This is a genomic window from Vibrio sp. ZF 223, from assembly GCF_003050585.1.
Classification (GTDB): Bacteria; Pseudomonadota; Gammaproteobacteria; order Enterobacterales; family Vibrionaceae; genus Vibrio; species Vibrio crassostreae.
In genome coordinates this window covers 1-115,343 of record NZ_PIGB01000011.1, presented here as the reverse complement: position 1 = coordinate 115,343, position 115,343 = coordinate 1, and the positions used below count along the sequence as shown (strand labels likewise).

97 protein-coding genes, 2 tRNA genes, 2 rRNA genes, 1 other RNA gene and 1 pseudogene (1 of these 103 running past the window's edge) are annotated in these 115,343 nt (G+C 43.9%); 27 read left to right on the top strand and 76 right to left on the bottom strand.

Features of this window, described 5'->3' with window-relative positions; all coding sequences use genetic code 11:
* The 3 genes from dnaK to grpE form a co-directional block, all read right to left on the bottom strand.
* A protein-coding gene (dnaK, locus tag CWO13_RS19005) for a molecular chaperone DnaK (protein ID WP_019823919.1) crosses the window boundary here: on the bottom strand, positions 1-1,599 show its 5' portion. 315 nt of this gene lie to the left of the window's left edge; only the first 1,599 of its 1,914 coding nucleotides appear in the window; its start codon is at positions 1,597-1,599; its stop codon lies beyond the left edge, outside the window.
* A 473-nt stretch (positions 1,600-2,072) separates the two neighbouring features.
* Complete coding sequence (locus CWO13_RS19000; RefSeq protein ID WP_019823920.1) at positions 2,073-3,347, bottom strand: dicarboxylate/amino acid:cation symporter; 1,275 nt, start codon at positions 3,345-3,347, stop codon at positions 2,073-2,075.
* Positions 3,348-3,735: 388 nt separating this feature from the next.
* The gene (gene grpE / locus CWO13_RS18995; protein WP_019823922.1) at positions 3,736-4,317 is read right to left on the bottom strand and encodes a nucleotide exchange factor GrpE; all 582 of its coding nucleotides are present in this window, start codon (positions 4,315-4,317) and stop codon (positions 3,736-3,738) included.
* A 143-nt stretch (positions 4,318-4,460) separates the two neighbouring features.
* Here grpE and nadK point away from each other — a divergent pair, with 143 nt between their 5' ends.
* From nadK to bamE, 3 genes are all read left to right on the top strand, one after another.
* Positions 4,461-5,345: an NAD(+) kinase gene (gene nadK, locus CWO13_RS18990; RefSeq protein ID WP_017066747.1), complete on the top strand. Its 885-nt coding sequence runs from the start codon at positions 4,461-4,463 to the stop codon at positions 5,343-5,345.
* Positions 5,346-5,623: 278 nt separating this feature from the next.
* The gene (gene recN, locus CWO13_RS18985; RefSeq protein ID WP_107899052.1) at positions 5,624-7,288 is read left to right on the top strand and encodes a DNA repair protein RecN; all 1,665 of its coding nucleotides are present in this window, start codon (positions 5,624-5,626) and stop codon (positions 7,286-7,288) included.
* Between the two features lie 167 nt (positions 7,289-7,455).
* A complete protein-coding gene (gene bamE / locus CWO13_RS18980) occupies positions 7,456-7,815 on the top strand; it encodes an outer membrane protein assembly factor BamE (protein WP_009848326.1) in 360 nt (119 codons plus the stop codon).
* A 181-nt stretch (positions 7,816-7,996) separates the two neighbouring features.
* Here bamE and CWO13_RS18975 read toward each other — a convergent pair whose 3' ends face one another.
* Both CWO13_RS18975 and CWO13_RS18970 read right to left on the bottom strand, forming a co-directional pair.
* Positions 7,997-8,308: an RnfH family protein gene (locus CWO13_RS18975; RefSeq protein ID WP_009848325.1), complete on the bottom strand. Its 312-nt coding sequence runs from the start codon at positions 8,306-8,308 to the stop codon at positions 7,997-7,999.
* 3 nt (positions 8,309-8,311) lie between these two features.
* Positions 8,312-8,740, bottom strand: coding sequence for an SRPBCC family protein (locus tag CWO13_RS18970; RefSeq protein WP_017106599.1), 429 nt, complete (start codon positions 8,738-8,740; stop codon positions 8,312-8,314).
* 119 nt (positions 8,741-8,859) lie between these two features.
* Between CWO13_RS18970 and smpB the strand changes: the two genes are divergently transcribed.
* The 6 genes from smpB (at position 8,860) to CWO13_RS18940 (ending at position 16,551) form a co-directional block, all read left to right on the top strand.
* Complete coding sequence (gene smpB / locus CWO13_RS18965) at positions 8,860-9,345, top strand: SsrA-binding protein SmpB (RefSeq protein ID WP_004735156.1); 486 nt, start codon at positions 8,860-8,862, stop codon at positions 9,343-9,345.
* Positions 9,346-9,411: 66 nt separating this feature from the next.
* Positions 9,412-9,778, top strand: a transfer-messenger RNA (tmRNA) gene (ssrA, locus tag CWO13_RS18960).
* A gap of 184 nt (positions 9,779-9,962) precedes the next feature.
* The gene (locus CWO13_RS18955) at positions 9,963-11,183 is read left to right on the top strand and encodes an integrase domain-containing protein (RefSeq protein WP_108083393.1); all 1,221 of its coding nucleotides are present in this window, start codon (positions 9,963-9,965) and stop codon (positions 11,181-11,183) included.
* 408 nt (positions 11,184-11,591) lie between these two features.
* Positions 11,592-13,502: an ATP-dependent nuclease gene (locus CWO13_RS18950; protein WP_108083392.1), complete on the top strand. Its 1,911-nt coding sequence runs from the start codon at positions 11,592-11,594 to the stop codon at positions 13,500-13,502.
* Positions 13,499-14,986, top strand: a complete 1,488-nt coding sequence (locus CWO13_RS18945) for a UvrD-helicase domain-containing protein (protein WP_108083391.1) — start codon at positions 13,499-13,501, stop codon at positions 14,984-14,986. The genes CWO13_RS18950 and CWO13_RS18945 overlap by 4 nt, the downstream gene beginning before the upstream one ends.
* A gap of 392 nt (positions 14,987-15,378) precedes the next feature.
* On the top strand, positions 15,379-16,551 hold the full coding sequence (locus tag CWO13_RS18940; protein ID WP_146164386.1) for a hypothetical protein: 1,173 nt from the start codon (positions 15,379-15,381) through the stop codon (positions 16,549-16,551).
* Positions 16,552-16,753: 202 nt separating this feature from the next.
* On the opposite strand, the gene CWO13_RS18935 is transcribed toward CWO13_RS18940, so the two are convergent.
* From CWO13_RS18935 to CWO13_RS18905, 7 genes are all read right to left on the bottom strand, one after another.
* Positions 16,754-17,374 (bottom strand): NADAR family protein, encoded by a 621-nt coding sequence (locus CWO13_RS18935; RefSeq protein ID WP_108083389.1) that lies wholly within the window; start codon positions 17,372-17,374, stop codon positions 16,754-16,756.
* A gap of 2 nt (positions 17,375-17,376) precedes the next feature.
* Positions 17,377-18,387, bottom strand: coding sequence for a phosphoribosyltransferase-like protein (locus tag CWO13_RS18930; protein ID WP_108083388.1), 1,011 nt, complete (start codon positions 18,385-18,387; stop codon positions 17,377-17,379).
* A 216-nt stretch (positions 18,388-18,603) separates the two neighbouring features.
* Complete coding sequence (gene mobF, locus CWO13_RS18925) at positions 18,604-21,171, bottom strand: MobF family relaxase (protein WP_108083387.1); 2,568 nt, start codon at positions 21,169-21,171, stop codon at positions 18,604-18,606.
* Positions 21,149-22,918, bottom strand: coding sequence for a type IV secretion system DNA-binding domain-containing protein (locus CWO13_RS18920; protein ID WP_108083386.1), 1,770 nt, complete (start codon positions 22,916-22,918; stop codon positions 21,149-21,151). Before CWO13_RS18920 ends, mobF begins: the two co-directional genes overlap by 23 nt.
* On the bottom strand, positions 22,918-23,187 hold the full coding sequence (locus CWO13_RS18915) for a hypothetical protein (protein ID WP_146164385.1): 270 nt from the start codon (positions 23,185-23,187) through the stop codon (positions 22,918-22,920). Before CWO13_RS18915 ends, CWO13_RS18920 begins: the two co-directional genes overlap by 1 nt.
* Positions 23,188-23,317: 130 nt before the next feature.
* Complete coding sequence (locus tag CWO13_RS18910) at positions 23,318-23,695, bottom strand: hypothetical protein (RefSeq protein WP_181359929.1); 378 nt, start codon at positions 23,693-23,695, stop codon at positions 23,318-23,320.
* Positions 23,649-23,855 carry a helix-turn-helix transcriptional regulator gene (locus CWO13_RS18905; RefSeq protein ID WP_108083383.1) on the bottom strand — a complete coding sequence of 69 codons (207 nt, stop codon included), beginning with the start codon at positions 23,853-23,855 and terminating at the stop codon, positions 23,649-23,651. The genes CWO13_RS18910 and CWO13_RS18905 overlap by 47 nt, the downstream gene beginning before the upstream one ends.
* An 87-nt stretch (positions 23,856-23,942) precedes the next feature.
* On the opposite strand from CWO13_RS18905, the gene CWO13_RS18900 reads away from it, so the two are divergent.
* A complete protein-coding gene (locus CWO13_RS18900) occupies positions 23,943-24,977 on the top strand; it encodes a hypothetical protein (protein ID WP_108083382.1) in 1,035 nt (344 codons plus the stop codon).
* A gap of 340 nt (positions 24,978-25,317) precedes the next feature.
* Here CWO13_RS18900 and CWO13_RS18895 read toward each other — a convergent pair whose 3' ends face one another.
* The 4 genes from CWO13_RS18895 to CWO13_RS18880 all read right to left on the bottom strand — a co-directional run bounded on the left by CWO13_RS18895 (position 25,318) and on the right by CWO13_RS18880 (position 30,885).
* Positions 25,318-27,198 carry an ATP-dependent zinc protease family protein gene (locus tag CWO13_RS18895; protein ID WP_108083381.1) on the bottom strand — a complete coding sequence of 627 codons (1,881 nt, stop codon included), beginning with the start codon at positions 27,196-27,198 and terminating at the stop codon, positions 25,318-25,320.
* 305 nt (positions 27,199-27,503) lie between these two features.
* Positions 27,504-28,313 (bottom strand): M15 family metallopeptidase, encoded by an 810-nt coding sequence (locus tag CWO13_RS18890; RefSeq protein WP_055318878.1) that lies wholly within the window; start codon positions 28,311-28,313, stop codon positions 27,504-27,506.
* 81 nt (positions 28,314-28,394) lie between these two features.
* Positions 28,395-29,123: a DUF429 domain-containing protein gene (locus tag CWO13_RS18885; protein ID WP_108083380.1), complete on the bottom strand. Its 729-nt coding sequence runs from the start codon at positions 29,121-29,123 to the stop codon at positions 28,395-28,397.
* 49 nt (positions 29,124-29,172) lie between these two features.
* A complete protein-coding gene (locus CWO13_RS18880; RefSeq protein WP_108083379.1) occupies positions 29,173-30,885 on the bottom strand; it encodes a class I SAM-dependent methyltransferase in 1,713 nt (570 codons plus the stop codon).
* 270 nt (positions 30,886-31,155) lie between these two features.
* Here CWO13_RS18880 and CWO13_RS18875 point away from each other — a divergent pair, with 270 nt between their 5' ends.
* The 4 genes from CWO13_RS18875 (at position 31,156) to CWO13_RS18860 (ending at position 36,579) form a co-directional block, all read left to right on the top strand.
* Positions 31,156-32,094, top strand: coding sequence for a hypothetical protein (locus CWO13_RS18875; protein ID WP_048658812.1), 939 nt, complete (start codon positions 31,156-31,158; stop codon positions 32,092-32,094).
* A gap of 196 nt (positions 32,095-32,290) precedes the next feature.
* Complete coding sequence (locus CWO13_RS18870) at positions 32,291-33,058, top strand: 1-acylglycerol-3-phosphate O-acyltransferase (RefSeq protein ID WP_048663718.1); 768 nt, start codon at positions 32,291-32,293, stop codon at positions 33,056-33,058.
* 147 nt (positions 33,059-33,205) lie between these two features.
* Positions 33,206-34,576: an MBL fold metallo-hydrolase gene (locus CWO13_RS18865; protein WP_102530420.1), complete on the top strand. Its 1,371-nt coding sequence runs from the start codon at positions 33,206-33,208 to the stop codon at positions 34,574-34,576.
* A gap of 455 nt (positions 34,577-35,031) precedes the next feature.
* A complete protein-coding gene (locus CWO13_RS18860; protein WP_048658817.1) occupies positions 35,032-36,579 on the top strand; it encodes an alanine/glycine:cation symporter family protein in 1,548 nt (515 codons plus the stop codon).
* Positions 36,580-36,740: 161 nt separating this feature from the next.
* Here CWO13_RS18860 and CWO13_RS18855 read toward each other — a convergent pair whose 3' ends face one another.
* The 5 genes and pseudogenes from CWO13_RS18855 to guaB form a co-directional block, all read right to left on the bottom strand.
* Entirely contained in the window at positions 36,741-37,334 is a 594-nt protein-coding gene (locus CWO13_RS18855; RefSeq protein WP_017056721.1) for an acetate uptake transporter, read from the bottom strand.
* Between the two features lie 479 nt (positions 37,335-37,813).
* A pseudogene (locus CWO13_RS18850) lies at positions 37,814-39,364 on the bottom strand (Na+/H+ antiporter NhaC family protein).
* A 222-nt stretch (positions 39,365-39,586) separates the two neighbouring features.
* A complete protein-coding gene (locus tag CWO13_RS18845) occupies positions 39,587-41,299 on the bottom strand; it encodes a chitinase (RefSeq protein WP_102431890.1) in 1,713 nt (570 codons plus the stop codon).
* A gap of 324 nt (positions 41,300-41,623) precedes the next feature.
* Positions 41,624-43,177: a glutamine-hydrolyzing GMP synthase gene (gene guaA, locus CWO13_RS18840; protein ID WP_019820323.1), complete on the bottom strand. Its 1,554-nt coding sequence runs from the start codon at positions 43,175-43,177 to the stop codon at positions 41,624-41,626.
* 377 nt (positions 43,178-43,554) lie between these two features.
* On the bottom strand, positions 43,555-45,018 hold the full coding sequence (gene guaB, locus CWO13_RS18835; protein WP_108083378.1) for an IMP dehydrogenase: 1,464 nt from the start codon (positions 45,016-45,018) through the stop codon (positions 43,555-43,557).
* Between the two features lie 269 nt (positions 45,019-45,287).
* On the opposite strand from guaB, the gene xseA reads away from it, so the two are divergent.
* The gene (xseA, locus tag CWO13_RS18830; RefSeq protein WP_102431889.1) at positions 45,288-46,634 is read left to right on the top strand and encodes an exodeoxyribonuclease VII large subunit; all 1,347 of its coding nucleotides are present in this window, start codon (positions 45,288-45,290) and stop codon (positions 46,632-46,634) included.
* Between the two features lie 92 nt (positions 46,635-46,726).
* On the opposite strand, the gene ureG is transcribed toward xseA, so the two are convergent.
* The 34 genes from ureG to trmJ form a co-directional block, all read right to left on the bottom strand.
* Positions 46,727-47,365, bottom strand: a complete 639-nt coding sequence (gene ureG / locus CWO13_RS18825) for an urease accessory protein UreG (protein ID WP_017062498.1) — start codon at positions 47,363-47,365, stop codon at positions 46,727-46,729.
* Positions 47,366-47,411: 46 nt separating this feature from the next.
* Positions 47,412-48,092, bottom strand: coding sequence for an urease accessory protein UreF (locus tag CWO13_RS18820; protein ID WP_108083377.1), 681 nt, complete (start codon positions 48,090-48,092; stop codon positions 47,412-47,414).
* 42 nt (positions 48,093-48,134) lie between these two features.
* The gene (locus CWO13_RS18815; RefSeq protein ID WP_048663724.1) at positions 48,135-48,731 is read right to left on the bottom strand and encodes a HupE/UreJ family protein; all 597 of its coding nucleotides are present in this window, start codon (positions 48,729-48,731) and stop codon (positions 48,135-48,137) included.
* Positions 48,732-48,804: 73 nt separating this feature from the next.
* A complete protein-coding gene (gene ureE, locus CWO13_RS18810) occupies positions 48,805-49,257 on the bottom strand; it encodes an urease accessory protein UreE (protein WP_048669212.1) in 453 nt (150 codons plus the stop codon).
* 116 nt (positions 49,258-49,373) lie between these two features.
* Positions 49,374-51,077, bottom strand: coding sequence for an urease subunit alpha (ureC, locus tag CWO13_RS18805; RefSeq protein WP_102431885.1), 1,704 nt, complete (start codon positions 51,075-51,077; stop codon positions 49,374-49,376).
* Positions 51,078-51,117: 40 nt separating this feature from the next.
* Positions 51,118-51,453: an urease subunit beta gene (locus CWO13_RS18800; protein WP_108083376.1), complete on the bottom strand. Its 336-nt coding sequence runs from the start codon at positions 51,451-51,453 to the stop codon at positions 51,118-51,120.
* Positions 51,454-51,464: 11 nt separating this feature from the next.
* On the bottom strand, positions 51,465-51,767 hold the full coding sequence (ureA, locus tag CWO13_RS18795) for an urease subunit gamma (RefSeq protein WP_004735119.1): 303 nt from the start codon (positions 51,765-51,767) through the stop codon (positions 51,465-51,467).
* A gap of 132 nt (positions 51,768-51,899) precedes the next feature.
* Entirely contained in the window at positions 51,900-52,847 is a 948-nt protein-coding gene (locus tag CWO13_RS18790) for an urease accessory protein UreD (protein ID WP_108083375.1), read from the bottom strand.
* The gene (gene urtE / locus CWO13_RS18785; protein WP_108083374.1) at positions 52,844-53,539 is read right to left on the bottom strand and encodes an urea ABC transporter ATP-binding subunit UrtE; all 696 of its coding nucleotides are present in this window, start codon (positions 53,537-53,539) and stop codon (positions 52,844-52,846) included. Before urtE ends, CWO13_RS18790 begins: the two co-directional genes overlap by 4 nt.
* Position 53,540: 1 nt before the next feature.
* Positions 53,541-54,383, bottom strand: a complete 843-nt coding sequence (gene urtD, locus CWO13_RS18780; protein ID WP_107899058.1) for an urea ABC transporter ATP-binding protein UrtD — start codon at positions 54,381-54,383, stop codon at positions 53,541-53,543.
* The gene (gene urtC / locus CWO13_RS18775; protein ID WP_107899059.1) at positions 54,380-55,552 is read right to left on the bottom strand and encodes an urea ABC transporter permease subunit UrtC; all 1,173 of its coding nucleotides are present in this window, start codon (positions 55,550-55,552) and stop codon (positions 54,380-54,382) included. Before urtC ends, urtD begins: the two co-directional genes overlap by 4 nt.
* Before the next feature lie 10 nt (positions 55,553-55,562).
* On the bottom strand, positions 55,563-57,191 hold the full coding sequence (urtB, locus tag CWO13_RS18770) for an urea ABC transporter permease subunit UrtB (RefSeq protein WP_108083373.1): 1,629 nt from the start codon (positions 57,189-57,191) through the stop codon (positions 55,563-55,565).
* Between the two features lie 127 nt (positions 57,192-57,318).
* Positions 57,319-58,605, bottom strand: a complete 1,287-nt coding sequence (gene urtA, locus CWO13_RS18765; RefSeq protein ID WP_108083372.1) for an urea ABC transporter substrate-binding protein — start codon at positions 58,603-58,605, stop codon at positions 57,319-57,321.
* Positions 58,606-58,899: 294 nt separating this feature from the next.
* The gene (locus tag CWO13_RS18760) at positions 58,900-59,127 is read right to left on the bottom strand and encodes a zinc ribbon domain-containing protein (RefSeq protein WP_102431877.1); all 228 of its coding nucleotides are present in this window, start codon (positions 59,125-59,127) and stop codon (positions 58,900-58,902) included.
* Between the two features lie 36 nt (positions 59,128-59,163).
* On the bottom strand, positions 59,164-60,165 hold the full coding sequence (locus tag CWO13_RS18755) for a sensor domain-containing diguanylate cyclase (protein ID WP_102431876.1): 1,002 nt from the start codon (positions 60,163-60,165) through the stop codon (positions 59,164-59,166).
* A gap of 289 nt (positions 60,166-60,454) precedes the next feature.
* Positions 60,455-61,357 carry a metal-dependent hydrolase gene (locus CWO13_RS18750; protein ID WP_108083371.1) on the bottom strand — a complete coding sequence of 301 codons (903 nt, stop codon included), beginning with the start codon at positions 61,355-61,357 and terminating at the stop codon, positions 60,455-60,457.
* A gap of 131 nt (positions 61,358-61,488) precedes the next feature.
* On the bottom strand, positions 61,489-62,970 hold the full coding sequence (gene der, locus CWO13_RS18745; protein ID WP_017629857.1) for a ribosome biogenesis GTPase Der: 1,482 nt from the start codon (positions 62,968-62,970) through the stop codon (positions 61,489-61,491).
* A gap of 158 nt (positions 62,971-63,128) precedes the next feature.
* On the bottom strand, positions 63,129-64,289 hold the full coding sequence (gene bamB, locus CWO13_RS18740) for an outer membrane protein assembly factor BamB (RefSeq protein ID WP_108083370.1): 1,161 nt from the start codon (positions 64,287-64,289) through the stop codon (positions 63,129-63,131).
* Between the two features lie 10 nt (positions 64,290-64,299).
* Positions 64,300-64,914, bottom strand: coding sequence for a YfgM family protein (locus CWO13_RS18735; protein WP_048658834.1), 615 nt, complete (start codon positions 64,912-64,914; stop codon positions 64,300-64,302).
* A gap of 79 nt (positions 64,915-64,993) precedes the next feature.
* Positions 64,994-66,262 (bottom strand): histidine--tRNA ligase, encoded by a 1,269-nt coding sequence (gene hisS / locus CWO13_RS18730; RefSeq protein ID WP_017062514.1) that lies wholly within the window; start codon positions 66,260-66,262, stop codon positions 64,994-64,996.
* Positions 66,263-66,332: 70 nt separating this feature from the next.
* Positions 66,333-67,454, bottom strand: a complete 1,122-nt coding sequence (ispG, locus tag CWO13_RS18725) for a flavodoxin-dependent (E)-4-hydroxy-3-methylbut-2-enyl-diphosphate synthase (RefSeq protein ID WP_009848294.1) — start codon at positions 67,452-67,454, stop codon at positions 66,333-66,335.
* A gap of 7 nt (positions 67,455-67,461) precedes the next feature.
* Positions 67,462-68,415: a cytoskeleton protein RodZ gene (gene rodZ / locus CWO13_RS18720; protein ID WP_108083369.1), complete on the bottom strand. Its 954-nt coding sequence runs from the start codon at positions 68,413-68,415 to the stop codon at positions 67,462-67,464.
* A gap of 440 nt (positions 68,416-68,855) precedes the next feature.
* Positions 68,856-69,998 (bottom strand): bifunctional tRNA (adenosine(37)-C2)-methyltransferase TrmG/ribosomal RNA large subunit methyltransferase RlmN, encoded by a 1,143-nt coding sequence (locus tag CWO13_RS18715; RefSeq protein WP_017062516.1) that lies wholly within the window; start codon positions 69,996-69,998, stop codon positions 68,856-68,858.
* Positions 69,999-70,289: 291 nt separating this feature from the next.
* Positions 70,290-70,724, bottom strand: coding sequence for a nucleoside-diphosphate kinase (ndk, locus tag CWO13_RS18710; protein WP_008222758.1), 435 nt, complete (start codon positions 70,722-70,724; stop codon positions 70,290-70,292).
* A gap of 106 nt (positions 70,725-70,830) precedes the next feature.
* A complete protein-coding gene (gene pepB, locus CWO13_RS18705; protein WP_017629862.1) occupies positions 70,831-72,126 on the bottom strand; it encodes an aminopeptidase PepB in 1,296 nt (431 codons plus the stop codon).
* A gap of 206 nt (positions 72,127-72,332) precedes the next feature.
* On the bottom strand, positions 72,333-72,533 hold the full coding sequence (gene iscX, locus CWO13_RS18700; protein ID WP_004740335.1) for a Fe-S cluster assembly protein IscX: 201 nt from the start codon (positions 72,531-72,533) through the stop codon (positions 72,333-72,335).
* Positions 72,534-72,667: 134 nt separating this feature from the next.
* Positions 72,668-73,006 carry an ISC system 2Fe-2S type ferredoxin gene (gene fdx / locus CWO13_RS18695; protein WP_017629863.1) on the bottom strand — a complete coding sequence of 113 codons (339 nt, stop codon included), beginning with the start codon at positions 73,004-73,006 and terminating at the stop codon, positions 72,668-72,670.
* Between the two features lie 20 nt (positions 73,007-73,026).
* On the bottom strand, positions 73,027-74,877 hold the full coding sequence (gene hscA / locus CWO13_RS18690) for a Fe-S protein assembly chaperone HscA (RefSeq protein ID WP_108083368.1): 1,851 nt from the start codon (positions 74,875-74,877) through the stop codon (positions 73,027-73,029).
* Positions 74,878-74,899: 22 nt separating this feature from the next.
* Positions 74,900-75,415 (bottom strand): co-chaperone HscB, encoded by a 516-nt coding sequence (hscB, locus tag CWO13_RS18685; RefSeq protein WP_108083367.1) that lies wholly within the window; start codon positions 75,413-75,415, stop codon positions 74,900-74,902.
* Positions 75,416-75,499: 84 nt separating this feature from the next.
* Positions 75,500-75,823 carry an iron-sulfur cluster assembly protein IscA gene (gene iscA, locus CWO13_RS18680; RefSeq protein ID WP_010440519.1) on the bottom strand — a complete coding sequence of 108 codons (324 nt, stop codon included), beginning with the start codon at positions 75,821-75,823 and terminating at the stop codon, positions 75,500-75,502.
* Positions 75,824-75,920: 97 nt separating this feature from the next.
* Complete coding sequence (gene iscU / locus CWO13_RS18675; protein WP_004740340.1) at positions 75,921-76,298, bottom strand: Fe-S cluster assembly scaffold IscU; 378 nt, start codon at positions 76,296-76,298, stop codon at positions 75,921-75,923.
* Between the two features lie 33 nt (positions 76,299-76,331).
* Complete coding sequence (locus CWO13_RS18670) at positions 76,332-77,546, bottom strand: IscS subfamily cysteine desulfurase (RefSeq protein ID WP_017629866.1); 1,215 nt, start codon at positions 77,544-77,546, stop codon at positions 76,332-76,334.
* A 27-nt stretch (positions 77,547-77,573) separates the two neighbouring features.
* Positions 77,574-78,095 carry a Fe-S cluster assembly transcriptional regulator IscR gene (gene iscR / locus CWO13_RS18665; protein WP_010440512.1) on the bottom strand — a complete coding sequence of 174 codons (522 nt, stop codon included), beginning with the start codon at positions 78,093-78,095 and terminating at the stop codon, positions 77,574-77,576.
* Positions 78,096-78,211: 116 nt separating this feature from the next.
* A complete protein-coding gene (gene trmJ, locus CWO13_RS18660; protein WP_017062835.1) occupies positions 78,212-78,940 on the bottom strand; it encodes a tRNA (cytosine(32)/uridine(32)-2'-O)-methyltransferase TrmJ in 729 nt (242 codons plus the stop codon).
* Positions 78,941-79,121: 181 nt separating this feature from the next.
* Here trmJ and suhB point away from each other — a divergent pair, with 181 nt between their 5' ends.
* Complete coding sequence (suhB, locus tag CWO13_RS18655) at positions 79,122-79,925, top strand: inositol-1-monophosphatase (protein WP_017062836.1); 804 nt, start codon at positions 79,122-79,124, stop codon at positions 79,923-79,925.
* 277 nt (positions 79,926-80,202) lie between these two features.
* Here suhB and secF read toward each other — a convergent pair whose 3' ends face one another.
* From secF to queA, 5 genes are all read right to left on the bottom strand, one after another.
* Positions 80,203-81,150 carry a protein translocase subunit SecF gene (gene secF / locus CWO13_RS18650; RefSeq protein WP_048658840.1) on the bottom strand — a complete coding sequence of 316 codons (948 nt, stop codon included), beginning with the start codon at positions 81,148-81,150 and terminating at the stop codon, positions 80,203-80,205.
* Positions 81,151-81,164: 14 nt separating this feature from the next.
* Positions 81,165-83,021 (bottom strand): protein translocase subunit SecD, encoded by a 1,857-nt coding sequence (secD, locus tag CWO13_RS18645; protein WP_080967378.1) that lies wholly within the window; start codon positions 83,019-83,021, stop codon positions 81,165-81,167.
* Positions 83,022-83,041: 20 nt separating this feature from the next.
* Positions 83,042-83,371, bottom strand: a complete 330-nt coding sequence (gene yajC / locus CWO13_RS18640; RefSeq protein WP_010440492.1) for a preprotein translocase subunit YajC — start codon at positions 83,369-83,371, stop codon at positions 83,042-83,044.
* A gap of 111 nt (positions 83,372-83,482) precedes the next feature.
* Entirely contained in the window at positions 83,483-84,619 is a 1,137-nt protein-coding gene (gene tgt, locus CWO13_RS18635) for a tRNA guanosine(34) transglycosylase Tgt (RefSeq protein WP_107899069.1), read from the bottom strand.
* A gap of 195 nt (positions 84,620-84,814) precedes the next feature.
* Positions 84,815-85,867: a tRNA preQ1(34) S-adenosylmethionine ribosyltransferase-isomerase QueA gene (queA, locus tag CWO13_RS18630; RefSeq protein WP_108083366.1), complete on the bottom strand. Its 1,053-nt coding sequence runs from the start codon at positions 85,865-85,867 to the stop codon at positions 84,815-84,817.
* Positions 85,868-86,202: 335 nt separating this feature from the next.
* Between queA and CWO13_RS18625 the strand changes: the two genes are divergently transcribed.
* Complete coding sequence (locus CWO13_RS18625; protein ID WP_108083365.1) at positions 86,203-86,649, top strand: CBS domain-containing protein; 447 nt, start codon at positions 86,203-86,205, stop codon at positions 86,647-86,649.
* A gap of 67 nt (positions 86,650-86,716) precedes the next feature.
* Here the strand turns inward: CWO13_RS18625 and CWO13_RS18620 are convergent, their stop codons facing one another.
* Complete coding sequence (locus tag CWO13_RS18620; RefSeq protein ID WP_108083364.1) at positions 86,717-89,692, bottom strand: hypothetical protein; 2,976 nt, start codon at positions 89,690-89,692, stop codon at positions 86,717-86,719.
* Positions 89,693-90,040: 348 nt separating this feature from the next.
* Positions 90,041-90,946 carry a hydrogen peroxide-inducible genes activator gene (locus CWO13_RS18615; protein WP_048663742.1) on the bottom strand — a complete coding sequence of 302 codons (906 nt, stop codon included), beginning with the start codon at positions 90,944-90,946 and terminating at the stop codon, positions 90,041-90,043.
* 210 nt (positions 90,947-91,156) lie between these two features.
* Here CWO13_RS18615 and CWO13_RS18610 point away from each other — a divergent pair, with 210 nt between their 5' ends.
* From CWO13_RS18610 to CWO13_RS18595, 4 genes are all read left to right on the top strand, one after another.
* Positions 91,157-91,765, top strand: a complete 609-nt coding sequence (locus CWO13_RS18610; RefSeq protein ID WP_048658845.1) for a peroxiredoxin C — start codon at positions 91,157-91,159, stop codon at positions 91,763-91,765.
* A gap of 316 nt (positions 91,766-92,081) precedes the next feature.
* On the top strand, positions 92,082-92,825 hold the full coding sequence (locus tag CWO13_RS18605) for a copper homeostasis protein CutC (protein WP_108083363.1): 744 nt from the start codon (positions 92,082-92,084) through the stop codon (positions 92,823-92,825).
* Positions 92,826-92,925: 100 nt separating this feature from the next.
* Positions 92,926-93,855: a LysR family transcriptional regulator gene (locus CWO13_RS18600; protein WP_102432992.1), complete on the top strand. Its 930-nt coding sequence runs from the start codon at positions 92,926-92,928 to the stop codon at positions 93,853-93,855.
* Positions 93,856-93,981: 126 nt separating this feature from the next.
* A complete protein-coding gene (locus CWO13_RS18595) occupies positions 93,982-94,539 on the top strand; it encodes a porin family protein (protein WP_102432991.1) in 558 nt (185 codons plus the stop codon).
* A gap of 77 nt (positions 94,540-94,616) precedes the next feature.
* Here CWO13_RS18595 and CWO13_RS18590 read toward each other — a convergent pair whose 3' ends face one another.
* Positions 94,617-95,312 carry a hypothetical protein gene (locus CWO13_RS18590; RefSeq protein WP_108083362.1) on the bottom strand — a complete coding sequence of 232 codons (696 nt, stop codon included), beginning with the start codon at positions 95,310-95,312 and terminating at the stop codon, positions 94,617-94,619.
* 375 nt (positions 95,313-95,687) lie between these two features.
* Between CWO13_RS18590 and CWO13_RS18585 the strand changes: the two genes are divergently transcribed.
* On the top strand, positions 95,688-96,179 hold the full coding sequence (locus CWO13_RS18585; RefSeq protein ID WP_102432995.1) for a hypothetical protein: 492 nt from the start codon (positions 95,688-95,690) through the stop codon (positions 96,177-96,179).
* Positions 96,180-96,187: 8 nt separating this feature from the next.
* Here the strand turns inward: CWO13_RS18585 and phoU are convergent, their stop codons facing one another.
* From phoU to CWO13_RS18565, 4 genes are all read right to left on the bottom strand, one after another.
* Positions 96,188-96,886 (bottom strand): phosphate signaling complex protein PhoU, encoded by a 699-nt coding sequence (phoU, locus tag CWO13_RS18580; RefSeq protein ID WP_009848270.1) that lies wholly within the window; start codon positions 96,884-96,886, stop codon positions 96,188-96,190.
* 74 nt (positions 96,887-96,960) lie between these two features.
* A complete protein-coding gene (pstB, locus tag CWO13_RS18575; RefSeq protein WP_048663744.1) occupies positions 96,961-97,779 on the bottom strand; it encodes a phosphate ABC transporter ATP-binding protein PstB in 819 nt (272 codons plus the stop codon).
* Positions 97,780-99,489, bottom strand: coding sequence for a phosphate ABC transporter permease PstA (gene pstA, locus CWO13_RS18570; protein WP_080967680.1), 1,710 nt, complete (start codon positions 99,487-99,489; stop codon positions 97,780-97,782).
* 110 nt (positions 99,490-99,599) lie between these two features.
* Positions 99,600-101,816, bottom strand: coding sequence for an ABC transporter permease subunit (locus CWO13_RS18565; RefSeq protein WP_102432989.1), 2,217 nt, complete (start codon positions 101,814-101,816; stop codon positions 99,600-99,602).
* Positions 101,817-102,015: 199 nt separating this feature from the next.
* Here CWO13_RS18565 and ppk1 point away from each other — a divergent pair, with 199 nt between their 5' ends.
* Positions 102,016-104,112, top strand: coding sequence for a polyphosphate kinase 1 (ppk1, locus tag CWO13_RS18560; RefSeq protein WP_108083361.1), 2,097 nt, complete (start codon positions 102,016-102,018; stop codon positions 104,110-104,112).
* Complete coding sequence (gene ppx / locus CWO13_RS18555) at positions 104,103-105,614, top strand: exopolyphosphatase (RefSeq protein WP_108083360.1); 1,512 nt, start codon at positions 104,103-104,105, stop codon at positions 105,612-105,614. Before ppk1 ends, ppx begins: the two co-directional genes overlap by 10 nt.
* Before the next feature lie 78 nt (positions 105,615-105,692).
* Here ppx and CWO13_RS18550 read toward each other — a convergent pair whose 3' ends face one another.
* Genes CWO13_RS18550 through phoB form a run of 3 tightly spaced genes read right to left on the bottom strand, consistent with a single transcriptional unit; the run spans position 105,693 to position 108,687 of the window.
* A complete protein-coding gene (locus tag CWO13_RS18550) occupies positions 105,693-106,670 on the bottom strand; it encodes a PstS family phosphate ABC transporter substrate-binding protein (RefSeq protein WP_102432986.1) in 978 nt (325 codons plus the stop codon).
* Entirely contained in the window at positions 106,667-107,965 is a 1,299-nt protein-coding gene (gene phoR / locus CWO13_RS18545) for a phosphate regulon sensor histidine kinase PhoR (RefSeq protein WP_019823041.1), read from the bottom strand. The genes CWO13_RS18550 and phoR overlap by 4 nt, the downstream gene beginning before the upstream one ends.
* A 32-nt stretch (positions 107,966-107,997) precedes the next feature.
* A complete protein-coding gene (gene phoB / locus CWO13_RS18540; protein ID WP_004735064.1) occupies positions 107,998-108,687 on the bottom strand; it encodes a phosphate regulon transcriptional regulator PhoB in 690 nt (229 codons plus the stop codon).
* A 194-nt stretch (positions 108,688-108,881) separates the two neighbouring features.
* Here phoB and rdgC point away from each other — a divergent pair, with 194 nt between their 5' ends.
* From rdgC to CWO13_RS18525, 3 genes are all read left to right on the top strand, one after another.
* On the top strand, positions 108,882-109,796 hold the full coding sequence (gene rdgC / locus CWO13_RS18535) for a recombination-associated protein RdgC (RefSeq protein ID WP_048669223.1): 915 nt from the start codon (positions 108,882-108,884) through the stop codon (positions 109,794-109,796).
* Positions 109,797-110,002: 206 nt separating this feature from the next.
* Positions 110,003-111,406 (top strand): prephenate-dependent tRNA uridine(34) hydroxylase TrhP, encoded by a 1,404-nt coding sequence (trhP, locus tag CWO13_RS18530; RefSeq protein WP_108083359.1) that lies wholly within the window; start codon positions 110,003-110,005, stop codon positions 111,404-111,406.
* Positions 111,407-111,434: 28 nt separating this feature from the next.
* Entirely contained in the window at positions 111,435-111,689 is a 255-nt protein-coding gene (locus CWO13_RS18525) for a YfhL family 4Fe-4S dicluster ferredoxin (protein WP_108083358.1), read from the top strand.
* A 40-nt stretch (positions 111,690-111,729) separates the two neighbouring features.
* Here CWO13_RS18525 and CWO13_RS18520 read toward each other — a convergent pair whose 3' ends face one another.
* From CWO13_RS18520 to CWO13_RS18495, 6 genes are all read right to left on the bottom strand, one after another.
* The gene (locus CWO13_RS18520; protein WP_048658856.1) at positions 111,730-112,038 is read right to left on the bottom strand and encodes a hypothetical protein; all 309 of its coding nucleotides are present in this window, start codon (positions 112,036-112,038) and stop codon (positions 111,730-111,732) included.
* Between the two features lie 273 nt (positions 112,039-112,311).
* Positions 112,312-113,151 (bottom strand): penicillin-insensitive murein endopeptidase, encoded by an 840-nt coding sequence (gene mepA / locus CWO13_RS18515; protein ID WP_048669225.1) that lies wholly within the window; start codon positions 113,149-113,151, stop codon positions 112,312-112,314.
* A gap of 187 nt (positions 113,152-113,338) precedes the next feature.
* Positions 113,339-113,415 (bottom strand) — tRNA-Trp (locus CWO13_RS18510).
* Between the two features lie 34 nt (positions 113,416-113,449).
* Positions 113,450-113,526 (bottom strand) — tRNA-Asp (locus CWO13_RS18505).
* Between the two features lie 67 nt (positions 113,527-113,593).
* A 5S ribosomal RNA gene (gene rrf / locus CWO13_RS18500) occupies positions 113,594-113,709 on the bottom strand.
* Between the two features lie 163 nt (positions 113,710-113,872).
* Positions 113,873-115,343 (bottom strand): 23S ribosomal RNA (locus CWO13_RS18495); the annotation flags it as partial.

Sequence of the window (115,343 nt, the reverse complement as noted above, 5' to 3'; positions counted from 1 at the left end):
AGTTACTAGCTCTTCGAACTTTTTGTCCGCTTCTTTGTTAGCTTCTGCTTCTTGTACCATTGCTTCGATCTCTTCCTCAGACAGGCCGCCTGATGCTTGGATAGTGATCTTCTGCTCTTTACCCGTCGCTTTATCTTTAGCAGATACGTTCAGGATACCATCAGCATCTAGGTCGAATGTTACTTCGATTTGTGGCATGCCACGTGGTGCTGGTTGGATACCTTCTAGGTTGAACTGACCAAGAGACTTGTTGTAAGTCGCTTGCTTACGCTCACCTTGAAGAACGTGGATAGTTACTGCGTTTTGGTTGTCTTCAGCTGTAGAGAACACTTGATCCGCTTTAGTAGGGATAGTTGTGTTTTTCTCGATAAGCTTAGTCATCACGCCGCCCATCGTTTCGATACCGAAAGATAGAGGAGTAACGTCTAGTAGTAGAACGTCTTTAACGTCACCAGCTAGTACACCACCTTGAACAGCAGCACCCATCGCAACAGCTTCGTCAGGGTTCACGTCTTTACGTGGCTCTTTACCGAAGAATTCAGTTACTTTAGCTTGAACCATAGGCATACGAGTTTGACCACCAACTAGGATAACGTCAGTGATTTCGCCTACAGATAGGTCAGCATCTGCTAGAGCAACTTTTAGTGGCTCAAGAGAACGTTGAACTAGGTCTTCAACTAGAGACTCAAGCTTCGCACGAGTCACTTTGATGTTCATGTGCTTAGGACCAGTCGCATCAGCAGTAACGTAAGGTAGGTTTACGTCAGTTTGAGTAGTAGAAGAAAGCTCGATTTTCGCTTTTTCTGCTGCTTCTTTAACACGCTGCATTGCTAGTGGATCAGCTTTAAGGTCGATACCTTGCTCTTTCTTGAACTCATCTACTAGGTAGTTGATCATGCGGTTATCGAAATCTTCACCACCAAGGTGAGTGTCACCGTTAGTTGAAAGAACTTCGAAAGTCTTCTCGCCTTCTACTTCATCGATTTCGATGATAGAGATATCGAATGTACCACCACCAAGGTCGTATACAGCGATAGTGCGATCACCACCTTGCTTATCTAGGCCGTAAGCTAGAGCAGCAGCAGTTGGTTCGTTGATGATACGTTTAACATCTAGACCTGCGATACGGCCAGCATCTTTAGTTGCTTGACGTTGAGCATCGTTGAAGTAAGCAGGAACAGTAACAACTGCGCCAGTTACTTCTTCGCCTAGGAAGTCTTCAGCTGTTTTCTTCATTTTCTTAAGAACTTCAGCAGATACTTGAGGAGCAGCCATTTTTTGGCCTTGCGCTTCAACCCATGCATCACCGTTATCAGCTTTAACAATGTTAAAAGGCATGATTTCGATATCGCGTTGAACTTCTTCATCTTCAAAACGACGACCGATTAGACGCTTAATTGCGTATAGCGTGTTTTGAGGGTTAGTAACTGCTTGACGTTTCGCAGGTTGACCAACTAGCGTCTCGCCGTCAGTGTATGCGATTACCGATGCTGTTGTGCGTTCGCCTTCAGCATTTTCTAGTACGCGTGGTTTGTCGCCGTCTAAAACAGCAACACAAGAGTTAGTAGTACCTAAATCAATACCAATGATTCGACCCATCAGGCTATCTCCGAAATATAATCTATATTAGTTTTTGCTATACCCACATATGTGGGGGGCGGTAATCAGGGATTCAACCCTAATACACAAAATTTAAGTGCAAATGTAATTTGCTTTCGTATGCACCATAGATAAGGGCTCACGAAGCCTTTTCAAGGGTGAAAAGGGATTTTTTTACATTTATTTTAATAAAAGGAATGATTAGGCACGAATACATATCATTACCGCCTATATAAGTCCCATAACTGGGTTTATTCACCCTCTACTATCCTTTTTTGTAGCAAAGTCTTATTTCTGTAAACTGACTCTCAAAGAGGCTCCCCTCACACAGCAATTCAGACTGCACTATCGTTTGTTGAGTAAAAATAGATAAGGTGACCTTCTCACTCAATAAAAAACGGAGCCACTTGGGCTCCGTTTATCTACTCAGGGTTTCAGCTCAGATTAAATCTATAGCGGAAAGAATCTCTGAATTAAGCTTCTGCTTTTTGTAACTCAGCTTCTTCATTAGCTTCAACGCCAATTTCGTTTTCAGATTTAGCAACGATAGTGTTCACCGCTGTATCACCAACTACGTTTGAAGAAGTACAGAACATGTCACAGATACGGTCAACAGCAGCAACGATTGCTAGACCTTCTGGTGGTAAACCTAGTTGGTGCAATAGAACACCTACCATCACAACACCGCCACCAGGAACACCACCAGCACCGATAGACAATAGCAGGATAGTTAGACCTAGAGTGAAGATATCAGCAGTGTTGATTGGCTGACCAAACGCGTTTGCTACGAACATAGTTGCTAGCGCGATGTAGATAGATACACCAGACATGTTCATTGTTGCACCTAGTGGTACACCGAAACCCGCTACTGACTTAGATACGTTTAGTTTGTCAGTTAGAGTGCGCATTGTTACTGGGATTGTTGCATTCGAACTTGCTGTAGATAGTGAGAATAGAACTTGCTCACGAGTTGCACGTAGGAACTGCTTTGGAGAAATACCTGTGAATGAACCCACCATCATTGGGTAGAAGAAGAAAATCCAGAACACAAGCATTGCAACCACAAGTGCCACATAGCCAGCAACTGACATTAGCGTGTCTGCATCCAGTGTTGCGCCCAGTTGAATCATCAGAGCAAATACACCGTAAGGCGCCAAGCTCATTACTAGGCCGATAAGCTTCATCATGATTTCGTTAGCCATCTTGAATGTCTTGATAGCTGGACCACCACGAGAATCAAGCGCTTGAATAGCAAGACCTGTCAAAATTGCCATGAAGATGATTTGTAGCATATCGCCGCTTGCGAAAGCTTCTACAGGGTTGCTAGGAACGATGTTAACAACAAGAGAGAAGATGTCTGGCGTTTCAGTTGTTGTAAGCGCAATTGTCTCAGAAACCGTACCGGCTAAATTCGCACCTGCACCTGGTTGGAAAATAAGACCAATCGTTAGCGCTGCTGAAATCGCGATGATGGTGTTAATAATGTAAAGACCAAAGGTTTTACCACCAAGACGACCAAATGAACGAATATCTTTTAGCTCAACAATACCGCAAACAATAGATACGTATACAAGAGGAACTACAAGCAATTTGATAAGTGATACGAACATACCACCAGCACCTTCGGCAGCACCAAGTAGATACGTATCAAAAATAGCAATACCGCTGAATAGGTACTGAATAGCAGTACCAATAAGTAGACCGGCGAACAAGCCTACAAAAATTTTACTTGAGAGCGATTTATCCATCGTTCTTCTCCAGTTTGTTGTGTTTAAAATTTATACTTTTATAGTTATATATGCGACCAAAATCGCTATATGGCAGTGGATTTTACATACAAAGATAACAATTAAAAGTATTTATTTACAAAAACATCACAAATGTGACATCAAAACATTTACTCAATCACAACAAGTTTCATAACACAAAACTCTAAATCGATGATCTGAATGAAATAAAAAGAACGACATTCTTAATGCGGTTTTGATGCTTATTTACGTGGGCTCTCAGGCTATAGACATAAAAAAAGAGAGGCATATGCCTCTCTTTTCATTTCACGTAAACCAGTGATTTATTTTGCCGCCACGACTTATTCAGTCAATGCGCCAGTCAATCAGTTGGTAACGTAATAAGTCATTACTTAGCAACCATAACCATCGCTGGGCGAACCACACGACCGTTTAGTTCGTAGCCTTTTTGCATCACAAACATAACCGTGTTTGATTCATGATCTGGGCTTTCTTGGATAGACATTGCTTGGTGGAATTCAGGGTTGAACGCTTCACCTTCAGGGTTGATCTCTTTAAGACCAAACTTAGCAACTGTATCTACGAACGTCTTGTGCGTTAGCTCAACACCTTCAAACAGTGGCTTAACCACTTCGTTTTCAGCGTCTGCCGCTTGCATTGCACGCTCTAGGTTGTCGATTACAGGAAGTAGACCTTCAGCAAACTTGTTCAAAGCGAATTTACGCGCTTTATCAATTTCTTGTTCGCTACGGCGACGCATGTTTTCAACTTCAGCTTTCGCGCGAAGAACAGAATCTTGCTGCTCTTTCACTTTAGATTCGCTAGAAAGCAGTGCAGCTTCCAGTTGAGCGATTTTTGCTTCCTGCTCATCAGCAGCGTCTTCATTCAGCTCAGCTTCTTCAACTTTCTCAGCTTCAGCGATGATCTGATCTAGCTCTTCTTCGGTTACTTTGTTTTCTTCGTTGCTCATGATATCTCCAGAATTCGTTTTCAATGCAAGTGACAGGCGTGTTTGCGCCCCAAATTGATATAAAACACTCGCATAGACGTTCAACTTGCCTTTATTATGGGGATGAAGAATTTTGATTCAAGCCTAATTCGTTTGGAAACGTTATGAAAAAGCCATTTGAAGTCATCGCCATTATTGGTAAACCTCGAGATCAGCAAGCAATTCAGACTCATAGAGAGCTCTATCAGTGGTTAAGTGCTGAGGGTTATCAAGTGTTTGTTGATGACAGACTCGCCACTATTTTAGACGACATCCCAAAAGAACATTTTTCTAGCCTGATTGAATTAGGTAAACGCGCCGATCTCGCCATTGTGGTCGGTGGCGACGGAAATATGCTCGGTGCCGCTCGAATCTTGTCACGTTTCGACATTTCAGTGATTGGTGTTAACCGAGGCAACCTTGGTTTCCTAACCGATCTCAACCCTGAAAACTTCCAGAGTGCGCTTACTGATGTTCTCAAAGGCGAGTTCATGGAAGAGGAACGCTTCCTGCTTGAAACGGAAATTCACCGTCACGGCCAAATAAAAAGCCATAATGCAGCACTAAACGAAGCGGTACTTCACCCAGGTCAAGTTGCACACATGATCGAGTTTGAAGTCTATATCGACGACAGCTTCGCTTTCTCGCAGCGTTCTGATGGTTTAATCGTGTCGACGCCAACAGGTTCTACCGCCTACTCACTTTCTGGTGGCGGCCCTATCCTGTCATCAAGCCTAAATGCGATCTCACTAGTACCAATGTTCCCACACACCCTTTCAAGTCGACCACTTGTGGTGGATGGCAAGCGTCGTATCAAGCTGATCGTATCGCCTGATAACCGCGGAACTCAGGAAGTGAGCTGTGATGGTCAAATCTCGCTGCCTGTTTCCCCTGGCGATGAGATCCACATTTACCAAAGCCCAAATGTACTCAAACTGATCCATCCTAAGGACTACAATTACTACCACGTTCTACGTAACAAACTAGGCTGGTCGAGTAAGCTGTTCTAAGTAAAAGTGAATAATTTTGAAAGGCTGACGACATTCGTCAGCCTTTTTTATTGCCGATTAAAAGCCCACCATCTCGTCTTTACGCCAATCCACCACATCGTCATTCCCAAGAGGAAGGAACGACCGAGTTGGGAATCTATAGCGGTTTCAGTGGTCTACAGACAAGCTTAATTCTGAGAGCTGTCGCAAAAAATTTTCACCTGCCGACTTTACTGTATAAAGAAACAGTATATACTGAGCTTATATACAGTATTGTTCAGTTATACAGGTAAATAAAAATGCTGGCTCATTTAAGTGTTAATAATTTCGCTATTGTTAAGTCTTTACAGCTAGAACTCTCTAAAGGCATGACAACAATCACCGGTGAAACTGGTGCGGGTAAATCTATCGCTATCGATGCTTTAGGCTTGTGCCTTGGAGGAAGATCCGATGCAGGAATGGTTCGACAAGGTGAAGAAAAAACCGAAGTCAGTGCCGCTTTTTTACTTGAGAACAATCTGCATGCAACCCGCTGGTTAGAAGACAACGAATTGCTTGATGGCAGTGAGTGCATCCTGCGCAGAACCATCTCAAAAGAAGGTCGTTCTCGTGCATTCATCAACGGTAGCCCTGTCCCTCTTTCACAATTGAAATCGCTAGGGCAACTATTGATCAACATTCATGGTCAACATGCGCATCACCAGTTGATGAAAAGCGATTACCAAATGGCCATGCTTGATCAATACGCAGGCCACTTGAACCTATTGAAATCAACACGTAATGCTTACCAAGCGTGGCGACAAGCGGATAACCACTTAAAAGAGTTACGTGAAAATAGCCAGCAAAACCAAGCTCAAAAACAACTTCTTGAATACCAAATCAAAGAGTTAAATGAGCTGTCTATTGGGGAGGAAGAATATGAAGACCTCGAACAAGAGCATAAGCGCCTCTCCAATAGCGGAGAACTGGCCACAACCTGTCAGCAAGCTATCGAGCTTATTTATGAAGGCGAAGAAGTTAATGCGCTTGGTATTCTGCAATCGGCCAATAACTCCTTAATTCAGTTAGCTGAGCTCGATGAAAGATTGGCCGAGTTACCGAACTTGCTTTCTGAAGCCATTATTCAGATTGAAGAAACCAACAACGAGTTAAGAACATACCTAGACAGCATTGATGTTGATCCCGGTCGTATGGCTTACGTTGAAGAACGCTTCTCAAAAGTGATGTCAATGTCTCGTAAACACCACGTGTTGCCAGAAGAGCTATATAAGCACCATCAAGATTTATTAGAACAAGTTGAAGCACTTGATTGCTCAGATGAAAAGTTGGAAGAATTAGCCAGCGAGGTAGAAAACCAATACCAATCGTTCGTGGCTAAATCAGAGAAGCTTCATAAATCTAGAACTCGTTACGCAAAAGAGCTCAACAAGCTGATCACGCAAAGCATGCACGAACTGAGCATGGAAAAAGCGCAGTTTGCCATTGAAGTGAACAACACCAACACACACCCTTCTCCATTGGGTATGGATAACGTGACCTTCATTGTTTCGACCAACCCAGGCCAGCCAATGCAGCCGATTGCGAAAGTGGCCTCTGGTGGTGAGTTATCACGAATCTCACTAGCGATTCAAGTAATCACAGCGCAAAAAGTGGATACACCAAGCCTGATTTTCGATGAAGTCGATGTGGGTATCAGTGGACCAACCGCTGCGGTTGTCGGAAAAATGCTTCGCAAGCTGGGCGAATCTACACAGGTGATGTGTGTGACTCACTTACCTCAAGTGGCAGGTTGCGGTCACCAACAGCTGTTTGTAGCGAAAAACACGAAATCGGGCAAAACAGAGACTCAAATGCACACGCTTGATGAGCAACAACGTGTTTCAGAGCTTGCTCGACTGCTTGGTGGCAGCCAAATTACCGAATCGACGCTTGCCAACGCAAAAGAGCTATTAATCGCAGCTTAGGTTACATATTCAGCAACTTTCTGATAATTTACCGAAAAGTCTTGGCAATTTTGCAACTTAATTCAAAATTGCCAGTCATAACAAGCTCAAAGCGCAAGGAGCTTTTTACTTCTTGCTGGAGCTTGTTTATTATCAGGCAGTATTTTAGCGAAGAAAGATCTCAAACTATGCGAATTAAAAAGTGGTTAGTTGCAGTTCCACTTGCACTAACAATGTTGACCGGTTGCTCTCTATTAGAGAAGTTGGTTTATCGAATTGACATCAATCAGGGTAACTATGTTGAACAAGAAGCTGTCGACCAGCTCAAGTTTGGCATGACAAAAACACAAGTTCGTTACGTTATGGGCTCACCTATGCTTATCGAAAATGGCTACCCAGATACGTGGTACTACATTTACCACCACCAGAAAGGTCACAACGACCCTATTCAGAAAAACCTTGTCGTAAACTTTGATGCTACGGGCACTCTAGTAACGATCAATGGTGATTTTGAAGCCAGTGATGAGTTCTTCGAAAGCCTTCGCTAGCTTTCCAGTCAACAAAACCCTCAGCCGATAAAGCTATCAGTCGACAAAGCAAGAATCGCAAAATCCTGCTCATATGAGCAGGCTTTTTAACATCTGCTAACAAATTAGCTGCTGTGTCTAACTAACAGGCACAAAAAAGCTCGCAGATGCGAGCTCTCTTCTAACTTAAATTTGTTTAGCATTACGATTTAGCTGCGGCCGCTTTTGCTTGTTCAGCACGCTTGCGACGAATCTCTTTTGGATCTGCCAATAGCGCACGGTAGATTTCGATACGGTCTTTATCACGAACCGTCGCATCAAGCTTCACGTTACGGCTGAATACACCAACCTTATTTTTCGCTAAGTCGATCTCTGGATACAATTCCAAAACACCAGACTGCGCAATGATCTCTTCAACGGTTGCGTGCTTGTTCACTACCAAAGTAAACACACGCTGTTCATGCGGAAGTGCAAACACAACCTCTACGTGGATCATATCCGATTCAATAGTCATGGCTTAGTAAACCTGTTTCGCGCGTTGAGTAAAAGCACTGACCATATTACTCGTCAGCTCATTGAAAATTTTACCAAATGCCATTTCAATCATTCGGCTAGAGAACTCAAACTCTAGCTTAAGTTCAACCTTACAAGCTTGCTCATCAAGCGGAGTAAAGTACCAACCACCCTGCAGCTTCTTGAACGGGCCGTCCACCAGCTCCATCAAAATCTCTGCACCATCCGCTAAACGGTTCGATGTAGTAAATGTTTTGCTGATACCAGCTTTAGAGACATCAACCGAAGCCACCATAGTTGAATCTGAAGATTCGATCACACGTGAACCAGAACACCCTGGCAAAAACTCATGATAACGAGCAACATCATTGACCAAGCTGAACATCTGGTCGGCACTAAACGACACTAATGCTGAACGAGTAACCTTTGGCATATAGACTCCTGTTAAAGACAGCGTTACATTAACACAAACTGCAATTTTAATTGTATTGGGCCAGAGCGCAAATAAAAAGGATTCCCCAACTAGGGCGCAATCCGTATAATGAGGCCATTATGGCAAAGAATAAATCAAAATCAAAAGCCGGTAGTAATACCATTGCGCTTAACAAGAAAGCTCGCCACGAATATTTCATCGATGATGAGATAGAAGCGGGGCTTGAGCTACAAGGCTGGGAAGTAAAATCCCTACGTGAAGGCAAAACCAATATCGCAGAAAGCTACGTTTACATCCGAGATGGCGAAGCATTCATCAGTGGTATGACGATTACTCCGCTAACTCAAGCGAGTACTCATATCGTGGCGAACCCAACACGTATTCGTAAACTCCTTATGTCGAGAAAAGAACTCGACAACCTTATCGGTCGTATTAACCGTGAAGGCATGACACTTGTCGCAACCGCACTTTACTGGTCTCGCTCTTGGGCGAAGATTAAAGTTGGCGTTGCGAAAGGTAAAAAGCTGCACGATAAACGTACTGATATGAAAGAAAAAGATTGGGCGAGAGATAAAGCACGAATTATGAAGAGTAATTTGCGTTAATTTTAAGCACTTAAACGCACAGTGCTAGACAGGGTAAGCTTTTCTGGTACTATGCAAATAACACTTGGGGCTGATTTAGGATTCGACAGGAATTTTGAAGTCTGAGGTGCATGCCGTGGGGCGGTTGGCCACGTTAAAAGCCGCAAAAAAATAGTCGCAAACGACGAAAACTACGCACTAGCAGCTTAATAACCTGCTCAGAGCTCTCTTACCCTAGCTTCCGCTCGTAAGACGGGGACCAATAAGAGATCAAACCCAAACTAGCTAGCGCGGATTCTCCCACCTGAGAGGAAAAGCGCGAATAACAATTCAGGTTAGCCTTTAACTAGCGTGTCGGTTCGCAGGTTGCTGGTGAAATTAAAGATCGACTAAGCATGTAGTACCAATGATGAATGATTTTTGGACGCGGGTTCAACTCCCGCCAGCTCCACCAAACGTTTGGTTCATGAGATGTCATGAATCCTCAAAAACCCGCATTCCCTCAAGGAATTGCGGGTTTTTTGTGTCTATACTATTCCATAACATTTCATAACATCTCTCAAACTTGGCACCAAAAGTGACACCAAGAAAAGAGCCAGTTTGAATCTTGGTGTTATTTATGCGATGAGGGATAGATTATGGCAAAACTCGTAAAGCCTCTTACAGACACAGAAATTAGAAACTCAAAACCGAAAGTTAAAGAGTATGTTCTGTACGATGGTAATAATCTCACTTTATCGATTAGACCTTCAGGAAAAAAAGTGTGGTTGTATACGTACAAACGACCGTTCACTAAAAAACGCACAAAGATCACCATTGGTCAGTATCCTACCATCACTCTCGCACAAGCAAGAAACAAACGTGAAGACTTTAACTCACTACTTTCATTAGATATTGACCCACTCGAACACAGACATGACCAGCAGCGTAAGGGAATTGAAGAGGCTGAAAACACACTTAAGTCTATAGCGAAGAAATGGATAGCAGTTAAAACATCTGAGGTTTCTAAAGATTATGCAAACGACATCTGGCGCTCACTAGAATTACATATATTCCCTGCTATCGGCAGTATGCCAATTGCGCGTCTTAAAGCTACTCACGCAATTTCCGCAATCAAGCCCATAGCTGCAAAAGGGAACTTAGAAACAGTCAAACGGGTATGCCAACGCATTAATGAGGTAATGTTTTACGCTGTCAATACAGGCGTAATTGAAGCAAACCCTTTAGCCAAAATCAGTGCTGCGTTTGCATCCCCCAAAAAGAAAAACATGCCTTCTATAAAGCCAGAAGAATTACCCTCCTTCATGCGTGCCCTCTCTCGAGCAAGTATTAGCCATATAACTAGATGTATGATTGAGTGGCAGCTTCACACAATTACTAGGCCGAATGAAACGGCTGGTGCTCGGTGGGAGGAAATTGATTGGGACGAAAAGCTTTGGAAAATCCCAGCTTCACGGATGAAAGGTAAGGAAAGTAAAAAGCGTGAGCATTACATTCCGCTCACACTGCAAACTTTAAACCTACTCTCTGAGTTAAAAGAAATTAGTGGCCATAGAGAATTTATTTTCCCAGGGGATAGAAATCCTAACACCCATGCTAATAGTCAAACAGCCAATCAAGCGATAAAGAGAATGGGCTATGGGGGGATTTTGGTATCTCATGGACTTCGCTCAATTGCAAGTACAACCCTGAATGAGCAAGGGTTTGATCCTTTTGTAATTGAGTCCGCATTAGCACATGTCGACCCAAATGAGGTGCGAAGGGCCTACAATAGGGCTACTTACTTAGAAAAGCGCAGAGAGCTAATGGCTTGGTGGAGCCAGCATATAGACAAGGCTTTGTATTCACCTCGCCACTAAAGAATGAAAGGTTCGAAGTACTCAAGAGGGGTTGTAGATATATAGCCTTCCAGGCTCCAATTTGAGGTTTAACAATAACTGACAAATAACTCTAGCTCATTTCAGCCCTATTCAGTGCTAGCAACTAGGAAGAAATCCTTCTCAGTTGCTTTCCAACTCATAAGAATTCCTCGCAGTTGAACTGTTGTCAAATTTGCAATACTTGCCTGAGCGATGAAAAAGTTCAGTTGTTGCTGATTATGCAACAGCTACCGCCAGCCCCAATTGTGCAACAGCTTGTTGTACAATTTTCCTAAAACACTTCTGCTCTTTCCATTTAGAGTGGTTGCTCGTAACAATTCGAAATCATGCTGATTGACCTGCTTTTTCTAGTACCTGTATTATATGCACTAAGTAGCTGCTCACTTTGTGGCTATTCACTCTATTGATTTAGTTCATTGTTATGAGGGAAAATTAGTGCATATATGTAAGTTAACAGTTAAGAATTACAGATCTCTTAAAGATTTTTCTATCAAATTAAAACCAGCTACTTTAATTATTGGTGAAAACAACATAGGAAAAACTAACCTGTTGAGTGCCTTATCGCTAATACTAAATAATGAAATTGTTAGCTATAAGAATAGAGGTTTATCTTTAGTTGATTTTAATTATGATACATTGCAAGAATTTAAGAAGTCGGTAGCTAATGTTGCTATAAATCCAGAGGACATTAATTTCCCTTCAATTATAATTGAATCAACGTTTACTGACTTCCAAAGTGATGATGAAGAGGCTTTAGTTAGTGAATGGTACGAAGATGAGACCCACAAAACTGCAACATTAAAGTACGAATTTTACTGTAATCTGCGAAATAAGGAAAAGTGGGTTAAAAGTGTTAGAGAGTCTCTTCCTGAACTTAATGATAAATTAGAGCAGGAAGAGCAAGTAAAACTCTATCAATTAAGAACAGATAGCGTTGAACTACCAGTTCAAGATTACAAATATAAAATTGAAGCTGGATTAGGTAGAGTCAAACCTGATAGTTTTCAGCTTGCTCCTATTAAAATAGATTTTCTTGATGCACTAAGAGATGCTAAAACTGAATTGTCATCTTCTAGAGAAAATAGACTTTTGTATAGAATATTAAATAATCGGAATGATGATGAATATATTGATATAAAATCAAGTGCAGATAATCTTAATAAGTCCATAAATGCTGACGAAAATGCTCTATCTACAATAAAAGGTAACATTACTGAACTTTTAGAGGTACTTTCATTAGAAACAGAAACAAACAAGAACAATATTAATTTCAGCTTCTCAAATCTTAATCTAAGTGAACTTCTAAAAAAAATCAGTCTAGAATATGGTGACAAACCAATAACTATTGAAAATAATGGTTTAGGTAGAAACAATCTATTGTATATGGCACTTGTTTTATCCCATATACAAAGTAAAGCAGATACACCAGATTTTCGTCTTGTAGCAATTGAAGAACCAGAAGCTCACATAAGTCCAATTTTACAAAAGCATTTTGCCGAAAGTGTTACTAGTGATGGATTTTTTAATGACAAGTCGAATAGACAAATAATTCTAACCAGTCACTCAACTCATATATCATCGTACTTAGATTTAGAAAGTACCGTTGTGATTTTTAACAATAATGGAAAGCTTGACTCTCATTACCTCCTTGATGGTATAGCTAATAATGCTGTCGGCAAACGAACAAAAAACTATTTAAAAAAATGGTTGAATGCTACAAATTCAATCATGTTTTTAAGCAGGCGGGTGATTTTTGTTGAGGGTATTGCTGAGCAGATACTCATCCCAAAGTTTTTTGAAATACACTTTGGTTTTAAACCAGAAAAAATGAACTGCCAAATTGTTAACGTCAACGGAGTTGCGTTTAGAAATTTTCTAGAAATTGTAAGTAATGGATATTTCATTAAATCGACTGTGATAACAGATAGCGACTCAGAAAAGAAGACCAAAGATCGAGCTATAAAACTTAAAAAAGATTTTGACAGTGAGCACATTAAAGTCTGTATTTCACAGGAAACAACCTTTGAAAAAGACCTAATATCAGCGAATTCAACCGGTGTTGGTAGAACTAAAATTAAGAATGCAATTAAAAACACGCGTCCTAATAAGTATAAAGAACCTGAAGTTGAAGCAAAATTTAAACGAAAGCTCGTAACCCAAGATATTTTTGAATTGATTGATGAGCATAAGTCTGAATTTTCATTTGATTTATTGAGTGAACTGGAGGGAAATAATGACTTCACTATCCCTCCTTATATCATCGATGCCTTTGATTTTATAGCAGGAGACATTAAATGATATCCGTTACTTATGCTGGAGCTGGTGGAGGTAAGACAACTAGTATGGTCAAATCTATCATCGAGAAAGTACCTGACTTAAATGATCATAGATTTTTATGTATAATTACATATACAAATGATGCTACAAAAAGTATTAAAAATAAGCTTTCAGAAGAAATTCAACTTCCTCCAAATATCTTTGTTGGCACTATTCACAGTTTTTTGTTTCGGTTTATCTTCAAACCTCATTTCTCTAATGGTTCTGATTATTCAATAGTTTCTGGCCTGCCTAAGAAAGAAGATGAGATATCTAAGTACATAGAATGGGCCAAACGTACTATAGAAGACCCAGTTCATCGTGAACGAGTGATAACTAAAAAGTGGAATACCCACAAAGATAAAATCTACAAAGCACTCGATGATTCGAATTTGATCACTAATGATCTACTAGTAAAGAAGTCCAAAGAGTTAGTATCAAAATCTCGAGTTCGTAATGCTTTATCTAGAAAGCTACAATTTATATTTGTAGACGAGTATCAAGATACATATAAATGGTTGCACGAGATTTTTCTTAATATATATCGCGGGGGGAGAACTGAACTGCACGCTATTGGAGACCCCAATCAATCTATCTATGGCTTTTCATACGGAAGTTCAGAAAATGGTGCTCAAAGACCAAAATCATTCAAAGATTTCCCAATATGTCAATTGAAAAACTCTTGTAATAGGTATACTGAGAAAGATATAAACTACCGATCCTCTACAGAAATAGTAACTTTAGCTAATACATACAATAGATCATTTCAGCAAAAATCTGATCGCGGATCTTTTAGCCCTATTTTCGCAATTGAAACGAATAAGACAGCTCAGATACTTCAATTATTTCATGAAAGAAGAAGATTATTAGCACTATCTGGAAGCATTTTTTTTCTGTCAACAAATAACAAATCCTTGTTACCTTATGAAGAAAGCCTTAAAAATAAATTAGAGAATAAAGACAGGAAGTGTATTCGTACATTCGAAAAATGTATAGCTCAATATGTTGGTCTTAGTATTACCAGTATTTGTTCTGAAAATAACATTTCTCGTATTCAATTTAGATCTTTAGCTATTACTTTGAGTAAAGAGATTGACGTTGATCTAGAAAAAATAAAATTGGTTTTTAAGTCAAAGTTTGGTGAAAACTTAACCTACGTGAAGCAAACTTTAGGAGAACCATCTATACAGATTCAGCATGATGATGTGAATTCAAGAGTTTTAACTATTCATAAAAGTAAAGGGTTGGAAGCCGAATCTGTTCTACTTCTATTTAAAACAAACAACCATATAAAAAAATCATTCAACCAGAAAACACTCATGGAATCTGCAACTGATGATGATTTGCGACTGGTTTATGTCGCAATCACTCGTGCTAAAAAATTACTAGTTATAGCCTGCAAGGAAAAAATATCTGAAGAGTCGAGAAGGATATTAGAACAGCATAACATTCAATTTATCGATTGAGCTGATAAAAGACCAACTTCGTATGACTTTACAACTTATCCAAAGCAGTCGGCTTTAAACGTCAACTCTAACGCGCTTTTGTCCAACACTGAGCTTACTACACCAGTCATTGCGACAACTTAAATGAGATTAATTATCATTTAAGTTGTCTTTCTATGCCATCCATGTCATAATATAAGTTATGCAGAAGCAACTACTACCTTCATCTGCCTCCCTTACCTTTATCAGCATTCCACCTATATCAAATTACAGCTAGCTTTTTGCATCCGAGCTGGGCGTTTGTACGCATTTACGAAGGAGATTTTTATGAAAAAAAGATGGTAACTACAAACCTGAAAAAGGTATGGCAACTGAAAGTTAATAATAAAATTATATTCTATAAGGAGTTAAATATGGCTACTAGTGAAACAAATAACCCAACGATAGATGAACTGCTTATGACATATCAAGCTCTATATGACATAGGGCTGATAGATGAAAATCTTAGAAAAGAGACTAATATATTGAAAGTGATACAGAAGTTTAATTGCACTTTCAAGGATGAGGCATGGGCATTAAATGATTACCTCTCCGTTAATTGTTGTAGTTCAGCTCTAGAGGAGGCTGAAAGTGGAAATATTGATAATGCCAATGACATATTAGTTGGAGGAGTGTCGGAAGGGATTGAATTGTTCATGTCTCACTTAGTTAGTGCGAAAGAGTTCAATGAAAGAAAAGAACTTTTAGTTTGTGCGAGAGACTTATATTTAAAAGGGAATCATTGTGCAGCAGTTCCATTGCTACTAATCGCATTGGATGGCATATCAAATGATATTATGAATTTAGGCTTATTCGCACAAAATTCGAACCTTGAAGTTTGGGATTCGTTGACTCAATACGATGAAGCTCTGTCATATATCCAAAAGAATTTTCTTACCAAGAATCGTACCCAGAAAAATCTAGAAGAGATTAACCAACCATATAGAAATGGAATTTTACATGGTAGAGATGTGAACTTTGCAAACCCTCTAGTATCTGCAAAATGTTGGAACGTACTATTTGTATTACGCACTTGGTATCGAGATAAAAAAGATGAATCTTACAAACAAGATTTGTATCAAAAACGTGCACTCCAGAAAAGTGAAAACGACAATTTTGCTTATTATTTAGACAAATTCTACCAGCAGAATAAACTAACTTCTGAAAGAGATAATTTTGACGTATTGAATGTTGCAACTAAATTTCTTGAAGGATGGAAGCATTGTCAATGGGGAAAAATTGTCCCACTCACGTCTCATCTTGTTGGTAAGCACAGAGGAAAAGCGGCTGGCGAAGTCAAAGATGCTTACCATTTATTTTCGCTAGAAAACTACAAGATAGTAAACATCTCACACGACACACCAAGTAGTGCAGTCACCAAGTGTGAATTGTCCGTAAGCCAAGACAGTGAAGTCTCGCTACATAATATATCTCTCAAGTTAAACTATTCCAATGGAGACTTATTGCCATTGCCAGCAGGGCATCCTGAAGGTAAATGGGGCATTTTGGAAAATTCACTTTCTGAGATTTTATCTCAACGAGTATAACAAGGTCGTCAAACATGCGCTAAGGGAGCATGGACTATCAATAATACACGCCGAAGATTGCAAGTTAGACCGTTGCAACAGGAAGGTATCGTAATAACCACTCTAAGGTTTCGGCTGACTCTTCCTAATATGAATTGTGTGATTGAAAGCTCACATTCAACTCATTTATATCCCAATACGTCTTTCCTCTCTCTGTATGGACTTAGTTGAAAAAGTCTATCTGTGTCGTGTCTTCGCGATATGCTTGTGATGAGTATACAAAGTCAATTGGATTTCCATACAGCAAAAAGTCATTGATTTTCAAAGGTGCTACAGACAGGAATCTTTCCTCACCGTGCGTAAATAGTTGCTGTCTTAACTCCATTAGTAAACGCCCCAGAGCATTGACTCCTACATAGACGTCGCCATCAACTGGTTTAGCTCCCCAAAATTCATCTTTGTTAGAAAGCTCTACAATTGGCATATCTTGAGTTTCTTTCAAAATATTAGAGAAACGCTCCATATTTTGAGCAAGCTTGACTCTGAGCACCCACTTCATAACTAGAATCCGAACTTCGTCCCAGTCTCTCCTAGTTTTATCTAGGTGAGGTTTACCAACCATTTTTGCGGTCATAGGACTATTTTGTTCTAAAATTTTCTGTTGAATATCTGGATGATAAGGGAACCTACATGCCTGATATAAAGCCTCAACACTTTTAATAGAAACGTTATTGACAACAATGGGGAAGCCAGCGCACATATTTGATAGCTCTCCCCACTGCTCTGTTGTCTTTTTAAAAGCAGCAGCATTTCTAATGTCATACTGCTTTAACTCTTCTTTCATTACTAATCTCTATACGTGGTTCTTTGTAATAAAGGGTACCATTTGCTGAATGGATGATACTCGGGTGCCTCAGGATCTCCCCACCAAAACGCTAATGGGTTGTTATTCGGACAATTTCTGAATGTAAAAACCGCAGAGCCAAAGCCAAAAGTCCGATAAGTATCATACCCTAGCGGCTTAACTACAGCGCTATTAGTTCTTGGGAACCCTACAATCTTAATCCCATATTTTAACATGATCTTTTCGTACTGCTCCCGTCTATCAGAAGAGAACACTTTGTTCTCGTGGACAGTAACCTCTCTATATGTAAAGTTTGGCCTTTTTTCCTCCACATAAGCTTGAACAGTAGTATCGTCTAGTACATTTTCTGTTGGCCAAAATCTTTCGGAAGAGTTGCGGTATCTAAGGCGGTTTTCAAGAGTACATTCTTCGTAACGATAAAACTCTAACGCAATATTCCTATCTGCGAATAGTTCCTTCAATCTACACTCTGTTGAGTATTGTCCTGATGTGTAGTAACCAAGAGTTACAATATTAAGCTTACAATCTCTCGGGCTTTCTCTTTCAAACCAATCACTTAAATCACTATAGAGTCGATTTCCAGAGAAAATAAAATCGTCTATATAAAAATAATTTAATGACCGATTATTAATAATGCTGCCTACTTGATACTTATCTTGTAGGATATTGGAAAAGATGTCGTTGAGTTCACTTTGACTATTTCCATTAAGTTGAATTTGCAAAAGCGACGCATTTTGCCAAAAATCGCGCGGGTTCCCTCCATGGATCTTATCAAAGTCAATGACTGTGGATACAAGCTCAGTAAACTTATCTCTTGTGATGTACTGATTCTGCAATACATGAAGCGTCTCTTCTAAAACTAGTTGGCGCTCACACTCATCAAATTGCTCAACCCAGCGATTAACATGTGCTGCGTCATTATTGCCATAACAATTATCAGCATAACCTAGAATGATTTGAGAAATTGCCTCACAAAGCTGATTATGTTCCATTTCAATACCTTATGTTGAACTAACTATTGATGGAATAAATAACACGGAATGTATGTGAGCGCATAGATACTAGTCACATATCAATAATTCAATCCATCCAAAAGACAAAACATTAGTATTTATATATTAGAAATTCAGTACTCGTTGGCTTTAAAGTTTTAATAATATCTGTGATAGAAGGAAACGATTAAAACTAGTTTATATAGCTTCTCGTTTTCAACGAATTATCTCAGGTTGAGTCCATTTCCCTTGGCGTACCTCAATAAGTGACTGATATTCAAAAATTTCATGATTTTCAAGATACTCCAATGCTAAGAGCTTCTGTTTATTAGAACTCATACAGCGAGCAAGAGTTAACATTCTCTGATCATCTGTAAACTCTTTCTCGCAAGCTAGAGAACCGCTCAGCAAATCAATTTCCTCCCTATTCACATACCAATGGCATGATCCTTTATGCCTAGACCCTGCGACATACGAAGCAGAACGATCCATACCAGAGGTATAATAGACAAACACGTCACCATAAACAGTAGTGCCTTGACTACCGTATACAGTAGAGGCATACGCCTGTGCCAAATACAGTCGCCCCTTCTCATTGCAATACTCTGACCGATTAAAGATAACCTTACGCCCATCATTGCAGCGCACTGTAAAGCGAATATCCTTATCGTGTTGCTCAATCCTTTCGATAATGCCCTGCTCACCGTTGGTGAAGTTTCGGTGGTAGTCATTACGAGTAAAACGGACTCTCTCACCACGAGAAAACTGAAACCGCATAACCTTATTACTGATCGCGCAGTCGACCTCAATATTCTCCTGCCCCACTTTACCCTCTGCTTGATAAACCTGACGTACTAACTCATTCAGTTGTTTCACATCACGCCAGCGTTGAGCCAGAATCATGGCGTGCTTATCTGAGTTTTTCTGTCGGAACTGTTGCCAATGTTGCACAAGTTGTTCGCGAGTGGACTGGCTGTTGTCGGCAAAGTGAATCAAACCACGTTTTTGATGTGCCATTAAGGCACTCGTGGCGTCACCAGTCCTCAACTGTCGAACCGCTTCACGTGCCCATGGCTCGGACTGGCGCCTAATGGTTTCGATCCGTGCACACCCCTGAATTTGGGATAAGAATCGAAGACTCCCGCTGTGGGTAATGGCATCCATCTGTTGCTGTTCACCAACCAATATCAGTTTCCCTTCAGATTCCTCCACTGCTGTCATTAGACAAAGCAAATCTTGTGTTGCAAGTTGTCCAGCTTCATCAACAACTAAAACAGTGTTCGCTAGTGATGTTCGATTACGCTCCAACTCATCAAGCAGTTTAGCGAGGGTACCTGACTTTATCTCTGTTTCAGCTTCGAGTTGAAGAGCAGCCTGCTTCGCTACTGTGGCACCACGCACAAAAAAACCAGCAGCCTCATAGGCTAGCCTGACCGCTTGCATGGCAGAAGACTTCCCAGCCCCAGCAGCCCCCTGCAGAATATCAATCCCTGACTGACAAACATTGAACACCCCCTCAGCCTGCTCTTCTGAAAGCGTAAACCCCTGTTCAATTGCCTGTCTATCAATTGCTTCAATTATTGCCTTTTCGGAAAGCTGATACTGGCCTTGACTCTGGAGTCGGCCTGCTCTTTGCAACATTTTTCGTTCTAAGGCAATCATTGCCGGAGTAGAAAACAGTTCATTGTTCGCCTCATCACGCCCAAGGTAAACCACAGCTTTTTGCTTAACAAGGTACTGAACAGCCCCTTCAATAGATTGCTGATCTGTATGTTGCCACTGGGCCTCCATAGCGACTGTGGCATAAAGATCCTGCAACCGGAAAACGGACTGCTTCTCAACGACCTTTTCAGTAATAGTTAACAAAGGCAACGGTGATGGTACAAACTCTGAATATTCCTCTCGCAGACCTACCAGATGTTCAACTTTGAAGCCCAACCCATCCAAAACACTTGCCCACTCACGAAAAAGATCTGACCTATCAATCTTCTGCTTATATTTTCTCGTTGTGAGCTTAATTTTATCCCCCACTTTAGTCGCACTACTATTCACACTCAGTGCATCAAGTGCATCTTCTATAGCTTCCGCTCGTTTCGAGAAAAATTCACAAATTGATTTAGGTATGCCTTTCACTTCAAAGTGTGCCTCTCCATCAGGATGTTCAATAGAAAAACCTAGCTCTCGCAACTTACTTGCGAGTGTTGCTCGATATACAGCACCAGCGGCTTTCTGCCATAAGAACAAGTACCGAGATTCCAGCGTCCCCCAGCTACCGTCGCCTCTGGGAGCTACGTTTGCAACTAGGCAATGAGTATGAAGCTGTGGGTCTTGGGCTCTACTTGTTGAGTGTTCAAATAAGGAGGCTACGAGCCCAATAACTTGCTCTTTCTGCCACCCTGCATGGCCTCTTCTAGTTATCGCAGCATGTTGCTCTAAAAAACTAAGTGCATGATGAACAGCGTTTAACTGAGCAGCCTGAATTTGCTGGCGGAGTTTTGGCTGTGATCGAGCCCAAAGAACTGAAACTGATTTTGGGGAGGAAAAAGTTAGATCCCAGCCAGCACGATGCTTTTCACCAGGAGACTCGCAAAGAGGCTTACCATTGGGGGCATAACCAAGAAACACCTTACGGTAGTCATCCGTGTTTACTTGGCCTTGCAAACCTAATAGCCGAGCCCCCAATCCAGACCAGACACCCACAGGTTCCCCCCCTGATAAATAGTAATCCTTTACGGCTAAATCACTGTAGTAATCCAGGTTATTAATAGCGTTCATCGACAGCATGATGCCTTCTCCTGCGCAGCTGTTCGCGCCGACTTGATGCTACCTCTAAGGTCGCTTTGGAAGGCGGTTTCTTACTTAGCCAAGCGGCTGGGCAATGCTCAAGGGCTTGTATAGGAAGAGACGCTATAGGCCAAAGCAACCGATAAACACCTAACCAGCCAGGAATCAGTAAAAAGCCCTCTACGCCTCTTCGGCTAGCCTGAGGCAAATGTACCAAGTCAGAAACAGTAATGAGCGGCAGCGTCTCACGATGCCAATTTAAAACGGGATGATCTTGCGGCCCGGCACTACTGGTTGGCCGTTCGACTTCACGTTCACCAAACGCCTTAGCGGTATAGCTGGCAGTCTCGCCCGCAGAGCCGACACGCATGGAGATGAACATAGTGAACATATTAAGCAATGAGTCAGCGCCATTTTCTGAATAAATCTGTTTAAGCTGAGAGATTGATTGAGTACCAGCAACAATACGGCACCCCTTCGAACGCCCCAAGCACATCCACTCATATAAAGAATCGTTTCGGGGTAAGTTTGCCAGTTCATCCAAGAACAGCCAAAGCTCACGCGTAGTTGTATTAGTTTGTGAAAGAATGTTTGAAGTCATCAAAGCAATGAGCGCATTTGCTAGCGGTGCACCAACGTCTTTAAAACGCTTGTCGGCCTGTACAATGATCACTGACTTTTGCATGCTTGGTTGAGCTGTCCACTCTGTAATAGAGAAGCCATCTTGGTACGCTCTTGGCCAGGCATCGGCTAGCGTATAAATCCAACCCAACGAACCTAGTAATTGAGCAAAAAAGCTCTGCGTTGTCTTACTGTTCTCGGCAATGAATCTTGCAGAACGAGGGTGATGTTTAGCTAGTTTCTCGTGTAGATCGACTTCATCGAGTGACAGTATGTCGGCTAACTCTGACCAACCCCATTGCTTTTGGGTGTGGTTTAGAACTTCGATCATTCCCGCTAGAATCATTCGAGAACCATTAGACCACAACGGATCGCTGGAATCAGGAATCAAGCGTTCAGCGATCAACTGAGCCTGAGGCGCGTTACTCGCATCGGCACTAATGTTCCAGGCCTGGCTGCGCTCGTCCCAAGGTGCAACCAACAGGCAGCTCTTCGAGTCATAGAATAGGGCCGTAAACTCGCGCTTCTCATCATAAATAAAGGCACGCTCTCCGCGTTCAATCACTTGTTGGATAAGAGGCGTAATCACTACGGTTTTACCTGTTCCTTGGGCACCACCAATAAAGACGTTACCGCTCTCTCTCACACGAGAAATAGTAATATCTGGATGTAGCTTCAACCCCAGTTGCGGATGATCGCGCCGTTCTCTGCTTAGCTGTCTTTGGGCATGCTTGATCGCATTACGTTTCCAGTAAAGCTGTGGGCCTGAAATATGACGTAGTCTGTCACGACCGCCTGGAAAGTAGAAACAACGCCCACCACCAAAGGCCAATAGCAGTGAGACAGCCAGAGCGAGTCCTGTGTGGACTACAAAATGCCACTCAAAGTTATGCTCAGCGATCCATTGCCAATAGTTATGACCATGTTGAAAATGATTGTGAAAGAGGTATTCGGCTACTATCTGTTTCCAGTGAGGCCAATGCTGACTGAAATGTCCCCATGAAGAGCCTATATGCCATGAGAAATAGAGCAAAATGACTAAACTGAGGAAAAAGACCATAAATGAAGCCAGTACAATAACGAACCAAGGCTGACTCCGAAAACTTGGGGGGTGTTGATCATTCATTACCAATTTACTCCCAGCTGCCTCAACTGATGCAGAGCCTGCTCTCGTTCACTGGATTGTAGCCCCACCACTGCACATAACATCTCAAATGTAGTTTCGCGTTGGCGCTGCTCTAGGTTCAACAGTTGTTGTTGTATTTGCTGCTGTGCTTGGAGCTGTACCCAGGCTTGGCGGATCACATCGGCTATCGTACAGCCTTGTCGTTCTGCTTCTTGTTGTAGCTTTAAGTATTCTTGAAGCGGAAACCGCGCTGTAACTGCCTTACTCATATTTATTTTAGACATTTTGAAATCCATGAAATCACTATTTAAAACATAGGGTTGAAATAAGCCCACACACATCGACGGTGCAGGCTTGAAATCAGGTTAGAGCACCTTGCTCTGTGGTATTTGAAGGATTTCATTTATTATCGATTTCACCAATGGTGAGTGGGGTCTGATATCCCCCAAGCTCTGGAATGGCTGCATCTCGATAAAGATCAATGACCAACTCTGAAAAGGAAGGGATTTCGTTCGTGAGTGAGCGCTGTTTACCTTCGTAAAACAGCTCAAAAATCTCACTCAATGAATTGCTTACATCTGCTTCGTTGAGCTGAATTTTAAGACAGTGCTCTACAGCACAAAAAGATCGTGCCAACAACTGAGCAACCTCGTGATAATTGTGCTCAGCTATCTGTTTTAGTGATTCGACATGTCTATCTAGCAGAATAGACTTAATGAGCTTTTCATTTTTATACTTCCACATTATTCTCTTCCTCATTGTTGCTTCGCGATTCAATCCAATCCTCTATAACTCTGCTCTTCCACCCAACAGCTCGGGCCCCTAGCCCTAGTTTAAATGGCCGTGGTAACGCGCCAGATTTTTGCATTCTCCATAGGGTAGAGGCGCTGACACCCAGTATTTGTCTCAGTTCTGCAGGTCTAATTATTCGATTCATATCTCAGATACTCTCTCTGTCTCTTAACGTTGCGAGAGATATGCTATTAAGTGTTACAAGAGTTCACATAACCAAAATGGGACAAAAATGGCTAATAAGGGCTACTCATATGACGGAAAACTGCGCGAGACATTCAACGAAGTAAAGGAGGCAGCAAAAAGTTCGGAGGTGGTAGTGAACGAGCGGAAAGTGTTGTTCGGCAGAAAAGCTCTGTGGACTTACCTAACTGGGATAAGTATCAATCATAAGGGTAGTGAAGTTGACTTAGGCCACTACGTAAAAGAACACTGCAAAGGTGACATAGATTGTGCGATTACATCCATCGACAGCTATGTTTCTTTTTTAGTTAGTTTAGATGATTTATCTGAGCTTCCTTTTGATATCAAAGACAGCGATAAAGACACCCTAGAAGATCTAACGTTTCTGTTAAGAGACTTAAAACATGTGGTTGAGTCTCATAAAACAAGACCAGAGAGATACCATAAAAACAAGAATCCCATCTCACAGCTATTCACAACTGGATATTGCATATTTTGCTCTATGCCCGCTACCTCGAAAGATAAATCTAAATGCAGAAAACATACTAGAAACTCAGGGTATGATTCAGAAATCAGAGCATTAAAGAGAAAGCTAGACAAAGCATTTCAAAACACAGAACTCGAAAATACTTTTGGTAAAATGTGCTCCTTAGACCAAAGCACACGCTTAGAAGGTTGGGCTAAACACCAAGCTGTGCAAAAACACTTTGCTAAGCAGTTATTAAAAGTATATGAGGGAAGTCCCACGTCAGAAGGAAACAAAATATCTGAAAACGACTTAAAACGTGCTTGCTGTTCGTTGATTGAGATTTGTCGGGCCTACCCACACACCCTCAGGCTATTTGACGATGATTCAAATCACTTATGTTCTTTTACTCTTTATTTAAATGAGCCAACTTTGACCATAGCCAAAATTTTAAGTCTTACTGAAGATACTTTAGCTGATCGGAACGCCTTTTTGGACACACTTACAGTGCTTTCCCGTGAGGGCCAGATGATACTAATTCGCGAAGCAGGAAAAATGAATTGCTCGAAGGCAGGCAATGAAAAAGGCATGTCATTAATTGAAAAGTGGAATAGGTAGTTCGATGACTTAGAACTATTCACACACTAAAATTTAACACCACAATTAACACCAAGATAGAAAAACAAAGATATTTTAATTTATAAAATCATCAACTTAATTAATCAAACCAACTCCCGCCAGCTCCACCAAACGTTTGGAAAGGGCCAACTCGAAAGAGTTGGCCCTTTTTGTTTGTCTAAAGGTTGAGTAGTAGTAGATAAATTTCTAAATAACAAAGGTTTAGAACTCAAACCATCAACGTCAAAAACAGACACCTAATAAAACAGCCACACATCCCATTACTGAAATGTGTGGCTGTTTAGAACTGTTCTGATACGAACTTAGATAAGTTTAGGCATTACTCCATATCACCTAGCAAGTAATCTTCATCGCTACTCACTACCGCGCCGTGTTTCAGGAAGTTCTTACCTAGGATCATGCTGTATTCGAAACGAGAGCGGTCTTGAAGGTTCACTCTCACCTCTTTCTCTAGGTCGCCTAACTTCACCTTCATTTCTACGACAGGGCGAATGTTCACCTTTTCGCCTTTCTTGGCTTTAATACGCATTACATCAATCACGGGCTTGGTAAAGTCTTGCTTATCGCCTTGGTTGTTTTGATAAGTAAAGCTCACCATGTCTTGACCATCTTTCTTAAATCGTTTGATGTTGACTGCGTTCATTGAGCTCACATCCGCGCCAGTGTCGAGCTTGGCCGGGAACTTCATGCCGTTCACTTCAACGACTTCGATGTGCCCTACTTTAAACAGCGGCTCAGCTTTCAAAAGGTAGTCAGAGCGAGTGTTCACATACACACCGTCTTTTGCCATCTTCTTGCCTAAAATAAAGTACGCTTCTTTCTCATTCGTATTGAGCACATCGATGGCAAACTCTTGCGTACGAACGTTTCCAGACACCGCAAACTCACCACTGACAACCGGACGAGTATCATCACCGACTTTAAGCTTCTTAATAATTGGCTTGGTCACCTTCTGCTTCTCACCATTTACATCCGTAAGATAAAATTCAACGGAAGCATCTTTGCCTTTGCCTGTCATTTCAAAACTGTCGACCTTCAACAGAGGCGTGTTGACAATGAAAGAGGCAACGGCCTTGAGTGGGAAGTCATCAAGGGTGATGTCCTCTTCTGGAGAAATAACCAAAGGTTCACTCTTTTTAGCAACATCACTAAAGCTCTCTGAACCTTCAGAAAGAATATTTTCTGCATTGGTGTCAATCATGAAAAGTTCACTGGCAGTGCTGGTACCAAATCTCAACTGCGACTCACTACTCGAGCGCTCACGTAGGTACACCAGAACGTCTTTGGTTGTGTTTTCATCGAGTTGAACCGGCACATACACCAAAGGCCTTTTCTTACCACTTACGCTTAACATACGAACTAATGGCAGTGTCATCTCTTTCTGCTTGCCATCGTTGTCGAACATATCAAACGTCACTTCACTGTTCTTCTTATCTACATCGATGTCTTTTGCATGCAAAATGCTGTAGCGGTTCTTTAAAGAGAAGGTCGCATTCATCGCCATTCCCGAGATAGAAACCACCTCTTTACGGCCAACCACCGTTGCGTTCTCTTGCTCTTGTAAGTAGTCGTAGCCCGCAAACACTAAAGCGTTATCTGCAAGGAAGGTTTTGCCGATCAATACTGGCGCAGAGAAGTGACTTCTGTCGGTCAGGTTAACGTCTGTTTTTAGCTCTTGGTCTGCAATGGTCAGCGACATTTTTACGGTAGGACGAAGTAAAGGCGTGCTGCTAGTGCGGCTGCGTATCATGCTGACACGCTCTAAAGGCGCTTCGATTAATACCATGTCTCCCGTGCGTGGGATTTGGACCTTAAAAGACACCACAGCTTCATATTTCGCAAAGGTGCTGCCATCCCAATCATCGTAATCAACATCAGAATTGTTCAACAGGTCTTCGGTTAACGCCGCCATCAACTCTTTGTCTTTGAGGTTTTGGTAATCGGGATTAGAGCTCTTCACATGAATGTCTTCAGCATGCATAGAAGTGGTTTCTGCACCGGTATCAATTTTACCAATGAAAGGAACGTCTTTTAGCCCTTGAACGCTAGATAGGTACACGTTCTCAGTACGGCCTAATACCGACTTACCATCGAGTTCGTAAGTAGGATTTTGAGTGGTATGTGAAGTATCAGTAGCCAAAGTGTATTGTGAAAAAAGTAGAGTGCTTAAAAGAGTTAGAGCCAAAGGTATCTTTTTCATTAGTTGGTCCGTTGTGATCAGTTCACTAATAATACTGGCGTTTCAGCGAAGAGTTCCCCCACCAGTAATGGTTCTCACAAAACGTTAACGCTATGAGTTTTTCAATGACAAACCGATGACTTTGCGCTGCATTCGCTTATCGATTATTGACTAATGGATACCCAATAACCTTTTCAATGCTCGGTGTTCTATTGGAGAAATGAATACAAAAAAGGCCAACGACAAGCGCTGACCTTAGCTATTCAAAACACACCTGAAGCGAGTTTAACTTGCTAAAACACAAACGGTTCTAGATAAACATAGCACTAAAAAGTCCCGACTGTTTTCTTTGCGCAGATAGCTCGAGCTTTTTCTGCGTCCTCACCTTTATTTTTGAGATAGCACTGTCTATAAGATTCGACGTAGCGCTCAAATAACACCTTAGCTTCAGGTTGTGGTTTAGAGAGCAGTTGGTTAACAAACTTTCTTGAGCCGACCTCAAAATGCTGAGTATCGATTGGGCTATTCCAATCCCCTCCCCAGATCATAAATCCGTGATGGGCAAAAAGCTCAACCACATCTTCAGCCATGCCGCGGCGTTCTATTTCATCACGCGCACGAAAGCGAGTACGGTTCACATAACTTGTCGCAGATTGTGAAGGCTTTACCGTGATCTTTCCGTTGCTATCGAACGCTAAGAAAGGATTTTGAACTGGGTTGATGTCTATCGCCACACCATAAGCATGCTTCGACCAACCACCTCCACCTATAATAGGACGAGCATTAAACGCACTGCTGTTGTTCGCGTCCATTGAGGCGTTATCGTCACCTCTGAATTCACGCATTAGGCGAGCGGAATGAAGAGGAAAATTGCGCTGTTTGAGCTCCGAAAAAATTTGTTCAACAGCAGGTGCAACCACATCAAGCACGATCATATTGCCCTGTTGCGTTTCCCCTTTGAAATTAATGAAATCGAAATCCACTTTGGATAGTCGCTCACAACCGACAGGCGCACCACTACTCAAGACATTGTTCTTTTTCATCATGTCGCATTGCCATTGAGATATAGGGGCAACTTGGCCGTAACTCGCAACACTGAGAACAGTGGCCAGCCAGCCGACAATAAAACGTTTCATATCAAAGACTCAAAATAGTAAGTGTGAAAAGTAGCAGAAGTTGGAAAGTAACATATTAAGCCAAGTGGAGCGCACGCTTTGTTAGCGCGTTTTGTCCCAATAGACAATCTCTCGAACTCTTCCGTTCTGATCCTTATCAGCCTTTCCGCCGATTTCAGAAAGCTCAGGCAAGCACGACAATGTTGGAGCGTGATAAGCAATCAACATCAAAATGAATGCGTCATAAATATCGTCTATCGCGACGTCTTTACGCTTGGTATTTAAAATGGCCAAAGACAAGCCGTCACACCATTGAGGGGCGAGTTGCTGAATAATAGAAAGCCGTTCCTCTTTGCCTTCTTGCGTTCGTTTGGAAAACGTCAGCGGTTCACCTTTCAATGCTGCAAACACCACCTCAGGATGTGATTCCCTTATCGAAAGGCTTGGGTGAGATTCAATGAGTTCATCAAGCTCGCGAATCTTGGGCACAATTCCCCAAGTCTGTTTAGAAAACTTCTTATCAAGCTGCTCAACATTAGCACTGCACGCCGCAATGTAATCGGTTTGGTAAACCGCCTCTCGACACGGAACAGGAAACACGGAAGAGCCACGTTTGCTGGTGAGGAAACGTCTTGCTGCTTTATCGCATAATCTATCTGGAGTCAGTGAATCGCTAAAGCCAATCGGCATATCGATTAATGTTGTTGATCCCGTAAAATCATCAACCAGCTCTTCGAGGGTCATCACCACCTTGAACTCAGGTGTTTCATTGCCAGAGACAATCCAAGCGATCCAACCCGCCTTGCAGCCATCAATTCCGATGTATTTCATTGTTTACTCTACCGTTACTCAAAGGATTAAATTAGAGGGTAAATTGCGATCAGTGCCACTCATTGATTAATAGTCGGCTTTTCACACCGCGTACCTGCAAACCCATAGCGTCAAACACCTCTTCGAAATCTCGACACTGTGGTGGAATATTGGGTAAAGAAAGAGCCGCTTCCGAAAAGAACTGTTGTTCAAAATGAGCGGAATCGTTCCACGCCAATTGCCACCATTCGAGAATACGAGACTTAGACGCACGAAGTTTTTCAGCAGTAGGAACTTTGTCACTTTTGCTTAGATTCTCTTTGCTTGTGGTGGGAAAGAGGTTCCACTTGTCGTTATTCGGCCAATAAGCAAAAGGCAGACAGTGATCAACGTGATACTCGTTTTTTAATGATTTTCCACTCCAAACACTGACAATGTCTGCCTGATCAGCTCTAAGCTGTTCAACTCTTTTGCGTACATCTCGAGTATCATGGTTTCGGTCAATCCAGACTAAACAGTCGTGATAGGTCTGTAGTGATATGTTGCGCTGTCGATTTAACTCAAAACGCTGCATCTCCATCACCCATTGATTCACCACCAGCGGTTCAATCCAAGAATGGTAAATTCTAAAGCACTCCCACAGGCTTTCATCGAGAGTGAAATAGCCAAAGCTTTCTAGGAACTCACTATCAATGACCAGCGATTCTCGGCTCTTACGTCGCTGCTGAGGTGGGAGTGTCTCAAACAGCTTATTCTCTTTAGAGCCATGATAAATAAAGGTCACTGGGCCCGATTTAATAGTACTGATCGTTTGTGAAAACAGCTTCTGCAATGCTTTGGCTTCCTCGCCTAAAAACATAGTACCAATAGCTAGATCATCGGCACTAAGATGCTTTAGTTTGTTCCAACCATCCGTTTTTACAAATCCGAGGCCTTTACTCGTGTTGCTATTTTGCTGAATCCCAGCGCCTTCTATATCGATATCAATCAAGCGCTTAAACTGCCTAACCCAATACAGAGCGACCAAGCCCAATGGTAGAGAAATTTTCCCATCAGTTCGATCAATCACAGCGCCTGAATGAGCATCCGCAATTCGCAGTAATGTTCTCAACAAAGCCAACTTGTATGTGGCCGACTTGTTGTCATTCACAATAATGTGGCGCACCTTGTTCAAGTCACCGGAGCCATCGTCTGGCAATGTCATCACCACGGTTTGCCACCACACTTCATTGCGGTTCAACCTATCTTGGCTATCATCAACATGACGAACCAACAAGGCGCTGTTTTTTGATAAACGCTCGAGCTCTTCAACTGAGACTTCATAGCCTTGTCGACTGTCTTGAAACTCCCCATGACGCAGAGTGATCACCAGCTTGCCATTTGGAGCTAGCAAGTTAGACAACTTTCTAAATGCACGCTCTCGATGAGACGGAGCGAGATGCATCCAAACCGCACTCACCAATATCAAGTCAAAACGCATTCCGAGGTTTTCAGTGCGGCTAAGCGAGGGGAGTGAATCATCAATCCAGGTAACACTTGGGCCTGTATATTTCGAGCCTTGTTCGCGTAATGAAGCACTTGGTTCTATCGCAATAACATCAGCTCCGGCTTTGTGCATCCATAGCGCATCACGACCGCTCCCTGCACCGATATCTAGTACTTTATCGCCCTCTAAAGGCCAATAAGCTTGCCAGCTTTTATGTACCGTCTCGAACGTCACTGAGTTGTACTGCTGGCAAAGTGTGTGAGCATTTTTATCGTAAAATGGAATCGATGAGGACATATGCGTTATTGGAGTAAGGAGTCTATCTCAATAGTAATGGGGAGCTTGGGCGATTGCTAGCAGCTCATGTAAGTTCAGCCACACCAATCAACATTTATCGTTAGTGACTGTTTTATATCAATATCTACCTAATGAGCTCATCAGGCGAGTCACATCATGAATCAGTTTCGTCAGCAAAACAAAAACAAACAAGGTGCAAGCTGACGTGCGAACAGAGATAATTGTTTGAAGATGATTAACTCACCTAAAGCACCTAGCCGATAAAGACTAATGAACACATACTCACACATAGATACCCCATTCAACCTGCGCCACACCTGTTGGTTTTGTGGTGAACCTTCCAGTAACCTTGTTGAATTTCCTAAGACAGCGCAGGCTGTTGCCAAGATTGGCCATTCACCGATAGCACTGCCGGCTTGTAATGAGTGTGCGAGAATTAACTATTCAAAGAATCTGACCTCAATTTGGTCTGTGCGCGATCAGATAAAACACACTCTGATAGACAAGTACGCTAAGCACCTTGGCATCGGTGAGAACTGGACAGAGCAAGAACTTATTGATTCTGATTTCTCGGGCTCGACACTTGGCGGGTTTGGGCGCAGCGCGTGGAAAATGTATCAAATCGCCAAGCAACGCGTCGATTATAAAGGCTGGCCTTTGTCGGTTGATGACATCCCACTTGAGGTATACGACGAAACCAGTGGCTTTGAGTTTGACGGTACTCGTTATGCCTCAATCAATTCGTGTATAGACTATTTCACCAAGGCTGCAGGCGTAGACAAAGAGCTGTTGTCGCAGCTTGTCGACATCGTTTCATCAGACCGATTTAGCTACGCACTGCGAATCGCTAAGCTGAACAAAAGTGTCTCTAATACCAAGCGCTCGGAGATCGTCGAAGAGGTGCTACAACAAGAGTCTGAACAAGAAGAGATACTGCTTGAGCAAGCTAATTCAATGTTTAACCCAAACGTCGAAGAGGTGAATATTTCAGGCTCAGTTGCGCCTGTATTTGCCATTCAATGGGCGTTAGCTAACAAGGTTGAAGATTTGGCCCACCTATGTGCGCTCGAAGATGAGTATTTCGACTATTTCGAACACCTCGGCGGCCCTGCAGCTTTCATGTCTTATAACGGCCTACAACTCTACTTGGAATCGCGTCAAGATCCTGAATGGGTAGAAAAATCGGATCCAAATAAACAGTATTGGTGATCATGAGCCATTACTGGTGAACACGTGTAAGCTCGATAAGTGTGTCAAATGCCCATTGTTAGTCCTTGTTTTATATAAAGATCTAAAAATAGCCCCCTAACACAGTTAATTGTTGCAATTCGGTTAAATAGAGTGAAAACTTCAAGCATCTAAAACTATTTAATCACTGCCATCTGTGGTGAGTAAGGAGTGAATTGTGCTTGCTGTTCTTCGTATTATTTTGGCTACGGTGTTTATTATTCTCACCACTCTATGTGCTTTTGTTTACTGCTTGTTTAGCCCCAAGAACCCCAAGCATGTGTACGTTTTCTGTCGTTGGTTCAACCAACTCCAAAAGATCATCGGTGTAAAACTGGTGCAGCGCGGCCTCGACAATGCCCCGACACCAGAAAACAGCGTCTACATCTCTAACCACCAAAGCATATTGGACTTTGTGACCGACCCAGGAATGCTAAGACCACGCACTGTTTCATTGGGCAAACGCGATTTGTTGTACGTGCCTTTCTTTGGTCTGCTGTATTGGATCACCGGTAACATCATGATTAACCGTGAAGACAAGTCCAAAGCACGCGATACCATCAAACAAGTGGCGGAAGCGATTCATCAGAGAGATCTATCTGTTTGGGTTTACCCTGAAGGAACCCGTAGTAAAGGACGTGGATTACTGCCATTCAAAACAGGCGCTTTCCGAATGGCGATTGAAGCTGGTGTGCCTATCACCCCGATGTGTACCAGCACCACACACAATAAGATCGACTTAAATCGATTAAACAACGGTATTGCGATTACCGAGATGCTGGAACCTATCGATGTATCCGGATACAAGCTCAGCGATGCAAGGGAGTTGGCCAATCGCTGTCACGCACTCATGGCAGAGAAAATAGCAGAGCTTGATGCCGAAGTGGCTCGTTTAGAGGCGCAGCAAAACCCAGAGTTGGATTCAGACCGCTCTTCTACGAACTAACTCACAACGAACCCACTGAGTTATCGCTCAATTACTTAAAAAGATACTCAACGATCGCAACTCTCATTGTTCTTGTTTTACTTACTGGCGCTTACCCGCAAAATAAAAACAGGCGTTAACGGCTTTATAGAGCAATGGGAGTAAACGATGGAAGTGATTCACCATGGCGGCAAACATACTGTCACAGGATCTTGTCACGAATTAAGAGATTCAGGCCAAGCGGTACTCATCGATTGTGGCCTGTTTCAAGGTTTAGATCTTCAAGGTAAAAAGCTTCAAGGTGCGGACACCCACCCTCTCGATATTGAATTTGAAACATCCCACCTCAACGCTCTGCTGCTGACTCATACTCACATTGATCATATTGGCCGATTACCTTGGTTACTCGCCAGTGGGTTTAACCAACCGATTTATTGCACGCAAGCCACCGCTGAACTCGCCCCTTTAATGATTGAGGATGGCTTAAAGCTGCAAGGACTCAGTAATAAACAGTCGAAGCTGATACTCAAAAAGATTCATTCGTTAATTGCTCCCAAGCCTTACGGGGAATGGTTTCCAATCACGTCTAAACAGCAAAAAAACGGAAAGGATCATCATAGGCCAAATACTTTGCATGCCCGCTTTCAACCCGCTGGGCACATCTTAGGTTCTGCCTATATCGAGATTAAATTACCCAACCAAGAGGTGGTAGTCTTCTCTGGCGATTTGGGCCCAAGTAACACACCACTACTGCCCGATCCTAAGCCACCACAACAAGCCGACTATCTGTTTATCGAATCCACTTATGGCACCAGTACACATGATGATATTGCGACACGAGCAGAGCGCCTCAAAAGCATCATAGATCGTTCGCTACTTGATGGGGGTGTCATCCTAATTCCGGCCTTCAGTATCGGTCGAACACAAGAGTTGCTATTTGATATCGAACACCTGATCTTTGAGCATCAGCTCAGCGCCGATATTCCTATCATCCTCGATTCTCCTATGGCAGAGAAAGTGACACGTTCCTATCGACGCTTTAAAGAACTCTGGGGACAAGAAGCAAAGCAACGGCTAGAACTGAAACGTCACCCACTCGCTTTTGAGCAGTGCATTACTGTTGATGGGCATAGAATGCACAAGAAAATCGTTAATCGCCTTAAGTCGACAGGTGAACCCGCGATTGTGGTCGCAGCTTCTGGAATGTGTCAGGGCGGCAGGATCATGAACTACTTATCCGCCTTGCTTCCCGATAAACGAACTGATGTAATTTTAGCTGGCTATCAAGCGCACGGAACGCTCGGACGAGAGCTGCAACAAGGCGAAATGCAGGTTTCTATTGATAACAAAGACGTTGAGGTTAATGCTCAAATTCATGGCATGTCTGGCTATTCTGCTCATGCTGATAAAGAGGATCTCTACCGATTTATAGAGGGTATCGCGACTCCACCGAAAGAGGTGCATTTGATTCACGGCGAGCCAAATACTCAGTCGGAGTTCGCTCAAGAATTACAAGAGCGAGGGTTCGTAGTTGTTTGAAACAGTCATCAAACTAACAACTTTCACTAAGTAATTCTTAAAGCCGCAATTATCGAATCTTCAAAAAACACAGTTTCTTGCATCTGCTAGATCATACGATGCAGGTGATAGATTCCAATCTACTTATCCCACCCCCCCTATATCAGCCGTTTATGCTAGCGGCTTTACACGCTGCTTTTTTTTAATTTCGTATTTTATTCGCATCTCAAATACCCCTTTTTGTATTAATCACTATTTATTCACTTTGCAAAACACCAGAAGACAAAACTAGTTGCATATCAAGTTAAATGAAACGATTATCGAATTAGCACTAAGCATTAACAAACCCCCTCTATAACTTGCTTTATGTCACAGTAATCCTAATGCGCAGTTAAATAATTTAACACTTGGGTTACAAGTGAAGTATTGTGTTGTTCGAAAAACAATCATAAGCAAAACTAACAGGGAAAATACTCATGCAGTCATTCGTTGATTTTTTGAATGGAATAATCTGGAGCCCAGTACTTATCTACCTATGTTTAGGTGCAGGTTTGTTCTACTCCATCATGACTCGATTTGTTCAAATCCGTCACTTCTTTGAAATGTGGCGCTTGCTACTATCAGGTAAAAGCTCATCAAAAGGCATCTCGTCTTTCCAAGCTCTAGCCGTTTCGCTATCTGGCCGTGTCGGTACCGGTAACATTGCTGGTGTTGCTGCCGCTATCGGTTTCGGTGGCCCAGGTGCAGTATTCTGGATGTGGGTTGTAGCCTTCTTTGGCGCCGCAACTGCTTACGCAGAATCTACGCTAGCGCAAATCTACAAAGAAGAAGACGAAGGCCAGTTCCGTGGTGGTCCGGCTTACTACATTGAAAAAGCAATGGGTCAGAAGTGGTACGCATGGATCTTCGCTATCGCGACTATTTTTGCATGTGGCATTTTGCTTCCAGGTGTTCAGTCAAACAGTATTGGTAATGCTGTAGAAGCTGCATTTGGCTCAGGTGATATGATTGAAACAGCTGTCGGTACATTCAGTTTCGCTAAAATTTTCACCGGTACTGTTGTTGCTATCATCCTTGCTTTCATCATCTTTGGTGGTGTTAAACGTATTGCGAACTTCACACAAATCGTTGTTCCTTTCATGGCATTGGCGTACATCATCATCGCGTTCGTTATCATTCTGCTAAACATCAGCCAAGTGCCAACTGTTTTCGCAATGATTGTTGGTGATGCATTCACACCTATGGCTGGCTTCGGTGCTGCAATTGGTTGGGGTGTTAAGCGTGGTGTTTACTCAAACGAAGCGGGTCAAGGTACAGGTCCTCACGCGGCAGCAGCTGCAAGTGTTGATCACCCAGCTCAGCAAGGTTTGGTACAAGCGTTTTCTATCTACATCGATACTCTTCTAGTATGTTCTGCTACAGCGTTCATGATCATCATCACTGGTGCTTACAACGTTCACGGCGGCGCAGAAGGTGTGTTCCTTGTTCAGAACTTAGCAGCAAACGTTGGTGCGAATGGTCCTGTATTTACACAGCTTGCTATTGAAAGTGCACTACCAGGCATTGGTAAGCCATTCATCGCATTTGCTCTGTTCTTCTTCGCATTTACAACGATTCTTGCTTACTACTACATCGCAGAAACGAATATTGCTTACCTACGTCGTACCATCAAGATCCCTGGCATGATGTTCGTACTTAAGCTTGTTCTTATCACTGCAGTTTTCTATGGCACAGTTAAAACAGCTAACCTTGCATGGGCAATGGGTGATGTTGGTGTTGGCTTGATGGCATGGTTAAACATCGTGGGTATTCTGATCATCTTCTTCATGTCTAAGCCTGCGCTTAAAGCTCTAGCTGACTACGAAGAACAGCAGAAACAAGGCGTAACTGAGTACACGTTCAACCCTGTAAAACTAGGCATTAAAGGTGCTACTTACTGGGAAGAGAAGTACAAACGTAAAACAGGCAAGTCTCCTGAAACAGAAGCTGCAGACACTAAACCTGTAGAGCAACCTTCAGCTTAAGCTTGTGCCTTAACAAATGGATTGCTTTAGCAAATAGCTCGCTTTAACTCGCGCTATTAATAACGCATAAAAAAGGGGTTAGCCATTTCGGCTAACCCCTTTTGTTTTATTCATAACCAATAAACGGCTTATAACAAACTAACTGTTCCCGAGTTAGAGTATTAAGCAGCGATTTCTTGTGTTGCCAGTTGAGGTGCTTTCTTCTCACCGATAGGCAGAACTGTGCGGCCGTATTCGTTGTTGATTACTTGTGCCATTGCAAAGTAGATAGCTGAAGCGCCACAGAAGATACCTTCAAAACCAGCGATAGTGCCGATCAGTTCGCTACCAGTGAAATCACGAGCTGCAAGTAGGAAGAACAAGATAGTTAGTGAACCGAATACTACTTGCTTCGCTACTGGGTAGCATAGAGAACCGATGAACATGAAGCCAGTGAAGATACCCCATAGAAGTAGGTACCAACCCATGAATGCAGCAGGGCTTGCTGGTAGGCCCATGTAAGGCATTACGATTAAACCAACCAAAGACAACCAGAATAGGCCGTAAGAAGTAAACGCAGTTGTACCGAACGTGTCACCACGTTTGAAACACATTGTGCCCACGATAACTTGGCTCAAACCACCGTAAAAAATACCCATAGCAAGAATCATTGAATCGATTGGAAAGAAACCTGCGTTGTGGATATTAAGAAGAATAGTGGTCATACCGAAACCCATTAAGCCTAGTGGCGCTGGGTTAGCTAGTTTGGTCGACATTGCGAATTTACCTTATTAAAGTGGTTGATTAAAAAAAATCGATAAAATTTGTAAGAAAATTTTAATCTATAAACCGCTCAACTAGGTAATCCAGTTATCGAAAACTAAGATTGTGTAAATGATCTTATGGAAAATTAGTTTCATAACAGCGCTAATTAATTCATAGAACCTATAAGTGAACGAATTCCCTGTCGCGCTATAAAAAAGATACGAGTAACGAGATGCGAGATTCGAAAAGAGTCTTTAGATTCGAGTAAGCGGGATACGAAGAGCGTGTTGAGATTGAAGTTAGTAATATGCATATGAAAAAGTTGCGGGTAACGAGATGCGGGATGCGGGATGCGAAAAGAGTCTTCAGATTTGAGTAAGCGAGAACCCTTAGCATCAAACTTAGACAATAGAGAGCTAGCTTTTCGTTACTCGATTACTCGCATCCCGTATCTGTCCATTAAATCTCGTCTCTACTTAGACATATTAAATTACGCTTGTTGTTGTTTAGACTCTGACACTTGAGATTGAACGTCTGAAGAAGCGTTTTTACTCGCATCGCGCTTGGCTAACAACGTAACGATAATCAATTGAGCGACAAGCGCACCTAACACAACCAACGAGCTACCAGTAAAGCCAGCCACGATAAAGCTCACTAAAGCGATAGAACCGTTCATCAATGCATAAGGCAGTTGTGTCTTAAAGTGCTCAAACTGGTCACACCCGGCACCTGTTGAAGAAAGAATCGTGGTTTCAGAGATCGGTGAGCAGTGATCACCAAACAAGCCACCCGATAACACGGCACCAATTGCGACGAGTAGCGGAGCATCTATTGCAATCGCGGTTGGAATAACCAATGGCATCATTATCGCGAAGGTTCCCCAAGAAGAGCCCGTAGCGAATGAGATGATAGCCGACAGCAAGAAAGCGACCGCAGGTACTAACCAGTATGGAAAGCCACTCTGTGCTTGTTCAGCAATATAAGCCGCTGCTCCTAACTCTTTACCGACAGTACTTAACGCCCAAGCCAGTACCAAGATTATTGCCACTGGCATCATGTTTCCCATGCCTTTTAGGTACACAGAAACGCCATCCGACAGTTTTCTCACGCCGTAGTAAGCCATCAGCGAGATCAAGGTAATCGCGGCAAAGAAATAAGCCGAAGATAATGCTGCTCTGAATGATGAGCCTGCGACCTTTTGGAATGGGAAGCCTTGTGGAACCAACATGGCGCACAACACCACCAACATCACTAACAATGGTGCCTAGACAAAAGAAGCCTTTGCATTTTTATGCGAGAACGCATTGAGTGATTCGTTATTCACGCCAGAGTTAATCCCCGCTTGGCAATCACGCTCGGCTTTTGCCATTGGTCCAAAGTCTAAACCTTTAACGGACACGAGCGGAACGATGAAAATCGCGAGAAATGCGTAGAACTGGAAAGGAATCGCACCGATGAAGGCATCCCAGTCAGACATGTTGACATTCAAAGCCGTAAACTCTTTTTGAATCAGACTCATGATGTAAACACCCCAGCCGATAAAAGGGATAAGGATTGCGACTGGTGATGACGTAGAATCGATGATGAATGCTAGCTTCTGTCTTGAAAGTTTTAGTTTATCGAAAAGAGGACGAAAAACAGGGCCAACAATTAGCGGAGTACCTAAGTCTGAGAAAAATATAACGATTCCACCCAGCCATGCTGACAATTGAGCTTGGCATTTATTGCTTACCCACTGAGTCACTCGCTTTGCAAACGCGACGCCGCCACCGGACTTTTCCATCAAAGCGACAAAACCACCGATGAACACCAACAGCATAATCACACCTGCGTTGTAGCTATCCGTAAGCTGTGGTACTAGGTAGCCTTTGACCATGGTTCCAAAGGTATCAAGAGGATTTAGTTCACTAAACATTCCGGTGAGCATAGCTACACCACTGAGTACGCCAGCAAAAAGGCCAATCACTACATTCCTTGTCGCCAACGACAACACCAAAGTAATCACAATGGGGATGAGTGACGTGATATCTGTCTGTTCCATAGGTAAACCTTAACCCTAAAATAAAGAATAAGTATAATTTAAAAGTGAATATAAATTCACACTCGGCATTTGTACAGGACTTTATTCTCTAAATGGAAAATTAGCATTCAGCTAAGAAGTTTTGCGTTAGATAATCGAGGAACGCAGAGCAGAAACGCAAAAGCCGAAAGCAATCACTTTCGGCTTTGATTCGTCAGTTGAGGTACTTAATTAGCTGAGTAATTATTGACAGCTGATTTCATCCCAGAACCAATTCGATTGAACTGGGCTTTCCCAGACACCAGGGCCGTTTTTAGCCACGAAGCACTTACCGTTATGCGTCACTTTATCGCCATTACTCACTTGGCTAACGCCAGCTTGCCATGTGATAAACACAGATGGGTCAACAACGACAGGTGGCTCGGTAACTGGCGGTTCAACTGGTGTTGGGTCTACCGGAGCAGGATCGACAGGCACAGGATCAACAGGAGTTGGATCAGTAACAACCGGCGGTGTTGGCTCTCCAGCAACCAATTTCCAAGGGCCACCATTGGCAGGGTCATCCCCTTGTGTCCACCATTTCGCTTCATAGGTTGCGCCGTTGTGAGTCACTTGGTCGCCCGCATTGTAAACCTTAGTCGCACTCCAACCATTACCACCGGGATCAGTACCTGGGTCTACCGGATCAAGCTTATCGACCACTTTCACTTCCGGCCAGCTTGCATGAGAGCCATAGAAATTGGTCACACACTTCTCGTAATCGCCCGCCACCAGCGCGGAATAAGCAGTTTGGAAACCAACCAACTCGCACTCAAATGAATACCCTTCTGGGCGATCTGCGTAGTATTTCCAGTTGCCATCCCAGTTGGTGTACAACACATCAGTCGCGCCGTTGAGGTTCAAGCTTCCGTAAGGTGTTTGCTGCCAACAGGTATTGGCTTCATCCGCTTCTACAGGAATTTCATAGTGAGCCGCTAACCCTTCCCAGTAACGAATACGGTTAACTGGTTGGCCCTTGTCTTTATTCTGTTCACCACACTCAATACCACCGTTGATCACGTTGATTGTGGTACCAAACCCATAACCAATACCAGCATCCAGTTCACGTTGAGATGGTGTCCATGTACGGTCAATGACATGCAACATGGCAGGCTTAGGTGCTTGTGGTGTTAAGAAAAACCAGATAGCTGACGCTAAGTTCAACCAAGAGTCCGCTACCAAGCCCGGATTGTTGAGAAGCACTGTCGCGTCACCATCAAACATCACCTCAGAGAAAGCACCGTAGTTAAAGTGGTAAGAAAGCTGTTTAGCACCACGACCGAAGTAGCCCTGCCCCGCGGCACATGGCCAGCGAGCATTTTGCCAATCGTTCTGACCACAACCAGTGGTGTAGCCTTCTTGACCTTCTGACCAGCCCATTTCACGAACATGTACCAGCGCTTGCTGCCACTCTTCTAGAGCTAATGGGTTATCTGAGGTGTTGTCTATCGCGATGTGACCGCCTGTCTCTTGAGAGAAGTGAGCAAAAGCGGTGATGATGGATTTCTTACAGATAGCATCAGAATCACGGCCATCAGTGTACTCTCCACAGAACGCAGGGAATTTACCAATCGCACGTAAGAAACGAGTGTAAGTGTATTCTGGCGCCGCCATCTGAGTAAGGAAATCCCATTCAGATTGAGGGAACACACGCTCAACCCGCTTTACGTTTTCAGGGTTAGATGGGGAACCGGGTTCAATCGCTTCAACGATGGTGTTCGAACGAGTTTGTAATGCTTGTGACCAGATCGCATACATAGGATCGGATGTTTTTGCTTGTTCAGCAGCTTGTAATGCCGACTTTTCAACAAGGTAACCATTCGGGTTTTGCGGATCAGGTTGAATGTTCAAAGACGCATGACTTTGCGCTGCCAAGGTGCAGCCCAGTACTGTCGCCAAATATTTGATTTTTAACATGATGGATTCTCTTATCTGTCCTTAATAAGTCCATCAAAGAGTATGCGGCGCGTGAGAAATGGCCTAGCTGTTGCTGTGTGAATTTATAAAAAGTGCGAGTGATATTTTTGATATATAGCTCAACACAACAAAGCGTCTCATAGTTTCTTGAGCTGATATCTAGTTTCCAACTCATTTGGTTTCTAGGCATTGTTCATTTGATTTCTAGGTATGGCTCATAAGCCTTTAATGCTATGAGTCAATATAATGAATCGAAAAGAAAAAAGCCCCGAACTGAGTTCGAGGCTTAAGATCTTAATCAACGCTGGTTAAATCTCTAAGAGATTATTCCCACTCGATAGTTGCCGGTGGCTTACCAGAAATATCGTAAACAACACGTGAAATGCCGTTAACTTCGTTGATAATACGGTTAGAAACCTTACCTAGGAAGTCGTATGGTAGGTGTGCCCAGTGAGCAGTCATGAAGTCGATAGTTTCTACAGCACGTAGAGATACAACCCAATCGTACTTACGGCCATCGCCCATTACGCCAACTGAACGTACTGGTAGGAATACCGTGAATGCTTGAGATACTTTGTGGTAAAGGTCAGCAGCGTGAAGCTCTTCAATGAAGATTGCATCAGCACGACGCAGTAAATCACAGTACTCTTTCTTCACTTCGCCAAGTACACGAACACCTAGACCTGGACCTGGGAATGGGTGGCGGTAAAGCATGTTGTATGGAAGACCAAGCTCTAGACCGATCTTACGTACTTCATCTTTGAATAGCTCACGTAGAGGCTCAACAAGGCCCATTTCCATATCATCAGGAAGACCACCAACGTTGTGGTGAGATTTGATTACGTGTGCTTTACCTGTCTTAGATGCAGCAGACTCGATTACGTCTGGGTAGATAGTACCTTGAGCAAGCCATTTAGCATTCTTCAGTTTCTTAGACTCTTCATCGAAGATATCTACGAATACGTGACCGATGATCTTACGCTTAGCTTCTGGTTCAGCTTCGCCTTCAAGAGCGTCAAGGAAGCGTTGCTCAGCATCTACTTTGATGATGTTTAGACCAAACTTGTTGCCGAACATCTCCATAACCTGCTCAGCTTCGTTCAAACGAAGAAGGCCGTTATCTACAAATACACATGTTAGTTTGTCGCCGATAGCGCGGTGAGCAAGCATTGCAACTACAGATGAATCAACACCACCAGAAAGACCAAGGATAACTTCGTCGTCACCTACTTGTTCTTTAATACGTGCAACTGCATCTTCAATGATTGAAGCTGAAGTCCACAGACCTTCACAACCACATGCGTTAAGAACGAAGTTCTCTAGCATTTTTAGGCCGTTCTTAGTGTGTGTTACTTCTGGGTGGAATTGTACGCCGTAGTACTTCTTCTCTTCGTTTGCCATTGCAGCGTATGGACAAGTGTCTGTTTCAGCGATCTTTGTGAAATCAGCTGGGATCTCAACCACTTTATCGCCGTGGCTCATCCAAACATCTTGAGTAGACTCAAGGTCTGCGAAAAGTGCAGATTCACCAGTCACTTGTACCGCTGCGTAGCCGAACTCGCGCTCAGTAGACGTTGCTACTTTACCGCCAAGTTGCTCAGCCATAGTTTGCATGCCGTAGCAGATACCGAATACAGGAACACCTGAATCAAATACGTACTGAGGTGCACGTGGAGAGTTCTCTTCCGTTACACTTTCAGGGCCACCAGATAGGATGATGCCGTCTGGATTGAATTCACGAATATCCGCTTCTTCTACGTCCCAGCTCCAAAGTTCACAGTAAACACCGATCTCACGAATACGACGAGCTACTAGCTGTGTGTATTGAGAACCGAAGTCTAGAATTAGAATACGTTGGTCATGAATATTTTTAGTCATTGTAAGCAGTCTTATTGGCTATGTGATAAAACGGAGGCGAGTTTACTCACCTCTGATTAACTCTTCAAGAAATAAAGCAAACGTTTTCGTTGGTTATCTGTAACCTCGTGTTTTGAGAAAATCAGAATTTCAGCAAAACAGGCGGTAGATATAATACCAATCACAGTAAGTAAGTGTTCAGTAGTAGCGCTGGAAAAAAGCTTGAGAACAAGGCTGTCTATTCAACAAAGAGTTCTGATAAGTAGTTATTCCACAATCAAAAATTCTAACGAAGTTATCGAGGTTTTTAACAAGCTAGGATGACCAGTTATTTACTACGGTTGGTATATTAATGTGCCGACTCAATCAGCACATTATTCAAACGTTTGGACGTATTATTAACCTAAACGGTAGTTAGGTGCTTCTTTCGTGATTTGAACATCGTGTACGTGAGATTCTTTCATGCCCGCACCAGAGATACGAACAAACTCAGCTTTAGTACGCATGTCTTCAATAGTTGCAGAACCCGTAAGGCCCATGCTTGAGCGTAGACCGCCCATCTGTTGGTGAACGATCTCTTTTAGACGACCTTTGTATGCGATACGACCTTCAATACCTTCTGGAACAAGCTTGTCTGCAGCGTTGTCAGATTGGAAGTAACGGTCAGAAGAACCTTGAGACATAGCGCCAAGAGAACCCATACCACGGTAAGACTTGTAAGAACGACCGTTGTAAAGGATAACTTCACCTGGAGCTTCTTCAGTACCAGCGAACATTGAACCAACCATCACACAAGATGCGCCAGCAACGATAGCTTTACAGATATCGCCAGAGAAGCGGATACCGCCATCTGCGATTACTGGAATACCGTATTCGTTAGCGACTTCAGCTGCATCTGCGATTGCTGTCACTTGAGGAACACCAACACCAGTAACGATACGAGTCGTACAGATTGAACCAGGGCCGATACCTACTTTAACCGCACTAACACCAGCTTCGATAAGAGCACGAGCGCCAGCGCCAGTTGCTACGTTACCACCGATGATTTGTAGATCAGGGTATGCAGCGCGAGTTTCGCGGATACGGTTAAGTACGCCTTCAGAGTGACCGTGTGAAGAGTCGATAAGTAGAACGTCTACGCCAGCTTCAACTAGAGCAGCAACGCGCTCTTCGTTACCAGCACCAGCACCAACAGCTGCACCTACACGTAGGCTGCCGCGCTCATCTTTACAAGCGTTTGGTTTACGTTCTGCTTTGTGGAAATCTTTTGCAGTGATCATTCCAGTTAGTTGGAAGTCATCATTTACAACAAGAACTTTTTCAACACGCGCTTCATGCATTTTCTCTTGAACTTCTTCACGAGTTGCACCTTCTTTAACAGAAGCAAGGCGAGCTTTAGGCGTCATTACTACATCAACTTTCTTAGAAAGGTCAGTAACAAAGCGAACGTCACGGCCAGTAATAATACCAACCAATTCGTTTGTTTCAGTAACAACAGGGAAACCGGCAAAGCCGTGTTTTTCAGTTAGGGCTACAACATCAGCGATTGTCGCGTCAGGGTTTACAGTTACTGGGTGAGAAACCACACCTGCTTCGTAAATTTTAACCTGGCGAACCATTTCAGCTTGCTGTTCAATAGACATGTTCTTATGAATGAAGCCTATTCCGCCTTCTTGTGCCAGTGCAATCGCTAGGCGAGCTTCTGTCACAGTATCCATCGATGCAGAGATCATTGGGATGTTTAGGGAAATATTCTTCGTCAGCTGAGTGCGAAGATCAGCTGTATTAGGGAGAACGGTGGAGTGTGCTGGCACTAGCAGTACGTCGTCGAATGTCAGCGCTTCTTTGGCAATTCTTAGCATTTGCAATATCTCACAATAATAGGAGTAAAAAGAAACAATCCAATCTCATCGTTTCGCCTAATGAGGGCAGCCAATTAAGGAAAATCAAACTGCATTTGGATTAGATATTGCGGACGGATTATACGGCCAACGAAATCGCTTGGCTACACATTTTTGTATTTTTAATTTGCATTTACCCCCTTGCTATGTATTATATTGCCGCTATCTTCCATACTCACGCCCTGTGAGATTCCAAGAAAGACCTTCCTTCAAGGAAAGATAGTGCTTCTATGACTAATCCAAACATCTTTACTGTTTCTCGCCTCAACTCAGAGGTTCGTCTCCTATTAGAAAACGAAATGGGAATAGTCTGGCTCGTTGGTGAAATATCAAACTTCTCTGCACCTGTATCTGGTCACTGGTACCTCACGCTTAAAGACTCTCGCGCTCAAGTTAAGTGCGCCATGTTTCGTGGCAATAACCGCCGAGTCACTTTTAAGCCTCAGAACGGTAATCAAGTGTTAGTCAAAGCTCGCCTGTCGCTTTATGAGCCACGCGGTGACTACCAACTGATCATCGAAAGCATGCAGCCAGAGGGTGACGGTAAACTTCAGCAAGAGTTTGAAAAGCTTAAGATGAACTTGGCGGCGGAAGGCTTATTTGCTCAGTCCAGTAAGCAAGCTCTTCCTGAACATCCAAAACGCGTTGGCGTCATCACCTCTAAAACCGGTGCAGCACTGTTTGATATTCTTGATGTCCTGAAAAGACGCGATCCTTCATTGCCTGTTGTGGTTTACCCGACCATGGTTCAAGGCGAAGAGGCGGCAATTCAGATTGCTCAGGCGATTGGGCGTGCCAATGAGCGCAATGAGTGTGATGTGTTGATCGTGGGTCGTGGCGGCGGTTCGTTAGAAGACCTATGGTGCTTCAATAACGAGATCGTAGCTCGCACAATCGCTGCAAGCCAAATCCCGATTATCAGTGCAGTTGGCCACGAAGTTGATGTCACTATCGCCGATTTCGTCGCAGATATGCGCGCTCCAACACCATCAGCAGCCGCTGAATTGGTTAGCCGTGATAACAGCCATAAAGAACAAGCTTTTGCGTCTAAACGTGCTCGCTTAGTCAGTGCGATTCGTCATGTGTTAATCAAACAAGCGCAATCAACTCAAACATTGAAGTACCGCTTAGAGAAGCAACATCCTAGCTACCAACTGCAAAAGCAGAGTCAGCAGCTTGATGACCTAGATATGCGTTTGCGTCGTGGTATGACTCAATACCTAAAGCAGCATGCACAGCGTGTTGAACGTAAACAGCACCAGCTTCAATTGAACTCGCCAATAAAGCGCCTTGGCGAACAGAAGCTACATCTACAACGTTCAGAGCAAAAGCTATTGGATGCGATGGATAAAACGTTACTAACGACTCGCCACCAGCTCGCTATGGCTGCAGAGAAGTTAGAAACCGTTAGTCCACTAGCTACCCTAAAGCGTGGCTACAGCATTACTCATTCAGCATCGAGCAAGACGGTATCATCGATTAACGATGTCGAAGTGGGCGAAGTGATCACCACCCAAGTTGAAGACGGTGTTATTGAGTCGCAAGTGACCACAAGAGTCGCTAAGAGCGAGCTTTAAGTTCGACTCGAACGTTTAAAATCAAAAAGCCCTATCGATAATCGACAGGGCTTTTTAGTCTCTAACGGTTTATAAAATCAATAATTCTAACCCTACTCAGTAGTAGAAGGCTCTTTCATGGTTAGCATCCCTTCCGTCACGATAAAGTTGATGATGAAGTCTAACCCTTGGCTCTCTTTGAGGTTGGTGAATACGTACGGCTTGGTTGGACGCATGCGTTGTGTGTCTTGTTCCATCACCTCCAGTGACGCGCCAACATACGGTGCTAAATCGATTTTATTGATAACCAGCAGATCAGAGCGTGTAATACCCGGGCCACCTTTACGTGGGATCTTCTCCCCTTCCGCTACATCAATCACGTAGATAGTCAGGTCGGCTAACTCAGGGCTGAACGTCGCACTGAGGTTGTCGCCACCACTCTCTACAAATACCACATCGAGGTTCTTATGTAGCTTAGCCAGCTCTTCGACTGCTGCGAGATTCATCGAGGCATCTTCACGAATCGCGGTATGTGGGCAGCCGCCTGTTTCCACACCGATAATACGATCCGGTTCTAGCGCTTCTGCTCGCGTGAGTATCTTGGCATCTTCTTGGGTGTAGATGTCGTTGGTTACCACCGCAATGTTGAGCTTGTCGCGAATCGCCTTACATAGCACCTCTAACAACGCTGTTTTACCAGACCCTACCGGGCCACCAATACCAATTCGAAGTGGTTGCTTATAACTTTCCATTGTCTACTTCCTTATATTCTTTTTACTACACCGTTCAAGCTGACCGCTATGAACGAAATAGTCGTGTGTATTGTGTTTCGTGCAGTGAACTTGCTAATGCCATTGATGGCGAAAAGCTACCTATCATCCAATCTTCAATCGTGCGTGCTTTCTCAATCACCTCGGGAAAGGTGTTAGTGATATTAATCAGTGCCAACTGCCCGTCGGTTTGGCCTAAAGGCACCAATTTGACTCCTGCGGTAACGATATTTTCAAGCCAGCTCCATAAGTAACCTTGCTTGAGGCTTTCTAAATCAATGCCCCAATGCTGAGCCGCCATACACATGCCCAACAGTTGGTTTGGGTGACTATCAACAGAGTCCACCAGCGAAATATCGATATCCAAGCGCTTCAACAAGGTATTCAATGCATGCCCACGCTGCTTTTCTTCTGCTCGCAATTCACTGGTTTCGCGGCTTGAGTACAAGTAGTTACACCAATGCTCAATTTCATCGAGTTCACCCTTTTCTAGGGCATGATAAAGGCGCTCTAAGATAGGTAATTCCAAGGTCGCGACACTGGAACTGACGATAGTATTAAGCCACTGTTCCATACTATCGCGATTGGTTACCCACCCCGCTTCAACCGCTAACTCTAAGCCTTGCGAGTATGTGAATCCACCAATCGGCAGTGACGGACTGATCAATTGAAACAGACGATAGATGGCAACATTTTCTGTTGTGTTCATAATCGCGCCCTCAGTCTTCTAGAATCGAAAAAGTTCGAGAGCTTACGCGCCTAACAGTAATAATGCGCTAGCTGAAGCCACACCAACCGACATCCATTTAGAGTAAACCGCGCGTCCAACCGATGTACCGATAACCATAAGAGCCAAAGCAGTGATGCTCATGCCTGCTGCAAACTGAGTTAGGTTGCTCGCAGCTTCAACGCCGTGTGCGTAACCATGGAAAAACAACATAGCAATAGAAGCGACTAATACGCTGTTTACACGCTTGGTTGATGGTGAGAATACGTGCCATAGGCAAAGGCTGACGACGAACAGAGAAGCGATAATGGCTGGTTCAACAATTACAGAGAAACCTAAGGCTTGGCCTGCGATAAGCCCAACCACCAACGAAGCCAATCCACCGCCAATCAAAGCGGCTTTTATCTTGGTTGAAAACGACAGTGCGCCAATTAACAGACCAAAAGCGATCAGCATAATCAGGTGATCCATACCTGTCACAGGGTGAGTTAAGCCAGACATAAATGAGTGAGACTCATGAACCGAATGCGAACCGTGCCCCGGGTGAGCGAAAGCCATCGTGGATGTTGTTAGAGAAGCCAGTGTGAAAGTACAAAAGCCAGCAGCTGTTTTAAAGTTCATCGCGAGTTCCTTGCGTTTATAATTATTGATATCGTGGTTGTATCTATAAATGGATGAGTCTCAAATGACTCGATTAATGATGGTGATGATGACCACCAGAGCGACCGCCATAAGCGCCGCCTTCTGGTTCAAACGGTTGTTTTTCGGTCGTCACTGTCGCGCCCAAACCTTCAACCATTTCATCCAAAACATGGTCGTGTTGATAACGAACCCAGCCCGCTTCCACTTGCAGCGGAACATGTCGGTTACCAAGGTGATAAGCAACACGAGTTAACAGATGCGAGTCTTCACAGTAAACGGTCGACACGGTTTCCGGCGCCGCTTTCACTTCGACAGTTAAGCCACACTCACTAGTCAATTGTTCTCCACCACGCAAAATATGACCGCGTGGTAGAAACAATCCAGCATTGCGCCCGTCATCAAGCATCACCTTAAGACGGCTTTTAATGCGACTATCGATCGGCAGACTTAAATAGCCGTCCGGTGCATTTTGTATTTGAGTATTTAGTTGAGTCAGTTCAATCATGCTATTACCTCAATCTCCTTGTGAGATTTATAACGTTCAAATTAGGAGCCCTCAGCCAAGAGCTAAAATACGAGCTTCAGCTAAAGGACTTAAAATAAAAGCCTTCAGCCGAGCTATTAAAATAAAAAATATCTTTGAGCCATTGGCAGTTCTTCAGCCGGCTCACACGTCAGCAGTTCACCATCAGCACGCACTTGATAAGTCTGAGAGTCGACCTCAATTTTTGGCATCCAATCATTGAGCTTCATGTCGGCTTTGCTGATGTTTCGGCAGTTACTCACAACACCAATCAAGCTCTGCAGACCCAATTGTTTGTCGATGTTCTGTGCCTTGGCTTCTTTAGAGACAAACAACATTGATGTGTTCTGACATGCCTTGCCGTAGCTACCAAACATCGAGCGATAGTGAACTGGCTGAGGTGTTGGGATTGAAGCATTTGGGTCACCCATCGGCGCCATGGCGATCATACCGCCTTTCAAAATCACGCTCGGCTTCACACCAAAGAAAGCTGGTTTCCACAGCACGAGATCCGCGAGCTTTCCTGCTTCGATAGAGCCGATCTCATGTGCCATGCCGTGCGTGATCGCAGGGTTAATGGTGTACTTAGCGACATAACGTCTTAGGCGGAAGTTATCGCTGTAGTCAGAATCTTCTTTTAGGTTGCCACGCTGCACTTTCATCTTGTGTGCGGTTTGCCAAGTACGTGTTACTACCTCACCTACGCGCCCCATCGCTTGCGAATCCGAAGCGATCATCGAAAAGGCTCCTAAGTCATGAAGAATATCTTCTGCGGCAATGGTTTCACGGCGAATGCGCGATTCAGCGAACGCGACATCTTCAGCAATTGACGGTGACAAGTGATGACACACCATCAACATGTCTAAGTGCTCATCGACCGTATTGACCGTATAAGGTCGCGTTGGGTTAGTCGAAGAAGGCAGAACATTTGGTTCACCTGCCGCGCGGATAATATCAGGAGCATGACCACCACCCGCACCTTCAGTGTGATAGGTATGAATCACGCGATCACCGATGGCACCAAGTGTCGATTCCACAAAACCAGATTCGTTCAGAGTATCGGTGTGAATCGCAACTTGTACGTCCATCTCGTCTGCAACACTCAAACAAGTATCAATTGAAGCGGGTGTTGTTCCCCAGTCTTCATGCAACTTCAAACCCACAGCACCCGCTGCCACTTGCTCACGCAGTGCTTCCGGTTGGCTAGCATTGCCTTTCCCGAGTAAACCAAAGTTCATTGGGAATTGATCGAGTGATTCCAACATACGATGCATGTTCCACGGTCCCGGTGTACATGTGGTCGCGTTAGTACCGGTGTTTGGCCCCGTGCCACCGCCTATCATGGTCGTAACACCCGACGCCAACGCTTCTTCAATCTGCTGTGGGCAGATAAAGTGGATGTGTGAGTCGATGCCACCTGCCGTGAGGATCGAACCTTCACCTGCTAAAATCTCTGTGCCCGGACCAATCACTATATCGACGCCCGGTTGAACATCGGGGTTACCCGCTTTACCCAACGCTTGAACTCGGCCGTCTTTGATAGCGACATCGGCTTTTACGATGCCCCAGTAGTCCAAAACAATCGCATTGGTGATCACCAAATCAGGAGTTTCGGCACTTGGACGTTGACTTTGCCCTTGTCCATCACGAATCACTTTACCGCCGCCGAACTTCACTTCGTCACCGTATACGGTGTAATCCTTTTCAACTTCTAGCCATAAATCGGTGTCAGCAAGACGCACTCGGTCTCCGACTGTTGGCCCAAACATTTCGGCATAAGCCTGTCTGGATATCGTCGCCATGTTCAATCCTTTGTTATTTTCATTGTTTCCGTGAGAGCGCTTAGAGCTTGCCCATCACTTTCCCTTGGAAGCCGTAGATCTCTAACTTACCGGTGTAACGCACTAACTCGACGCTGCGCGACTGACCCGGTTCAAAACGGGTGGCGGTGCCTGCTGGGATATTGAGTCGAAAACCTTTAGTGGCTTCTCGATCAAAAATCAGCGAAGGGTTTGCTTCATAGAAGTGGTAATGAGAACCAATTTGAACAGGACGATCGCCAATGTTTTGAACCTTTACGGACGTCGTGTCTCGACCTTCATTGAGAGTGATGTCACCGGGAGCGGTTTCTACTTTTCCGGGTACGAAGCCTGAATATTGTTTGGTGGAACCAGCCATATTACTTCTCCCTACACGATAGGTTCATGAACGGTCACCAACTTGGTGCCATCAGGAAAAGTAGCTTCGACTTGTACATCTGGGATCATGGAAGGGATCCCCTCCATAACGTCATCAACGGTAAGCAGTGTGCGTCCAAAATCCATCAATTCCGAAACGGTTTTACCCTCACGGGCACCTTCAAGAATGGCACTGCTGATCAGCGCAATAGATTCTGGGTAGTTGAGTTTTAAGCCTTTTTGTTTGCGCTGCTGTGCCAGCATTCCTGCGCAGAAGATAAGTAACTTGTCTTTTTCTCTTGGTGTTAATTCCATTTAGCCACCCGCTGTTAGTGTTGTTTTCTTATTGCTCAAAAAGCATGAGCAGTAAGTGGGATTCAATTACAGCAAGCTTGAAAAAATGTACCGAGGGCCGGAAGGCGCCCCCGGTACAAATAGGGCTAATCGCTAAGTCGCCCAAATCCTTGGTAAATCAGGAGTCGTACCACATAAATGAGAGCGAGTTGCTTGCCAAATCTGACCAAAGGCTTGGAGGATATCCTCACTCCAATTCCCCAAGGCTCGCACCACAATCAATCCTTCTATCTGAGTAGCGCCCAATATTAATGTGGGTTCACTCGACGTTTTTGATGTAACTGATTGCTGTGAAGCTTGCTGTGTAATAGATAAGAGCAAGCTCTGTACCAACTCTAAATCTTGCTTCTCATTTGAGGTGATATAAAAGGTTCCCATCATTGAAAAATCAAGTAACCCCATATTTATCATCAACTTATCTCCACCATGAAAATTAAAACCTTCAGTAAGAAGCCTTTGATTATCAAGATAGATTTCCGTTTTCCCAACAAGGTGACCTCGCTCAAATCCCTCATTCTGTGCAGGTCGTCCAAAACAGTGCATCTCCCACCCCCAAAACTGTGCACCCTTTTCTAGACGAATGTCAGTGTCTAGGCGCACGTGTGCATTGGGGAAAAAGATGTTCTCTTGCGGCATCCATTCCAAGCGCGCACCTTTCTTGACGCGCAGGGTTTGCTTCTGCTTGGCGTACTTATTGTTAGAACGATAGAACTTGGTCGCACCGGGTGTGGTGATCAACGTATGAGCACCGCTTTCTACGGTTGCCTCAATATTAAGAGTGTCACCACCTACCACTCCGCCGGGGGGATGAAGTAAGTAGGTGTGACACGTTTCCCCATCAGGATACAAGGGACGTTGCACCGCAAGCGGACCAGACTGCTGACGATTCTTTAATACGGTTTTGTCACCACGGTCGACAAAGGTGAGGTTTAAGCTCGCTTGCCAACCATCTCGAATATCTTGTTCGATGGTCTCATTCAGAGACAAGGCTTCTACTAAAGAAGCGTTCCTTACTTCATTCGGAGAAAAGAGAGAATTCATACGGTTAGGTACTCCTTAATCAAGGACTCATTGAGCCCTTTCATTTCACCTTCAGCCACCTGACGCCCACGGTCGAGAATACAAAAACGGTCACCGACCTTTCTCGCAAATGGCAGCTTCTGCTCTACCAACAGAACCGTGAGCCCCATCTTCTCGTTGAGCATACGAATGATGTCTCCAATCTCTTGTACAATATTGGGCTGAATACCTTCTGTTGGTTCATCCAAGATCAATAGCTTTGGATTAACCACCAACGCACGCCCAATTGCGAGTTGCTGCTGCTGACCACCAGATAAGTCACCACCGCGGCGATGCAGCATCTCTTTCAAGACAGGGAAGATATCGAAGATGAACTCTGGAATCTTACGATCGCCCTTCTCTCGAATCGGCAAACCAACCTCTAGATTTTCTTGAACCGTGAGCATCGGGAATATCTGACGACCTTGCGGCACATAACCGATCCCTTGGCGAGGACGATCCTCGGCGTCGGTTTTTAGTAGCGACTCACCCGATAAAGAGATGTCACCACTTTCAACCTTAATCAGCCCCATGATACATTGCAGCAAGGTGGTTTTACCGACGCCATTGCGGCCCATTAACACCGTGCATTTGCCTTCTGGGATCTTCATATCCAAGTCCCATAAGGTGTGGCTCTCACCGTAATATTGATTAACTGATTTAACCTCTAGCATCCTATTCTCCAAGATAAACTTGTTTAACTTCAGGGTGAGCCTGCACTTGGTCCATGGTGCCTTCTGCCAACACGTGACCTTGGTGCAACACCGTCACATGACTGGCGATAGAGCGCACGAAATCCATATCGTGTTCAACCACGACCACTGAGTGCTTACCTGCCAGTGAGTTAAGTAACTCAGATGTGCGGTCCATCTCTTGGTGAGTCATACCTGCAACGGGTTCATCCACCAGCAACAGCCTAGGGTTTTGCATCAGTAACATGCCGATCTCTAACCATTGCTTTTGCCCGTGAGACAGGTTGCCTGCCAAGTTAGCCGCTTCGTCTTTTAAATGAATCAGCTCAAGCACAGAGGTCAGTTTGTCTTTCTGCTCGCCAGACATCCCGGCAGTGAAAGTCGCCCACACCGAGCGATCACCTGCCATGGCTAATTCAAGGTTTTGCCACACGGTTAAACATTCAATCACGGTCGGCTTTTGGAACTTGCGTCCAACACCTGCATTAGCAATTTCAGCTTCGTTCATCTTGAGTAGATTGATGTTCGAACCTAACCAAACTTCGCCAGCGTCTGGCTTAGTCTTCCCGGTGATGATGTCCATCATGGTGGTTTTACCGGCGCCATTAGGGCCGATGATGCAGCGCAGTTCGCCCTCTTTGATATAGAGATTGAGGTCGTTTATCGCTTGGAAACCATCAAAGCTTTTATTGACGCCTTCAACATACAACAGCACGTTATGACGAGTATCGATGGCAGGATGAATATCAGGTTTAAGATAATCAAACACTTCATCTCGACGAGTGAACGCCTGAACCGATTCCTTTACGCTATTAAATGTGGTCATGCGATCGCCTCCTTTCCTCTATGTTGATCATCCTTATCTTGTCCTTCGCCTTTCGAGTTCGATGCCTTGCGCAGCTGTTGCCATTTTTCGCTAACAAAGCCAATCACACCTTGTGGGAAGTACATAGTCGAGAGAACGAATAGACCACCGAGGGCAAATAACCACACCTCAGGGAACTCAACGGTAAACCAGCTCTTGGCGTAGTTGATGATCAGGGCACCAACAATGGCACCAAACAGAGTGGCGCGGCCGCCTAAGGCAACCCAAACCACAATTTCAATCGAGTTAAGCGGTGCAAATTCACCTGGGTTGATGATGCCGACTTGAGGCACATAGAGCGCGCCAGCAATACCCGCGATAACCGCAGACAAAACGAAGACCCAAAGCTTAATGCCATCGACGTCGTAACCCATAAAGCGGGTGCGAGATTCAGTATCACGAATCGCTAAGGCCACACGTCCTAATCGACTGGTCACGACCATGCGACACGCTATATAGCTAAGGATGAGCAAGATACCCGTCGCGACAAACAGACCAATCTTGACCGCATCACTCTGTAAACTCAGGCCAATGATGTCTTTAAAATCCGTCAGTCCATTGTTACCACCAAAGCCCATCTCGTTGCGGAAGAACGCCAACATCAAAGCGTAAGTTAACGCTTGAGTCATGATCGAAAGGTAGACACCAGACACGCGAGATCGGAAAGCCAAATAACCGAACAAATAGGCCAATGCGCCCGGCACCAACACCACCATTAAGCAAGCAAACCAGAATTGATCAAAGCCCTGCCAGAACCACGGCAACGCTGACCAATCAAGGAACACCATGAAGTCAGGCAAAATAGGATCGCCATAAACCCCACGATCACCAATCTGGCGCATTAAGTACATGCCCATCGCATAACCGCCAAGCGCAAAGAAAGCACCGTGGCCTAAGCTCAGTATGCCGAGGTAGCCCCACACCAGATCGAGCGCCAACGCCAACATCGCATAGCTTAGGTATTTGCCCATCAGCGAGATAGTGAAAGTCTCGACATGAAGCGGGTGTCCACTTGGTAACACGGTATTAGCCAGTGGGATAAGAATCACGGCCGCAAGAATGGCAAGGATGGTCAGTTGGCCACCTTTATCACCACGCATCGCCGAAAGTACAAATGATTTAGACTGCATGATGTTGTCCTTAACCTTCAGCCGCACGACCACGTTGCGGGAACAATCCGCGTGGGCGTTTTTGAATAAATAGAATGATGAAAACCAGCACTAGAATCTTGGCAAGTACTGCGCCAGCCCAAGGCTCTAAGATCTTATTGAACAAACCAAGGCTTAAGCCTGCGACTAATGTTCCCCACAAGTTGCCTACTCCGCCGAACACCACCACCATGAAAGAATCGATGATATACGCTTGCCCCATATTCGGGCCAACGTTAGTCAGTTGAGAAAGTGCCACACCCGCGACACCCGCCACGCCAGAACCTAAACCAAAGGTCATCGCATCAACTCGTTCAGAACGAATGCCCATCGCGCGCGCCATACCACGGTTTTGAGAAACGGCACGAACCTGCAAACCTAGTGGTGTCTTTTTCAGAACCATTAATAAGCCCATAAACACCAAACCACAGAACAAGATGATATAAAGTCGGTTGTAGGTCAGAGATAACATTGGGTTCAATTGAAGTGCGCCAGACATCCATTCAGGTGTGCTCACTGAGCGGTTCAAAGGAGAGAAAATCGAGCGAACGGCTTGCTGCAAGATCAAGCTAATACCAAAGGTCGCGAGCAAGGTTTCCAATGGGCGTCCATAAAGATGACGAATCACACTTCGCTCAATCGCAATGCCCACTAAGCCAGACACAATGAATGCCGCTGGAATGGAAAGTACTAGCGCTAGGCCAATATGATTCGGCATCAACAACTGCAATACATAAGTGGTGTAAGCGCCAATCATGATCAGCTCGCCATGAGCCATGTTGATAACGCCCATCACACCAAAGGTAATCGCTAAGCCAATGCCCGCCAGCACCAATACCGAGCCTAAGCTCAAACCGAAGAATACTGTTTCTACACCCGAATAGAGTGCTTGGCTTTGTTGATAATCATCCATCGCTCTCTCTGCTGCCGCCAAGACTTTTGGGTCTTGTTCGCTGTTGAGCAATTGATTCAAGGTTTTGAGTACTACTGAATGTTTGAAGTCACCGACTCGGTCAATCGAAACCACACGATCGTCAACCGTGGCACTCTTATCAAGAGAAGTGAAAATGGCTAACGACAAGTCCATCAACTCAGCGACTTTGCCCTCTGACTCACTGGTTCTCAGCACAGCTAAACGATCGATGATGTTAGAATCTTTGGTACCGAGCAGATCCAGAACCGCTTTATAACGTACGTCTGGGTTACTGCTGTTGAGTCCAATAGAAGCAATTTCCCCGCGCAAGATGCCGCGAAGTTTGTTATTTACTCGAACCTTTTTAAACTGTCTAGCATTCTCGATACTGAGGCTTGATTCATCCCACACCGACTGAGCTGACGTCGCTGTTTTGATGCTTTGAATGAGGTAGAGCTGTTTATACTGCTCGCTCTGTTTATCACCAAAATAGTAAAGGTTTCCGTTTAACCAACCATCCAGAATAGGTTTCGACACATCTTCCGTTTGCGTCTCAATCACCCAATCAATAGCTAATTCTTTATCCGATGTTTTCTTACCAACTAGCGCCTTGGTAAAGCTAGCTTCATCCGTTATTCCAGCAAAAGCCAACTGAGCACTGACTGCCATAAGCAATAGCGCCTTAAATACGTTCAATAGGTTTTTCATCCCTGCTTCCTTAATCCATCGAGCTAGATATTGTTATTTTTGCTTGATGGATACGTGGATAATTATTGTTATCTGAAAAGTAATGAGCCTTCTCAGTTTGCTAAAGAAAAGGCTCATATTTATGGATCTAGTTACCGCCAGAACACTTCTTGGTTTCGACGTTAAACGCACCACATGAGAATGGCTTCGACCAGCTAGAGAACAATTTTGCCGATTCAGGTAAGTAACTCGACCAAGCATCACCCGCAACTAGACCTGTGGTTTCCCAAACGATATCGAATTGACCATCGTCTTGGATCTCACCGATCAGGACTGGTTTAGTTATATGGTGGTTTGGCAGCATGGTTGAGTAGCCGCCAGAAAGGTTAGGAACAGACACACCAATCAAGGCATCTTGCACAGATTCAGGATCGGTTGTGCCTGCATTAGTGACCGCTTGAGCCCACATGTTGAAGCCCACATAGTGCGCTTCCATTGGGTCATTGGTGACACGCTTTTCACTCTTTATGAACGACTGCCACGTTTCAACGAACTCTTCATTGGCTTCGGTATCAACACTCATGAAGTAGTTCCATGCGGCTAGATGGCCTACTAGTGGTTCTGTGTCCATGCCTGAAAGTTCTTCTTCACCAACAGAGAATGCAATAACAGGGATGTCTTCAGATGAAATGCCTTGTGCGCCAAGCTCTTTATAGAAAGGTACGTTCGCATCGCCGTTCACAGTAGAAACCACTGCGGTTTTCTTACCCGCTTCACCGAATTTTTTGATGTCCGAAACAATAGACTGCCAATCAGAGTAACCAAATGGCGTGTAGTTGATCATGATGTCTTCTTCTGTGACACCTTTATCTTTTAGGTAAGCCTCAAGGATCTTGTTGGTCGTGCGTGGGTAAACGTAATCGGTACCTGCTAGTACCCAACGTTCAACTTCAAGCTCTTCCATCAAGTAATCCACAGCAGGAATTGCTTGTTGGTTTGGCGCTGCGCCGGTGTAGAAAACGTTTTTAGAAGACTCTTCACCTTCATACTGAACTGGATAGAAGAGGATGCTGTTGAGTTCTTCAAAGACAGGCAGCATCGATTTACGTGATACCGATGTCCAACCACCGAACACCACGTCGACCTTCTCTTTTTCGATAAGCTCACGCGCTTTCTCAGCAAATAGCGGCCAGTTTGACGCAGGGTCAACCACAACAGGCTCTAGCTTCTTGCCAAGTAAACCGCCCTTTTTGTTCTGCTCTTCGATAAGCATTAGCACGGTATCTTTTAGCGTTGTTTCACTGATCGCCATAGTACCAGACAGTGAATGTAGAACGCCGACCTTGATGGTCTCATCAGCCGCAAGCACGGTAGCAGAAGAAAATGAAAGTGTTGTACACAGTGCAGCTAGCGATAAATTGAACACCTTGTTCATGATAGTACTCCATAATTGTATTTTTGTTATTCAATTACAGAGTTACAAGAAGAGTGCCAAACTTATAAATCAACAAGTTTATTTATAAGCTATTGTATTAATAGAATTTAAAATTAACTCACACCAGTAGAGTGCATAGTAATCATGTAACTATGTTTCATACTGGTGCAGCGGCGATAAGAATGAACCAAGATGACACATTCCTGTTCTTCAGATACAAAAAAGACCCAACACTTTAGTATTGAGTCTCTGGTATAACATCACCGATAGTCGTTCAAACCATGCAGTTTAAGGCTATTCCGCTGGTTGGAATTCGAATTTTACTCTCGATTTAGACTTAAGCTCGTTGCAATCGCCATTGCAAAAATAGCTCGCGGCACCACAGGCTTGAAGCTTCTCAAGTTGGCAGCGGCATTCAGGGCAAAACCCAACTTTAGTAAAGTGAGCCTGACAAGTTTCACAATGATATTTACCATCCCAACCAAGCTCAGACTGACACTTAGGGCAGATATTTTCACTCATTAGCATTTCCTAATTCACTACTCTGTTTACAATCTACTACTGCTGGGATTTAGCTTGCTTGATTTGGTACATGTTCTTATCAGCTTGTGCAATCAACTGGTCTAATCCTTGAGGCTCTTTCTCACAAGAAAGCCCGACACTCACTGAAAACTGCACATCATTGATATAAAGCGCTTGTTGCAGTGCTTTTTCTAAGCTGTGATAGAAGCTAACAACGCTTTCTTGATCATCAAAACAAGAGAACACCACAAACTCATCACCACCATAACGTCCTATCTTGGCACAGGCTGTAGTTGCCTCATCAAGAACCTCAGCAACCGCCAACAACACATCGTCACCGAAACTGTGGCCATAGGTATCATTTATCGATTTGAACTTATCGACATCAACAAACAGACACGCCATCACCTTTTGTGCAAAACAGCGCTTAGTTAACACTTTTTCGGCTTCATTGAACAATGCCCGACGATTCAAACAGTGAGTTAGAGAATCACGATTGGCGAAAAAGTTAAGCTGATTCTCCAGCTCAAACTTCTCTAGTGCGACCGAATACAGAGACGCTAATAGCTCTAAGATCTCGAGCTCAAATTCATGTGGTTCAGAGATGTACTGACTATAAATAGCAAAGGTACCCAAAACATTACCGCGCGACGAGATAATGGGTACCGACCAACAGGCATGCAGATTGGCTTGGCTGGTTAAGGCTAAGAAAGGCGCCCAGTTTGGGTGTGCATTTATATTGGAGACCATCACTGCTTTCTTAAGCGCAGCTGCCTCACCACAGGAACCAATCCCGGCACCAATTCCCACCCCTTCTATCTGTTGATTGTAGAAATCAGGCAGGTTGGGGGCATATTCAAGATGTAGAGTCTTTGATTCGGAGTTGAGCAGTAAGATTGAAGCCATACGCTGACCAAAAAGCAGCTCAGTAAGCTGAATGATCTTATGGTTTAAGTCCTTGCGATCCATCCCAAGGGCAAGCTTCCGAAGCAAACTATTGACTGCTCGGTGGCCTTCTAATAAAAATTGTTGTTCCATTCGCTAAAGCTTTCAATTGTGTAATTGGGTACAGCTTGTTCTTATGCAAGCTTGTTATTGGTTAATAATAACACACTAAGTTAGTACCACACACAACCGAAGATCATAGGTTGATCTTTCGCTTTATCTATTTTGATCAGCGATCTACCCCAAAAAGAATATTTATATCACCACACACCGAAAGCATAAGTTACATGTGCTGCATTTCAATTTTAAATGGTCATTTATATCAAAAGTGACATTTTAAAACAGAATATACAGCACAACCCATTTCGATCTGTAGTCTAAATCATCGAATTACATGCGTCAGCATTTCAATATGCTGGTCATCTAGCTGGGTTAACTTAACGGATAATGTCTTAAGTTCTGAGGTGTTCTCGATGTGAGTACCACCACACGGAATAGACACCAAAGTATCGCTATCCAACTGCCATTCCCAATAGCGAGAGTCTGTTAATGTCTCGCCTTCCAGTCGCATCGCAACTGGTGTCGGCTCTGCAAGCCAGCCCGCAATCATCTGGTTGATGTCAGCTTCAATGCCATCTAGGTTTGCTAGCATGTCTGCAACGTTCAAACCGCGCTTCTTCAGGGTTTTGCCTAAACGATACTTATCGGTACACAGCTCTGGAGTCACAAAGCTCGTCACCTGTGCATAGCTATTGAAATCGTAGCTGCCAAGCGGATCTTTTCTGTCCGCATCTTTACGCCAGTAGCTTTCAGCCAATACTTTATTCAGGGCTAGAAAAGCGATGTGGCCAGCACTGTGACCACGGCTCAAACTGGCTTGATATTCTTTATCAACCGACAACACGACTTCGTCGCTAACCTTAATCATAGAAGCAGATGCGGGTAGCTGGTGGACAACCACAAACGCCCACCCTTCCGTATCACGCTTAACAGGAATATCTGCTGCGATATGAAGCTTGTCAGTAGATTGTTCTATTGCACCAACAAGGCACTCCTCCACTGGATATTGAACGTCACCAACAGTCACAAAGCCTTGGTCTGCCGGATGATCAGGCCAAATATGGCTAACAGGGTGGAAAGGTGTTACGTCGGTGATCAAGTAAGTTTTACTGTCATCACTTTCAACGTACAGCGCTTTAGCATTGAACTGCCAGGCCTGATGACAAAATTTAGTGATGGTTGGTGTGATTGCTGACGCAGGTGTAATCAAATCGCTAGTAGTCATATCGTTCTTCTTTGGGAATCTAGTCTGATTCGTTAAGCCATGATGATAAAAATATATTTTTATGGCTTAACGTGAATTTTGCTTAAAAAAATACCCGAGACAGGCTCGGGTATCAAATCTATTGGAAAGGTTTACTTACGACCTTTAACCATGCTCATCATACGTTTACGTTTGCGTTCTTGAGAAATTGTCAGCTTGTTTGTCTTAGCTTCAAATGGGTTCTCGCTGTTCTGGAACTGAATGCGAATAGGTGTACCCATAATTTCTAGTGAACGACGGTAGTAGTTCATCAAGAATCGTTTGTATGAATCTGGCAAATTACGAACTTGGTTACCGTGGATAACGATAATCGGTGGGTTGTAGCCACCAGCGTGCGCGTATTTCAGTTTCACACGACGGCCACGAACCATAGGCGGTTGGTGATCATCAGTCGCCATCTTCATGATACGAGTTAGCACAGAAGTACCAACACGAGTCGTCGCTGACTTGTAAGCTTCTTGTACAGACTCAAACAAGTGACCAACACCAGTACCGTGAAGTGCAGAGATAAAGTGAATACGTGCGAAATCAACGAAACCTAAGCGACGGTCTAGCTCTTTCTTAACGCGTTCTTTCACGTCGTTATCTAGGCCATCCCACTTGTTTACAGCAATAACAATTGAACGACCCGCGTTCAACGCAAAGCCTAACAAGCTTAGATCTTGATCAGAGATGTTTTCGCGAGCATCGATAAGCAGCAATACAACGTTGGCATCTTCAATCGCTTTCAGTGTTTTAACTACTGAGAACTTCTCTACCGTTTCGTTGATGTTTTTACGACGACGAACACCCGCAGTATCGATTAGAACGTATTCACGCTCATCACGTTGCATTGGGATATAGATAGAGTCACGAGTTGTGCCTGGCATATCGTAAACAACCACACGTTCTTCACCAAGAATACGGTTAGTTAGTGTTGATTTACCTACGTTAGGACGGCCAATGATCGCTAGCTTGATTGGTTGATCTTGAAGACGCTTGAATTCTTCTTCAGCTTCTTCTTCTGTAAATTCAACCTGCTCTTCTTCTTCGTCTTCAAACTCAGTTAGATCGCTTACTTCGCCATTTTCCGCTTTTAGCGCTTCTGCGAATGGGTTAAGAGCAAGGTCAATCAGTGCAGTAACGCCACGACCGTGCGCCGCAGCGATTTGGTACATGTCTTCTACACCTAGTTGCCAGAAGTCAGCACTTGCAGCATCAGGGTCGATACCATCAACCTTGTTTACTACTAGCATTGAAGGCTTTTCTAGTTGACGTAGGTGCTTAGCAATCGCTACATCAGATGGTGTTAGACCAGCACGGCCATCTACCATAAATAGAACAACATCAGCTTCATCAATCGCTGCTAGCGACTGTTCAGCCATTTTAGTTTCAACACCTTCTTCGGTACCGTCGATACCGCCAGTGTCAATAACAATAAAGTCATGCTCGCTAAAATGAGCATGGCCGTATTTACGGTCACGCGTTAAGCCAGGGAAATCCGCAACCAATGCATCACGAGTTCGAGTCAATCGGTTAAATAACGTAGATTTACCTACGTTCGGACGCCCTACTAGAGCAACAACAGGTACCATAACAACCTCTACAATTTCTTCTCTAAATGTAGTTATAGGTAAGCACTTGTTCGCAAGTTTAAACTCTTACCTATAACCACACGGTTTATTAATTTTTAACAACAAAACGGCTCCTGGCTGTTACCAACCAGGAGCCGACTGTGAATTATATCACGCTTTTATTGGCTAATCGTTAGTTTCTTTACATCGCCATTGCGAGTCGTCACTAAGTAGCCTTCAGGCAGTTCAATTGGTGCAACCGCAAAGCCGCTATCATCGACAAGCTGTTGAGCAACAAACTCACCCGATGAACGATCTAACCAGTGCAGGTAACCTTCTGTGTCACCCACGACTACATAACCATTAATAATAGCAGGTGCTGTCAGTAAGCGGTTTTCTAACAATGGAGTGCTCCACAGTTCAGTACCACTACGAGCATCAACCGCAACCACATGGTCTTTGTCGGTAACAACGAACAAACGGCTGCCATCACTTGCTAAATCAATCGCTGACGAGTAGTTACGCTTCCAAATTGGCTTACCAGAACGAAGGTCAATTGCAATCAGCTGACCATTGATACCTACGGTATACAGGGTGCCACCGAGAACAATTGGAGATGCATCAACATCAACCAAGCGATCGATTTCCGTTGCGCCTTTTGGCGTACCTACTGGCTGTTGCCAAATAAGCTGACCACGGTCAACGATAGCCGCAGCTAGACGACCATTTGCTGTACCCCAGAATACACCACCAGAAACCGCAACCGGTGAGCTATCGCCACGGAGTGTTAGGCTTGGCACTTCAGTACTGATGGTCCACTTTTGTTCGCCACTTGCTTGATCTAGCGCGATCAACATACCGCGACTGGTATGAACAATGACCATGTTGCTATCAGTTGCTGGGGATGCAAGCACCTCGCCATTCACTGATACACGCCACAGCTCTTCACCGGTCGATTCTTCCAGTGCGATCACTTTGCCATTTTCAGAACCAACAAATACTTTACCGTAAGCCGCCGTTAAGCCACCCGATAAACGAGCCAGTACGTCTTTCTCAAGATCGACTTTCCACAGCTCTTTACCTGTATCAGGATCAAGCGCTTTAACCATACCTTCACGGCTTGCAACAAACACTTTGTCGTAAGCCAATTCTGGCGTTAGTTTTGAAAAGTAGTGACCAACACCATCACCAACCGACGTAGACCATTCCTGACTAGGAGTGAACTCGCTGTTTACCGTTGGTACTGGAGCCATGATTACGGTGTCTTCTTCACCCGCACAGCCAGCTAGTAGGCCAAGAGCAATCGCACACAACGCCGCTTTTGGAAACATCTTCTTCATTCAAAGCGCCTTATTTAGCTAGGTCGTCAAGTTTGATTTGAAGCGTTTGGCTAGCATCAACAGCTTGCTGTGCTTCTGTGTAAGCACTGTATGCTGCGTCAGTGTCGCCTTTACGAAGTGAGATATCACCACGCAGTTCAGCAACACGGCCTTTCCAAGATTCATCAGTCATAGCAGCAAGATCAGTCAATGCTGCGTCAAATTCACCTTGCTCAGCTTTAATGCGTGCAACACGGTAAGTAAGTAGTGGCGCAAGTGCCGCGTCCTTAGTTGCCGATTTTGCCCACTCTAGCTGTTCAAGTGCTGCTGCTAGCTCACCCGCTTGCACTTGTACTTTTGCTAATTGCATAGCTGCAAGTACTGAGTACTCAGCGTCTTTGTTTGCGTCGATGAAAGCTTGAATATCAGATTGAGCATCAACGCCCTTAGTATCAAGAGCTGAAATTACAGAGGTGTAGCTTTCTGAAGCTGCTTCACGCGCTTCAACGACTGAATCTTGGTAATAACGCCAGCCAAATAGACCACCTAAACCAATAACCGCACCAAAGATTACGGCTTTACCGTTCTCTTTCCACCAATCTTTAATGGCTTCAACTTGTTGCTCTTCGCTATCGTAAAGTTCCACTTCCTGTCCTCTTTAATTCTTTAAACGCCAGCATAGTGCTGACGTTAGTATTCATTATGAGCGTTTGCTCAATGGCTAATTAGATTAGCGCAGCAACTTTCTCTGCAACTTCCGTTTGAGACACGGTTTCTTGCTCGCCGCCAACCAGATCTTTTAGCACAACTGTATTGTCAGCAACTTCGTTCTCACCAAGTACCAGCGCCACAACAGCACCTACTTTGTCAGCACGTTTGAATTGCTTCTTGAAGTTACCACCACCGAAGTGGTTCATTACACGCACGCCTTCAACGGTGTCGCGTAATTGATTCGCTAACTGCATGCCCGCGATCATAGTACCTTCGCCAGCAGCAACTACGTAAACATCAACGCTACGGCGAACTTCTGTTAGCTCTAGCGTTTCCATCATCAGAACCAGACGCTCTAGACCCATTGCGAAGCCAACTGCATTGGTTGCTTTGCCGCCCAGTTGCTCAACAAGACCATCGTAACGACCGCCGCCACATACTGTACCTTGAGCACCAAGGCTGTCTGTGATCCACTCAAATACGGTGCGGTTGTAGTAATCTAGGCCACGTACTAGACGCTCATTGACTTGGTATTCGATACCAACAGCGTCAAGAAGTTCACACAAACCAGCAAAATGTTGCTTCGATTCTTCACCTAAATATTCAGATAGTCGAGGTGCGTCACCTAAGATAGCTTGAACATCAGGGTTCTTAGTATCAAGTACACGTAGAGGGTTGGTGTGCATACGACGTTTGCAGTCTTCGTCAAGCACATCAATGTGTTGCTCAAGGAAAGCCACTAACGCAGTGCGGTAGCTTACGCGATCTTCTTGAGAACCGATTGAGTTCAGCTCTAGGCGAACGTGCTTATCGATGCCTAGCTCACGCCATAGACGTGCTGTCATCATGATAAGTTCTGCGTCAACGTCTGGACCGTCTAGGCCAAACACCTCAACACCACATTGGTGGAATTGACGGTAACGACCTTTTTGAGGACGCTCGTGACGGAACATAGGACCCATGTACCATAGGCGCTGTTCATCACGGTTGATAAGGCTATTTTGAATACATGAACGTACACAACCTGCTGTGCCTTCTGGACGCAGCGTTAGGCTATCGCCATTGCGGTCGTCAAAGGTGTACATCTCTTTAGAAACAACGTCTGTCTCTTCACCAACTGCACGGCTAAATAGGTTTGTTTCTTCAACGATAGGCATACGTACTTCGTTGTAACCGTATGCACTCACCACGTTTTTAACTGCGCTTTCTACTTTCTGCCACAGTGGTGATTGAGTTGGAAGGCAGTCGTTCATGCCTCGAATTGCTTGGATATTTTTAGCCACAGTATTTATTCCGTAATTTCTCACGACCAGGTGTTAGTGCGAATAGACAATCACACCCCATCGCGTTGTATTAATCTTCTAAGTTTTCTACATCAATGCGATTTGCTTTATCAAGCACTGACGCTTTTGCACGAATCTTAGCTTCAAGTTTGTCGACAAGGTCATCGTTGTCGAAGCGCTCTTTCTGACGCTTACCGTCTTCGTAGAAGGCACTCTTACGAGCACTACCGGCTAAACCTAAGTGAGACACTTCAGCTTCACCAGGGCCATTAACCACACAACCTATGATCGACACGTCCATTGGAGTAATCACGTCTTCTAGGCGTTCTTCAAGGGCATTAACGGTGTTAATAACATCGAACTCTTGACGAGAACAGCTCGGGCACGCAATGAAGTTGATGCCACGAGAACGAATGCGCAAAGATTTAAGAATATCAAAGCCAACTTTGATCTCTTCAACAGGATCAGCCGCTAGCGAGATACGCAGCGTATCGCCGATACCTTCAGAAAGAAGCATACCTAAACCTACCGCTGACTTCACAGAGCCAGCACGCGCACCACCCGCTTCGGTAATGCCAAGATGAAGAGGCTGATCAATCTGCTTAGCCAGCAAACGGTAAGAACCGACTGCAAGGAATACATCAGAGGCCTTAACGCTGACTTTGAATTGATCAAAGTTCAGACGGTCTAGGATATCTACGTGACGCATTGCTGATTCAACAAGCGCTTCTGCTGTAGGCTCTGTGTACTTCTCTTGGATCTCTTTCTCAAGAGAACCACCGTTAACACCAATACGAATCGGAATATTCATATCACGTGCGCAATCAACAACTGAGCGGATACGGCTTTCGTTACCGATGTTGCCTGGGTTGATACGCAGACAGTCAACGCCGTATTCTGCCACTTTAAGGGCGATACGGTAGTCGAAGTGAATATCAGCAACCAAAGGAACAGAGACCTGCTGTTTGATTAGCTTAAAGGCTTCAGCGGCATCCATAGTCGGTACAGATACGCGAACGATATCAGCGCCAACTTTTTCCAAAGCTCGAATTTGAGCAACGGTCGCGGCTACATCTGTTGTTCTTGTGTTGGTCATGGATTGCACAGCAATTGGTGCACCATCACCGATCGGCACATCACCCACATAAATACGGGTTGATTTGCGACGAATAATAGGAGATTCGTGTTGCATATTAACTCTAAGGTAAGGTTATTCTAGCTACTTTGCCTGAAGTATACCCAGAAAGGTCGACAGGTTCACTTGCAAATGTCATTGATACGCCCTCTGGCGCACCTAGAATCACTTTATATGGCGCAGTTCCTGATAGATTTAATGACTGACCTGCTTTTTTGATGCCAGTCGACAGGGTTTTACCGGTTGCATCTTTTACTTGGATCCAACAATCAGCAGAGAACTGCATCACTAGCTCGTTAGCCACAACTTCAGGAGTAGCACTTGCTTCTACAGCTTCTGCCTTAGCAGCAACTTCAGTAGCGGATTCTGTCTCTGTTGCTTGTTGTGCCGCAGTTTCGTCAGCTAGAGCAACTGCATCTGAAGTATCTTCCGTATCGCTTATAGCAACAAGGTCATCTGTACTTTCAGCAGCAGCACCTGCTTCGTTTTGTTCAGCTTCAATCACTTCTAAAGAGGTGAATTCAGGGGCAAGTGATTCTTCTACCGCTAGCTCTTCTGAACTTGCAGTATTCGCTAAAGATTGAGATAGGGTGTCTTGCTGTTGGTTCTGCCACCACCACAGTGAAGAGATACCCGCAATTACCGCAAAAATGCTCCAAGTAAGGATCATAATACGGCTGTTGTGCTTCTCGGTTTTGGTCTTACGAGAAAAGCTCAGCATTTCTTGCTCTTGATGCTGAGCATCACCAGCATGATGCAGCGCACTCAATACGACTTTTTCGTCAAGATTGACGTATTTCGCGTATGAACGAATGTAGCCACGCATAAACGTCGCCACTTGATCTGACTCGAATTGGTTTTCTTCAATTTGCTGAATCAGCGTAACGCGAAGTTTTAAGCGATCAGAAATCTGCTTTTGCGTTAAACCAAGAGCTTCTCGTTTGTTCTTAAGCAGCGTTCCCGCTTCCAAAGCTGGAGCGATCGGTTCTTGCGTTTGTGTATCTTGTTCTGTGTTCATAGAGAGTGAACTTCTAAAGTATTATCGCAAGTTGAGGAGAGCGTTTTTTTATTGTCGTTTAAGCTCAATCTAACAACCCACGTTATGTGGAATTTTTCCTGCTATCTAAATCATCAACCCTTAAAGGCGAACATCATTCATTTGTTATGGATGACCTTCTCAGGAAGCTAGTTTATCAAGTAGCCAACCTAAATAGACATATTGGCGATCAGTAGCAAGCGAGCACTTAAATTAATTTAAGATTAGTTAATCATAAGCTAATGCCATTACAAGGCAAAAACACTTTAAACAAAATTTACCGTCAGCTCATGGTTTTGTCCAAAATTTGACGAAAAATGTAAGAAAGCGTGGGCAAGAAGTCCAAAAAATCAAAAACTGTCCCCCAGAAAAGCAACAAGCCAGAAGTAAGACTTCTGGCTTGTTTAGGTTCTAATCGCGTTTTATACCGCTTTTACTTCAATCACACCACCGGCAATCAAGTTCGCTTCAGAGGCTGCTTTAAGCATTTTAGTACGCTTGGTTCTGTCAATAACATCACCGACTAATTGGCCACACGCGGCATCAATATCATCACCACGCGTTTTACGAACCGTTACTGTGTAGTTGTATTCCATCAGCGTTTTTTGGAAGCGATCAATTCGAGAGTTGCTTGGCTTCTTATAAGGCGAACCCGGGTAAGGGTTGAATGGAATCAAGTTAATCTTACAAGGCGTCTCTTTCATTAGCTCTGCAAGTTCACGTGCGTGGTCCATATCATCATTCACATGATCCAATAACACGTACTCAACCGTTACTTTACCGCGGTTAGCATTTGAAGAGGCAATGTAACGACGAACAGATGCTAGGAAGTCTTGGATATCCCAACGATCGTTGATCGGCATGATTTGGCTGCGTAGTGCATCGTTTGGCGCATGCAGAGAGATAGCCAATGCTACATCGATGTTGTCTGTCATTTGGTCAAGGCCAGATACAACACCAGAAGTTGATACGGTTACACGACGCTTAGACAGTGCGAAACCTAGATCATCAAGCATGATTTCTAATGATGGCATTAGGTTCTTCATGTTCAATAGAGGCTCGCCCATACCCATCATTACAACGTTAGTAATTGGACGACGACCGGTTTCTTTTTCTAGGCCGATTTCGCGAGATGCACGCCAGATTTGGCCAACAATCTCTGAAACTTTTAGGTTACGGTTAAAGCCTTGTTGAGCTGTAGAACAGAACTTACATTCAAGTGCACAACCAACCTGTGAAGATACACACAGCGTCGCACGGTCACCATCTGGGATGTATACCGTTTCAACGTCTTGGTCGCCAACGCTCATCGCCCATTTGATTGTGCCATCTGAAGAGTGTTGAGCTTCAGAAACAACAGGTGCAACAATCTCACAGCGACGTTGCAGTTTCTCACGTAACTTTTTGTTGATGTTGTTCATTTGTTCGAAGTCATCGACACCGAAGTGATAAATCCACTTCATCACTTGCTCTGCTCGAAACGCTTTCTCATTCAGTTCTTCTGTGAAAAATTTACGAAGACCTTTACGATCAAAATCGAGTAGATTGACTTTAGCTGTGGTCATGATGCCTCTCAATGACGGAACAATAATTAAGGGCGCGAATTGTACAGGCTTTACGCAACTTCAACAAGCACTGTAAAACCCTGTGTTTATTAAGACATTCAAACTTAAGCGATTAAAATTTGAACAACTGTATTTATCAGCCTGAGATTACCCAATTTAAACAAAAGATTCCCGACTACGCTCCTTCGTCGCTTTCAGGAATGACGACTAAATTGATTATCGAGAACGCAAAGTCCACTTACAAAAAAGGCCTCACCGAAGTGAAGCCTTTTGAATCATTTGCTGTGTCGATTATTGAGCTGGACGTGGGCAAATTTCAGATTCAGGGAAAAAGAACTCGATTTCACGAGCTGCAGACTCAGGGCTGTCGCTGCCGTGTACTGAGTTGTAACGCATGCTGATTGCGTAGTCAGCGCGGATAGTGCCGCATGCTGCTTCTTCTGGGTTAGTTTTACCCATTAGTTCACGGTAACGAGCGATTGCGTTTTCGCCTTCAAGTACTTGAACCATGATAGGACCAGAAGTCATGAACTCTTTTAGTGGACCAAAAAATTCTTTGCCTTCATGTTCCGCGTAGAAGCCGCTCGCTTGCTCTTCAGTCAGACGAACCATCTTAGCAGCGATAATTTCAAGACCTGCTTTTTCGATTCGGTGGTAAATTTCACCAACAAGGTTACGCTTAACTGCATCCGGCTTAACAATTGAGAACGTTCTTTCTAGAGCCATAGGGATTCCTTCACTTCATTTTTTTGTTATTAAATACTGAAATTACTGAGATCTTTCAATCTTAGCTTTATGAATGAGCGGCACAAAATACCGCTCACTCTTATTATTATTTTGCTTGGTCAACAAGAAGACGAGCCAGTGTACGAACACCCATACCCGTTGCGCCTGCCGCCCACTTATCACTTGCTGATTTACGGTAGGTACCCGCGCAATCCATGTGAATCCAACCTTTTTTGTAGTCGTCTACAAAGTAAGAAAGGAACGCAGCGGCTGTACTTGCACCCGGCGTGTAATCGCCCGTGCTGATGTTTGAAAGATCAGCAAAGTTTGAAGGCAACATGCCACGGTGGAAATCAGCAAGAGGCAATGGCCATAGGCCTTCTTTCTCTTGATTTGCCGCCGTTAGCGCTTGATGAGAAAGCTCATCGTCGAAGCTTAATAGTGCGTGGTAGTCGTTACCCAGTGCATTTTTAGCTGCACCAGTTAGCGTTGCACAGTCGATGATAAGCTCAGGGTTTTGTGCACTTGCGTACATCAGGCCATCAGCAAGCACCAAGCGGCCTTCCGCATCGGTGTTCATGATCTCAACTGTCTTACCATTTTTGTAAGTAATGATGTCGCCAAGCTTCAATGCACGGCCAGAGATCATGTTCTCAGCACAACATAGGATAAGCTTGATACGCTTGTTCAGACCACGTTCAATCGCAAGACCCAAGCCACCAGTGATGGTAGCTGCGCCGCCCATGTCAGCTTTCATCGCTGTCATGAATTGCCCTGGCTTGATGCTGTAACCGCCTGAGTCAAAGGTAATACCTTTACCCACTAGACAAGCAAACACTGGTGCGTTTTCGTCACCGGTTGGGTTGAAGTCCAGTTGCAGCATTGCAGAGGTGCGCTCAGAGCCACGACCTACCGCATAAATGCCTTCCCAACCTTCAGTTAGGAGATCTTTGTCTTTAACGATTTTTGCTTTTACTGTGCCTGCTGGCGCCACTGATTTGATGTATTCAGCTGCCATCGTCGCTAATTGACGAGGAGCCACTTCTTCAGCAGTTTTGTTGATAATGTCACGCGTCCAATCAGTAGCACGGATGCGAGCTTCTAGCTCAGCTTGATCAGCTTCTGAAAGTGCATCCCATTCCAATGCATTCTTTTTCTTTGGTCCACGGTAGCCTTGGTAGAAAGCCCAAACGCTTTCTAGATCCCAACCTTCACCACGAAGTGAAACGAATGCGATACCTTGTCCGTCAAGCGTACGACCAGCACGCTGAACTGCGCCTAGATCGTGGCCTTCACCAATGTGAATTGTCGCTCCCGCTTCTGAAAACGATAAAATAGCTCTTGCTCCCCACTGAGGCTGGGCAGCTTCTTGACTTAAAAATACTGACATCTGTGTAGACATGATTTCTCCTTGTCATGAACCACTTTGAGTGTGTGATTCTGATTATTTTTTATTAGCGCACTGATGTTAGCATTATGTAGGAGGAAAATGTCATTTTGATAAAAAAACGGACCATAAGGTCCGCTTTTTTTAGTAAGAATTGTTAACTTGGCTGCGTTTTATATTGGACTGATACCAACCCGCGACCAAATCATCAGATAAGAGGATTAATCCATCTCATCCATCCAGCACAAAATAATAGCCTCTAAGATTTTCTCATTCGAGTGGTTAGGCTCGTCGTCGAACTCTTCAAGGTCTAGCACCCATTGATGCAGATCGGTAAAACGTACCGTTTTAGGATCAGTATCAGGGTACAAATCACATAGCTCAATTGCGATATCTCGCGAATCAATCCACTTCAAGCTCATAACACTTCCTTATATTTATCAGCGACGCTCTGTCACCTTTATGATCTATATTCTAGGCCAGTTTTCTTAGTATGTTTGTCTAAGCAATAGCTCTCTCTGTCATCACTGTATTAGCCATGACTGAGAACAGGTTCTTAGTGGTCTTCAGAAGCCAGGTTCAATGTGTACTTTGGAATCTCTACTACAAGATCTTCATTCGCCACTTTTGCTTGGCAACCCAGGCGAGATTCCATCTCTAAGCCCCATGCTTTATCTAGCATGTCGTCTTCTAGGTCATCACTCTCTTCTAAAGAATCAAAACCTTCACGAATCACAACGTGACATGTCGTACATGCACACGATTTTTCACATGCGTGTTCAATACCAATACCGGCCTTCAATGCAACATCAAGAACCGTCTCACCAGTTTTTGCTTCTAAAACAGCGCCTTCTGGACATAGATCTTCGTGAGGTAAAACAATAATCTTTGGCATGTTTATCTATTCTCTAACTATTAAATATTATCGACTGACTGACCTGACAGTGCAGCACGAATTGATTTATCCATACGACGAGAAGCAAAGTCTTGGCTCGCTTTGTCGGTATTCTTAATTTCTAGTTCAATCGCATCGGCATTATCGCCATTGCGCACTTCAATCAGTGCTTCAATCGCTTGAACAAGTTGTTGTTTGCCTTGCTCATCAAGTAACTCATCGCCATCGGCTTGCATTGCAGCAATTAGGCCTTCAATAACGCGATCCGCTTCTACGCGTTGCTCAGCAAGAGCACGCGCTTGCATGTCTTCTTTTGCAAAAGTCATCGAATCTTTCAGCATGCTAGCCACTTCGTTATCGCTTAGACCGTAAGAGGGCTTAACTTGGATTTCAGCTTGAACGCCTGTGCTCTTCTCCATTGCGGTAACCGATAGCAGGCCATCAGCATCCACTTGGTAAGTTACACGAATATGAGCAGCACCTGCAGTCATCGGCGGGATGCCTTTCAAAGCAAATCGAGCCAGTGAACGACAGTCATCAACCATTTCGCGTTCACCTTGTACGGTGTGCACTGTCATAGCAGTTTGACCGTCTTTGAACGTGGTAAATTCTTGTGCGCGAGCCACTGGGATCGTGGTGTTTCGAGGGATGATCTTTTCGACCAAACCGCCCATGGTTTCGATGCCAAGAGACAGAGGGATAACGTCCAGAAGCAGCATCTCAGAGTCAGGCTTATTACCGACTAAGATATCCGCTTGAATCGATGCGCCAATTGCAACCACTTCATCAGGGTTAATGCTGGTTAGTGGCGTACGACCAAAGAAGTCACCGACCATTTCACGTACAAGTAATGTGCGAGTTGAACCGCCGACCATCACGACTTCTAGAACTTCATCTGCATCAACTTCCGCATCTTTTAGTGCACGACGGCATGAAAGCAGTGTTTTCTTAACGAGCGGTTTGATGATCTCTTCAAACTCTTCACGAGTTAATGAACCAGACCAACCTAGTACTTCAACCTCAACGCTTTCAGCTTCAGATAAGCCAATCTTAGCTTCTGTTGCGGCGTCTAGAAGAATACGGTTCTGCTCTGCAGTTAGCTCCGATAAGCCCATTTGCTCTTGGAAATGATCCGCAACTAAATGGTCAAAGTCGTCGCCGCCTAATGCAGAGTCACCGCCCGTAGCTAGAACTTCGAAGACACCTTTAGATAGGCATAGGATAGAGATATCAAACGTACCACCACCTAAGTCATAAACAGCAATTACCCCTTCTTTACCTGAATCCAAACCGTAAGCAATCGCAGCGGCAGTCGGCTCATTAAGAAGACGTAACACGTGAAGACCAGCAAGTTGCGCCGCGTCTTTCGTACCCGCACGCTGTGCATCATCAAAGTAAGCAGGAACGGTAATAACAGCACCAGATAACTCGCCACCAAGTGTTGACTCAGCACGTTGACCTAGCGCTCGCAGAATGTCTGCAGATACTTGAATTGGGTTTTTGTTACCTTGCTCTGTGCGAATCACAGGCAAACCATTATCACTTTCTTCAAATTGATATGGCAGAGATGGGTATCGCTGTTGAATATCTGACAGTGAGCGACCGATTAGTCGCTTAACTGAGATAATGGTATTTTTAGGATCAGTCTGTGCATTTGCACGAGCTTCATCACCAGTCGTGTATGACTCTGACGTATAGTGAACAACGGAAGGAAGAATACTGCGACCCTGTTGATCAATCAGTGTGCTCGCCTCACCACTGCGCACTGCCGCAACCAATGAGTTTGTTGTACCTAAATCAATACCCACAGCAAGCTTGTGCTGATGAGGAGCGGCGCTTTGCCCTGGTTCTGCAATCTGAAGTAGTGCCATGGATGTGTCCTTGTTATACGAACTAGCCGATCAGACGATCTTCAACTAACTCGATTTCATTCTTTAATTTTGCAATAAACTTAAGCTTTCTTACTCGGTCTGCAGCTTCTAGCCAAGCCTCACTGTCGAGTTCTTGTTGGATAGCGCTTAATTGTTGTTTATACATTTTGCTAACCTTTCCTTCAAATGCAAACAAAGCATCTTCAGGTTCAGAACTGTCGGCGATATCTTCAAGCTCTTCACGCAATTCCATTTGCTCCATTAGGAACATAGGATCTTGCAGGGTCTGCTGTTCACCACGAATATCCTCACCATGTTGCACTAACAGGTATTCAGCTCGGCTGATTGGATTCTTCAATACCTGATACGCATCATTGATTTGCGCAGCTTTTTGCACGGCTAGCAGGCGATCACGCTCAGAAGCAGTGGCAAATTTATCAGGGTGGAATTGGCGTTGCAGATCTCTAAACTGAGAAGAAAGAAGGCTACCATCCAGTTGAAACTGAAGTGGTAGCCTAAATAATTCGAAATGATTCATGTAACGGTGGTCCTAAGTTTAGGCTCTTCAATCAGAGCCTAATTTTATTCTTCGCTCACTATAAACGCTTAACGATTGAAGCGTTTATACGTTGAAGCTCTCACCACAACCACATTCGCCTTTCGCGTTAGGGTTGTTGAATTCAAAACCTTCGTTTAGGCCTTCTTTTACGTAATCAAGCTCAGTTCCGTCTAGGTAAACTAGGCTCTTTGGATCAATAATGACCTTAACACCTGAATGCTCGAACACTTCGTCTTCTTCGTTAAGCTCGTCAACGAATTCTAGTACATACGCCATACCCGAACAGCCAGTCGTTTTTACCGCTAAGCGTAACCCGATACCTTTACCTCGGTTATCTAGGAAAGCTTGAACTCGGCTTGCTGCCGTATCTGTCATGGTGATGGCCATACTACAACCTTGTGTTTTATATAAATTGAGAACTCAGGGGGAGCACAAAGGATGCTCCCAAATATTGCTTATTTTTTGTGATTACTTAATGATACGATTAACGCTTCTTTTTGTAATCCGCAACAGCTGCTTTGATTGCATCTTCAGCAAGAATTGAACAGTGAACTTTCACTGGTGGCAACTCTAGCTCTTCTGCGATTTCAGAGTTTTTGATAGCTGCCGCTTCATCAATACTTTTGCCTTTAACCCACTCAGTTACTAGTGAGCTAGAAGCGATTGCGCTGCCGCAACCGTAAGTTTTGAATTTTGCATCTTCGATAATGCCTTCTGGCGTTACCTTGATTTGCAGTTTCATTACGTCACCACAAGCTGGTGCGCCAACCATACCGCTACCAACACTTGGGTCTTCTTTATCAAACGAACCTACGTTACGTGGGTTTTCGTAGTGATCAATTACTTTTTCGCTATATGCCATGATAGTTACCTCGAATCCTCTATTTCCGTGAGATTAGTGATGAGCCCACTCAACAGTGTTCAAATCAATCCCTTCTTTATACATATCCCATAGAGGAGACATGTCGCGTAATTTGTTTACCGCTACACGAATTTGTGCAATCGCGTAGTCGATTTCTTCTTCCGTTGTGAAACGGCCGAATGAGAAACGTACTGAGCTGTGTGCCAGTTCATCGTTCAGGCCAAGAGCACGTAGAACGTATGAAGGCTCTAGGCTTGCTGATGTACATGCAGAACCTGATGATACTGCTAGGTCTTTTAGAGACATAAGCAGAGACTCACCTTCAACGAAAGCGAAGCTCACGTTTAGGTTGTGTGGTACACGTTGGTCTAAGTCACCGTTTACCGTTACCGCTTCTAGATCTTGAACACCTTTCAATAGGCGCTCACGAAGTGCTAGTGCGTGATCGTAATCTTTCTGCATGTCTTGCTTAGCAACAGCACAAGCTTCGCCCATACCCACGATTTGGTGAGTAGCAAGCGTACCTGAACGGAAACCACGCTCATGACCGCCGCCGTGCATTTGCGCTTCAAGACGAATACGTGGCTTACGACGAACGTAAAGTGCACCGATACCTTTAGGGCCATACATTTTGTGAGCTGAAAGTGAGATTAGGTCAACTTTCATCTCTTGTACGTCTAGTGGGATTTTACCCGCAGACTGAGCCGCATCAACGTGGAAGATGATCTTACGAGAACGACATAATTCACCGATTGCAGAGATATCTTGGATTACACCAATCTCGTTGTTAACGTGCATGATAGAAACTAGAACAGTGTCTTCACGCATTGCAGCTTGTAGCTTGTCTAGATCGATGATGCCGTTTGCTTCTGGCTCAAGGTAAGTTACCTCAAAACCTTCACGCTCTAGTTGGCGACATGGATCAAGAACCGCTTTATGTTCTGTTTTGCACGTAATTACGTGCTTACCTTTCTTCTCGTAAAAGTGCGCTGCACCTTTAATAGCAAGGTTGTCTGACTCTGTAGCACCTGAAGTGAAAACAATCTCACGTGGGTCTGCATTTAATAGGTCAGCAATTTGCTCACGAGCATTATCTACTGCTTCTTCTGCCTGCCAGCCGTAACGGTGTGAACGAGATGCAGGGTTACCGAAGTTACCGTCCATCGTCATGCACTGAACCATTTTCTCAGCAACTCGTGGATCGACTGGGCATGTAGCTGAATAGTCAAAGTAAATAGGCAGTTTCATTTTCTACTCCAATGTAAAAACTGACCGCTAAGAGCGGGCATTAACACCGTGAGGTGCTGCACTAATCGTTGTAGTGCTCGTATTTTTATGTGCAAAACCATTATTAACCGCAAGATCGATATCTTGACGATCAGAAATTTCTAAAACTTCGTTATCTTTCATTAGCTCACCGAGCGTAATGTCGTTTAAGAAGCTGCTGATTCGGGAGCTTAAATCACGCCATAGAGTGTGAGTTAAACAACGACTACCACCCTGGCAATCTGCTCGACCGTGACACTTAGTCGCATCAACTGATTCGTCTACTGCTGCAATCACAGTTCCGACAGCGATGTCGCTCGCTTCAGCACCTAAACGGTAACCACCACCAGGGCCGCGAACACTAGCAACTAAGCCAGCTTTACGTAACTTAGAAAAAAGTTGCTCTAAGTAAGATAACGAGATGCCTTGTCGCTCTGAAATGTCAGCCAGAGGAACTGGGCTTTTTTGCGAATGCAGTGCTACATCGAGCATAGCTGTTACCGCATATCTTCCTTTAGATGTAAGTTTCATATCACACCGTATCCACATTGTTTATGTGGTTGGAATCTTCCCATACCCGACTAAATTGGTCAAGTATTTAGTTGACTATTTTAGTCAGGTATTCACCCTTAGTTTTCACATGGGCTTTATTTATCGTTTTTGCTCTTCTCAATTGAAGTCAAAATGCCACGTAGAGTATTGATCTCTTGCAGCTCTGGACGAGCTCGGCTAAACAGACGACGCAGCTTATTCATCACCTGCCCCGGCTTATCCTTAGAGATAAATTGGGTATCAATGATCACTTTTTCAAGGTGCTCGTAGAACATTTCTAGTTCTTCGTGACGAGGGTACTCATCTTGTTGCTGTGGTTGATATTGGCTAGCGACCATATCAAGGTGGGCGACACGCACTTCGTAGCTCAGAGTCTGTACCGCCATTGCTAGGTTTAGCGAGCTGTATTCAGGGTTAGCTGGGATACATACATGGAAGTGGCACTTCTGAAGCTCATCGTTAGTCAAGCCCGTACGCTCACGGCCGAATACTAATGCTACTGGGTGCTTCTGACCTTCAATTGCAAATTTTTGTCCACACTCACGAGGCTCAAGCATTGGCCATTCAAGTGTGCGTGAACGAGCACTCGAACCAACCACTAAACCACAGTCTTTTACTGCTTCGTCCAGTGTGGAAACGATAGTCGCGTTTTCTGCGATGTCACCAGCACCCGCAGCCAGTGCTAAGGTCTGCTCGTCAACTTCACATTGAGGGTCTACAAGAACTAATTGACTCAAACCCATCACTTTCATTGCGCGAGCTGCTGATCCGATATTTCCCGAATGAGACGTACCAACCAGAACGACTTTTACATTGTCTAACATGCTATATGACACCACTTTAAAAATAATCGCGAGATATTAACACATAGCAAAGTAAAATGGTCAGACCCTTCGCGCAATGTGAAACCAAGAGTTCAAAAAATAACCACTTCCCTTTTGGTAAAACTTTGGTATACTCGCCGCCGCTTTAAATTGTTCTTTAACATCTTGTGGGAAAAACCATATGCATCCAATGCTAAACATTGCGATACGCGCTGCGCGTAAAGCTGGCAACCATATTGCTAAATCTCTAGAAACAACTGATAAGATCGAATCGTCTCTAAAAGGTAACAACGATTACGTTACTAACATTGCTCAAGAAGCTGAGTACATGATCATTGAGACAATCAAAGCATCTTACCCAGAGCACAGCATTATTTCTGAAGAGAAAGGCCTGACTGAAGGTAAAGACTCTGACGTACAATGGATCGTTGACCCACTAGATGGCACCAACAACTTTGTAAAAGGTTTCCCTCACTTCTCTGTATCTATCGCTGTTCGCATGAACGGTCGTACAGAAGTTGCTTGTGTTTATGACCCAATGCTAAACGAGCTATTCACAGCTCAACGTGGCGCTGGCGCTCAACTTAACAACGCTCGTATGCGTGTTACTCAACTAAAAGACCTTCAAGGTACTGTTCTAGCGACTGGTTTCCCATTCAAGCAAAAACAACACTCAGAATCTTTCATGAAGATCATCTCTGGTCTATTCATTGACTGTGCTGATTTCCGTCGTACAGGTTCTCCTGCTCTTGACCTATGTTACCTAGCAGCTGGCCGTGTTGATGGTTACCTAGAACTAGGCCTTAAGCCATGGGATCTAGCAGCTGGTGACCTAATCGCTCGTGAAGCTGGTGCTATCATGACCGACTTCGCTGGCGGTACTGATTACATGACTTCTGGTAATGTTGTTGCTTCAAGCGCACGTGGTGTTAAGTCTATTCTTAAGCACGTTCGTGAGAACGCTAACGAAGGTATGCTGAAATAATTCAGACCTTACGTTAAAGCTCCCTGTTTTAAGGGCGCATAAAAATTCCAAAGCCTCGCTAGATAGCGAGGCTTTTTTATATCTGTGGTTCAGGGATGCGAGATGCGAGATGCGAGATGCGAGATGCGAGATGCGAGCAGAATAGCGCTTATGGTATTAAGTACAACTCACTTCGACCATAAAATTTGTATTGAGTTTTCCTGCAAAATGCAGCCATAAAAAAACCGCTAGTTGCCTAGCGGTTTTTTTGGTTTAGCGAAACTTGTTAAGCCAAGGCCTAAGGCATTTCGTCAAACTCTTCACCTTCTTTTTCCACTTGTGGTGGCATTAGGTGTTCACGTGTAATACCCAACTTCATTGCTAGTGCAGATGCAACGTAGATAGAAGAGTAAGTACCAACCGTAATACCCAATAGAAGGGCAGTTGCGAAGCCGTGAATCATAGCGCCGCCCTGAACGAACAGTGCGATAACTACGAATAACGTGGTACCAGAAGTGATCAATGTACGACTCAATGTTTGTGTGATTGAGCTGTTCAGTACTTCAGGCGCTTCACCTTTACGCATCTTACGGAAGTTCTCACGAATACGGTCGAATACAACGATGGTATCGTTGAGGGAGTAACCGACTACCGTTAGCAAGGCTGCTACGATGGTAAGGTCGACCTCAATTTGCATTAGAGAGAACACACCAAGTGTGATGATAACATCGTGCGCCAGTGCTAATACCGCACCCGCAGCCAAACGCCATTCAAATCGCACTGATACGTAGATCAAGATACAGATAAGAGAAACTAGGATAGCAAGGCCACCCGCTTCTGTTAGCTCATCACCTACGTTAGGACCAACGAACTCGATACGACGCATTTCAACTTGCTCACCAGTACCATTCTCAATAGCAGAAAGGATTTGGTTACCAAGCGTTTCGCCCGCTACGCCATCACGTGGACGTAAACGAACCATCACATCACGAGCTGAACCGAAGTTCTGTACCGTTGCATCACCAAAGCCTTCGGCTTCTAGTGCACTACGGATATCAGGAAGGTGTGCCGGTTGTTCAAAACCAACTTCAATCAGAGTACCGCCAGTAAAATCTAGACCCCAGTTCAACGATTTCGTTGTTAGGGTGAAGATAGCAGTACCAATCATCAAGATAGAAAAAACAAAGGCAACCTTTGACCAACGCATAAAGTCGATCATTTTGTCTGCTTTTAGAATCTGAAACATATTAATTCCTAGCCTTAGATCGACAGTTTTTTAACGCGTTTGCCGCCATACATCAGGTTCACGATACAACGTGTTCCCACAATAGCTGTAAACATTGAAGTCAAGATACCGATAGACAGCGTTACCGCGAAGCCTTTGATAGCACCAGTACCCACAGCAAATAGAATAATTGCTGTTAGTAGCGTGGTGATGTTGGCATCGGCGATTGTGCTGAATGCGTTCGCGTAACCTTGGTGAATCGCTTGTTGTGGACTACGTCCATCTCGAAGCTCTTCACGTATACGCTCAAAGATCAGAACGTTGGCATCAACCGCCATACCGACCGTTAATACGATACCTGCAATACCTGGCAGGGTCATAGTAGCCCCCGGAATCATCGACATCACACCGATAATCAACACCAAGTTAGCCATTAGCGCAACGTTCGCAATCAGACCAAAGCTGCGGTAGTAAAGCAGCGTAAACAGCATTACAGCAGCCATACCCCAAACCATCGCCATGATACCCATATCGATGTTTTGTTGCCCCATAGATGGACCAATCGTACGTTCTTCTACAATCGAGATAGGCGCAATCAGAGCACCAGCACGCAGTAGAAGTGCCAAGTTATGAGCTTCAGCCGTTGAGTCGATACCAGTAATACGGAAGTTACGACCAAGTGCAGACTGAATCGTCGCTTGGTTAATCACTTCTTCGTGCTTACTTAAGATAACTCGACCTTCCGGTGTTTTACGACCGCTGTCTTTGTACTCTGCAAATACCGTCGCCATTAGCTTACCGATATTCTGACGAGAGAATGCAGACATCTTGCTACCACCTTCGCTGTCTAGCGAGATGTTAACTTGAGGACGACCATATTCATCAACACTTGAGCTTGCATCAGTAATACTTGAACCGCCTAGAATAACGCGCTTCTTAAGTACCACAGGACGACCATCACGATCTTGCTTGATTTCGCTACCCGCAGGGGCACGACCAGAAGCGGCAGCGGCTAAATCAGCACTGCTATCTACTTCACGGAACTCAAGCGTCGCGGTAGCACCAAGGATTTCTTTAGCGCGAGCAGTGTCTTGAACACCAGGCAATTCCACTACGATACGGCTAGAACCTTGACGTTGAACCAAAGGTTCAGCAACACCAAGTTCGTTAACACGGTTACGTAGAATGGTAATGTTTTGCTCAACCGCGTAGTTACGGATTTCTTGAAGACGAGCCTCTGTAAAGCTTGCAACCAAAGAGAAACGACCGTTAGATTCAGAATCTACGAACGTCATATCTTGGTGCTTAGATTGCAGTAGCGATTTCGCTTCAGCAAGCTGCTCTTCGTTACGCAGAATCACTTCAACCGCATCTTTACCAGATGGGCGAATCGCACGGTAACGGATTTTCTCTTCACGAAGTTCACTACGGAATGCTTCTTCTTGTTGACCAACCAGCTTTTGCATCGCCGCGTCCATATCCACTTCCATTAAGAAGTGAACACCACCACGTAGATCAAGACCAAGTTTCATTGGTGCAGCACCAATAGATTCAAGCCAATCAGGAGTTGAAGCCGCTAGGTTTAAAGCAACAATAACGTCATCGCCTAGTGCTTCTGTGATGATATCACGGGCACTAATTTGCGTATCTGTGTCGTTAAAGCGAACAAGAATGGAACCGTTTTCGAGAGCAACGGATTTAGTAGAAAGGTTTTCTGCTTCAAGAGCATTGGTGACAGCATCCAGCGTAGACATATCTACAGAGGCGCCGCGCGCCCCTGTAACTTGAACTGCCGGATCTTCACCGTATATATTTGGAAGTGCGTACAACGCAGCGATAGCGATGGCAAACACCACCATCAAATACTTCCATAACGGGTAACGGTTTAGCACAGCGAGGATCCTCTAGCTGTTTATAGAGATTTCAGAGTACCTTTTGGTAGCACTGCTGTAACGAAGTCTTTCTTGATAACTACTTCGTTGTTTGCGTTCAGTTCGATAGCAACGTAGTCGCTGTCTTCAGCAATCTTAGTGATCTTGCCGATTAGGCCGCCGCTTGTAAGAACTTCATCGCCTTTGCCCATAGAAGACATAAGGTTCTTGTGCTCTTTAACACGCTTAGCTTGTGGACGGTAGATCATGAAGTAGAAGATCACAGCGAACATACCTAGCATGATAAGCATTTCGAAACCGCCGCCTGCTGGTGCACCTTCTGCTGCTGCGTGAGCTTGAGAAATAAACATTTAAAACATCCTCTATTTATATTTTCGTAATTGTTTGTCTAATTGGGTTGCATCCCTTTATTTTCAAGCCCCATCACTCGAAAGAGAGATAGGGCTCGCAAAAAAGAAATACTAAGATTCTTTACCTAGTGGTGGCACTTCACGCCCCATTCTTGCGTAGAACTCTGCAACGAACTCTTCAAAGCGGTCTTCATCGATAGACTGACGAATGTCTGACATTACTCGTTGGTAGAAACGCAGGTTATGAATCGTGTTCAGTCGAGCACCTAGGATTTCGTTACAACGATCCAAATGGTGTAAGTACGACTTGCTGTAGTTCTTACAAGTGTAACAGTCACACTCTGAATCTAGTGGTGTTGTATCGGTTTTATGCTTCGCATTACGGATCTTGATCACACCTTCAGTCACAAACAGGTGGCCGTTACGTGCATTTCGCGTTGGCATTACACAGTCAAACATGTCGATACCACGACGAACACCTTCAACTAGGTCTTCTGGTTTGCCTACGCCCATTAGGTAACGTGGCTTATCTTCCGGCAGTTGAGGACATGTGTGTTCAAGAATACGGTGCATGTCTTCTTTTGGTTCGCCTACTGCTAGACCACCAACTGCGTAACCATCAAAACCAATTTCAGTTAGGCCTTTAACAGATACATCACGAAGGTCTTCGTACACACCACCTTGAACGATACCGAATAGTGAGTTCGGGTTTTCAAGTTTGTCGAAGTGGTTACGTGAACGCTCAGCCCAACGAAGAGACATCTCCATTGAGTCTTTTGCTTCTTTGTGTGTCGCTGGGTAAGGCGTACACTCGTCAAAGATCATTACGATGTCTGAACCTAAGTCTTTTTGGATTTCCATAGACTTCTCAGCGTCCATGAAGATCTTGTCACCGTTTACAGGGTTACGGAAGTGAACACCCTCTTCAGTGATCTTACGCATTGCACCTAGGCTGAATACTTGGAAACCGCCTGAATCAGTCAGAATAGGACCGTGCCAGTTCATGAAATCGTGCAGGTCACCGTGCAGTTTCATGATTTCTTGACCAGGACGTAGCCATAGGTGGAATGTGTTACCTAATAGGATTTCAGCGCCTGTGTCTTTCACTTCTTCAGGTGTCATACCTTTTACAGTACCGTAAGTACCTACAGGCATGAATGCTGGGGTTTCAACGGTACCGCGTTCAAACTGAAGTTGACCACGACGTGCGCCGCTATTAGTTTTTTTAAGTTCGTATTTTAATTTCACGAAGCCTCCAATATGCCAGAGAAACAATCTGACTGTTAATTCAGAACCTTAAGCCAAACAAAAGTTCAGTCCAGTGAGTTCTATGAGGAGCGGTCGCGTATTCCTTGCGAGAGATTAGACAGACACCCTGCCCGACTCCTAGCTTACTGCTAGCACCCGTAAATTCTTATGTATATCGTTTATAACTAGCTTAAATTAGCTTATTTTCTTATTGATGAACATGGCATCACCGTAGCTGAAGAAACGATATTCGCTCTTCACTGCGTGATCGTATGCGCCCATAACATTGTCGTAACCTGCAAATGCACTCACCAACATAATCAGCGTTGATTCTGGTAAGTGGAAATTGGTAATCAAGCAATCCACCAACTGGTATTCGTAACCAGGGAAGATAAAGATTTCAGTGTCACCAAAGAAAGGAACCAACTCTGTGCCTTTCTTCAACGCATCTTGCGCTGCACTTTCTAGTGAGCGTACTGATGTTGTACCAACGGCAATAATACGACCGCCACGAGCTTTTGCTGCAGCTACGGCGTCAACCACTTCTTGCGGGACTTCAACGTACTCAGCATGCATGTGGTGATCATTTATATTATCGACTTTTACTGGCTGGAACGTACCAGCACCAACGTGAAGCGTCACATAAGCAAATTCGACACCTTTTTCTTTCATGTCAGCCATTAGCTTGTCATCAAAGTGCAGGCCTGCTGTTGGCGCAGCAACCGCTCCCGGCTTCTCATTATAGACAGTCTGGTAACGCTCTTTATCTGCGTCTTCATCTGGACGATCGATATAAGGAGGTAGCGGCATATGACCAACACTGTTCAGAATCTCTAAAACGCTTTGATCGGATGTGAAATGGATTTCGAATAACGCATCGTGACGCGCCACCATTTCAGCTTCATATTCATCGTTCTCACCAAGGAACAACTTGGTACCCGGCTTCGGTGATTTAGAACAACGAACATGCGCAAGAATGCTTTTCTCATCAAGCATACGCTCAACCAGCACTTCAAGCTTACCGCCTGATGCCTTGCGACCAAATACACGAGCAGGAATCACTCGAGTATTATTGAAAACAACAAGATCGCCTGGTTCAACCAAGTCTAAAACGTCTTTAAACGAACCATCTATCAGGTTGCCATTATTGCCGTCTAATTTAAGCAGGCGGCTTGCTGTACGCTCTTCTTGAGGGTAACGAGCAATAAGTTCATCTGGTAGGTCAAAGTGAAAATCTGAAACTTGCATGTGTCTAGTCTTGTCTTAGTTGATGAGATTTGTGCTGTTGACGAATAATAAACCGTTGTCGCTAATCAATCGTTACAGTAAGTAAACCGTTACCGTAAACAACGCGCAAACACGACTAAAAATTTCGCAGTGGGCTAGTATAGGCACACGAGCCGCAATAGCAAGGTTTACAGCAATGGATTATTGTAAAGAGGCGTAAAATAATGCTACTAACTCACCTCCTTAAACTAAAGAATTAGTTGCATAAAACTCACCCAAAAATGCGTCAGATCTCAGTTATTTTTAGGATAAAAAACTATAGTAATAGCAACAAAATAAAAAAGAAGGAGGTTCATATGATCAAAGTTGAAGATATGATGACTCGCAACCCTCATACCCTATTGCGCTCACACTCACTGGCCGATGCTAAGCACATGATGGAAGCACTTGATATCCGCCATATTCCGGTCGTTGATTCCGACAGAAAGCTACTCGGTGTTGTCACACAACGCGACGTTCTAGCCGCTCAAGAATCCAGCCTACAAAACATCCCACAAGCTCAATCTTTTACTCTTGCCACTCCCCTCAACGACATCATGCACAAAAGTGTTATGTCAGTAGAGCCACGTGCAGGATTAAAAGAATCGGCTATCTATATGCAGAAACATAAAGTGGGCTGTTTACCTGTCGTAGAAAACCACGAACTAGTAGGCATTATCACCGACAGCGACTTTGTAACCATCGCAATTAACTTGCTAGAGCTGCAAGAAGAAGTCGAGCCAGAAGAAGCTGAAGTAGATTGAGGCAACAATAAAAAGAGCCTCATGACATCATGAGGCTCTATTAGAATCAGATTTACTATTTCTGTTGTTACAGAGGGGTAGCATCACTGCAAAGGTTAGTTTGTCGAGTTCTGAATTGATGCTGAATAACTAGCTGAATATCATCAATCGCTTCCGTCTCAACAATATCGCCATATTCATCACCTAATTGCAGAGACAATCTCCAACCAGAAGCAGCTACACTTCTCTCTTTAAATGAATAGGTTGGATTAAGTAACTCTCTATTGTCATGATAACCTGCCGTTAAGTTAGCGGTCATACGCTGTCTAAAACTACCATTAGATACAACGCTATCACGGGAAATATCAGCAAAACGAGTGGAATAAGAGTTCAAACCACCTTGAAGCCCCTCGCCATCACCTACTAATACTCCTGGAGTGCTACTACGCATGTAACTATTCCCGCCGTAAGTAAGATATGCTTTAGTTGTCGCCTCGCCAGATATGTCGTAATTCAGCGCGAGATCGATAGCAACACCACCAATTTTATCAGAATATGTACCGGCAGCACTTAAGCACATAACGTCATCATCACTACCCACAATCGGACCTTGAAAAAGGACTGAGGATGGAAAGTTTTTCACGGTACTGAACTCTACCGTTAGCCATTCACCAGAAACTAAATCGCGAGATAATAACTTAAGCTTGGCATTAAATGCTTCATCAGCATTCAACATTTCACCACTACCATTTGGGTCTGGGTAAAGGATAGTTCTCCCGTTATAGTTATCAATGTAACCAAAGATATCCCTCTTGAGAGAAATAATATCCACGGTTTGATGACCATTCGATGTATACCATCCGCCATAGAAACTTTCCAAAGCATTGAGGTATTCGATAGATTGCTGAATGTTTGATACTTTGAATACATCGCCTTTATCTAGCTCTGCATTACGGTCATTGAACAACACTTGTCTACTATGCTCAAAAGCTTGTACAGCATAAAACAGCCACTCTTGAAGTTCAGAAAACTCTAATTCTGCTTGATACGTTTCAACAGTCAAAGTGCTGAAAGATAGTGGATTAGCGTACGAGCGCTCTGAAGTCAGATACTCATTTTGGTCGGTTTCCGCGACCAAACGCAAAGCTTCAGCATTTAAAGCAAGTAACCTACCAGCATCATCACTTAAATTAGAAAGTGACTTAGCCATATCAGCTCTAGCCGTTGCCAATTCTAAGGTTAGTTGTTGAATTCGCCCCTTAGCAAAAACATCTGATGTCTCTACCTGTAAACCTTTTATTGTTGCACGCTCAAGCAAAGCCAACTTCTGTGTATATAAGTCAGCCTTAAGAGAACTTCCCTTCAATGCACCTTGTAAGTTCTCGACAGCAGTAAATGTCGATGATAAATCGGTAGAGCCGGTATCATTCAAGAAACGATTTAGTATATCAAGAGAGTGTTGTACTTCTTCAGACAGCAGCAATGTGTTCATATCGAAAGTCGAAGTTCGACTTTCATCAATTAGGCTTTGGAGCTTAAATTCATTAAGACCTAATTTAACCGTGATCTTATCGACCAAATTACTAGTTTGCTGCACCAGCTCAAGACGTGCCACTTCTAGTGCTATGTTGTTTAATACCTCACTATGGACTCTATAAGCTCGTTCAACTTCGCGCTTTGCAGCTTGAATGTTTTTCAACTGATAGCCGATTAAGCTGCCTCTACGTTGACTCTTAGTCTGCTCTTTACAGGAGTTAACAATCAATGAAGAAGGGCAACCTAGAAGAGTTGATAACCTCTCTTTTGAGCGTTGATTTTCTTGCTCAAAATTTCGTGTAAAGACGCCCAACTGATAACGGTAATCAAGGTGTTTTTTTTGAGCAAAATTCAGTGAACTCTCAAGAGAGAGCGTCATTTCATCTAATACTTTCCCTATAACCTCAGTTGAACTGCTCCCAATACTATCTTCAGAGTCATAATCTGGCATCAACAAAACGAAATCATCTGGCAGCCCTAAATAGTTAGCTCCACCTTCGAGCCAGTTGGCTACAGATTTCAATTCAACAACGTTACCTTTAAATTTATCTAGCTCAGACGACAATATTATATGGGTATAGGAATCATCGCCTAACAAACGACGTAACTGCGTCTCTTTTGAAATAACTCGCTCAAGCAGTGAACTAGCATCATATGCAAGCTTAGATTTTTGCTCTACAGAACTCGCCGATACCGACTTTAATTTACTAATTTGTAACTGCTGAGCTAATAACTCATTCATAAACTGATAAGCTAATAAAGCATCTTTATAACCTGTAATTAAACGGTCTTCTTGGTATACAGGTAATGACTGTCCTTTTTCATTTAGGTATCGAGCACTTTTCACATCACGAAATGGCTGCGCACTAGCAAATGATTGAGGGTACTTTTCGATCAATCTCCAATAATCATCAAAAGCGCTTAATAGAATATCTAAAGACTGTTGACGGTACTTTTCCACTACGGCTGTGCTTGCTCGATCTACCCATAATATTCTAGCTTGGTCAGTTGCACGATTCGCCAAAATAAAATCTGCTGTAGCACGATCATAATAAATATCAAAAAGTACCGCTTTTAAGCCCACCAAATCAGAAGTTTCGATAACGAGTTTTTCAATCGTTTTAATGGCACCAGCAGCTTGACGTTTTTCTGCATTACCCCATAAAGAGTCGAAGGGCCATCCTTCTCCGCTTTCAGATATTGCAACGATAATATTTCCTGTTTTTGGGTCGAGAGTAAACATACGCTCCAAATAACGAAAAGCTGTTAAATCTTTAGCTTCAGTATCTTTTGCATACTGAGGATATAATTTAGATAACGCTTGTTCGATAGTCGTATATGTTGTAGAAAATTGAGGTACGCTCGACCAACAGCGTTCACCTTCAATAAACTCCTGATAACAACTCTGCCTTAGATTATTCTCATCAAATAAAGAGTTTTCATTTTTATCATCTGAAGCGTTAGCAACTCCTGACAATAGTAATAAGGGCGTAAAAAGCCCTACCAAACGCTGTTTAGTATCAATCATAATTATTCTTTTAATTTTATTTTTGACCATTAAGTAAATAACATAATGGTCATTTACTTTACCTAGCTAACAATAATATTTTTTTATCATTAGTCGGGTTCACTATCCACACAGGGAATGTAATATCAACTTTTATAAAACCCAATTATCATTAACTTAATTTCGATCACAGTTATCAATAGATGGAATGATAAAAAGCATAACAATTAGAAGAAAATAACCATTTATTATTTTATGCTTCATTAGATTTAACTAATAATAAATTTATTTAACAGTATCAATAAATAAAAGAGCGGCTTTAATAGCCGCTCAAAGATATAAATTAAATACGCTGATAAATGATGTCTCTTAAAGTAACTCAGATACCACATCGGCCAACTGATGGAAGGTTTCACGACGTGATGAACTTGGTCGCCATACGAGACCGATATCTCGGTAGGCTTGCTGACCAGGGGGATCAATAACCACTAGGTTTTGGTTTTCCAACAAACCGTGGTCGATTGCCATCTGCGGAATAAAGGTGGTTCCTAAACCATTGGCCACCATTTGCACCAATGTGTGTAGGCTTGTAGCGGTAAATGGGTTTATCTTCTCTTTGTCGGTTAACTTACAAGCTGATACCGCGTGCTCGGTTAAGCAGTGTTCGTTCTCCAGCAAAAATACAGACTCGTCTGGCAGGTCATCGTATTTAATCGGAACCCGAATACCATCTGCTTGATTACGACTGATCACCATTCTGAACGGATCTTGCCCAACAACTTTACTCTCCATGTTATCGATATCGACAGGCAAAGCCAGAATCAACACATCTAACTCACCATGACGTAATGCAGCCAATAAGTTAGTTGTCGTATCTTCACGTAACAGTAAATTTAGCTGAGGAAAGCGTTGGTTAGCTTCTTGTACCAAATCGCACAAAAGGAATGGTGCAATGGTAGGAATACACCCGACTCGCAGCTGACCTTGCATCGCATCCCCGTTACATAGGTTTCCAAGCTCGACAAGGTCTTGCCCCTTCGCCAGTAGATCTCGTCCATGCTTGACCACCAGCTCACCCGCTTGAGTAAAAACCAATGGGCTCTTCTTATCCTTCTTTTCATAAAGAGGGCAACCAATTAGCTCTTCTAGGTTTTGAATGCCTTTACTGAGCGTAGATTGACTCACGAAGCAGCGATCAGCGGCATCACTGAAGTGACGAGTTTCGTGAAGAGTAACAAGATAGTGAAGTTGCTTAAGACTTGGCCATTTATTCATGAAATTACTTTGTAATATGAGTAGGATAAGTTACGTAAAGGTCATGAGACCTAAGAACAGGATAAAGAATAAGCTTATCGCTTTTTTCGATTAACTTAATCTATTTAATTCGCTTTTTTCTATAGTACCGATTGTACTATAGTTTGTCGCGTAGAAACGGAGCCCAAACAAAGATGTGTTGGGCCAACTAATTTTTTAGGAGATTCCAAAATGGTACTAGTAGGTCGTCAAGCCCCTGACTTTACTGCAGCAGCTGTTCTAGGTAACGGTGAGATCGTTGATAACTTCAACTTCGCAGAATTCACTAAAGGTAAGAAAGCTGTAGTTTTCTTCTACCCACTAGACTTCACTTTCGTTTGTCCTTCAGAGCTAATCGCTTTCGACAACCGTCTTGAAGATTTCCAAGCTAAAGGCGTTGAAGTAATCGGTGTTTCTATCGATTCTCAATTCTCTCACAACGCATGGCGTAACACTGCTATCGCTGATGGCGGTATCGGTCAAGTTAAATACCCTCTAGTTGCTGACGTTAAGCACGAGATCTGCAAAGCATACGATGTTGAGCACCCAGAAGCAGGCGTTGCTTTCCGTGGTTCTTTCCTAATCGATGCTGACGGTCTTGTACGTCATCAAGTAGTTAACGACCTTCCACTAGGTCGTAACATCGACGAAATGCTACGCATGGTAGACGCACTAAACTTCCACGAGAAGAACGGTGAAGTTTGTCCTGCACAATGGGAAGAAGGTAAATCAGGTATGGACGCATCTCCACAAGGTGTTGCAGCATTCCTATCTGAGCACGCTGACGACCTAAGCAAGTAATTACCTCTTAAGCCCGAACTCAACGCGGGTTAATGGTTGGAAGATTCTCTATAAAGAGACATAAAGCATAAGCTAATAGCGCAAAGCGCACCGCCAATCAGTTAAGAAGTAAAGTCCTATTAAAAGCCCGAAGTTAACGCTTCGGGCTTTTTGCATCTACCCCTTCAATAATGATTTATTCCTCGCTCATATCCGCTATGAATAGGGGTAACCGCAAAGCCAAACTTTACCTCTATTTTCCTCTGCTCCTACCTATTCAGAATCATCCCAAGATTGCTATGATTTCCTTAGTCTCAATTTGAACGAGTAAAATAGCATGAACATCGAAATTGAAGTTTGTATCGATAACCTAGAATCCCTACACAATGCCCTAGCTGGCGGAGCTAATCGTATTGAGCTCTGCTCTTCACTAGCACTGGGTGGGTTAACTCCGAGCTTCGGAATGATGAAGCAAGCCGCTCGCATATCATCAGTTCCCGTGTATGCCATGATTCGCCCTAGACAAGGTGACTTCATCTTCGATAATGACGATATGATGTGCATGCTTGATGACATCCAAGCCGCTGCCGACGCTGGTTTACATGGCGTGGTATTGGGTGTACTTTCCGCTCAAGGTGAAATAGAAATGGTCGCGATGAAAGCACTCACCTCAAAAGCCCACCAGCTAAAGCTTGGCGTGACCTTTCACCGTGCTATCGACCAACTTAATGATTACCCAAAAGCACTAGAACAGATTATCGAGCTTGGTTGTGAACGTGTTTTAACTTCAGGCTTAGCAAGTAACGCAGAACAAGGAAAAAATATTCTGAAGGAGATGGTTGAGCTTACTCAAGGCCGCTTAGACATTATGGCTGGGGCGGGAGTTACCGCTAACAATGGCCGAGATATCCTCAAGCACACTGGCGTTGAAGCGCTGCATTTGTCTGGTAAGTCGACAAGACCGAGCCTTATGACGCAAGCCTCTCAAGCTCAAATGGGGCACGATGACATAGACGACTACTCAATCCCAGTAACGAGCACGGCAAAGATTCAAGCTCTGATTACATCCCTTCACAAATAGACGAACACCGAGAGCTGACTGAACACAAACACAACATGGCTAGTAAAAGCTTGGAAGTCACGTATATTAGTAGAATGAATATAGCGACTCATGGAATGTTATGGCTAAGGATCTGTTCAGCTCTCTTGATTTAAACCTATTACGCACCTTTTTGATTGTTTACCAAGAAAAAAATACCAGAAAGGCAGCTGAGCGTTTATTCGTTTCTCAGCCGGCGGTTAGCCAAGCCCTACAAAAGCTAAGACACCACTTCAACGATGACCTTTTCGTCAAAGTTCATGGTGGATTGCAAGCTACCTCGTTCAGTGAGCAACTCATCAATGAGATAACACCTCACTTGGATGGCTTGATGACGGCAGTGAATGCATCCAATAAATTTGATCCAAACGACATTGACTACCCTATAAAGATTGCGCTATCTCCTGTGGTACTCGCTTGCTTATCCGGCACCTTATACAAAGAACTCATGAGCCAAGCGCCAAACTCGAAACTCGAGCTAGTAAGCTGGTCTACTTCATCTTGTGAAGATATACAGAAAGGAGAGGTTCTGCTAGGGGTTGCTTACGAGCTACCTTTTACATCAAAAGAGATCTATGTAAAAAAACTGGTTGAGATTACAGGCCGATTATTTGTAAGAAAAGATCACCCAATTAAACAAGCTTCAGTCAGTCCCGAAGAATTAGCAGGTTATGAAATAGCATCAATGATATCTCCTGGTTGGAACGACAATTTTAGCCATGCAGCCAACATATTAGAGTCACGTTCAATTCCACACAGTATTGGCTTTCGTTCCGAGATTTTGATGGCAATCATCGATGTCGTAGCGAACTCCGATATGTACATGCCACATTCCAACCTATTCCCCATAGATAACTACCCAACGCTGCGAGCTATAGATGTAGATCTTGATACTAAACATAAGAATGTCAGCGTTTACAGTCATATACATACTAAAAATCGTAATAACCCTCTCATATCCTGGCTTTTCGATGTAATCAAAGCTGCACTACTACAACAGATTAATAAGTAATGCTTATTACAGATATACGAGAACCTATTTAGCTTAAAAATATAACACTGTTTAATATTCACTCCATCGACAGGGAGTCAATCAAATATAAGGATGCAATAATTAAACATTAAGAGCGTTATTTATATGAAATTACTAACTACAGCACTAACCGTTATCGCAATCATTTCTGCTTCATCAGCTTATGCTCAGAAAGACTATTCTGGACATCGTATTGGTTTCGGTATTGTTTCTAGTGAAGTCGATCATCTAGATTCAAATTTCTCTCGAAGCGATTTAGGTAATGGGTTAAAGCTCGAATATGGTTATGACATTAACCGAATCTTTGGTGTGAATATCTCATCAGATACGAGTAAAGAAGATGAAAATTTTGAAGGCTATGGATATGAGACTAAAGTTTCAACCTTCAAAATAGACACAGACATCGGCTATGCATTCTTCCTCAATGGCTTTGATGTAAAGCCATACGGTGCTATTGGTTTTACTCGTGTAGAGGAAAAGATCACGTTAAATACGCCTGACGGTAGTGCAAGTATCAAAGACAACAATACTTCTCTATTGCTAGGCACCGGAGTTAGAGCAAACTTTGATTTCGGCCTATACACTGACCTGCGTTTCAATTTCATCATGATGGATGATTACGATATCGACCAGTTATCTTTAACCGTGGGCTACAAGTTCTAACCTCTCTCGTAATCAGGTACGCTATTTGCTCACAATTATTTCTTATTGTGAGCAAAATAATTAATACCATCGCTTTTCTAATCTTCTGGACGCCAACTCAATGCACTCGCGATAGTACCAATAACTAACGTATCTTTCTCATCATCATTAAGTTCAGGCATCATCTGTAAAGTTAGCATTCCATTCGTCTGAGCCGCTGCTGCCTCTTGTGAAGCTTGTTTAAAGCTATACCCTAAAGGTTTTTCAACTGACATCAAAAGGTCTTTGCTTGAGTGGACAGTTTCGACATCATATTTATTCGACCCAACTCGTATGTAGCCAGCTTCTTTCTTCTCTAAACTAACTTTAATCATCCCAGATTGAGGCTCTAAGACGAACTCTCCTACTTTCTCATTCCTTTGGGTTACAGAGCAGCGATAAGGCTTATTGCCACCGAAATCAACACCCATATAGTTAACTGAAGTCCCACCGCCAGAACAAATTAAGTTCCACATCTGACCATTGTCGTTTCTAGTGATCTCAGCAGCAAGCTCTCCGTCTTTAAAAGAGACAGTATCAAACCATGTTGAGCTTGATGAGTTTCGACTGTATTTGCCTTGATACATACCTGCAATATCAAACGTTCCTTCTTGTCCCAATCCCCAGAAGTCACCATCTGTTTTAATAATAAGTTGCGGTTGCTTACTAACCACTTCTGATTTGTCCATGATGGCAACGCTGCCGCACGCTGTTAACGTGAAAAGGGGAGTTAAAACTAAAAGAAACTTTTTCATACTGATATCTACCTGAAAAATAAATGTGGAGGATAAATTCATCAGGAGAATAAATTAAAGATTGATCGGAATATAGTAAACACTAATGAGCCACATCGACATTATCATCATCATATCGGAACAAATACATTAAATAACATAAGGTTAAGTAGACGCTTATCTATCAAACTCGTTTTGTAAGGCTACGTAAGACAAAGCATTCGCTAAATAACGAAAACAACCACTGATAAGTACACGTTATTACAGAGATAACCAATGCGAATTAGCCTGCTCTTTCAAAGTCCATATAATGATTTCCGTTATCCAGTTAATTCTCTGGGTTCATTCATGGATCGACCTAATGCTAAGGAGAGCAAAAATTACTTCGGTGGTACCATGAAACTAAAAACACTTCTTCTCACTTCGGCTTTATTCTCAACCTCTGCATTTTCAAGTGGTCTTCATTTATCCCCTGAACTAAAAATTGGTTCTTATCATGGCTTCGGATTACAGGCGGGTATTACTGATGTGGCAAATTTAGGCGCTGTTTACCTAAGTTATTCTCACCTTTGGTATGACAGCGATCGATATGATGAAACTGTCGATGCATATCGTATTGGTATCCAAAATATGTTTGGAAGAAATCAAACCCACGGCTTTCAGGCTGAAATTGGTGTGGCAAGCTATGACGGTACAAAAACGCGCTCAGGCGAAGTAGAAGAGAAAACATCACATGGGTTAAGCCTAGGCGGTGCCTATGTTTACCAAGCGACACCAATGCTTGGGTTACGTGCTGGTGTTGATATGAATATTTTTGATCACAATAAAACCTTTGTACCTTACGACACGACGATCAATTTTAATCTTGGTGCAATCCTTAGCTTTTAAGATGTCCCCTACTTCAATGCGTCATCAAGGCTTTGATCGCCTAGGTGGCGTACATCTTTACCCTTCACAAAGTAAATAATGTATTCGCAGATGTTTTGGCAACGGTCTCCCACTCGCTCAATCGCACGCGCTGACCACATCACCTGCAAAATATTAGGAATGTTCTTAGGATCTTCCATCATATACGTCATTAACTGACGAATAACCGCCTCGTATTCCGCATCCAACTTATCATCAAGCTTATGAACTTCAGCTGCCGCATCAACATCCATACGAGCAAAAGCATCTAATACTTGGTGAAGCATGGTGATTGCTTGTCGGCATAGCGGCTCTAACGAAACATGGAATTTTTGCTCTTTGGTCGAAGGGATCTCTATCGCGCCTTGAGCAATTTTAGAGGCTACATCACCAATACGTTCCAGATCGGTAATCGTTTTGATGATCGCCATAATCAAACGCAGATCTTTCGCTGTCGGCTGACGCTTTGCAATAATTCGGGTACACGCTTCGTCAATCGACACTTCCATCGCATTCACTTTATGGTCGTCACGAATCACTTTTTTAGCCAATTCAACATCGTCTTTATGAAGCGCCTGCATTGCAAACGAAAGTTGCTGCTCCACTAACCCGCCCATGGTCAATACATGAGTACGGATCGACTCTAACTCGACATTGAATTGCCCTGAAATGTGGCGACCGAAATGCATACCTGCTCCTTGAAAGAAATGAAGAAAGCCATTTTTATAGAGTGACTAAGCTCCAAATGACGCCTCTATAGAGGTTAACCATATCTACCAGTAATGTAGTCTTCCGTCTGATTTTTCAATGGAGAAGTAAAAATTGAGTCCGTATCTGAGTACTCGATCAATTTTCCCATATGAATAAAAGCAGTATGGTCACTCACGCGCGCCGCTTGCTGCATGTTATGAGTAACAATCACCACGGTGTATTGTGTTTTGAGATCGTTAATCAGCTCTTCAATCGTCAAAGTAGAAATAGGATCCAGTGCCGATGTCGGTTCATCCAACAATAGTACTTCAGGCTCAATCGCGACCGCACGTGCAATCACCAAACGCTGCTGTTGACCACCCGATAAACCAAATGCGTTTTCATGCAGTCGGTCTTTCACTTCATCCCATAGTGCAGCAGCACGCAGAGATCGCTCAACCGCATCATCCAGGTCTCGACTATTGCTGACACCTTGTAGTCTCAAACCATAAACCACATTCTCATAGATAGATTTAGGAAAAGGGTTCGGGCGCTGGAATACCATGCCAACACGACGTCGCAAGGTCGCGACATCTACCTTAGGGTGATAGACGTTCTTGCCATGAAGCTTCACTTTCCCGGAAACCTTGCAGCCCTCAACAAGATCATTCATGCGATTAATACAGCGCAGCAGCGTCGACTTACCGCACCCTGATGGGCCGATAAAAGCCGTCACTTGCCCCTTCGGAATTTGCATTGAAATATCATCGAGTGCTTGACTCTCTTTATAATAAAGATTCAGCCCTTCAATTGAGATAGCAACTTGCTCATCCTTCAGGTTATGAACATCTAGTGGTGCTTGGTAACCCAAGGTTTCATTAATCGAGAACATCTAATCTTGTCCTAAGGTTCGGTATTTTTCACGCAAGTTATTTCGGATATTGATGGCCGTTAAATTTAATCCAACAATCACCGTAACCAATAAAAATGAAGTGGCATACACTAAAGGTCGTGCCGCTTCGATATTCGAGGTTTGAAACCCAACATCATAAATATGAAAGCCTAAATGCATGAACTTTCTGTCTAAATGTAGATATGGAAACTGACCATCGACTGGCAAGCTTGATGCTAATTTCACAACACCCACCAGCATTAGTGGAGCAACTTCCCCCGCGGCTCTCGCGATTGCTAAAATTAAGCCCGTGATAATCGCAGGGCTTGCCATTGGTAAAACAATGCGCCAAAGCGTCTCAAATTGAGTAGCACCAAGGGCTAATGAACCGTGCCTCACAGAGCTAGGAATCCGCGTTAAGCCCTCTTCGGTGGTTACGATAACGACTGGAAGCGTCAATACCGCTAAGGTTAGAGCAGACCATAATAGGCCTGGAGTACCAAATGTTGGTGCAGGCAATCGCTCGGCATAAAACAACGTATCAATCGAGCCGCCAATGGTATAGACGAAGAAGCCTAAACCAAAAACGCCATACACAATCGATGGTACACCAGCCAAGTTAATCACGGCGATACGAATCAAACGTGTCAGGGCGTTGTTTTTTGCATATTCATGAAGATAAATAGCAGCAACAACACCAAGAGGCATCACTACAATCGACATCAGAATAACCAACAAAACAGTACCGAAAATGGCTGGGAATACGCCACCTTCAGAGTTTGAGTCTCGTGGGTTCTCTGACAAGAACTTCCAAACTTGTTTGCCCCAATGCCCAACCTTTTCAAGGTAGGACATATTATTCGGGTACCAATAATCCAGAATATGGCTGAGCGAAATTTCGACCTGTTCTCCTGTCATATCCTCAACGAGCAAGCTTTCTACATTAAGCTGCGTTCTCAAGTGCTCAAGCTTTACTTCAGCCTCACCTAATTGGCGGTTTAATTCCAGTTTAGTTTGAGTATAGGTTTTAAGATATTCATCGCTCACTGATTCATTGAGTTCAAGCTTACGCTTTTCTAAACGCAAGTTTTCCAATTGCCAGCTTATATTGCGAATTTCTTGGTTCACAACACGCGACGTTTCTTTACGTAACGTATCAGCAAACGCTAAACCTTGTTCGAGCTTTTGGTCTATGTTCGAATCAAATGTGCCAGAAGCGGTTTTAAAACCCACTGGCTTACCAAAGAAATAGCCACCTCGACTTCGTTCAATCACAATCCAATCAAGTGGAGTGGTTGGTTCACGTAAGTTAACATCCAGAATGGAAACAAAGTCCGCAGGGTACAGTTCTCTATTGGCGACTTTGATGCTTAAGCGCTGTATTAGCCCTGTCGACAAATTTTGAGGTGACAAAAGGTCATGGACTTGTGGAACTTGCTCTATCGGGATGTACTTGCGTTCATATAACTGACCAATCAATAAATCTTGTTTCGATACGGTTTCGTCAAGGTCAACTACTAACGATAAGTCTTTGGAATCAACTTGCCATTGGTACAAAGGTGCTGGCCAAAAATAGGTCAAGCCCTTCCAACCAATCAGCAGCATCAGGCCAAGAACAGAAAGCATACTGATGCTCACCGCCCCACCCGTTAGCCATATCCACGGAGAGCCCGATTTAACCCAAAATAATAATGACTTCAGTTTATTGATCATAATCGACCTTGCTCTGACGCGCTGAAACCAAGGTACAGTAAAGATCACGAGATGCGCTAGCCAAACAACTAAAAGCCGTTGATACACATTGAGATAAACCGATAAAACTACAGTGCACGATATTTGTCTCTCAATCTTTGTCGAACCCACTCTGCGACTGAGTTCACCGCAAACGTAAAAATAAACAGCAAGAGTGCAGCCAAGAACAACAAGCGGAAGTGAGATCCCCCCACTTCAGATTCAGGCAGCTCTACAGCAATCGTTGCCGATAACGTCCTCATCCCTTCTAGAATATTCCAATCAAGGATCGGCGTATTACCTGTTGCCATCAAAACGATCATCGTTTCGCCCACAGCTCGTCCTAGCCCCATCATGATGGCTGAAAAGATACCTGGGCTAGCCGTCAATAACACCACATAAATAAGGGTCTGCCACGCGGTTGCACCTAAAGCTAATGAACCATCAGATAAGTGTTTAGGCACAGAGAAAATCGCGTCTTCTGCGATAGTAAAAATGGTCGGGATAACCGCGAATCCCATAGCAAAACCGACCACCAGCGCATTACGTTGGTCAAAATCGATACCATAGCTAGCCAAGAAAGTACGAATATCCCCCCCAAACAGCAAGGCTTCCATACTATTTTCAGCAATAAATACTGCAATCACAGTAATCACCAATACCGGAATCAATATCAGGGCATGCCAACCATTAGAAAAACGACTGGTCACCATCTTCGGTAAGCAGAACCACACAAGCCCAGTCAGCAGTGTGCTCAATGGCAATAGCACCATTAACAAGAAAACGGCCGTTAAATGCGTTTCAACAATGGGAGCAAACCAAAGCCCGGCTAAGAATCCGATGATAACGGTCGGAAGAGCTTCCATCAGCTCTATCGAAGGTTTCACCACTCTTCGCATTCGAGGAGACATGAAGTAAGCGGTATAAATGGCTCCGAGTACAGCAACAGGTACTGCGAACATCATCGCGAACAGGGCGGCTTTGATAGTACCAAACGTGATAGGTACTAAACTGAATTTCTCTTCAAAGTCATCATTAGCCGACGTTGATTGCCACACATATTGAGGCTCTGGGTAGCTTTCGTACCAGACTTTTTGCCAAAGTGATGAGAATGAGATTTGCGGATATTCGTTATCGACTTTAGCCACACTGATGGTGCCATCAATCAGCGTCGCCAGATGCAGTTCATTGGCAGACATAGCGGCTAATTGTGGTGACTTCTCAAATGCCCGTTCAAACAAAGACAGTTTTTCACTGGTCGTATAGTGGCTCTGTAAGGTGCCGTTTTTGTAGAAGCTATAGAAGCCCTTCCTGTAAGTATCAGGCAGGATAAATTGAACCTCTTCAGCAAGCTGGAAGTCTCGAATATGGGTTAAGCTACGCTTTTCATCTTTGAGAACATCAAACCACTGAGAAACCTGCCCGTCCTCATGCGTAACCAATAGCGAATAGGCCCCAGACAACAAATCGATACTTTTCACCGAGTGCTTCGCATCATTCAAGCTAAGGTCAATCACTTCACGAACATTAAAGCCGCTATCTGATAACTTCAAAACCACTAAATCCGATTGTGCTCGGAGATATAAGGTTTGACCATCGGGTGTCACTAACAGCTGTTGCTGTATGCCCAACTTATCCGATAGCCATTGGCTCTTCTGAAAAATATACTGACCCGTAATATCACTTTGGTACCACTTCACTAAGACTCGTTGGTCACTTAGCTGAGCGGCAACCGTGATACCACGTCCATTCTTAGCGAACGCGAATTTTTCGATTGTCGCCTCGTTCGAGGATTCGTCATTTAAAAATGGCTCAGGGAGAGTGATTTGCTCGATTTTAGGTTCGGCTTCACTGCCCTTTTGCAGTACAGGCGCACTATACTCAGGGTAGAAAAAAGTAAGGTTGCTTGCGCTATCGGCAAAAGCAAACCAGTTTTCAGATGGGGTGTTTCGAGAAAAGGCAATTGGATTGGCTAAAACATTTCGCTCAAAGTAAGAGTGTGTATTTTGAGACTCTAAATCCCAAAATTTCACCAAACCGTTTTTTTCGATAGTAAATGCATGCTGACCGTATTCATCAACCGATATGGCGATAGCCTTTTCTACAGCAACGCTCTTTACTGCTCGGTCTGTCTCTAAACCAGTATCAGAAAATACTGGTAAAATGACCATCGCCAAGTAAACAAAGATCAATACCAGAGCAGCTAAGACACTGACGGCACCACATGTCACTGAAAAACGGACGAGACGATCTTTCAACCATCTTTTTTTGTCGCGCTCTTTCAATGAAAATTGGGCTGAAGCCATCTGTTTATCTACCTTTTTTTAGCTACTGACATAATATGTACGTTAGATGACAATTATATTACAAGTTACGTTAAACAACTGAAACTAATAACAAGTTTGTTAGCCATATTTCTTAAAGTAAGATCATAAATTTTGTGCATTTTGTCATTCTAACTTAAAGTAATCACCTCTATAGGCAGCTCTCAAGGATTATCATTCGATGGAAAAAGACTATGTTACAAAAGAACTTAGCTGGTTATCCTTCAACGAAAGAGTACTCCAAGAAGCGGCCGACAAGTCAGTCCCCTTAATCGAGAGAGTTCGTTTTTTAGGTATTTACTCAAAAAACCTCGATGAGTTTTACAAAGTCCGATTTGCTGATGTGAAAAGAAAGATCTTACATCAAGATCCACAGCAACAAACCAACTCGCAGAAAACCTTACTGACTCAAATGCAGAGTAAAGCAAGTAAGCTCGATACTCGATTTCATGAACTGTATAACGACCTGTTATTGGAACTGGCGCGTAATCGTATTTTTCTGGTCAACGAGCAGCAAATCACCGAAGAGCAGAGTGAATGGATCAAAAAGTACTTTAAGAAAAAAGTGCTGCCGCACTTAACGCCATTCCTCTTGAACGAAGATAGCCAGTTACTCAATATTCTGAAAGATGAGCAAAGTTACTTAGCCATCGATATCGAGCGTGAGACATCTTCTCAATACGTATTACTTGAAATCCCATCAGAGGCACTACCTCGATTTGTTAAGTTACCAGACACCTCTGGATCACAGCGTACTACTTTGATCTTATTAGATAATATAGTTCGATTTTGTTTAGATGACTTGCTTAAAGGGTTCTTTGAGTATGACTCATTGCGTTGCTTTGCGATAAAAATGACGCGCGATGCCGATTATGATCTTCAAAAGAACAATGAAAATAGTCTATTAGAATTGATGTCTCTAGGTTTAGAGCAACGTCTTACCGCACTTCCGATACGCCTTATCTATGACTCAGAAATGCCAGCTGAAATGCTCAATTTTTTACAAGTCAGACTTAAATTATCTGACTATGACAGTGTCATCGCCGGAGGCCGTTACCACAACTTCAAACATTTCTGCGAATTTCCTAGCCTTAACCGACGTGATTTGGTTAATCGTCCACTTCCCGCGATTAAGTGTGCACATTTCAGCCATTACCCAAACTATTTCGAAGCGATAAAAGCTCGTGACATCTTATTGCATTACCCTTACCACACTTTTAATCACATCACTGAGCTTGTTAGGCAGGCTTCCTTTGATCCCAAAGTAACCGCCATAAAAATAAATGTTTACCGTGTTGCGGAAGGCTCTAAACTGCTCAGTTCGATCATCGATGCGGCACACAATGGCAAAAAAGTAACGGTGGTTATCGAGCTGCAAGCCCGCTTTGATGAACAAGCCAATATTCAATGGACTAAGAAACTTCAAGAAGCAGGGATAAAAGTCATCCATGGTATCCCGAGTTTAAAAATCCACTCCAAATTGCTGCTCATCAAACGAAAAGAAGGCAAGCATACGGAGCATTACGCTCATATTGGCACTGGTAACTTTCATGAAATTACAGCACGCGTGTATACCGATTTTTCTCTGCTCACCGCGAATGAAGACTTGACTCAAGAGGTGAGGCAAGTCTTTAAGTATATTGAAAATCCTTATCAAAAATCCCATTTCAAACAACTGATTGTTTCACCAAAAAACACAAGAAAACGCCTGTATCAACTGATAGATAATGAGATACAAAACGCGGCTGAAAACAAACCTGCAGGCATCACTCTAAAACTCAACAATTTGGTCGATCGAGAGGTCATCGAAAAGCTCTATCAGGCTAGCCAAGCCAATGTAAAAGTGAGAATGGTCATTCGTGGTATGTGCTCTATCGTCCCAGGAATACCCAACATCAGTGAGCAGATTGAGATTGTCAGCGTGGTCGATCGTTTTCTCGAACACCCGAGAGTGATGATCTTTGGTAACGCTGGAAAACCGAAAGTCTATATATCTTCTGCTGACTGGATGACTCGAAACTTCGATCATCGGATCGAAGTCGCAGCCCCAATTTTGGATCCAAAGATCAAACAAACCATTATCGATATTACCGAGTTTCATTTCGATGACAGCAACAAAGCTCGAGTACTAGACCAATCGATGAGCAACCCTTACATAGAAGCACCAGCAAACCAACTCGATTACCCGACGTCACAACTCTCCACTTACCACTATATTAAACGTATGGAGAAACTAGCTCGTAAGAAGTACAAACAAGAGAAGAAATCATGCCGCTAATTGACAACAAACATTCTCGATGTATTGCTGCTATCGATTTAGGCTCGAACAGCTTTCACATGGTGGTGGCCCGAGTATTCGATCAACACCTGCAATTAGTCAGCAGACATAAACATAAAGTGAGATTAGGCGACGGGTTGGATGAGCATAACTTCTTATCCGAAACCGCTATCGAGCGGGGTTTGGATTGCCTTGAGGTGTTCGCAGAGCGACTGGCTGATTTTGAACTTGATGATGTCAGAGTCGTTGCGACTCATACCCTAAGAAAAGCCAAAAACGCTAAAGACTTCTTAGAGCAAGCCAAGCCGTTGTTTCCCTTTCCAATCGAGGTCATCTCAGGTCAAGAAGAAGCTCGAATTATCTATAACGGCGTGGAGCACACTCAAGCAGCCTCCGAATCAAAATTAGTTATTGATATCGGTGGAGGTAGTACTGAAATAGTCACGGGACAGGGCTTTTCACCCAAAATGATGCGTAGCTTACCGATGGGATGTGTCAGCTTCACTCAGCGCTTCTTTGCTGACGGGGAACTAACTTCACAACACTTCTCCGATGCTTATACCGCAGCTACTCGCCTGTTGATGCCATTAATTGAAAAATACAAGAAAGCCTCTTGGGGTGTCGCCTTTGGCTCATCCGGTACCGCGAAATCAATAAAAGAGGTACTCATTGGCTTAGGGTTTGCCGATGGTCTCATTACGCCGCAACGTCTAACCTATTTAAAAAACCACTTGTGTGAGTTTCCATCATCTAAGGAATTAAACCTTTCAGGTTTAAGCGATGAAAGAAAACCGGTGTTTGCTGCTGGTGCCACCATTCTTTCTGCAGCCATAGATACGCTAAATATCAATGAGTTACACTTCTCTGATGGTGCGCTAAGAGAGGGGGTTCTTTATGATATGGAAGATAGGTTTAAGGATATTGATGTTCGAACAAGAACCGCCGAAACGCTAGTCTCTCGATACCATGTTGACTTGGTTCATAGCCAGAAAGTGAAAGCTGTCGCTGTCGAATTACTGAAGCAAGCACAACCTCAAGTAACCACTGCGATAACCAATGAACTGTATGACCTTATTGGTTGGGCTGCATTACTTCATGAGGTTGGACAAAGCATTGCATTTCAAGGCTATCACCGCCATTCGGCTTATCTGCTTAAGCACACGACAATGCCAGGTTTCAATACTGAGCAACAACGTCTGATCTCAACATTAGTTCGCTATCAACGAAAAGCGATTAAGCTTAGTGACTTGCCGGATCTTACGCTATTCAATACAGGACAGGTAACGTTATTAATTCGAATATTGAGGATGGCAATCCTGCTCAATCGACAGCGAAGCCAATCGCCAATACCGAATGTAAAGTTAACCATTAAGCAAGGTGAGGATTGGTACTTGGGAGGCGATACAATCAACTGGTTGGCTGAAAACCAACTGCTTGAGTATGAACTCAGAGAAGAGCAACAACGTTGGAACAACGCTGGATGGTCGTTGAAACTAAAATAACGAACAATCAAAATAATAACAGCCTGCGAGATCGCAAGCTGTTCATAGGTTTCTTTTCTACGTTCGCAGTGACCTCAATCAGAGCCCGACTTTCGCCAACTCTTGCTCTGCGAACTCAGACGGTATCGCTAAGTAGCCATCCTTCTCTACCAGTTCTTGCCCTTGCTTTGAGAATACAAAAGTGAGGAACTCTCTCTCAACAGGAGAAAGCGGTTTATCTGGGTGTTTGTTCACGTACACATAAAGAAAGCGTGATAGAGGGTAATCACCGCTCAAAATATTCGCTCGAGTCGGCTCTACATAATCAGAACCATGCTCTGAAATAGGAATAAGCTTTACACCTGCTACACGATAGCCAATACCTGAGTAACCGATCCCACTGATTGATGAAGCGACCGATTGCACAACGGATGCGGAACCAGGCTGCTCATTCACGCGATTTTTAAAATCACCACCGCACAGCGCATTCTGTTTGAAGTAACCGTAGGTACCCGATACTGAATTGCGGCCGAACAGTTGGAATCGATGTTTTGCCCATGGTTGTTCGATTCCGAGATCTTGCCAGCTATTGAGAGGCTTAGTCGCTCCGCAGCGTAGAGTCTCGGAAAAGATGCCATCAATCTGACGAAAGTTGAGCCCCTCAATAGGGTTATCACGATGCACAAAAAGTCCAATCGCATCGATAGCAACTCGCAGTGCTGTTGGCTTATATCCGTGCTCCCTTTCAAATGCTTCAATTTCTCGCAGGCGCATCGGTCGACTCATTGGCCCTAGATGTGCAGTCCCTTCGGTTAAGGCTGGAGGAGCAGTAGAAGAACCCGATGCTTGGACTTGAGCGTTAACATTTGGGTAGTAGGACTTGAACTCTTCCACCCATAACGTCGTCATACCCGCTAAGGTATCCGAACCGACCGATAATAAGCTCCCAGAAATTCCCGGAACCTTAGAATAATCAGGAAGAGAATCGACACCCTGTTCGGCATGCACAGGGTTAACTAAAACAAACGCTAATAATGAGCTGACTGGAAAACGCATCCTGCGTATCGAGCAACTCATGATACGGTCAGTCGATTTGGTAAAGTAAAATGGAATCGACTACCGACGCCCACTTCACTTTGAATTTCTAAATGTGAGTCATGGTGACTAAGCGCGTGTTTCACAATCGCTAATCCAAGACCACTACCACCAGTATCACGTGAGCGTGCTTTATCTACACGGTAGAAACGCTCTGTGAGTCGATGTAAGTGTTGTGGCTCAATACCGTCCCCAGTATCGGACACATCCAAACACGCGCCTTGACTGGTCTGGTACCAACGCACCTTAACCGTCGCGCCCGGTGGTGTGTATTTCACTGCGTTATAAACCAAATTCGATATCGCACTTCTCAATTGGTCTTCATCAGCTAATACACGTAGGCTCTTATCAATATCAAATTCAAGCTTGTGTTCGCGGTCACCACTCAAGCTCGCGGCTTCTTTCTCAAGAACCTCAAGCATAGCGGGAACGTTGACCACTTCATCAAGCTCATGCATTGGCGCAGCTTCAATTTTAGAAAGCGTGAGTAGTTGATTGACCAGACTGTTCATGCGATTCAATTGCTCGGTCATCACACCATGAGCTTTAGGCCACATAGGCCCAACGACCATGTCTGGATCTTCCGTCATTTCAAGATAGCCCTGAAGTACGGTCATTGGAGTACGTAGCTCGTGAGAAACGTTAGCAAAGAAGTTACGACGCATACCTTCTAGCTGCTTTAGCTGAGTAACATCACGTACCACCATTAAGTGTTCACCCTCGGTATACGGCACAATACGCAACTCAAGCATACGCTCCACATTCAGTGGCGAAGGCATCTCTAACGGTTCTGAAAAATCTTGTTTATTAAGATACTTAATGAAGTCCGGCGTGCGGATCAAGTTAGAAATCGGTTGTCCTGAATCGTCCGGCCAGCGAAACCCAAGTAAATATTGAGCGAGCTTATTACACCAAACGATATTACCTTCACCGCGAAATACCACAACGGCATCGGGAAGCGATTCTGCACCGTTACGGAAACGGCGAATAAGATTGGTCAATTCTTTACGCTTGCGACGCTGTCTCTGCTGCATACGATAAATACCGTTGAACAGAGATTCCCAATTCCCAGAACCTGATGGTGGCGTTAGACGCTTCTCATCCCACAACCATGCGGACAAACGCATTTGATTATGTAGATGCCAGCCGAGCTGCAATACCGTGGCAGCCAGCAGTAACCAAGGTAGGTAGCCGAATATCCAACCGACTAAAACCCAAGGTGCGTAAAAAAAAGCCAGCTCCCAAGCCAGCTTTTTCCAGGTTAACTTTTCAACCATTCAGGACTCCGTAAACTGGGTAGCGAGCCACACTAAGCCTTTGTAGAAAAACGGTAGCCCGCACCGCGAACCGTTTGGATTAGCTTGTCGTGACCTGCAGATTCAAGTGCTTTACGCAGGCGTCGAATATGTACATCAACAGTACGATCTTCAACGTAAACGTTGGTGCCCCAGACGTTATTCAGTAATTGCTCTCGGCTGTATACACGCTCTTGGTGCGTCATAAAGAAGTGCAGCATTTTGAATTCTGTTGGGCCCATATCTACTGGACCTTCACTCGCGGTAACACGGTGTGATACAGGGTCTAGTTTAAGACCTTGAACGTCAATCACATCTTCCAATGCGGTTGGGGTTACTCGGCGAATAACCGCTTTCAGGCGAGCTACTAACTCTTTTGGCGAAAATGGTTTGGTAATGTAGTCGTCAGCGCCAACTTCTAAACCGCGAACCTTATCTTCTTCTTCACCACGAGCCGTCAGCATCACCACTGGGATGTTGCGAGTTAACTCTTCACGCTTCATGTGCTTGATAAAGTTTATCCCGCTACCACCAGGTAGCATCCAATCTAGTAATACTAGATCTGGGAAAGGTTCACATAGCTTGTTTACCGCTGTATCGTAATCTTCAGCCTCTACTGCTTGGTAGCCTTTTTGTTCAAGTACAAAACACAGCATCTCACGAATAGGTGCTTCATCTTCAACGACCAGAATCCTTCTCGACATAATTGAATAGCCTTTGTATTTAATCAACGCATTGCATTATCTGAGTTAATTATGACACTTTTGTGACCTTTGAAAACAAATTTTCATATAACTGTCTCAAACGTTTCACTTTACAACTTTTGATACAGAGCTAAGGACAAATCGAATTAGATCTCATATCATGAAGCACTTCTAAAAAGGTATGAGAAAAATTTATGTGGTTTAAAAATTGCCTAGTCTATCGCTTCAACCGTGATATTGATTTCAACGCAGATCAGCTAGAGAAACAACTTGAAGAATTCCGCTTTACTCCTTGTGGTAGCCAAGACAAACAGAAGTTTGGTTGGGTACATGCAATGGGTAGACACGGCGATATGATGACGCACGTATCAGAAAACCGCATTCTAATTTGTGCAAAGAAAGAAGAGAAAATGCTACCGGCTTCTGTGATCAAAGAATCGCTGAACGCAAAAGTAGAAACGCTTGAAGCTGAATCTGGCACTCCTCTTAAAAAGAAAGAGAAAGACAGCCTAAAAGAAGACATTATCATTGATTTGCTTCCTCGTGCATTCAGCCGCAGTAACTTTACTTATGCGCTGATCATGCCAAAAGAAGGTTTCATTGTGGTTGATGCTAGCAGCTACAAAAAAGCAGAAGACGTATTAGCATTGCTACGTAAAACAATGGGTAGCCTACCAGTCGTGCCCGCTATTCCTGAGCAAGCGATTGAAACGACTCTAACCGAGTGGGTTAAATCAGGTGATACACCTCAAGGTATCACAATGCTTGATGAAGCTGAGCTTAAGTCGATTCAGGAAGACGGCGGTATTGTTCGAGTTAAGAAACAAGAACTAGAAACGGACGAGATTAAGAACCACATCGAAGCTAATAAGATGGTGACTAAACTTCTTATCAACTGGCAAGATCGTATTGAATTCATTCTGGCAGAAGACGGCAGCATCAAGCGCCTAAAATTCAGCGATGAACTTAAAGATGAAAACGATGATATCCCTCGTGAAGACCAAGCTGCGCGTTTTGATGCTGATTTCTCACTTCTATGTGGTGAGTTCAGCGTTTTCCTTCCGAACTTATTTGAATCACTTGGCGGGTTAACTCAACCAAACGCTTAATCTGTGATTTTAAAAGCTCAGATTTCGATGGTATCTGAGCTTATTTCCTAGCAAACTCTTGCTTATATTTATCTCTCTGCCCTCTTCTTAATGTCATTGCTATCTTTAGGGCTATCAACCAAACTCGTTTTAGCGTAAAATTTGCGCCCCTTTGATATCACTTGGTGGTATCAACCTGACTTGAGATCAGATTAGAGAACGAAGCAATGACTACACAAAAACCATTTGTACCTGAACTATTATCACCGGCAGGAAGCCTTAAAAACATGCGCTACGCATTCGCCTATGGCGCAGATGCAGTTTACGCAGGCCAGCCACGTTACAGCCTTCGCGTTCGTAACAACGAGTTCAATCACGAAAACCTACAAATTGGTATCGATGAAGCTCATGCTCAAGGCAAAAAGTTATATGTTGTATGTAACATTCAGCCGCACAACTCTAAATTAAAAACATTTATTCGCGACCTTAAACCTATTGTCGATATGGGCCCAGACGCTCTTATCATGTCAGATCCTGGTCTTATCATGATGGTTCGTGAAGCATTCCCGGAGATGCCAATCCACCTTTCTGTTCAAGCAAACGCAGTAAACTGGGCGACCGTTAAGTTCTGGTCAACTCAAGGCGTTGAGCGTGTGATTCTATCTCGTGAGCTTTCTCTTGAAGAGATCGAAGAGATTCGCGAACACTGCCCTGAAACAGAGCTAGAGATCTTTGTTCACGGTGCACTTTGCATGGCGTATTCTGGTCGTTGCCTACTTTCTGGCTACATGAACAAACGCGATCCAAACCAAGGTACTTGCACTAACGCTTGTCGTTGGGAATACAAAACAGAAGCGGCAAAAGAAGACGAAAACGGTCAGATCGTTGAAGCAAACCCTACTGCTGTTGAGATTCAAGAAGTAGAAGTTCAAGACGAACGTCCAGACAACACACTAGGTCTTGGTAAACCAACCGACGAAGTCGTTCTACTTTCTGAGTCACATAAGCCAGAAGAGAAAATGGCAGCGTTTGAAGATGAGCATGGTACTTACATCATGAACTCAAAAGATCTTCGCGCGATCCAACACGTTGAACGCCTAACGAAGATGGGTGTCCACTCTCTGAAAATCGAAGGTCGTACTAAGTCTTTCTACTACTGTGCACGTACAGCACAGGTTTACCGTAAAGCGATCGATGACGCTGTAGCAGGCAAGCCGTTCGATGAAAGCCTAATGGGTACACTAGAGAGCCTAGCTCACCGTGGTTACACTGAAGGTTTCCTACGCCGCCACACTCATGATACATACCAAAACTACGAGTACGGTTACTCTATCTCAGACACTCAACAGTTTGTTGGTGAATTCACAGGTAAGCGCCGCGGTGACCTAGCGGAAGTAGAAGTGAAGAACAAATTCCTAGTTGGCGATAGCTTAGAAATGATGACACCGAAAGGTAACGTTGTTTTCACGCTAGAGATGATGGAAAACCGTAAGTCTGAAGCAGTAGAAGATGCGAAAGGTAACGGTCACTTTGTATTTATCCCTGTACCAGCAGATCTAGATCTAGAGTACGGCTTGTTGATGCGTAACTTGAGCGAAGGCCAAGACACACGTAACGCATCAGGTAAGTAACTTTACTTAGAAAACCGAGAAGTAAGCAATGGCTCTGTTAATCACTGACAAGTGCATAAACTGCGATATGTGTGACCCTGAATGCCCAAATGGTGCAATCACTATGGGTGACAGTATCTTCGAGATCGATCCAGATTTATGTACTGAATGTAAAGGTCACTATGAGAAGCCAACGTGTCAATCTGTATGCCCGATTACAAAATGCATAATCACTGACCCCAACCATATTGAAACTGATGATGTGCTACTTGAGAAGTTTGTTATCATTCAAGGCTTGACCTAAAAGAGAAAAGGTTCAACTTATTGTAAGTTGAACCTTTTTTTTATCCTGACTTTTCGATTGGATAAATATTGCAGAAGAGCTCTTTTTCAAATTGATATTCGAGTCGCTCCCGCCAATTTATCGACTGAGAAACAGGAACTAGATAAAAGTGTTCCCGCCCAGTGTCAGTCACAAATGCCATTCCATACTGCATCAATTCATAGTGAACATCATTCACGAAGCTAGGGTCTAAGCGTTGTCTACCTGTCAGTTGGGTAATGTCATCTCTCGAAATCGAAATACCAGAACTTTCAGCGTTGAACCTATGTCTTAACCATTCTGAAAATTCCTTGGCACAAATCATAGTCATAGTCTTATCCTTGAATTATCTATCGACGGGTATCAGACTCTGATTTCGCATACTGCATATAAGCCGCATCTTTCACCCCAAAACACTCCATCCCTGACCAAACCTTGTCAAATTCGTCATCGCCGTTGCTGATACCGTAATTGATTTTATTAATATCAAACGATGTTCTTAATCTAGTGTTTATAAACTCTAGACAAAAGTGTGACATTTCTCCAGTTTCAGAGACGAGAAAGCCAGTGTCGTTACCACTGTAATTAACCTTGATAGATACGATTACTTATTAGATATCAAGGCTAAACATTGACTTGGCATCACTTTAACTTTCTTCTTTTTCTTACTTTTTACGACTTTTTTAGGAGGAGGAACAGGTATAGTTTTCGGAGCCCAACTTGCAAGTTCGTCTCCACAACCATCACCTTTAGGAGGGCTTGCTTGGGCTATGCAGTTTGAACTCCCTTCAGGGCACTTCAAGCGAACATGAAAATGTGAATGATGTCCCCACCAAGGTCTGATTTTTCCAAGCCAAGCTCTATCATCTGCGTCAGAATCTTCTTGATCACAAAGGGTTTGCTTAATCACTGGATGAACAAAAATACGCACCACTTTTTCATCTTTCGCTGCATAACGAATAACTTGAAAATGCTCATCAGTCCAATTCGATTGACGCAATTTGTAGTTAGTAAGATCCACAACGCTCACAGGTTTAGGCACAGCTAACTCGTTTTCTGACAATCTCTTACTCGTTAACCTTAACCATATATCAATATCTAACCCGGTTTGATGACTTGAATGACCGGAAGAAAAGCGCCCTCCTCTAGGAAGAGAAATATCACCGACCAATAAATTAGTATTGAGTTTCTCGCTAGTAGTTACACCTAACCTCTCGATAAACTTTATAGCTTCTGTATGACCATAGTAGCGTTCTCTTTGGGGACGAATGATTTGATACCCCAAACCATTAATAGGTAGAGCCTGTGCTCCATCAAGGCAGCCATTAGCATAACTACCTATTGATGAGGTTGAGTTTCTTGTCGGGATTTTTTCTTCTTCCCATGGGGTTGCCAAAGCAGAAAATGAATAAAACAGGACAACTAAAACAAAAGATAACCTCATAACCGTTCCATGTAAGTGATGCATATTATCTATACTAGTCGGCATTCGAGAAGAGTTGACGATTATTGGTAACTTTTTGGGGATAGACAGAGAGGTATTTGAGGTGGAAGAAGCTGAAAGGGGATTATGAAGTATTTCGCCACCAGAAAGTAAAAAGGCTCTAGTCTTTCGACTAGAGCCTTAAATATGGCAGGGGTGGAGAGATTCGAACTCCCAACACGCGGATTTGGAATCCGCTGCTCTGCCAATTGGAGCTACACCCCTATTTCAGTTTTAAAGAGCTGAAACTCTGAATAAGTGGCGGAGTGGACGGGACTCGAACCCGCGACCCCCGGCGTGACAGGCCGGTATTCTAACCAACTGAACTACCACTCCGCAGTGGTCAACTCACTAAGTGAGCGTCCATATCTCCAGGTTGGTCAACCTAAAGATTTAATTTAAAGCCTGGCGATGTCCTACTCTCACATGGGGAAGCCCCACACTACCATCGGCGCTATTGTGTTTCACTTCTGAGTTCGGCATGGAATCAGGTGGGTCCACAATGCTATGGTCGCCAAGCAAATTTTGCTTTTACTTTCAGTTTTTAAAAAACTGAAGGCAAAATAATCTGGAAAACTGATTTAAAAGTCTCTTCAAACTCATTCAAGCGTTTGTACTTTGTTTCTGCTTTTAAAAAGCGGAGACAAATAGTTTTGAGTCCACAAAACCCCTTGGGTGTTGTATGGTTAAGCCTCACGGGCAATTAGTACAGGTTAGCTCAATGCCTCGCAGCACTTACACACCCTGCCTATCAACGTCGTAGTCTACGACAACCCTTTAGGACGCTTAAAGCGTCAGGGAAAACTCATCTCAAGGCTCGCTTCCCGCTTAGATGCTTTCAGCGGTTATCGATTCCGAACTTAGCTACCGGGCAATGCCATTGGCATGACAACCCGAACACCAGAGGTTCGTCCACTCCGGTCCTCTCGTACTAGGAGCAGCCCCTTTCAATTTTCCAACGCCCACGGCAGATAGGGACCGAACTGTCTCACGACGTTCTAAACCCAGCTCGCGTACCACTTTAAATGGCGAACAGCCATACCCTTGGGACCGACTTCAGCCCCAGGATGTGATGAGCCGACATCGAGGTGCCAAACACCGCCGTCGATATGAACTCTTGGGCGGTATCAGCCTGTTATCCCCGGAGTACCTTTTATCCGTTGAGCGATGGCCCTTCCATTCAGAACCACCGGATCACTATGACCTGCTTTCGCACCTGCTCGAATTGTCATTCTCGCAGTCAAGCGGGCTTATGCCATTGCACTAACCACACGATGTCCAACCGTGTTTAGCCCACCTTCGTGCTCCTCCGTTACTCTTTGGGAGGAGACCGCCCCAGTCAAACTACCCACCAGGCACTGTCCGTAATCCCGATTCAGGGACCAACGTTAGAACATCAAAACTACAAGGGTGGTATTTCAAGGACGACTCCACCACATCTAGCGACGCGGTTTCAAAGTCTCCCACCTATCCTACACATGTAGGTTCAATGTTCAGTGCCAAGCTGTAGTAAAGGTTCACGGGGTCTTTCCGTCTAGCCGCGGGTACACTGCATCTTCACAGCGATTTCAATTTCACTGAGTCTCGGGTGGAGACAGCGTGGCCATCATTACGCCATTCGTGCAGGTCGGAACTTACCCGACAAGGAATTTCGCTACCTTAGGACCGTTATAGTTACGGCCGCCGTTTACCGGGGCTTCGATCAAGAGCTTCGACCGAAGTCTAACCCCATCAATTAACCTTCCGGCACCGGGCAGGCGTCACACCGTATACGTCATCTTACGATTTTGCACAGTGCTGTGTTTTTAATAAACAGTTGCAGCCACCTGGTATCTGCGACTCTCGTCTGCTCCATCCGCAAGGGACTTCACTGATAAGAGCGTACCTTCTCCCGAAGTTACGGTACCATTTTGCCTAGTTCCTTCACCCGAGTTCTCTCAAGCGCCTTGGTATTCTCTACCCGACCACCTGTGTCGGTTTGGGGTACGATTCCTTACAATCTGAAGCTTAGAGGCTTTTCCTGGAAGCATGGCATCAATGACTTCACTACCGTAGTAGCTCGACATCGTATCTCAGCGTTAGTAGCGGTCCGGATTTACCTAAACCACCCGCCTACGTACTTGAACCTGGACAACCGTCGCCAGGCCCACCTA

What these genes read in the sequence shown, in the direction of transcription:
- urtA (WP_108083372.1), bottom strand. Translation starts at nt 58,605, where the DNA reads ATGAACAAGGTGTTCAATTTATCGCTAGCTGCACTGTGTACAACACTT.
- bamB (WP_108083370.1), bottom strand. Translation starts at nt 64,289, where the DNA reads ATGAAGAAGATGTTTCCAAAAGCGGCGTTGTGTGCGATTGCTCTTGGC.
- iscU (WP_004740340.1), bottom strand. Translation starts at nt 76,298, where the DNA reads ATGGCATATAGCGAAAAAGTAATTGATCACTACGAAAACCCACGTAAC.
- urtD (WP_107899058.1), bottom strand. Translation starts at nt 54,383, where the DNA reads ATGACCACATTTAATAGCGTAAAGGAATCGGTTCAGGCGTTCACTCGT.
- CWO13_RS18620 (WP_108083364.1), bottom strand. Translation starts at nt 89,692, where the DNA reads ATGATTGATACTAAACAGCGTTTGGTAGGGCTTTTTACGCCCTTATTA.
- CWO13_RS18750 (WP_108083371.1), bottom strand. Translation starts at nt 61,357, where the DNA reads ATGACTACTAGCGATTTGATTACACCTGCGTCAGCAATCACACCAACC.
- guaB (WP_108083378.1), bottom strand. Translation starts at nt 45,018, where the DNA reads ATGCTAAGAATTGCCAAAGAAGCGCTGACATTCGACGACGTACTGCTA.
- CWO13_RS18865 (WP_102530420.1), top strand. Translation starts at nt 33,206, where the DNA reads ATGGAAGTGATTCACCATGGCGGCAAACATACTGTCACAGGATCTTGT.
- guaA (WP_019820323.1), bottom strand. Translation starts at nt 43,177, where the DNA reads ATGACTAAAAATATTCATGACCAACGTATTCTAATTCTAGACTTCGGT.
- hscA (WP_108083368.1), bottom strand. Translation starts at nt 74,877, where the DNA reads ATGGCACTACTTCAGATTGCAGAACCAGGGCAAAGCGCCGCTCCTCAT.
- pstB (WP_048663744.1), bottom strand. Translation starts at nt 97,779, where the DNA reads ATGTTCTCGATTAATGAAACCTTGGGTTACCAAGCACCACTAGATGTT.
- CWO13_RS18945 (WP_108083391.1), top strand. Translation starts at nt 13,499, where the DNA reads ATGATATCCGTTACTTATGCTGGAGCTGGTGGAGGTAAGACAACTAGT.
- CWO13_RS18940 (WP_146164386.1), top strand. Translation starts at nt 15,379, where the DNA reads ATGGCTACTAGTGAAACAAATAACCCAACGATAGATGAACTGCTTATG.
- CWO13_RS18600 (WP_102432992.1), top strand. Translation starts at nt 92,926, where the DNA reads ATGGCTAAGGATCTGTTCAGCTCTCTTGATTTAAACCTATTACGCACC.
- fdx (WP_017629863.1), bottom strand. Translation starts at nt 73,006, where the DNA reads ATGCCAAAGATTATTGTTTTACCTCACGAAGATCTATGTCCAGAAGGC.
- CWO13_RS18550 (WP_102432986.1), bottom strand. Translation starts at nt 106,670, where the DNA reads ATGAGTTGCTCGATACGCAGGATGCGTTTTCCAGTCAGCTCATTATTA.
- CWO13_RS18955 (WP_108083393.1), top strand. Translation starts at nt 9,963, where the DNA reads ATGGCAAAACTCGTAAAGCCTCTTACAGACACAGAAATTAGAAACTCA.
- trmJ (WP_017062835.1), bottom strand. Translation starts at nt 78,940, where the DNA reads ATGTTAGACAATGTAAAAGTCGTTCTGGTTGGTACGTCTCATTCGGGA.
- nadK (WP_017066747.1), top strand. Translation starts at nt 4,461, where the DNA reads ATGAAAAAGCCATTTGAAGTCATCGCCATTATTGGTAAACCTCGAGAT.
- CWO13_RS18590 (WP_108083362.1), bottom strand. Translation starts at nt 95,312, where the DNA reads ATGAAAAAGTTTCTTTTAGTTTTAACTCCCCTTTTCACGTTAACAGCG.
- secF (WP_048658840.1), bottom strand. Translation starts at nt 81,150, where the DNA reads ATGTTTCAGATTCTAAAAGCAGACAAAATGATCGACTTTATGCGTTGG.
- mobF (WP_108083387.1), bottom strand. Translation starts at nt 21,171, where the DNA reads ATGCTGTCGATGAACGCTATTAATAACCTGGATTACTACAGTGATTTA.
- CWO13_RS18900 (WP_108083382.1), top strand. Translation starts at nt 23,943, where the DNA reads ATGGCTAATAAGGGCTACTCATATGACGGAAAACTGCGCGAGACATTC.
- CWO13_RS18855 (WP_017056721.1), bottom strand. Translation starts at nt 37,334, where the DNA reads ATGTCGACCAAACTAGCTAACCCAGCGCCACTAGGCTTAATGGGTTTC.
- der (WP_017629857.1), bottom strand. Translation starts at nt 62,970, where the DNA reads ATGGTACCTGTTGTTGCTCTAGTAGGGCGTCCGAACGTAGGTAAATCT.
- yajC (WP_010440492.1), bottom strand. Translation starts at nt 83,371, where the DNA reads ATGTTTATTTCTCAAGCTCACGCAGCAGCAGAAGGTGCACCAGCAGGC.
- CWO13_RS18845 (WP_102431890.1), bottom strand. Translation starts at nt 41,299, where the DNA reads ATGTTAAAAATCAAATATTTGGCGACAGTACTGGGCTGCACCTTGGCA.
- CWO13_RS18790 (WP_108083375.1), bottom strand. Translation starts at nt 52,847, where the DNA reads ATGAATTCTCTCTTTTCTCCGAATGAAGTAAGGAACGCTTCTTTAGTA.
- CWO13_RS18875 (WP_048658812.1), top strand. Translation starts at nt 31,156, where the DNA reads ATGAACACATACTCACACATAGATACCCCATTCAACCTGCGCCACACC.
- pepB (WP_017629862.1), bottom strand. Translation starts at nt 72,126, where the DNA reads ATGTCTACACAGATGTCAGTATTTTTAAGTCAAGAAGCTGCCCAGCCT.
- iscA (WP_010440519.1), bottom strand. Translation starts at nt 75,823, where the DNA reads ATGGCCATCACCATGACAGATACGGCAGCAAGCCGAGTTCAAGCTTTC.
- CWO13_RS18860 (WP_048658817.1), top strand. Translation starts at nt 35,032, where the DNA reads ATGCAGTCATTCGTTGATTTTTTGAATGGAATAATCTGGAGCCCAGTA.
- CWO13_RS18525 (WP_108083358.1), top strand. Translation starts at nt 111,435, where the DNA reads ATGGCTCTGTTAATCACTGACAAGTGCATAAACTGCGATATGTGTGAC.
- ureA (WP_004735119.1), bottom strand. Translation starts at nt 51,767, where the DNA reads ATGGAATTAACACCAAGAGAAAAAGACAAGTTACTTATCTTCTGCGCA.
- trhP (WP_108083359.1), top strand. Translation starts at nt 110,003, where the DNA reads ATGACTACACAAAAACCATTTGTACCTGAACTATTATCACCGGCAGGA.
- CWO13_RS18760 (WP_102431877.1), bottom strand. Translation starts at nt 59,127, where the DNA reads ATGAGTGAAAATATCTGCCCTAAGTGTCAGTCTGAGCTTGGTTGGGAT.
- CWO13_RS18895 (WP_108083381.1), bottom strand. Translation starts at nt 27,198, where the DNA reads ATGAAAAAGATACCTTTGGCTCTAACTCTTTTAAGCACTCTACTTTTT.
- iscX (WP_004740335.1), bottom strand. Translation starts at nt 72,533, where the DNA reads ATGAGCTTGAAGTGGATTGATTCGCGAGATATCGCAATTGAGCTATGT.
- suhB (WP_017062836.1), top strand. Translation starts at nt 79,122, where the DNA reads ATGCATCCAATGCTAAACATTGCGATACGCGCTGCGCGTAAAGCTGGC.
- CWO13_RS18755 (WP_102431876.1), bottom strand. Translation starts at nt 60,165, where the DNA reads ATGGAACAACAATTTTTATTAGAAGGCCACCGAGCAGTCAATAGTTTG.
- CWO13_RS18800 (WP_108083376.1), bottom strand. Translation starts at nt 51,453, where the DNA reads ATGGCTGGTTCCACCAAACAATATTCAGGCTTCGTACCCGGAAAAGTA.
- ispG (WP_009848294.1), bottom strand. Translation starts at nt 67,454, where the DNA reads ATGCAACACGAATCTCCTATTATTCGTCGCAAATCAACCCGTATTTAT.
- recN (WP_107899052.1), top strand. Translation starts at nt 5,624, where the DNA reads ATGCTGGCTCATTTAAGTGTTAATAATTTCGCTATTGTTAAGTCTTTA.
- ppk1 (WP_108083361.1), top strand. Translation starts at nt 102,016, where the DNA reads ATGGAAAAAGACTATGTTACAAAAGAACTTAGCTGGTTATCCTTCAAC.
- CWO13_RS18905 (WP_108083383.1), bottom strand. Translation starts at nt 23,855, where the DNA reads ATGAATCGAATAATTAGACCTGCAGAACTGAGACAAATACTGGGTGTC.
- CWO13_RS18565 (WP_102432989.1), bottom strand. Translation starts at nt 101,816, where the DNA reads ATGGCTTCAGCCCAATTTTCATTGAAAGAGCGCGACAAAAAAAGATGG.
- phoB (WP_004735064.1), bottom strand. Translation starts at nt 108,687, where the DNA reads ATGTCGAGAAGGATTCTGGTCGTTGAAGATGAAGCACCTATTCGTGAG.
- phoR (WP_019823041.1), bottom strand. Translation starts at nt 107,965, where the DNA reads ATGGTTGAAAAGTTAACCTGGAAAAAGCTGGCTTGGGAGCTGGCTTTT.
- CWO13_RS18625 (WP_108083365.1), top strand. Translation starts at nt 86,203, where the DNA reads ATGATCAAAGTTGAAGATATGATGACTCGCAACCCTCATACCCTATTG.
- xseA (WP_102431889.1), top strand. Translation starts at nt 45,288, where the DNA reads ATGACTAATCCAAACATCTTTACTGTTTCTCGCCTCAACTCAGAGGTT.
- queA (WP_108083366.1), bottom strand. Translation starts at nt 85,867, where the DNA reads ATGCAAGTTTCAGATTTTCACTTTGACCTACCAGATGAACTTATTGCT.
- CWO13_RS18520 (WP_048658856.1), bottom strand. Translation starts at nt 112,038, where the DNA reads ATGACTATGATTTGTGCCAAGGAATTTTCAGAATGGTTAAGACATAGG.
- urtC (WP_107899059.1), bottom strand. Translation starts at nt 55,552, where the DNA reads ATGCAGTCTAAATCATTTGTACTTTCGGCGATGCGTGGTGATAAAGGT.
- CWO13_RS18595 (WP_102432991.1), top strand. Translation starts at nt 93,982, where the DNA reads ATGAAATTACTAACTACAGCACTAACCGTTATCGCAATCATTTCTGCT.
- mepA (WP_048669225.1), bottom strand. Translation starts at nt 113,151, where the DNA reads ATGAGGTTATCTTTTGTTTTAGTTGTCCTGTTTTATTCATTTTCTGCT.
- grpE (WP_019823922.1), bottom strand. Translation starts at nt 4,317, where the DNA reads ATGAGCAACGAAGAAAACAAAGTAACCGAAGAAGAGCTAGATCAGATC.
- rodZ (WP_108083369.1), bottom strand. Translation starts at nt 68,415, where the DNA reads ATGAACACAGAACAAGATACACAAACGCAAGAACCGATCGCTCCAGCT.
- CWO13_RS18970 (WP_017106599.1), bottom strand. Translation starts at nt 8,740, where the DNA reads ATGCCAAAGGTTACTCGTTCAGCATTAGTGTCGTTTAGTGCCGACCAG.
- CWO13_RS18885 (WP_108083380.1), bottom strand. Translation starts at nt 29,123, where the DNA reads ATGAAATACATCGGAATTGATGGCTGCAAGGCGGGTTGGATCGCTTGG.
- iscR (WP_010440512.1), bottom strand. Translation starts at nt 78,095, where the DNA reads ATGAAACTTACATCTAAAGGAAGATATGCGGTAACAGCTATGCTCGAT.
- CWO13_RS18930 (WP_108083388.1), bottom strand. Translation starts at nt 18,387, where the DNA reads ATGGAACATAATCAGCTTTGTGAGGCAATTTCTCAAATCATTCTAGGT.
- urtB (WP_108083373.1), bottom strand. Translation starts at nt 57,191, where the DNA reads ATGAAAAACCTATTGAACGTATTTAAGGCGCTATTGCTTATGGCAGTC.
- CWO13_RS19000 (WP_019823920.1), bottom strand. Translation starts at nt 3,347, where the DNA reads ATGGATAAATCGCTCTCAAGTAAAATTTTTGTAGGCTTGTTCGCCGGT.
- CWO13_RS18605 (WP_108083363.1), top strand. Translation starts at nt 92,082, where the DNA reads ATGAACATCGAAATTGAAGTTTGTATCGATAACCTAGAATCCCTACAC.
- CWO13_RS18975 (WP_009848325.1), bottom strand. Translation starts at nt 8,308, where the DNA reads ATGACTATTGAATCGGATATGATCCACGTAGAGGTTGTGTTTGCACTT.
- ppx (WP_108083360.1), top strand. Translation starts at nt 104,103, where the DNA reads ATGCCGCTAATTGACAACAAACATTCTCGATGTATTGCTGCTATCGAT.
- CWO13_RS18890 (WP_055318878.1), bottom strand. Translation starts at nt 28,313, where the DNA reads ATGAAACGTTTTATTGTCGGCTGGCTGGCCACTGTTCTCAGTGTTGCG.
- bamE (WP_009848326.1), top strand. Translation starts at nt 7,456, where the DNA reads ATGCGAATTAAAAAGTGGTTAGTTGCAGTTCCACTTGCACTAACAATG.
- CWO13_RS18820 (WP_108083377.1), bottom strand. Translation starts at nt 48,092, where the DNA reads ATGAACACAACAGAAAATGTTGCCATCTATCGTCTGTTTCAATTGATC.
- ndk (WP_008222758.1), bottom strand. Translation starts at nt 70,724, where the DNA reads ATGGCTCTAGAAAGAACGTTCTCAATTGTTAAGCCGGATGCAGTTAAG.
- phoU (WP_009848270.1), bottom strand. Translation starts at nt 96,886, where the DNA reads ATGCATTTCGGTCGCCACATTTCAGGGCAATTCAATGTCGAGTTAGAG.
- CWO13_RS18920 (WP_108083386.1), bottom strand. Translation starts at nt 22,918, where the DNA reads ATGAATGATCAACACCCCCCAAGTTTTCGGAGTCAGCCTTGGTTCGTT.
- CWO13_RS18815 (WP_048663724.1), bottom strand. Translation starts at nt 48,731, where the DNA reads ATGAACTTTAAAACAGCTGCTGGCTTTTGTACTTTCACACTGGCTTCT.
- CWO13_RS18880 (WP_108083379.1), bottom strand. Translation starts at nt 30,885, where the DNA reads ATGTCCTCATCGATTCCATTTTACGATAAAAATGCTCACACACTTTGC.
- urtE (WP_108083374.1), bottom strand. Translation starts at nt 53,539, where the DNA reads ATGCTAGAGGTTAAATCAGTTAATCAATATTACGGTGAGAGCCACACC.
- rdgC (WP_048669223.1), top strand. Translation starts at nt 108,882, where the DNA reads ATGTGGTTTAAAAATTGCCTAGTCTATCGCTTCAACCGTGATATTGAT.
- CWO13_RS18935 (WP_108083389.1), bottom strand. Translation starts at nt 17,374, where the DNA reads ATGAAAGAAGAGTTAAAGCAGTATGACATTAGAAATGCTGCTGCTTTT.
- CWO13_RS18915 (WP_146164385.1), bottom strand. Translation starts at nt 23,187, where the DNA reads ATGAGTAAGGCAGTTACAGCGCGGTTTCCGCTTCAAGAATACTTAAAG.
- hscB (WP_108083367.1), bottom strand. Translation starts at nt 75,415, where the DNA reads ATGAATCATTTCGAATTATTTAGGCTACCACTTCAGTTTCAACTGGAT.
- CWO13_RS18670 (WP_017629866.1), bottom strand. Translation starts at nt 77,546, where the DNA reads ATGAAACTGCCTATTTACTTTGACTATTCAGCTACATGCCCAGTCGAT.
- ureG (WP_017062498.1), bottom strand. Translation starts at nt 47,365, where the DNA reads ATGGAAAGTTATAAGCAACCACTTCGAATTGGTATTGGTGGCCCGGTA.
- ureE (WP_048669212.1), bottom strand. Translation starts at nt 49,257, where the DNA reads ATGATTGAACTGACTCAACTAAATACTCAAATACAAAATGCACCGGAC.
- CWO13_RS18715 (WP_017062516.1), bottom strand. Translation starts at nt 69,998, where the DNA reads ATGACCACAGCTAAAGTCAATCTACTCGATTTTGATCGTAAAGGTCTT.
- CWO13_RS18610 (WP_048658845.1), top strand. Translation starts at nt 91,157, where the DNA reads ATGGTACTAGTAGGTCGTCAAGCCCCTGACTTTACTGCAGCAGCTGTT.
- CWO13_RS18615 (WP_048663742.1), bottom strand. Translation starts at nt 90,946, where the DNA reads ATGAATAAATGGCCAAGTCTTAAGCAACTTCACTATCTTGTTACTCTT.
- CWO13_RS18585 (WP_102432995.1), top strand. Translation starts at nt 95,688, where the DNA reads ATGAAACTAAAAACACTTCTTCTCACTTCGGCTTTATTCTCAACCTCT.
- ureC (WP_102431885.1), bottom strand. Translation starts at nt 51,077, where the DNA reads ATGGCGACGATATCCAGACAGGCTTATGCCGAAATGTTTGGGCCAACA.
- smpB (WP_004735156.1), top strand. Translation starts at nt 8,860, where the DNA reads ATGGCAAAGAATAAATCAAAATCAAAAGCCGGTAGTAATACCATTGCG.